113 protein-coding genes and 1 tRNA gene (1 of these 114 cut by a window edge) are annotated in these 110,267 nt (G+C 61.6%); 47 read left to right on the forward strand and 67 right to left on the reverse strand.

Annotated features, from left to right (window positions below; all coding sequences use genetic code 11):
• The 5 genes from GQ59_RS07120 to GQ59_RS07140 form a co-directional block, all read right to left on the reverse strand.
• Nucleotides 1-113: the 5' portion of a 4-hydroxyproline epimerase gene (locus tag GQ59_RS07120; protein ID WP_037079340.1), read on the reverse strand. 925 nt of this gene lie to the left of the window's left edge; only the first 113 of its 1,038 coding nucleotides appear in the window; it begins with the start codon at nucleotides 111-113; the stop codon falls past the left edge of the window.
• A gap of 14 nt (nucleotides 114-127) precedes the next feature.
• Nucleotides 128-835 carry an SDR family oxidoreductase gene (locus GQ59_RS07125; protein WP_037079343.1) on the reverse strand — a complete coding sequence of 236 codons (708 nt, stop codon included), beginning with the start codon at nucleotides 833-835 and terminating at the stop codon, nucleotides 128-130.
• Nucleotides 836-917: 82 nt separating this feature from the next.
• The gene (locus tag GQ59_RS07130; RefSeq protein ID WP_244447931.1) at nucleotides 918-2,426 is read right to left on the reverse strand and encodes an ArnT family glycosyltransferase; all 1,509 of its coding nucleotides are present in this window, start codon (nucleotides 2,424-2,426) and stop codon (nucleotides 918-920) included.
• Between the two features lie 161 nt (nucleotides 2,427-2,587).
• Entirely contained in the window at nucleotides 2,588-3,058 is a 471-nt protein-coding gene (locus GQ59_RS07135; protein WP_037079345.1) for a nuclear transport factor 2 family protein, read from the reverse strand.
• A complete protein-coding gene (locus GQ59_RS07140) occupies nucleotides 3,055-3,687 on the reverse strand; it encodes a pyridoxamine 5'-phosphate oxidase family protein (RefSeq protein WP_037079348.1) in 633 nt (210 codons plus the stop codon). The genes GQ59_RS07135 and GQ59_RS07140 overlap by 4 nt, the downstream gene beginning before the upstream one ends.
• A gap of 118 nt (nucleotides 3,688-3,805) precedes the next feature.
• Between GQ59_RS07140 and GQ59_RS07145 the strand changes: the two genes are divergently transcribed.
• Nucleotides 3,806-4,714 (forward strand): LysR family transcriptional regulator, encoded by a 909-nt coding sequence (locus GQ59_RS07145; RefSeq protein ID WP_037079351.1) that lies wholly within the window; start codon nucleotides 3,806-3,808, stop codon nucleotides 4,712-4,714.
• A gap of 110 nt (nucleotides 4,715-4,824) precedes the next feature.
• Nucleotides 4,825-5,037, forward strand: coding sequence for a hypothetical protein (locus GQ59_RS31000; protein WP_080952601.1), 213 nt, complete (start codon nucleotides 4,825-4,827; stop codon nucleotides 5,035-5,037).
• Nucleotides 5,038-5,093: 56 nt separating this feature from the next.
• On the opposite strand, the gene GQ59_RS07150 is transcribed toward GQ59_RS31000, so the two are convergent.
• From GQ59_RS07150 to GQ59_RS07160, 3 genes are all read right to left on the reverse strand, one after another.
• A tRNA-Arg gene (locus tag GQ59_RS07150) sits at nucleotides 5,094-5,170 on the reverse strand.
• Between the two features lie 138 nt (nucleotides 5,171-5,308).
• Nucleotides 5,309-6,739 carry a sensor histidine kinase gene (locus tag GQ59_RS07155; protein WP_162183289.1) on the reverse strand — a complete coding sequence of 477 codons (1,431 nt, stop codon included), beginning with the start codon at nucleotides 6,737-6,739 and terminating at the stop codon, nucleotides 5,309-5,311.
• Nucleotides 6,740-6,977: 238 nt separating this feature from the next.
• Nucleotides 6,978-9,005 carry a HAMP domain-containing methyl-accepting chemotaxis protein gene (locus GQ59_RS07160; RefSeq protein WP_037079356.1) on the reverse strand — a complete coding sequence of 676 codons (2,028 nt, stop codon included), beginning with the start codon at nucleotides 9,003-9,005 and terminating at the stop codon, nucleotides 6,978-6,980.
• Nucleotides 9,006-9,497: 492 nt separating this feature from the next.
• Here GQ59_RS07160 and rpmH point away from each other — a divergent pair, with 492 nt between their 5' ends.
• The 4 genes from rpmH to yihA all read left to right on the forward strand — a co-directional run bounded on the left by rpmH (nucleotide 9,498) and on the right by yihA (nucleotide 12,658).
• A complete protein-coding gene (gene rpmH, locus GQ59_RS31005; protein ID WP_080719113.1) occupies nucleotides 9,498-9,632 on the forward strand; it encodes a 50S ribosomal protein L34 in 135 nt (44 codons plus the stop codon).
• A gap of 28 nt (nucleotides 9,633-9,660) precedes the next feature.
• Nucleotides 9,661-10,053: a ribonuclease P protein component gene (gene rnpA, locus GQ59_RS07165; RefSeq protein ID WP_037079357.1), complete on the forward strand. Its 393-nt coding sequence runs from the start codon at nucleotides 9,661-9,663 to the stop codon at nucleotides 10,051-10,053.
• Entirely contained in the window at nucleotides 10,053-11,858 is a 1,806-nt protein-coding gene (yidC, locus tag GQ59_RS07170) for a membrane protein insertase YidC (RefSeq protein ID WP_037079360.1), read from the forward strand. The genes rnpA and yidC overlap by 1 nt, the downstream gene beginning before the upstream one ends.
• A gap of 152 nt (nucleotides 11,859-12,010) precedes the next feature.
• Nucleotides 12,011-12,658, forward strand: coding sequence for a ribosome biogenesis GTP-binding protein YihA/YsxC (yihA, locus tag GQ59_RS07175; RefSeq protein WP_037080219.1), 648 nt, complete (start codon nucleotides 12,011-12,013; stop codon nucleotides 12,656-12,658).
• An 87-nt stretch (nucleotides 12,659-12,745) separates the two neighbouring features.
• On the opposite strand, the gene GQ59_RS07180 is transcribed toward yihA, so the two are convergent.
• Complete coding sequence (locus GQ59_RS07180) at nucleotides 12,746-13,303, reverse strand: fasciclin domain-containing protein (RefSeq protein WP_037079361.1); 558 nt, start codon at nucleotides 13,301-13,303, stop codon at nucleotides 12,746-12,748.
• Nucleotides 13,304-13,656: 353 nt separating this feature from the next.
• Between GQ59_RS07180 and argB the strand changes: the two genes are divergently transcribed.
• Complete coding sequence (gene argB, locus GQ59_RS07185) at nucleotides 13,657-14,544, forward strand: acetylglutamate kinase (protein WP_007771514.1); 888 nt, start codon at nucleotides 13,657-13,659, stop codon at nucleotides 14,542-14,544.
• A 19-nt stretch (nucleotides 14,545-14,563) separates the two neighbouring features.
• On the opposite strand, the gene GQ59_RS07190 is transcribed toward argB, so the two are convergent.
• On the reverse strand, nucleotides 14,564-15,337 hold the full coding sequence (locus GQ59_RS07190) for an isocitrate lyase/PEP mutase family protein (RefSeq protein ID WP_037079364.1): 774 nt from the start codon (nucleotides 15,335-15,337) through the stop codon (nucleotides 14,564-14,566).
• Nucleotides 15,338-15,409: 72 nt separating this feature from the next.
• Nucleotides 15,410-16,312 carry a DMT family transporter gene (locus GQ59_RS07195; RefSeq protein WP_037079366.1) on the reverse strand — a complete coding sequence of 301 codons (903 nt, stop codon included), beginning with the start codon at nucleotides 16,310-16,312 and terminating at the stop codon, nucleotides 15,410-15,412.
• Nucleotides 16,313-16,417: 105 nt separating this feature from the next.
• Between GQ59_RS07195 and GQ59_RS07200 the strand changes: the two genes are divergently transcribed.
• Both GQ59_RS07200 and GQ59_RS07205 read left to right on the forward strand, forming a co-directional pair.
• Nucleotides 16,418-17,131: a pyrimidine 5'-nucleotidase gene (locus GQ59_RS07200; RefSeq protein WP_037080220.1), complete on the forward strand. Its 714-nt coding sequence runs from the start codon at nucleotides 16,418-16,420 to the stop codon at nucleotides 17,129-17,131.
• Nucleotides 17,132-17,241: 110 nt separating this feature from the next.
• A complete protein-coding gene (locus tag GQ59_RS07205; protein WP_037079369.1) occupies nucleotides 17,242-17,898 on the forward strand; it encodes an EF-hand domain-containing protein in 657 nt (218 codons plus the stop codon).
• Between the two features lie 92 nt (nucleotides 17,899-17,990).
• Here the strand turns inward: GQ59_RS07205 and GQ59_RS07210 are convergent, their stop codons facing one another.
• Together GQ59_RS07210 and GQ59_RS07215 are read right to left on the reverse strand one after the other, a co-directional pair.
• Nucleotides 17,991-18,299 carry a hypothetical protein gene (locus GQ59_RS07210; RefSeq protein WP_037079371.1) on the reverse strand — a complete coding sequence of 103 codons (309 nt, stop codon included), beginning with the start codon at nucleotides 18,297-18,299 and terminating at the stop codon, nucleotides 17,991-17,993.
• Between the two features lie 57 nt (nucleotides 18,300-18,356).
• Nucleotides 18,357-19,217: an LOG family protein gene (locus tag GQ59_RS07215; RefSeq protein ID WP_037079373.1), complete on the reverse strand. Its 861-nt coding sequence runs from the start codon at nucleotides 19,215-19,217 to the stop codon at nucleotides 18,357-18,359.
• A 136-nt stretch (nucleotides 19,218-19,353) separates the two neighbouring features.
• Here GQ59_RS07215 and dapD point away from each other — a divergent pair, with 136 nt between their 5' ends.
• Genes dapD through GQ59_RS07235 form a run of 4 tightly spaced genes read left to right on the forward strand, consistent with a single transcriptional unit; the run spans nucleotide 19,354 to nucleotide 22,648 of the window.
• Nucleotides 19,354-20,208 (forward strand): 2,3,4,5-tetrahydropyridine-2,6-dicarboxylate N-succinyltransferase, encoded by an 855-nt coding sequence (dapD, locus tag GQ59_RS07220; RefSeq protein ID WP_037079376.1) that lies wholly within the window; start codon nucleotides 19,354-19,356, stop codon nucleotides 20,206-20,208.
• A 9-nt stretch (nucleotides 20,209-20,217) separates the two neighbouring features.
• Entirely contained in the window at nucleotides 20,218-21,414 is a 1,197-nt protein-coding gene (gene dapE, locus GQ59_RS07225) for a succinyl-diaminopimelate desuccinylase (protein WP_037079377.1), read from the forward strand.
• Nucleotides 21,398-22,018: a hypothetical protein gene (locus GQ59_RS30530; RefSeq protein WP_051903859.1), complete on the forward strand. Its 621-nt coding sequence runs from the start codon at nucleotides 21,398-21,400 to the stop codon at nucleotides 22,016-22,018. Before dapE ends, GQ59_RS30530 begins: the two co-directional genes overlap by 17 nt.
• A 33-nt stretch (nucleotides 22,019-22,051) precedes the next feature.
• Entirely contained in the window at nucleotides 22,052-22,648 is a 597-nt protein-coding gene (locus tag GQ59_RS07235; protein WP_037079380.1) for a hypothetical protein, read from the forward strand.
• Nucleotides 22,649-22,661: 13 nt separating this feature from the next.
• Here the strand turns inward: GQ59_RS07235 and truA are convergent, their stop codons facing one another.
• Genes truA through def form a run of 3 tightly spaced genes read right to left on the reverse strand, consistent with a single transcriptional unit; the run spans nucleotide 22,662 to nucleotide 24,935 of the window.
• A complete protein-coding gene (truA, locus tag GQ59_RS07240; RefSeq protein ID WP_037079383.1) occupies nucleotides 22,662-23,426 on the reverse strand; it encodes a tRNA pseudouridine(38-40) synthase TruA in 765 nt (254 codons plus the stop codon).
• Entirely contained in the window at nucleotides 23,426-24,361 is a 936-nt protein-coding gene (fmt, locus tag GQ59_RS07245; RefSeq protein WP_037079386.1) for a methionyl-tRNA formyltransferase, read from the reverse strand. The genes truA and fmt overlap by 1 nt, the downstream gene beginning before the upstream one ends.
• A 58-nt stretch (nucleotides 24,362-24,419) precedes the next feature.
• Nucleotides 24,420-24,935, reverse strand: a complete 516-nt coding sequence (gene def, locus GQ59_RS07250; RefSeq protein WP_037079387.1) for a peptide deformylase — start codon at nucleotides 24,933-24,935, stop codon at nucleotides 24,420-24,422.
• A gap of 111 nt (nucleotides 24,936-25,046) precedes the next feature.
• On the opposite strand from def, the gene GQ59_RS07255 reads away from it, so the two are divergent.
• Together GQ59_RS07255 and GQ59_RS07260 are read left to right on the forward strand one after the other, a co-directional pair.
• Entirely contained in the window at nucleotides 25,047-26,252 is a 1,206-nt protein-coding gene (locus GQ59_RS07255; RefSeq protein ID WP_037079390.1) for a DNA recombination protein RmuC, read from the forward strand.
• Nucleotides 26,253-26,302: 50 nt separating this feature from the next.
• Nucleotides 26,303-27,202: a ribokinase gene (locus GQ59_RS07260; protein ID WP_037079393.1), complete on the forward strand. Its 900-nt coding sequence runs from the start codon at nucleotides 26,303-26,305 to the stop codon at nucleotides 27,200-27,202.
• 196 nt (nucleotides 27,203-27,398) lie between these two features.
• On the opposite strand, the gene GQ59_RS07265 is transcribed toward GQ59_RS07260, so the two are convergent.
• Complete coding sequence (locus tag GQ59_RS07265; protein WP_037079395.1) at nucleotides 27,399-28,340, reverse strand: nucleoside hydrolase; 942 nt, start codon at nucleotides 28,338-28,340, stop codon at nucleotides 27,399-27,401.
• A gap of 195 nt (nucleotides 28,341-28,535) precedes the next feature.
• Between GQ59_RS07265 and GQ59_RS07270 the strand changes: the two genes are divergently transcribed.
• Nucleotides 28,536-28,964 carry an Hsp20 family protein gene (locus tag GQ59_RS07270; protein WP_037080224.1) on the forward strand — a complete coding sequence of 143 codons (429 nt, stop codon included), beginning with the start codon at nucleotides 28,536-28,538 and terminating at the stop codon, nucleotides 28,962-28,964.
• Nucleotides 28,965-29,008: 44 nt separating this feature from the next.
• Nucleotides 29,009-29,266, forward strand: coding sequence for a BQ00720 family protein (locus tag GQ59_RS07275; protein ID WP_037079396.1), 258 nt, complete (start codon nucleotides 29,009-29,011; stop codon nucleotides 29,264-29,266).
• Nucleotides 29,267-29,270: 4 nt separating this feature from the next.
• Here the strand turns inward: GQ59_RS07275 and trmB are convergent, their stop codons facing one another.
• From trmB to GQ59_RS07355, 16 genes are all read right to left on the reverse strand, one after another.
• Nucleotides 29,271-29,972, reverse strand: coding sequence for a tRNA (guanosine(46)-N7)-methyltransferase TrmB (trmB, locus tag GQ59_RS07280; protein WP_037079398.1), 702 nt, complete (start codon nucleotides 29,970-29,972; stop codon nucleotides 29,271-29,273).
• Nucleotides 29,973-30,056: 84 nt separating this feature from the next.
• Nucleotides 30,057-31,316 carry a methionine adenosyltransferase gene (gene metK / locus GQ59_RS07285; RefSeq protein WP_037079400.1) on the reverse strand — a complete coding sequence of 420 codons (1,260 nt, stop codon included), beginning with the start codon at nucleotides 31,314-31,316 and terminating at the stop codon, nucleotides 30,057-30,059.
• Nucleotides 31,317-31,502: 186 nt separating this feature from the next.
• Entirely contained in the window at nucleotides 31,503-31,919 is a 417-nt protein-coding gene (locus tag GQ59_RS07290; protein ID WP_037079404.1) for a helix-turn-helix domain-containing protein, read from the reverse strand.
• 152 nt (nucleotides 31,920-32,071) lie between these two features.
• Complete coding sequence (lnt, locus tag GQ59_RS07295; protein WP_037079407.1) at nucleotides 32,072-33,673, reverse strand: apolipoprotein N-acyltransferase; 1,602 nt, start codon at nucleotides 33,671-33,673, stop codon at nucleotides 32,072-32,074.
• Between the two features lie 97 nt (nucleotides 33,674-33,770).
• Complete coding sequence (locus tag GQ59_RS07300) at nucleotides 33,771-34,952, reverse strand: hemolysin family protein (protein ID WP_037079409.1); 1,182 nt, start codon at nucleotides 34,950-34,952, stop codon at nucleotides 33,771-33,773.
• Nucleotides 34,953-34,961: 9 nt separating this feature from the next.
• Nucleotides 34,962-35,471 (reverse strand): rRNA maturation RNase YbeY, encoded by a 510-nt coding sequence (gene ybeY, locus GQ59_RS07305; RefSeq protein WP_037079411.1) that lies wholly within the window; start codon nucleotides 35,469-35,471, stop codon nucleotides 34,962-34,964.
• Between the two features lie 18 nt (nucleotides 35,472-35,489).
• Nucleotides 35,490-36,545 (reverse strand): PhoH family protein, encoded by a 1,056-nt coding sequence (locus GQ59_RS07310; protein ID WP_037079413.1) that lies wholly within the window; start codon nucleotides 36,543-36,545, stop codon nucleotides 35,490-35,492.
• 24 nt (nucleotides 36,546-36,569) lie between these two features.
• Complete coding sequence (miaB, locus tag GQ59_RS07315) at nucleotides 36,570-37,982, reverse strand: tRNA (N6-isopentenyl adenosine(37)-C2)-methylthiotransferase MiaB (protein ID WP_037080226.1); 1,413 nt, start codon at nucleotides 37,980-37,982, stop codon at nucleotides 36,570-36,572.
• A gap of 43 nt (nucleotides 37,983-38,025) precedes the next feature.
• On the reverse strand, nucleotides 38,026-38,829 hold the full coding sequence (gene olsA / locus GQ59_RS07320; protein ID WP_037079416.1) for a lyso-ornithine lipid O-acyltransferase: 804 nt from the start codon (nucleotides 38,827-38,829) through the stop codon (nucleotides 38,026-38,028).
• A complete protein-coding gene (locus tag GQ59_RS07325) occupies nucleotides 38,826-39,254 on the reverse strand; it encodes a Fur family transcriptional regulator (protein ID WP_037079419.1) in 429 nt (142 codons plus the stop codon). The genes olsA and GQ59_RS07325 overlap by 4 nt, the downstream gene beginning before the upstream one ends.
• A 41-nt stretch (nucleotides 39,255-39,295) precedes the next feature.
• Nucleotides 39,296-39,790: a GNAT family N-acetyltransferase gene (locus GQ59_RS07330; RefSeq protein ID WP_037080229.1), complete on the reverse strand. Its 495-nt coding sequence runs from the start codon at nucleotides 39,788-39,790 to the stop codon at nucleotides 39,296-39,298.
• Nucleotides 39,791-39,807: 17 nt separating this feature from the next.
• Entirely contained in the window at nucleotides 39,808-40,473 is a 666-nt protein-coding gene (tsaB, locus tag GQ59_RS07335; RefSeq protein WP_037079422.1) for a tRNA (adenosine(37)-N6)-threonylcarbamoyltransferase complex dimerization subunit type 1 TsaB, read from the reverse strand.
• Nucleotides 40,474-40,491: 18 nt separating this feature from the next.
• A complete protein-coding gene (locus GQ59_RS07340) occupies nucleotides 40,492-41,058 on the reverse strand; it encodes a NifU family protein (protein WP_037079424.1) in 567 nt (188 codons plus the stop codon).
• Between the two features lie 115 nt (nucleotides 41,059-41,173).
• A complete protein-coding gene (locus tag GQ59_RS07345; RefSeq protein ID WP_037079425.1) occupies nucleotides 41,174-41,653 on the reverse strand; it encodes a universal stress protein in 480 nt (159 codons plus the stop codon).
• Between the two features lie 135 nt (nucleotides 41,654-41,788).
• Complete coding sequence (trpS, locus tag GQ59_RS07350; protein WP_037079427.1) at nucleotides 41,789-42,853, reverse strand: tryptophan--tRNA ligase; 1,065 nt, start codon at nucleotides 42,851-42,853, stop codon at nucleotides 41,789-41,791.
• 97 nt (nucleotides 42,854-42,950) lie between these two features.
• A complete protein-coding gene (locus tag GQ59_RS07355) occupies nucleotides 42,951-43,349 on the reverse strand; it encodes a VOC family protein (RefSeq protein WP_037079432.1) in 399 nt (132 codons plus the stop codon).
• Nucleotides 43,350-43,720: 371 nt separating this feature from the next.
• On the opposite strand from GQ59_RS07355, the gene GQ59_RS07360 reads away from it, so the two are divergent.
• The gene (locus tag GQ59_RS07360; protein WP_037079434.1) at nucleotides 43,721-44,161 is read left to right on the forward strand and encodes a peptidoglycan L,D-endopeptidase MepK; all 441 of its coding nucleotides are present in this window, start codon (nucleotides 43,721-43,723) and stop codon (nucleotides 44,159-44,161) included.
• Here the strand turns inward: GQ59_RS07360 and murJ are convergent.
• From murJ to mutS, 4 genes are all read right to left on the reverse strand, one after another.
• Nucleotides 44,158-45,726 carry a murein biosynthesis integral membrane protein MurJ gene (gene murJ / locus GQ59_RS07365; protein ID WP_037079438.1) on the reverse strand — a complete coding sequence of 523 codons (1,569 nt, stop codon included), beginning with the start codon at nucleotides 45,724-45,726 and terminating at the stop codon, nucleotides 44,158-44,160. The two genes, GQ59_RS07360 and murJ, sit on opposite strands and share 4 nt — an antisense overlap.
• Before the next feature lie 24 nt (nucleotides 45,727-45,750).
• Nucleotides 45,751-48,588, reverse strand: a complete 2,838-nt coding sequence (locus tag GQ59_RS07370) for a [protein-PII] uridylyltransferase (RefSeq protein WP_037079441.1) — start codon at nucleotides 48,586-48,588, stop codon at nucleotides 45,751-45,753.
• A gap of 112 nt (nucleotides 48,589-48,700) precedes the next feature.
• The gene (locus GQ59_RS07375) at nucleotides 48,701-49,732 is read right to left on the reverse strand and encodes a helix-turn-helix domain-containing protein (RefSeq protein WP_051903860.1); all 1,032 of its coding nucleotides are present in this window, start codon (nucleotides 49,730-49,732) and stop codon (nucleotides 48,701-48,703) included.
• Nucleotides 49,733-49,893: 161 nt separating this feature from the next.
• Complete coding sequence (gene mutS, locus GQ59_RS07380; protein WP_244447935.1) at nucleotides 49,894-52,542, reverse strand: DNA mismatch repair protein MutS; 2,649 nt, start codon at nucleotides 52,540-52,542, stop codon at nucleotides 49,894-49,896.
• Between the two features lie 197 nt (nucleotides 52,543-52,739).
• Here mutS and GQ59_RS07385 point away from each other — a divergent pair, with 197 nt between their 5' ends.
• Nucleotides 52,740-55,037 carry an NADP-dependent malic enzyme gene (locus tag GQ59_RS07385; protein WP_037079446.1) on the forward strand — a complete coding sequence of 766 codons (2,298 nt, stop codon included), beginning with the start codon at nucleotides 52,740-52,742 and terminating at the stop codon, nucleotides 55,035-55,037.
• A 269-nt stretch (nucleotides 55,038-55,306) separates the two neighbouring features.
• Here the strand turns inward: GQ59_RS07385 and olsB are convergent, their stop codons facing one another.
• The 5 genes from olsB to GQ59_RS07410 all read right to left on the reverse strand — a co-directional run bounded on the left by olsB (nucleotide 55,307) and on the right by GQ59_RS07410 (nucleotide 60,569).
• A complete protein-coding gene (olsB, locus tag GQ59_RS07390; protein ID WP_037079448.1) occupies nucleotides 55,307-56,179 on the reverse strand; it encodes a l-ornithine N(alpha)-acyltransferase in 873 nt (290 codons plus the stop codon).
• Between the two features lie 99 nt (nucleotides 56,180-56,278).
• Nucleotides 56,279-58,060, reverse strand: a complete 1,782-nt coding sequence (locus tag GQ59_RS07395; RefSeq protein WP_051903861.1) for a hybrid sensor histidine kinase/response regulator — start codon at nucleotides 58,058-58,060, stop codon at nucleotides 56,279-56,281.
• A 54-nt stretch (nucleotides 58,061-58,114) separates the two neighbouring features.
• Nucleotides 58,115-58,606, reverse strand: a complete 492-nt coding sequence (gene lspA / locus GQ59_RS07400; protein ID WP_037079451.1) for a signal peptidase II — start codon at nucleotides 58,604-58,606, stop codon at nucleotides 58,115-58,117.
• A complete protein-coding gene (locus GQ59_RS07405; protein WP_037079454.1) occupies nucleotides 58,603-59,463 on the reverse strand; it encodes a TrmH family RNA methyltransferase in 861 nt (286 codons plus the stop codon). The genes lspA and GQ59_RS07405 overlap by 4 nt, the downstream gene beginning before the upstream one ends.
• Entirely contained in the window at nucleotides 59,460-60,569 is a 1,110-nt protein-coding gene (locus GQ59_RS07410) for a class I SAM-dependent methyltransferase (protein ID WP_084683106.1), read from the reverse strand. Before GQ59_RS07410 ends, GQ59_RS07405 begins: the two co-directional genes overlap by 4 nt.
• A gap of 175 nt (nucleotides 60,570-60,744) precedes the next feature.
• Here GQ59_RS07410 and GQ59_RS07415 point away from each other — a divergent pair, with 175 nt between their 5' ends.
• Nucleotides 60,745-61,200: an SRPBCC family protein gene (locus GQ59_RS07415; RefSeq protein WP_037079466.1), complete on the forward strand. Its 456-nt coding sequence runs from the start codon at nucleotides 60,745-60,747 to the stop codon at nucleotides 61,198-61,200.
• Nucleotides 61,201-61,216: 16 nt separating this feature from the next.
• Here the strand turns inward: GQ59_RS07415 and GQ59_RS07420 are convergent, their stop codons facing one another.
• The 3 genes from GQ59_RS07420 to sppA all read right to left on the reverse strand — a co-directional run bounded on the left by GQ59_RS07420 (nucleotide 61,217) and on the right by sppA (nucleotide 62,938).
• Nucleotides 61,217-61,552, reverse strand: coding sequence for a lipopolysaccharide assembly protein LapA domain-containing protein (locus GQ59_RS07420; RefSeq protein ID WP_037079469.1), 336 nt, complete (start codon nucleotides 61,550-61,552; stop codon nucleotides 61,217-61,219).
• 103 nt (nucleotides 61,553-61,655) lie between these two features.
• Nucleotides 61,656-61,955, reverse strand: a complete 300-nt coding sequence (locus GQ59_RS07425; protein ID WP_007759833.1) for an integration host factor subunit beta — start codon at nucleotides 61,953-61,955, stop codon at nucleotides 61,656-61,658.
• 26 nt (nucleotides 61,956-61,981) lie between these two features.
• Nucleotides 61,982-62,938 carry a signal peptide peptidase SppA gene (gene sppA / locus GQ59_RS07430; protein WP_037079472.1) on the reverse strand — a complete coding sequence of 319 codons (957 nt, stop codon included), beginning with the start codon at nucleotides 62,936-62,938 and terminating at the stop codon, nucleotides 61,982-61,984.
• Between the two features lie 206 nt (nucleotides 62,939-63,144).
• Between sppA and lptC the strand changes: the two genes are divergently transcribed.
• From lptC to ptsN, 6 genes are all read left to right on the forward strand, one after another.
• Complete coding sequence (lptC, locus tag GQ59_RS07435) at nucleotides 63,145-63,813, forward strand: LPS export ABC transporter periplasmic protein LptC (RefSeq protein WP_037079475.1); 669 nt, start codon at nucleotides 63,145-63,147, stop codon at nucleotides 63,811-63,813.
• 12 nt (nucleotides 63,814-63,825) lie between these two features.
• A complete protein-coding gene (locus tag GQ59_RS07440) occupies nucleotides 63,826-64,380 on the forward strand; it encodes an LptA/OstA family protein (protein WP_037079478.1) in 555 nt (184 codons plus the stop codon).
• A 12-nt stretch (nucleotides 64,381-64,392) separates the two neighbouring features.
• Nucleotides 64,393-65,199, forward strand: coding sequence for an LPS export ABC transporter ATP-binding protein (lptB, locus tag GQ59_RS07445; RefSeq protein ID WP_037079480.1), 807 nt, complete (start codon nucleotides 64,393-64,395; stop codon nucleotides 65,197-65,199).
• A 189-nt stretch (nucleotides 65,200-65,388) separates the two neighbouring features.
• Nucleotides 65,389-66,945: an RNA polymerase factor sigma-54 gene (gene rpoN, locus GQ59_RS07450; protein ID WP_037079482.1), complete on the forward strand. Its 1,557-nt coding sequence runs from the start codon at nucleotides 65,389-65,391 to the stop codon at nucleotides 66,943-66,945.
• Between the two features lie 248 nt (nucleotides 66,946-67,193).
• Nucleotides 67,194-67,769 carry a ribosome hibernation-promoting factor, HPF/YfiA family gene (gene hpf, locus GQ59_RS07455; protein ID WP_037079483.1) on the forward strand — a complete coding sequence of 192 codons (576 nt, stop codon included), beginning with the start codon at nucleotides 67,194-67,196 and terminating at the stop codon, nucleotides 67,767-67,769.
• A gap of 76 nt (nucleotides 67,770-67,845) precedes the next feature.
• Nucleotides 67,846-68,310, forward strand: a complete 465-nt coding sequence (ptsN, locus tag GQ59_RS07460; protein ID WP_037079484.1) for a PTS IIA-like nitrogen regulatory protein PtsN — start codon at nucleotides 67,846-67,848, stop codon at nucleotides 68,308-68,310.
• Between the two features lie 196 nt (nucleotides 68,311-68,506).
• On the opposite strand, the gene grpE is transcribed toward ptsN, so the two are convergent.
• Together grpE and hrcA are read right to left on the reverse strand one after the other, a co-directional pair.
• Nucleotides 68,507-69,148 carry a nucleotide exchange factor GrpE gene (gene grpE, locus GQ59_RS07465; RefSeq protein WP_037079486.1) on the reverse strand — a complete coding sequence of 214 codons (642 nt, stop codon included), beginning with the start codon at nucleotides 69,146-69,148 and terminating at the stop codon, nucleotides 68,507-68,509.
• A 116-nt stretch (nucleotides 69,149-69,264) separates the two neighbouring features.
• Nucleotides 69,265-70,344, reverse strand: a complete 1,080-nt coding sequence (gene hrcA, locus GQ59_RS07470; RefSeq protein WP_037079489.1) for a heat-inducible transcriptional repressor HrcA — start codon at nucleotides 70,342-70,344, stop codon at nucleotides 69,265-69,267.
• Nucleotides 70,345-70,519: 175 nt separating this feature from the next.
• On the opposite strand from hrcA, the gene rph reads away from it, so the two are divergent.
• From rph to hemW, 4 genes are read left to right on the forward strand one after another with little or no spacing between them, the layout of a single operon-like run.
• Nucleotides 70,520-71,236 carry a ribonuclease PH gene (rph, locus tag GQ59_RS07475; protein ID WP_037079491.1) on the forward strand — a complete coding sequence of 239 codons (717 nt, stop codon included), beginning with the start codon at nucleotides 70,520-70,522 and terminating at the stop codon, nucleotides 71,234-71,236.
• 18 nt (nucleotides 71,237-71,254) lie between these two features.
• A complete protein-coding gene (locus tag GQ59_RS07480; RefSeq protein WP_037079494.1) occupies nucleotides 71,255-71,662 on the forward strand; it encodes a VOC family protein in 408 nt (135 codons plus the stop codon).
• Nucleotides 71,663-71,670: 8 nt separating this feature from the next.
• A complete protein-coding gene (gene rdgB / locus GQ59_RS07485) occupies nucleotides 71,671-72,315 on the forward strand; it encodes an RdgB/HAM1 family non-canonical purine NTP pyrophosphatase (protein WP_037079496.1) in 645 nt (214 codons plus the stop codon).
• A gap of 6 nt (nucleotides 72,316-72,321) precedes the next feature.
• Nucleotides 72,322-73,515: a radical SAM family heme chaperone HemW gene (hemW, locus tag GQ59_RS07490; protein WP_037079499.1), complete on the forward strand. Its 1,194-nt coding sequence runs from the start codon at nucleotides 72,322-72,324 to the stop codon at nucleotides 73,513-73,515.
• Nucleotides 73,516-73,525: 10 nt separating this feature from the next.
• On the opposite strand, the gene GQ59_RS07495 is transcribed toward hemW, so the two are convergent.
• The 6 genes from GQ59_RS07495 to mutM all read right to left on the reverse strand — a co-directional run bounded on the left by GQ59_RS07495 (nucleotide 73,526) and on the right by mutM (nucleotide 79,333).
• Nucleotides 73,526-74,119, reverse strand: a complete 594-nt coding sequence (locus GQ59_RS07495; RefSeq protein ID WP_037079502.1) for a class I SAM-dependent methyltransferase — start codon at nucleotides 74,117-74,119, stop codon at nucleotides 73,526-73,528.
• Between the two features lie 9 nt (nucleotides 74,120-74,128).
• Nucleotides 74,129-74,746 (reverse strand): LysE family translocator, encoded by a 618-nt coding sequence (locus tag GQ59_RS07500; protein WP_037079505.1) that lies wholly within the window; start codon nucleotides 74,744-74,746, stop codon nucleotides 74,129-74,131.
• 5 nt (nucleotides 74,747-74,751) lie between these two features.
• Complete coding sequence (gene dnaA / locus GQ59_RS07505; protein ID WP_037079507.1) at nucleotides 74,752-76,317, reverse strand: chromosomal replication initiator protein DnaA; 1,566 nt, start codon at nucleotides 76,315-76,317, stop codon at nucleotides 74,752-74,754.
• A gap of 858 nt (nucleotides 76,318-77,175) precedes the next feature.
• Nucleotides 77,176-77,442, reverse strand: a complete 267-nt coding sequence (gene rpsT, locus GQ59_RS07510; protein ID WP_037080237.1) for a 30S ribosomal protein S20 — start codon at nucleotides 77,440-77,442, stop codon at nucleotides 77,176-77,178.
• 191 nt (nucleotides 77,443-77,633) lie between these two features.
• Nucleotides 77,634-78,407, reverse strand: a complete 774-nt coding sequence (locus tag GQ59_RS07515; protein ID WP_037079510.1) for an enoyl-CoA hydratase — start codon at nucleotides 78,405-78,407, stop codon at nucleotides 77,634-77,636.
• Nucleotides 78,408-78,454: 47 nt separating this feature from the next.
• Nucleotides 78,455-79,333 (reverse strand): bifunctional DNA-formamidopyrimidine glycosylase/DNA-(apurinic or apyrimidinic site) lyase, encoded by an 879-nt coding sequence (gene mutM / locus GQ59_RS07520; RefSeq protein ID WP_037079511.1) that lies wholly within the window; start codon nucleotides 79,331-79,333, stop codon nucleotides 78,455-78,457.
• Nucleotides 79,334-79,483: 150 nt separating this feature from the next.
• On the opposite strand from mutM, the gene ubiE reads away from it, so the two are divergent.
• The 4 genes from ubiE to GQ59_RS07540 all read left to right on the forward strand — a co-directional run bounded on the left by ubiE (nucleotide 79,484) and on the right by GQ59_RS07540 (nucleotide 84,102).
• Nucleotides 79,484-80,260 carry a bifunctional demethylmenaquinone methyltransferase/2-methoxy-6-polyprenyl-1,4-benzoquinol methylase UbiE gene (gene ubiE / locus GQ59_RS07525; protein ID WP_037079514.1) on the forward strand — a complete coding sequence of 259 codons (777 nt, stop codon included), beginning with the start codon at nucleotides 79,484-79,486 and terminating at the stop codon, nucleotides 80,258-80,260.
• 4 nt (nucleotides 80,261-80,264) lie between these two features.
• Nucleotides 80,265-81,827, forward strand: coding sequence for a 2-polyprenylphenol 6-hydroxylase (gene ubiB / locus GQ59_RS07530; protein ID WP_037079516.1), 1,563 nt, complete (start codon nucleotides 80,265-80,267; stop codon nucleotides 81,825-81,827).
• A gap of 150 nt (nucleotides 81,828-81,977) precedes the next feature.
• A complete protein-coding gene (locus GQ59_RS07535; protein WP_037079518.1) occupies nucleotides 81,978-83,339 on the forward strand; it encodes a hypothetical protein in 1,362 nt (453 codons plus the stop codon).
• Nucleotides 83,326-84,102: a COG3904 family protein gene (locus GQ59_RS07540; RefSeq protein ID WP_037079520.1), complete on the forward strand. Its 777-nt coding sequence runs from the start codon at nucleotides 83,326-83,328 to the stop codon at nucleotides 84,100-84,102. The genes GQ59_RS07535 and GQ59_RS07540 overlap by 14 nt, the downstream gene beginning before the upstream one ends.
• A gap of 32 nt (nucleotides 84,103-84,134) precedes the next feature.
• Here GQ59_RS07540 and GQ59_RS07545 read toward each other — a convergent pair whose 3' ends face one another.
• Together GQ59_RS07545 and GQ59_RS07550 are read right to left on the reverse strand one after the other, a co-directional pair.
• A complete protein-coding gene (locus GQ59_RS07545) occupies nucleotides 84,135-84,695 on the reverse strand; it encodes a glyoxalase superfamily protein (protein WP_037079522.1) in 561 nt (186 codons plus the stop codon).
• Between the two features lie 224 nt (nucleotides 84,696-84,919).
• Nucleotides 84,920-85,279 (reverse strand): hypothetical protein, encoded by a 360-nt coding sequence (locus tag GQ59_RS07550; protein ID WP_037079525.1) that lies wholly within the window; start codon nucleotides 85,277-85,279, stop codon nucleotides 84,920-84,922.
• A gap of 127 nt (nucleotides 85,280-85,406) precedes the next feature.
• Between GQ59_RS07550 and coaBC the strand changes: the two genes are divergently transcribed.
• Nucleotides 85,407-86,612 carry a bifunctional phosphopantothenoylcysteine decarboxylase/phosphopantothenate--cysteine ligase CoaBC gene (gene coaBC, locus GQ59_RS07555; RefSeq protein ID WP_037079528.1) on the forward strand — a complete coding sequence of 402 codons (1,206 nt, stop codon included), beginning with the start codon at nucleotides 85,407-85,409 and terminating at the stop codon, nucleotides 86,610-86,612.
• Between the two features lie 3 nt (nucleotides 86,613-86,615).
• Here the strand turns inward: coaBC and GQ59_RS07560 are convergent, their stop codons facing one another.
• Nucleotides 86,616-87,410 (reverse strand): class II glutamine amidotransferase, encoded by a 795-nt coding sequence (locus GQ59_RS07560; protein ID WP_037079531.1) that lies wholly within the window; start codon nucleotides 87,408-87,410, stop codon nucleotides 86,616-86,618.
• Between the two features lie 195 nt (nucleotides 87,411-87,605).
• On the opposite strand from GQ59_RS07560, the gene otsB reads away from it, so the two are divergent.
• Complete coding sequence (otsB, locus tag GQ59_RS07565) at nucleotides 87,606-88,418, forward strand: trehalose-phosphatase (RefSeq protein WP_037079533.1); 813 nt, start codon at nucleotides 87,606-87,608, stop codon at nucleotides 88,416-88,418.
• 17 nt (nucleotides 88,419-88,435) lie between these two features.
• Complete coding sequence (gene otsA, locus GQ59_RS07570; protein WP_037079534.1) at nucleotides 88,436-89,812, forward strand: alpha,alpha-trehalose-phosphate synthase (UDP-forming); 1,377 nt, start codon at nucleotides 88,436-88,438, stop codon at nucleotides 89,810-89,812.
• Between the two features lie 96 nt (nucleotides 89,813-89,908).
• Here the strand turns inward: otsA and GQ59_RS07575 are convergent, their stop codons facing one another.
• Nucleotides 89,909-90,616, reverse strand: a complete 708-nt coding sequence (locus tag GQ59_RS07575) for a glutathione S-transferase family protein (protein WP_037079536.1) — start codon at nucleotides 90,614-90,616, stop codon at nucleotides 89,909-89,911.
• A 110-nt stretch (nucleotides 90,617-90,726) separates the two neighbouring features.
• Here GQ59_RS07575 and GQ59_RS07580 point away from each other — a divergent pair, with 110 nt between their 5' ends.
• Both GQ59_RS07580 and GQ59_RS07585 read left to right on the forward strand, forming a co-directional pair.
• Entirely contained in the window at nucleotides 90,727-91,620 is an 894-nt protein-coding gene (locus tag GQ59_RS07580; protein ID WP_037079538.1) for a LysR substrate-binding domain-containing protein, read from the forward strand.
• Nucleotides 91,621-91,682: 62 nt separating this feature from the next.
• Nucleotides 91,683-92,627 (forward strand): threonine/serine dehydratase, encoded by a 945-nt coding sequence (locus tag GQ59_RS07585; protein ID WP_037079541.1) that lies wholly within the window; start codon nucleotides 91,683-91,685, stop codon nucleotides 92,625-92,627.
• A gap of 15 nt (nucleotides 92,628-92,642) precedes the next feature.
• On the opposite strand, the gene GQ59_RS07590 is transcribed toward GQ59_RS07585, so the two are convergent.
• A complete protein-coding gene (locus tag GQ59_RS07590; protein ID WP_037079544.1) occupies nucleotides 92,643-94,226 on the reverse strand; it encodes a peptide chain release factor 3 in 1,584 nt (527 codons plus the stop codon).
• Between the two features lie 98 nt (nucleotides 94,227-94,324).
• Between GQ59_RS07590 and dut the strand changes: the two genes are divergently transcribed.
• Together dut and cysK are read left to right on the forward strand one after the other, a co-directional pair.
• The gene (gene dut / locus GQ59_RS07595) at nucleotides 94,325-94,795 is read left to right on the forward strand and encodes a dUTP diphosphatase (RefSeq protein ID WP_037080240.1); all 471 of its coding nucleotides are present in this window, start codon (nucleotides 94,325-94,327) and stop codon (nucleotides 94,793-94,795) included.
• A gap of 129 nt (nucleotides 94,796-94,924) precedes the next feature.
• Nucleotides 94,925-95,893 (forward strand): cysteine synthase A, encoded by a 969-nt coding sequence (gene cysK, locus GQ59_RS07600; protein WP_037079547.1) that lies wholly within the window; start codon nucleotides 94,925-94,927, stop codon nucleotides 95,891-95,893.
• A 266-nt stretch (nucleotides 95,894-96,159) separates the two neighbouring features.
• On the opposite strand, the gene GQ59_RS07605 is transcribed toward cysK, so the two are convergent.
• The 9 genes from GQ59_RS07605 to rsmI all read right to left on the reverse strand — a co-directional run bounded on the left by GQ59_RS07605 (nucleotide 96,160) and on the right by rsmI (nucleotide 105,180).
• Nucleotides 96,160-97,695: a YifB family Mg chelatase-like AAA ATPase gene (locus GQ59_RS07605; RefSeq protein ID WP_037079550.1), complete on the reverse strand. Its 1,536-nt coding sequence runs from the start codon at nucleotides 97,693-97,695 to the stop codon at nucleotides 96,160-96,162.
• A 194-nt stretch (nucleotides 97,696-97,889) separates the two neighbouring features.
• On the reverse strand, nucleotides 97,890-98,840 hold the full coding sequence (gene gshB, locus GQ59_RS07610; RefSeq protein WP_037079553.1) for a glutathione synthase: 951 nt from the start codon (nucleotides 98,838-98,840) through the stop codon (nucleotides 97,890-97,892).
• A 75-nt stretch (nucleotides 98,841-98,915) separates the two neighbouring features.
• On the reverse strand, nucleotides 98,916-99,419 hold the full coding sequence (locus GQ59_RS07615; protein ID WP_037079556.1) for a cupin domain-containing protein: 504 nt from the start codon (nucleotides 99,417-99,419) through the stop codon (nucleotides 98,916-98,918).
• Nucleotides 99,420-99,529: 110 nt separating this feature from the next.
• Entirely contained in the window at nucleotides 99,530-100,630 is a 1,101-nt protein-coding gene (locus GQ59_RS07620) for a sn-glycerol-3-phosphate import ATP-binding protein UgpC (RefSeq protein WP_037079559.1), read from the reverse strand.
• A 2-nt stretch (nucleotides 100,631-100,632) separates the two neighbouring features.
• Nucleotides 100,633-101,481 carry a sn-glycerol-3-phosphate ABC transporter permease UgpE gene (ugpE, locus tag GQ59_RS07625; protein WP_037079568.1) on the reverse strand — a complete coding sequence of 283 codons (849 nt, stop codon included), beginning with the start codon at nucleotides 101,479-101,481 and terminating at the stop codon, nucleotides 100,633-100,635.
• A gap of 8 nt (nucleotides 101,482-101,489) precedes the next feature.
• Nucleotides 101,490-102,374 (reverse strand): sn-glycerol-3-phosphate ABC transporter permease UgpA, encoded by an 885-nt coding sequence (gene ugpA / locus GQ59_RS07630; protein ID WP_037079571.1) that lies wholly within the window; start codon nucleotides 102,372-102,374, stop codon nucleotides 101,490-101,492.
• Between the two features lie 66 nt (nucleotides 102,375-102,440).
• Complete coding sequence (gene ugpB, locus GQ59_RS07635) at nucleotides 102,441-103,769, reverse strand: sn-glycerol-3-phosphate ABC transporter substrate-binding protein UgpB (RefSeq protein ID WP_037079574.1); 1,329 nt, start codon at nucleotides 103,767-103,769, stop codon at nucleotides 102,441-102,443.
• A 123-nt stretch (nucleotides 103,770-103,892) separates the two neighbouring features.
• Nucleotides 103,893-104,276, reverse strand: coding sequence for a YraN family protein (locus GQ59_RS07640; RefSeq protein ID WP_051903862.1), 384 nt, complete (start codon nucleotides 104,274-104,276; stop codon nucleotides 103,893-103,895).
• Nucleotides 104,263-105,180 carry a 16S rRNA (cytidine(1402)-2'-O)-methyltransferase gene (rsmI, locus tag GQ59_RS07645; protein WP_037079576.1) on the reverse strand — a complete coding sequence of 306 codons (918 nt, stop codon included), beginning with the start codon at nucleotides 105,178-105,180 and terminating at the stop codon, nucleotides 104,263-104,265. The genes GQ59_RS07640 and rsmI overlap by 14 nt, the downstream gene beginning before the upstream one ends.
• A 270-nt stretch (nucleotides 105,181-105,450) precedes the next feature.
• On the opposite strand from rsmI, the gene dnaN reads away from it, so the two are divergent.
• The 6 genes from dnaN (at nucleotide 105,451) to GQ59_RS07675 (ending at nucleotide 110,040) form a co-directional block, all read left to right on the forward strand.
• Nucleotides 105,451-106,569, forward strand: a complete 1,119-nt coding sequence (gene dnaN / locus GQ59_RS07650; protein ID WP_037079578.1) for a DNA polymerase III subunit beta — start codon at nucleotides 105,451-105,453, stop codon at nucleotides 106,567-106,569.
• Nucleotides 106,570-106,687: 118 nt separating this feature from the next.
• Entirely contained in the window at nucleotides 106,688-107,281 is a 594-nt protein-coding gene (gene pmtA, locus GQ59_RS07655; protein ID WP_037079581.1) for a phospholipid N-methyltransferase PmtA, read from the forward strand.
• A 2-nt stretch (nucleotides 107,282-107,283) separates the two neighbouring features.
• Entirely contained in the window at nucleotides 107,284-107,877 is a 594-nt protein-coding gene (locus tag GQ59_RS07660) for a histidine phosphatase family protein (protein WP_037079583.1), read from the forward strand.
• The gene (pyrF, locus tag GQ59_RS07665) at nucleotides 107,874-108,566 is read left to right on the forward strand and encodes an orotidine-5'-phosphate decarboxylase (RefSeq protein WP_037079587.1); all 693 of its coding nucleotides are present in this window, start codon (nucleotides 107,874-107,876) and stop codon (nucleotides 108,564-108,566) included. The genes GQ59_RS07660 and pyrF overlap by 4 nt, the downstream gene beginning before the upstream one ends.
• Nucleotides 108,567-108,669: 103 nt before the next feature.
• Entirely contained in the window at nucleotides 108,670-108,957 is a 288-nt protein-coding gene (locus GQ59_RS07670; protein ID WP_037079589.1) for a DUF1330 domain-containing protein, read from the forward strand.
• Nucleotides 108,958-109,059: 102 nt separating this feature from the next.
• Nucleotides 109,060-110,040 (forward strand): complex I NDUFA9 subunit family protein, encoded by a 981-nt coding sequence (locus GQ59_RS07675; protein WP_037079590.1) that lies wholly within the window; start codon nucleotides 109,060-109,062, stop codon nucleotides 110,038-110,040.
• Nucleotides 110,041-110,267: the final 227 nt, after the last annotated feature.

The raw sequence follows: 110,267 nt of genomic DNA on the forward strand, positions 1-110,267 counted from the left end.
AGCTGGGCGGCGACCGTTTCGCCCGGGATCTTCGGCACGCCGCCGATCGCGACCTTGCCGATTTCACCCTCGCAATGAACGTCCAGCAGCTGGATCGTGCGCTTCCATCTCATCTCAGATACTCCGATCAGACGTGACGGGTGATGCCGCCATCGACACGGATGTTCTGGCCGGTGATGTAGCCGGCGCCATCCGACAGGAGGAATGAGGCCGTCTTTGCGATTTCTTCTACCTGGCCGACACGCTTCATCGGTATCTTTTCCGCCGTTCCGGACTTGTGATCGAGGCTGTCGATGAACCCCGGCAGGATGCAGTTCATGCGGATATTGTCGGCCGCATAGCGATCCGAGAAGAGCTTTGTGAAGGCACCTGCTGCTGCGCGGTAGGTGCACGAAACCGGGAAGACGAGCGAGGGCTCGTAGGCGGCGAAGGTGGTGATGTTGACGAAGGCGCCCTTGCCCTGTTTCAGCATGACCGGCGTCACCAGGCGCGCCATGCGCACCAGCGACAGGATCATCATGTCCGAACCGAGTGTCCAGTCCTCGTCGCTGATATCGAGCAGGTCGCCCTTTGGCGGATGGCCGGTATGATTGACCACGGCATCGATGCGGCCGTAGGTCTTCATGGTGAGATCGAAAATCGCCTGGATGTCCTCGGCCTTTTCCGCGACGCCCCGCGAGGCGACGCCGCCGAGTTCGGCCGCCAGCTTCTCGCAGCTTTCCGATGGCGACATCAGCGCGAGCTTGTAACCCTGGGCGTACAACTCGCGGGCGATCGCCTCGCCCATGCCACGTCCACCGCCGGTAATCAGCGCGACCTTTTCCGTCTCAGCCATCGGAATCTCCTTGGGGTCTTTGTCCGCCTGCGAGCAGGCTTCCCGAACAGATATATCAGCCTCGCCGGTTTGCCTACCGTCTTCAGCGAAGCCAGAGATAACCGAGGTCGAGCTGCATTTTGCCGTCGCCGTAATAATAGGGCAGCGAGAGAGATTTGGCAGGCGATGCGGTTAATCCGAGCGTATCGATGGAGGAAAGATCGATCGGCGGCGAGCCCGCCGCGCGCGCGCCATCGGCCCAGATCGCCAGAACCGGCCCCTTCATGTCATCTGGAGCCGGGAAGCCGGCGATCAGCTGCTCGGAATTGATAACCGGCACATCCGGAAACTGCAGCCGCATGTTGCCGGCAAGATGCATGCCGGCCGCAACGATCACTGCCGGCCGGCCTTCCGCTTTCAGCGCTTCCGCGACGGAGGCGAGCGGATAGTTGATTCGGGTATAGGCGCCGGTGAGCCCACCCGTGAAAGTCTTGCCCGCCAGCGGGACCGATGTCACAGCCATGATGACGATGAAAACGGGGACGAGGCGCTTGAGATGGAGCGTGGTATCGATGCCTGCTCGTTCCAGCTTCAGAAGGAGATAGAGTGGCAGAGGCAGGAGATAGGGATCCAGCCAGCGCTCGGTGATCTTGGTGGTGCCCGTGAAAAGGATCACCGATACGACACCCAGCAGGCCCACCGCCATCATCAGCCCCAGCAGGCGCGTCCAGCGGTCGCCGGCGGTCAGCGATCGCCTGAAGTCCTTTTTGAAGGCGATTGCGAAGATGATGAAGGTCAGAGCGCCGAACGCCAGGCAGGCGAGCATCAGCGAGCCTAGTGCGCGTGCTATACGGGCAATGCCATGCGGGGCATTCGCCTCGACCATCTTGCCGATCGTGCCGGATGTCGCGAGATCGAGATTGTCGATAAGCCAAAGCGCATGCGGGAGGACGATTGCCAGGCCGATGATGGCAGTCAGCAGGACCCGCAGGTCGAAAAGCCGGGCACGCCATTCCCTGTCGCAGCATACGGCAATGAGGGCGGAGGCAGGTAGCAGCCCGAAATTGTATTTCGAGATCATGCCGATGCCGGTCGCTACTCCGACGATCACGTATCCCTGCCAATCGGCCCGGACAAGGGTTCGGAAGAGCCCGTAGAGAAACAGCGACGTCGCCATCAGCACCGCCACGGTGTGCGTCAGATCCTGCTGCGGCATGTAGGAAAGCTGCGGCAGGGTAAGCAGGCTCAGCATTGCCATCGCCGCAAAGGCGGGTCGGGCGTCGATCTCACGCGCCGCCATGCCAAAAAATACGTAACACAACAGCAGCATCAGGAATTTCGGCAAGGTCAGCGAAAAAAGCGAGATGCCGATCACGCTGACAAAGGCATTCTGAACCCAGTTGTAGAAAGGCGGCTGCGGCCCGTACCCGGCAAGCCAGTATTGTGAAAACAGCGCCTGCTCCGCCTCGTCCAGCGTCAGCGCGTTGGGCAGTATCAGGCGGACAGCGATGCTCAACAGGAAATAAGCGCCCAGAAAAAGCGCCGCGGGCCGAAGGCCGCCAGCCAGAAACCCTGCCAGCCGACCCGGTTTGTTCAACTTTTCGGAACGCACCGCGCCCACGCTCTCCCGATTCATTTTGGCCTTATGAGAAAGTTATCATGCGAAGCGGATGGCACAGCCTGCGACGCGGATCAATAGAAACCGCGCGCTCGCCGTTTGATAACCTGCGCCGAATTGAACGCGTGCGGATTTCCTCCCAGTGCCCTTGCAGGTCAAAAGCCGAGAGCGCTGAGGCTTGGATGATCGTCGGGTCTGCGTCCGAGCGGCCAATGGAAACGCCGCTCCGACTCGCGGATGGGCGCGTCGTTGATGGAGGCGAGCCGTCGGTGCATCAGGCCATGTTCGTCAAACTCCCAATTCTCGTTGCCGTAGGAGCGGAACCAGTTGCCGCCCTCGTCGTGCCACTCATAGGCGAAGCGGACCGCTATGCGGTTCTCCCGGAAACTCCACAGCTCCTTCACGAGACGGTAGTCCAGCTCGCGCTGCCATTTGCGGGTGAGGAAGCCGACGATCGCCTCACGCCCCTCCAGGAATTCAGCCCGGTTGCGCCAGTAGCTATCGACCGTGTAGGCGAGCGCCACAAGCGCCGGGTCCCGGCTGTTCCAGCCATCCTCCGCGAGGCGAACTTTCTCGATTGCCGTTTCCGGCGTGAACGGCGGAAGGGGTGGACGCTGATCGATCATTGGGTATCTCCATGGGCGGCAAGGCGGGCGCGCAATTCAGCGTTTTCCGATTCGAGTTCGGCCAGTCGATCTCGAAGGGGACGGACCGCCTCCCCTACTTGTTCCTCGGTGAAGCGGGGAGTGATGTGCTGCGGACAGTTCCAGTCGAAGCTCTCGAGCCGCAGCCTGAAAATGCGTTCGAGCTTCGCCCGATAGTCCGCATCGATGACAAGCGCGGCCAGGGCAGGATCCGCGTCGAGCGCCACCTCCTCCACATGCACATAGATCTTCAACCGGGCACGACGGGCGTAATCCATCAGGAAGAGGCATGCCCTGTCGTTCGCCGCAACATTGCCGGTACTGATATACTGGCGATTGCCGCGATAATCCGCGAAGGCCAATGTCCGGTCATCGATCACCTTCAGAAAGCCGCGCGGGCCGCCCCTGTGCTGGACATAGGGCCAACCCGTCTCCGAGACCGTCGCCATGTAGAAGCTGTCCCGGTCGGAGATGAAGGCCACTTCATTTTCCGTAAGGCGATCGAAGTCACGATCACCAGAAAAATTCTGCCAGATGTGATCGGCGCCCATAGCCTTCTGTGCAGCCCGAACGCTGGGTGTGATCGCGATGTCTAGAAAGCCATAGGACATGAAGGAGCTCCTTCCCGGCAGAGCCGCTATCGGCGCCGTTGAGGATGCATAGCCTTTTCCATAATTAAGCATAATATAGCATTTCTGGAACTCATCCTTTCAAGAAATGGAAAAGCGGATGGATCGCTTCGAAGCCATGTCGATGCTGCTGGAGGTGGTGGACAAGGGTAGTCTGTCCGCCGCGGGTCGGGCGCTCCGGGTGCCCGTACCGACGCTTAGCCGGAAAATCTCGGAGCTCGAGGCCTCGCTCGGCACGCGTCTGTTGATCCGCACGACCCGCAAACTCACCCTGACCGATGTCGGCGCCACCTATGTAGCGGCGGCGCGACGTATACTCGAACAGGTCGAGGATGCGGAACGGGAGGCCGCCGGTGAGTTCACAACGCCAAAGGGCGAATTGGTCATCACGGCGCCGATCATGTTCGGCCGGCTCCATGTCCTGCCCATCGTCATCGATTTCCTGGCCCTGTTTCCCGAAATCAATATCCGCCTGCAGTTGGCCGACCGCAACGTTCATCTCGTCGACGATCATGTCGATATGGCAGTCCGGATCGGCCAATTGCCGGACAGCACGATGGTTGCGACGCGGGTCGGATCGATGCGGATGGTGACCTGCGCCAGCCCGGCCCTGCTCGCGGCTCATGGTGTTCCGCAGATACCGGAGGATCTTCGAAGAATGCCTTGGGTGACGTTCGAGGGGCCGGCTCCATCGTCAATTCGGCAAATGCTGCCGGCAGGATCGAGTGCGACCGCGGCGGCATCACGCCTTTCCGTCTCGACCGCCGAGGCGGCTGCGGAGGCCGCGATATGCAATGTCGGGGTCACGCGGCTGCTCCATTACCAGGCGGCAGAAGCCATCAAAGCCGGAGAGCTCCGGATCATCCTGGAATCCTTCGAGCCCGAGCCCGCACCCATCCATCTCGTTCACGCCGCGCGCGGCCAGATGCCGCTCAAGATGCGCAGCTTCCTGGATTTTGCCGCACCGAGGCTGCGCCAGGCGATCGTCGGGATCAGCTCCGCCGCCTGACGTCGCCGCGGCGCGCCGGACGCGATGAGCCTGCGCACTGCTTGTTTGTGACATCCACCCTATCTTAGAATGGATGTTCGGCCGCGGCACATTTGCACGGGAGCTTCAAAATGACCGTTATTCAGGAAGAACCTCCGACCGCACTCCCCTCACATCCTGAGGAAATCAAATCCACTTTTGATCTGCGCGTGGGGAAGAACATTACCTTGCAAGGCAGCGCCAGAATAACGCCTGTGGGCGTGATCAGCACCGGAATCGCGGTTGCCGCAATGACGTTTGCACTGGGGTATCTCATATCATCAATGCGGCGTCGCGGGAGTTAGGCGGCCACCGGCGGCCGATCAGCTCGCAGATAATGTTCAGAGATGATTGAAGGAAATGGCGCACCCGAAGAGATTCGAACTCCTGACCCCCAGATTCGTAGTCTGGTGCTCTATCCAGCTGAGCTACGGGTGCGTCTGCAAGCAGTGCGTCACCGCTTGCGTGGCGATCCTCTAAAACGTCCGCATTCCGATTGCAAGCGATTTTACCGAGGGCAACGTCATTTTGCTGTCACTTCTCGCTCAAACCGTTGAGAAGCAACATTTATTTGCGTCAGGCCCGAACCCGGTAGTCCTCCAGAGAGACCGGACGGTCGGGAATTTCTATTCTAAACTGCGTGCCGGGGCCTGGTTTTTCCACAAGTGCGATGGTGCCGCCATGGGCCAGGACAAGCTCGCGGGCGATGACCAGGCCGAGGCCGGTGCCGCCCGACCGCGCCGAGCCGCGGAAAGCGGAGAACAGGTTCTCGCGGGCCTTTCGCGGCATGCCGGGGCCGGTGTCGTCGATGGTGATGCTGACGACGCTGCCGACCCGGTGTGCGGAGACCGTGACCCGGCGAACCATGGACGCATCCTGCGGATCGAAATTCAGCAGCGCCTGGACGGCATTCCGGCAGAGATTGTGGATGACACGGAAAATCTGCTCGCTGTCGCAATCCACTTCGAGATCGGCGGCGATCTGATCCAGGAATTCGATGCCGATCTCCGGATCGATCGCCAACATGTCGCGCACCTCCTGGGCAAGCGCTGCAAAGCGGATCCGGCGGCGCCGGGGCGCTGCCTCGGAGGCCTGGCCGTAAGCCAGCACCTCGTTCGTGTAACCTACCGCGCGGTCGATCGTGCGCAACAGTTTCGGTGCGAAACTCCTCACCATCGGGTCGTCGACATCCGTCAGGCGGTCCGACATCAGCTGCGCCGATGCCAGGATGTTGCGCATGTCGTGGTTGATCTTCGAAACGGCGAGGCCAAGATCGACCAGGTTCTTCTGCTGCTTCAGCGTTCGCTGCAATTGCGCCTGCATGGCTGTGAGGTGCCGGCCGGCAACGGCAAGCTCGCCCCGGGAACGATCGGCGCTAAAGACGCGGGCGGGGTCGTCCGGCTGCTCCGAGAAAAGCTGCATGCTGTGGGTGAGCCGCCGGATCGGCATGATCATCATCCGGTTGATGGCAAGGAAGATCAGCACGGCGGTAATCAGGGAGATCAGCAAAGACAGGAGAAACATCGTCTTCGAGTATTTCAGCATGTCCTTGCGCAATGCGTCGTCGGTCATGACCAGTTCGATGACCATGTCGCTGTCGCCGATCGGGCCGTAAACGCGCATCACGCGGCCGCCGCCAAAGACGAGCGTGTCGAGTGCGTCGCGCATGGAGGACGCTATCGGGACATTGGCAAGATCGAACACTTCATCGATCTGCGGCTGCGTGTCCGTTGCAGCCAGCAGCCGCGAGGTGCCGTCCTTGCGCAGGGCGATCACCTTGGTGCCGGTCGCAAGCAGCGTATCGTCCTGCACGGCGCGGGGAAGCTCGGCGGGCTGCAGCCCGTCGATGACGATGCCGGCTGCGGCGGCCGTGTCCAGCCGATCGCGCAGCCAGTTCATCCGCATGGTGGCGACGGAGGGGACGAAGATCAGCACTTCGGCCATCATCACGAAAATGACGGTAAGCCAGAGAAGCCTGCCGGAAAGGCCGCGGAAAAGGCGCGGCATGGTTTCCGGGCCTACGCCTTCCGGCGAGGACCCCGAGCGCCCCGAGGTATGAACCTCGTCGTCCATGCGGATCTCCATTTCCGAATAACCGGCCCGCCGGATTGATACGAGCCTACGGATGATCGCTTATTTTAGAGGTTCGGCGTTTTTTTTACCAGTCCCCTTTGCCGCAGTGCAAAAGAGAAAACGGAGAGGTTTCCCTCTCCGCTTTCCTATTCGACTGATATGGGAACCTGGATCAGAATTCTTCCCATTCTCCGGCAACCGCAGCCGTTGCGACGGCCGCTCCGCCGAAGGCCCGCGAGAGCGCACCCGTCATCGCCTTTACCGGAGAGACGCGCGGCCGATGGACGGCAGCTGCCGCGACCGGCCGCGACGTCTTGACCGGTTCGGCAACGCGCTCGCCCTCCTGACCGATGTCGAAATTGGAGACGAGTGCAAACAGGCTGTCGGCCTCGGAAGACAATGTCTGCGTCGCCGCGGACGTCTCCTCGACCATGGCGGCATTCTGCTGCGTCACCTGGTCCATCTGGTTGACGGCGGTATTGACCTCGGCAAGCCCCGTCGCCTGCTCGCGGGAAGCGACGGCGATCGAATGGATATGATCGTTGATGCGCAGCACGCGGGTTTCGATTTCCGACAGTGCCTCGCCGGTCTTCTGGACCAGCATCACGCCTCCGGCGACTTCCTCGCCGGACTTGCTGATCAGCGCCTTGATGCCCTTTGCCGCACTTGCCGAGCGCTGGGCGAGTTCGCGGACCTCCTGAGCGACGACCGCAAAACCCTTGCCGGCTTCGCCTGCACGGGCGGCCTCGACGCCGGCGTTCAGTGCCAGAAGGTTGGTCTGGAAGGCGATTTCGTCGATGACATTGGTGATCTGGGCGATCTCGCGGGAGGCCTGCTCTATACGGCCCATCGCATCGACGGCGCTCCGCACCACCTCGCCCGACTGGACCGCGCTCTGCTTGGCCTCGCTGACCATGACGGTTGCCTCATGCGCCCGCTCGGTCGACGTCTTGACGACGGCGGTGATCTCAGCGAGCGCTGCCGATGTTTCTTCCAGCGCTGCGGCCTGCTGTTCGGTGCGACGGGACAGATCATTGGTGGCGCGGCTCAGCTCGGCGGCGCTGCCGTTGATGGAGCCAGTGGCGGTGCGGACATTCCGCATCGTGCCGCGCAGCGTATCCATGGTACCGTTGACATTGTGCTGCAGCTCGGCAAATGCGCCCTTGAAATTGCCTCGCATGCTGTCGGTAAGGTCGCCCTCGGCAAGGCTTTTGACGACGCGTCGGGTTTCCGACACTCCGGCATCGACGCTCCCGACCAGCATGTCGACGTCACGAGCGAAACGATCGAGGCTTTCCTCGCCCCATTGCTTGTCGATGCGGCGGGTAAAATCCCCTTCCGCGGCGGCCGCGACGACGGCGGCCATACGCGCCTGGAGGTCGTCGTTCTTGCCACGCATGGTCGCTTCGGAAACATTCATGCGAGCGACTTCGATGCCGTTCCTGCGGAAGATCTCGATCGCGGCTGCCATGTCGCCGATCTCGTCGGCGCGGTTCGCACCGTTGACGACCGTGTCGAACTCGCCGGAGGCAATATGTTTCATCGCCCGTGTCAGATCGGTGATCGGCTGGCTCAGCTGGCGGCGCCCCAGATAGAGACCGAAACCGGCACCTGCGGCAACGCCTGCAAGAGTGACTGCGGAGACAAGTATGAAAAGGGTCCGCGTGAAGCTATTGAGCTCTTCATTGACCGCAGCGAGGACGGCCTTGTCGGTGCCGACGATAGCATCGATCTCGACCTGATAGGCTTTGCGGTTGCTGCGGTTGGCGTCGTTGTTGCCCTGCTCGTTGGCGGCAGCCGGGCTCACCTCCCGGCCCAAGCGGGCGGTCTCGGTCCGGAAGCCGTTGAACTCCCTGGAACGGGCAAGCAGCTTATCGAATACGGCGCGCTCGTCGGCCGGGACGATCTTGTCCCATTCCTTCAGAAGCTTGCCCATTTCATCGAGATACGCGAGGATGCCATCGGCGAATTTTGCGGCCTCCTTGGTATCCTTCGACATGTAGACACCGCGAGATTCCATGACGACGGCGGTGACGAGCCGGTTCAGGTGTTCGCCCTTATGCGCCCGGTCTGCGGCCAATTCGTATTGAACCATCATCTGGCGATATTCGGCCATGGCAAATAGCGCCATGCCGCCGATAAAGCAGGCGACAAGGCTCATGAGGCCTACGAGGAGGTTGATTTTCCCTCGAATTTTCATTTCTTACCCTTCCAGACGGGACTTATCACGCGAGGAAGACAGGCCCGTAACCCAGATTTTCTTCCATTCAATTGCTAAAATTAGGCTTTAGAAATTAACGAAACACTTAGAGAAAAAGTGGCTACGCAGCCCCGGCGGGCATGACTTTTCCCGGCGCGCGCCTCGGTTGAGATATTTGACATTTGACAGGGAGGATGGCTCGCGCCTACTATTTTTCACCCCTAAATTCATGGGGGATATTAGTTCGAACGCACCTCCAATGTCGCACCAGCAGACGGGACCGATAAAGATCGGGCGGCTCTCGGCCTACAGGCCCAAAAATCCCGGCAGCGATTGACTTTTGCGGCGGAGTCCTCTTATAAGCCGCCCACGTTCAGCTCCGGCGGGCTTGCACGCATGCAGCCGCTTGCGCAGATCGTTTTTCCGAAGCGCTCTTGCCGTCGTGATGACGGCAAACTCCAAGAAGGGCCGCACACCGCGGTATTAAAATAAATGAAGCGTACCTATCAACCGTCTAAGCTTGTTCGCAAGCGCCGCCACGGATTCCGTACCCGTATGGCCACCAAAGGTGGTCGTCTGGTTCTCTCCGCACGTCGCGCCCGTGGCCGCAAGCGTCTCTCGGCCTAAGGCCTGAGATGCCCGAGACGACCGGGCGATGACGACTGAGACAAAGAACGAGAAAACTGTCGGGCGGCTTAAAAGCCGGCCGCAGTTCCTTGCCGTCCGCGGGGGCGAATCCCGCCGGGGCCGGAACTTCCTTCTGGAAGTCCTTGATCGAAACCAGCCGGACGAAGCGCCGCGCGTCGGTTTCACCGTTACCAAGAAACATGGCAACGCGGTCGAACGCAACCGCATGCGCCGCCGTCTCCGCGAGGCGGTGAGGCAATCTGCCGGATTTGCAATGAAGAACGGACACGACTATGTGATTGTCGCGCGGCGGGAGGTGCTTACGGCCCCCTTTGCGGATATGACGGCCCAGCTTATCGAGCGTATCGAAAGCAAGCCGAGACCAAAGCGGTCCGAGGAGACCCGTTCCAGGAAAGCATGATGGAAAAGAACCGCAATTACTTCATCGCGATCGCGCTCTCGGTGCTGATCGTTCTTGCCTGGCAATTCCTCTATATGAACCCGAGGATGGAAGCCCAGCGGCGCGCCGAAGAGGCCAGCCGCGCGCTGCAGGGCGAAACCGCTCAGCCTGTTTTGCCGGAAAGCCCCGGCGCCCAGAGTGGTTCCGGCGTATTGGGGAACCTGCCCGGCGCCAACCCGGCAACTGCTGCGCTCTCCCGCGACCAGGCGCTCGCACGGTCGCGGCGCGTGCAGATCGAGACGCCGGCCCTGATCGGCTCCATCAACCTGACCGGCGCCCGTTTCGACGATCTCAAGCTGCGCGAGTATCACGAGACCGTCGATGACAAGAGCCCGATCATCACGCTGTTTTCGCCGTCCGATACGACTGACGGCTATTTCACGGAAATCGGCTATATACCCAATGAATCGATTGGCGCCGCCCCCGGCACCGGCACGCAATGGACGCTCGCAAGCGGCGACAAGCTCACCCAGCAGACGCCGGTGACGCTGACCTTCACCAACGAGAAGGGCGTGACCTTCACGCGCACGATTTCGATCGACGACCACTACATGCTGACCGTCGCCGACAAGGTCGACAACAAGACGGCCGCCCCGGTGACGGTGACGCCCTATGGCCGCGTGCTGCGCAACAACAAGCCGGCAACGCCGTCCGTCTGGGTCATCCACGAAGGCTTCATCGGCGTGATGGGCGAGAGCGGCAGCCTCGACGAGCACACCTACGCCAATATTGAAAAAGAGCAGTTCACCAACGAGAAAGCCACGACCGGCTGGATGGGCATCACCGACAAGTACTGGGCTGCCACCATCGTGCCGCCGCAGACGCTGCCCTATGTTGCACGTTTCTCGCACTTCGCAGGTGCTCAGGCGAGCTACCAGGCGGACTATAAGGGCGACGACCTGACGGTTCAGCCGGGTCAATCCACCGAACTCAAGAACCTCGTCTTCGCCGGCGCCAAGGAAGTGCCGTTGATCTCGCGCTACGAGACGGAGTTCGGCGTTCCGCAATTCAACCGCCTGATCGACTGGGGATGGTTCTACTTCATCACCAAGCCGATGTTCCAGCTGATGGACTTCTTCTTCCGTCACGTGGGCAATTTCGGCGTCGCGATCCTGCTCACCACCATCGTCGTCAAGGCGCTGTTCTTCCCGCTCGCCAGCAAGCAATACGCTTCCATGGCCAACATGAAACGCATGCAGCCGAAGATGGAAGAGCTGAAGGCCAAGTTCGGCGACGACCGGATGGGCCTCCAGCAGGCAATGATGGCGCTCTATAAGGAAGAAAAGATCAATCCGATCGCCGGCTGCTGGCCGGTGCTGTTGCAGATTCCGGTCTTCTTCGCGCTCTACAAGGTCATCTACGTCACCATCGAAATGCGGCACGCGCCGTTCTTCGGCTGGATCCAGGATCTGTCCGCTCCCGACCCGACGTCGCTCTTCAACCTCTTCGGCCTGCTGCCCTTCGACGTACCGCACGCCCTGATGATCGGCGTCTGGCCGCTGGTGATGGGCGTCACGATGTTTGTGCAGATGCGCATGAATCCGACGCCGCCGGATCCGACCCAGGCGATGATCTTCACCTGGATGCCGCTGGTGTTCACCTTCATGTTGGCGTCCTTCCCGGCCGGCCTCGTCATCTATTGGGCGTGGAACAACACCCTGTCGGTGACGCAGCAGGCGATCATCATGAAACGTCATGGCGCCAAGATCGAACTCTTCGACAATCTGAAGGGCTTCTTCCGACGAAAAGAGGCGCCGACAAAATAGCGTCCGCCAAGACACCGACGAGGAACCCCGGCTGGTCCGGGGTTTTTCTTTTGGAATAGGGCTGCAAAGCCCGAAAGCTTGACATTGCCGGCCAAAACCTTGAAGCCGTGCCTTTCGACAGAACAGGACGACCAGAACCGATGCCCGCAGACATGAGCACGGACGACAAGCCGCTTTTCGGCCGCCCCTGGATTTTTATCCGCGGCGTGCCCTCGATGAAGTTCCTGCCACCGGAAGGCCCGCTCGAAGTTGCCTTTGCCGGCCGCTCAAACGTCGGCAAGTCGTCGCTGATCAACGCGCTCGTCGGCCAGAAGGGCTTGGCGCGTACCTCCAATACGCCCGGCCGCACTCAGGAACTCAACTATTTCGTGCCGGACGGCTATTCGGGCGCAGGTACCGACCTGCCGCCGATGGCGCTGGTCGACATGCCGGGCTACGGTTACGCCAAGGCGCCGAAGGAAACCGTTGACGCCTGGACCAGACTCGTCTTCGACTACCTGCGCGGCCGCGCGACGCTGAAACGCGTCTATGTGCTGATCGACAGCCGCCACGGCATCAAAACGAATGACGAGGAGGTACTGGACCTGCTCGACAAGGCGGCCGTCTCCTACCAGATCGTGCTGACCAAGACCGACAAGATCAAGGAACCGGCCGTGGTGAAGCTGCTGGCCGAGACGCAGGAAAAAATCCGCAAACACCCAGCGGCCTTCCCGTTCGTGCTCTCCACCTCGTCCGAAAAAGGCAAGGGGATCGAGGAACTGCGCCAGGCGATCGCCGAAACCGTCGGCCGGCCGCTCTGACGCTGCCCTATGGAAACGCCAAATCCGGCCGCCCCGAGAGAGGCGACCGGATTCTGATGTAAAAGCCCCAGCGGGTGGGACCGGCGTTTACATTTTCGGCAGCAGTACCTTGTCGACCACGTGGATGACGCCATTCGACTGCTTGACGTCGGCGATAGTGACACTCGACACGCCGCCCATTTCGTCGGTGAGCGTGATCTTGCCCATGCTTTCCTTGGCCTTCAGGACGCAGCCGCCGACGGTCTTGACGTCATGGGTGCCCTTGTCGTCCTTGATCATCTTTTCGATGGCGGTTGACATGGCGCTGGCCGCGACCACGTGGCAGGTCAGCACCTTGGTGAGCTGGGCCTTGTTTTCCGGCTTCAGCAGCGTTTCGACCGTGCCCTTGGGCAAAGCGGCGAAGGCTTCGTTGGTCGGTGCAAAAACCGTGAACGGACCCTTGCCCTGAAGCGTCTCCACCAGGCCGGCAGCCTTGACGGCGGCGACGAGCGTCGTGTGGTCCTTGGAGTTCACGGCATTCTCGATGATGTTCTTCTCTTCGTACATCGCGGCGCCGCCGACCTTCGGATTGGCGGCGAAGGCGGTCACAGCCGTAGCGGACAGAACGGTCGCGACGGCGAGCGTGCGGAGTGCGGTCTTCAACATGATGGCTTCCTCTTAAAAAAAATCGACTTGCCCCGGCGCGGATGCGCGCCTCCAAGGCCCGGCGTCCCGACATCGGCGGAGACATCGCAAGAGACGGAAGGCAGAGGAGAAGAGTTTCAAGGCTGGCGACGAAACCGCCTATAGACTTTTAAGCCGCTGTTTTTATTGATGTATATCTGCTTCGCCGTTTGCAGACTGTCATGTCTGGGCTTTCCGGCGAGGGGTATTTGCCGGAATACGGCCGCCATTTATCCGCCGCCGACACGTCGATTGGGCGACAATCTCGCGGACTGATTATTTCCTCTGTCAGAAACATGCGCTAAAAGGCCCCACTTATCATTCAGGGGTATCCGATGACGGCTTCCGAAAGCGAACTTCAGGCCAAGCTTCTGGCACAGGCGCTGCCCTATATGCAGCGTTACGAAAACAAGACGATCGTCGTGAAATACGGCGGCCACGCCATGGGCGACACCGAACTCGGCAAGGCGTTCGCGGCGGATATCGCGCTTCTCAAGCAGTCCGGCGTCAACCCGATCGTCGTGCATGGCGGCGGTCCGCAGATCGGCGCCATGCTGACGAAGATGGGCATCGAGTCCAAGTTCGAAGCCGGCCTGCGGGTCACCGACCAGAAGACCGTCGAGATCGTCGAAATGGTTCTCGCCGGCTCGATCAACAAAGAAATCGTCGCGCTGATCAACCAGACCGGCGAATGGGCGATCGGCCTTTGCGGCAAGGACGGCAACATGGTCTTCGCCGAAAAGGCCAAGAAGACCATCATCGATCCGGACAGCAATATCGAGCGGGTCCTCGACCTCGGTTTCGTCGGTGAAGTGGTGGAAGTCGACCGCACGCTGCTCGACCTGCTCGCCAAATCGGAAATGATCCCGGTCATCGCCCCGGTCGCGCCTGGCCGCGACGGCGCGACTTATAACATCAATGCCGATACGTTCGCGGGCGCCATCGCCGGCGCGCTCAGTGCCACCCGCCTGCTCTTCCTCACCGACGTTCCGGGTGTTCTGGACAAGGACAAGCAGCTGATCAAGGAGCTGACGGTCGCCCAGGCCCAGGCCCTCATCAAGGACGGCACGATCTCCGGCGGCATGATACCCAAGGTCGAGACCTGCATCGAGGCGATCAAGGCCGGCGTGCAGGGCGTCGTCATCCTGAACGGCAAGACAGCGCACTCGGTGCTGCTCGAAATCTTCACCGAGCACGGCGCCGGAACGCTGATCGTTCCCTGATCGCGAACGGCTTCAAGGCTCAGCCAGCGGCGGTGAAAACCGCCGCGGCGTCTTCCTTCAGTTTCGCCATCATCGCCCGGTAGGGACCGGGGCCGTAGCTGACCCGGCTGACGCCGAGTTCGCCGAGCCGTTTTGGCGACGGGACGCCGCTGAACATCATGATGTTGACCGGCAGCGGCAAGGCCTTGCATAGCGTCTCGATCAGCCCCTCATCGGCCAGTCCCGGTGCGAAGAACCCGTTGCCTCCGGCTTCGGCATAGGCTTGGGCACGTTCGATCGCCTGATCGAGAAGCGCAGCATGCTTCGTCCGGTCGCCTTTCTGCAGGAAAAGATCGGTGCGGGCGTTGATGAAGAACGGCATATCGCGCGTGTCCGCCAAGGCCCGGATAGCACGGATGCGCTCGGCCTGCTGCTCCACCGGATAGATACCGCTGCCGCCGACCACCTGATCCTCGAAATTGATGCCGATGGCGCCCGCGTCGATGACCTTCGCGACATTTGCCGCCAGTTCGGCCGGATCTTCCGCATAACCGCCCTCGAAATCCACCGACAGGGGAAGGTCGACCGCCGCGGCGACCGATTTCGCCGTGGCAAGCAATGCATCCAGCGGCAGATTCTCGCCGTCGGCATACCCTTGCGCTGCGGCGACCGACCAGCTTCCGGTACCGAGCGCCTTCGCTCCGGCCTCCGCAACCGCCTTGGCCGTGCCGGCATCCCAGATGTTGTAGATGATGACCGGATTGCCCTTCCGGTGAAGCGCTGCGAACGCGGCTGCCTTGTCGCTCTGAGACATCGATGATCCTCCTGTTGATCGGACTAACCTAACCGGTTTCGGTGACGGATGCCGCCGCGAATCGGGCGCGCATCAGGAAAATATCAACCCGAGGATGCCGCCGACGATCAAGAGGCAGCCGAACACTTCCATGCGGTTCACCCGTTCATGGAAAAGGAAATAGGATGCCATGAAGGTGAAGACGAGCTCGATCTGCCCAAGCGCGCGAACATAGGCCACCTGCTGCAGGGTCATGGCGGTGAACCAGCCGGCCGAGCCGACGACGCCTGCCAGGCCCACCAAAGAGGACGAACGCCAGGAGAGAATGACCTTGACGATCTCGCGCTTGTCCTTCCAGAACATCCAGACCAGCATGAAGGCGGTCTGGAAAGTCGTGACGCAGGCGAGCGTTACTGCGGCCTCCATGACCGGTCCGGGACCATCGAGTGACAGTGAAGCGCTGCGATAGGAAACGGCCGAAATACCGAAGACTGCACCTGAGGCGATGCCGATCATGGCGGTGCGGCTGGTCATGGCGACCAGCATGTTGCGCCAGGAAAGCGGCATGCGCGCCATCGAGATCGTCATCACGCCGATCACGCCGACGATGATCGCGGCAACCGAGCCCGGCGTCAGCTTTTCGCCGAGCAGGATGAAGCCGAATATGGCGGCCTGCACCGGCTCGGTCTTGGAATAGGCCGTCCCGACCGCAAAGTTTCTGAGCGAAAAGAGATGCACCAGCATCATGGTCGCGAATATCTGCGCCAGGCCGCCGATCACCGCCCAAAGAGCGAAGGTCCAGTTCAATGCCGGGAACGGATAACCGGCGATATGGTGAAGGCACAAGACATAGAGGATCGCGATCGGAAAACCGTAGCCGAAGCGCACGAAGCTTGCACCGCGCGTGCCAAGCGAACCCTGCAGATGCTTCTGAAGGGCAGAGCGCAAATTCTGCAGAAAGGCAGCGGCGATGGTGATGGGGATCCAGAGTTCCATATGCTGGCGGTATCACGCGTTCCGGCAGATCGCCAAGGTCGGCCCTGGCCGAAAGCGTTCGTCTTTTTCGTTTTCTTTGCCGCCGAGCCGGTGCATAAAGCGGCCATGGAAAAAAAGCCGCAGACCTCGCCCGATCCCGCCGATTTCGCCCATGTCCGCGACTGGGTGTTCGATCTCGACAACACGCTTTATCCGCATCACATCAATCTGTTCGCGCAGATCGACAAGAACATGACGGCCTATGTGCAGGAACTGCTGCAGCTTGAGCCGGCGGAAGCGAAAGCCCTGCAGAAACGCTATTACCACGAGCACGGCACGACGCTGCAGGGCCTGATGCTGAACCACGGCATCGATCCGGACGGGTTTCTCGAACAGGCCCATGCGATCGACTATTCGGCGCTATTGCCGCATCCGGAACTCGGCGAAGCGATCAAGGCGCTGCCCGGCCGCAAGTTCATCTTCACCAATGGCAGCGTGCCGCATGCGGAAGCCGCCGCCCGGGCGCTCGGCATCCTGGATAATTTCGACGACATATTCGACATCGTCGCCGCAGACTACGTGCCGAAGCCGGCGGGCGCGACTTACGACAAGTTCGCGAGCCTGCACCGGATCGATACGCGAAAAGCCGCGATGTTCGAGGACCTGCCGCGCAATCTGCAGGTGCCGAAGGCGCTCGGCATGCGCACCATCCTCCTCGTGCCGCGCAACCTCGACGCGGTGCTGATGGAACGCTGGGAAAAGCTCAGCGACGAAGACGACCACATCGACTACGTGACCGACGATCTGGCCGGCTTCCTCAACGGCCTCAATCTCGATTAAGGTTTTATCGGCATTACGAAAAGTTCATCCACATTACGGATGTTTAAGTGGTTTTGACGGGTTGCCCCTCCTATCTTCAGGCTATCGAAACAACCTGAAGGACCACCACAATGACCGCGAAGAAGATCGTTCTGGCGACCCTTGGAGCAGCGCTGATCGCCGGCGCAGCCGTTCCTGCCTTCGCAGCCCCGGGGCGGGATGGTCCCGGCCGCCATGGTGGTCCCGGCCGCGCCATGATGCAGGACGTGATGTTCGTCCGCCTGCTGAAGAACGCCGATGCCGACAAGGACGGCAAGGTCTCCAAGGACGAGATGACCGCCTTCCAGGACAAGCTCTTCACCGCAATCGACGCCAACAAGGATGGTTCCCTGACGCGCGGCGAGATGCTCGACTATCGCCAGGCGAAGATGGAAGAGTTCCGCAAGAACCACCAGCCGGAAGTCGCCAATACCGACGACAAGAAGGATGACCAATCCGACCGCGATATGGCCGACCGACGTGACGACCATCGCCGCGACCGCGATCATTCCGCATGGAACCATGATGGTCAGGGCCGCCACGGCGGGCGCCGCGAAGATGCCGGCTGGGAACGCCCGCACGGCCGCCAGATGATGGGCCATGGCATGTTCCGCATGGTCGATGAAGACAAGGACGGCAAGATCACCAAGACGGAAGCCGCCGCTGCATCCGACAAGCTGTTCGCCCGCATGGATACCAACAAGGATGGAACCATTTCCATCGACGACCTGCCGGACCGCCCCCTCTAGTTCTCCGCCCCCTTGGAACTAGCTCCGACAGTCGTCCAAAGGACCCGCCCCTTCCCCAAGGGGCGGGTTCTTTTATTTTTGGAGACCAATATTTAGGAAGGTCTGTGCTCGACCGCGGTTACCCGGTCGGCAACCTCTTCCACCTTATCCTCTATACGGACAAGGGACTGTTCGATCGTTGACTGCATATGGGACAAAGCCCCGCCAAGTTCGATTTTGATCGAAAGCTCCAGATCGTCCCTAATCTCCGCCTGGCGCCGTTCAAGGCGCTTCGAGAATTCATAGGTCTGGATCGTCAGCGTCCTGATTTCAGCAACTTCCTTACGAAGCGCACGAATCTCGTCATTCGTCCGCTGCCCAAGCTTGGCCAGAAAATTCAGATCTACGACTTCATCGGTCATCGCAACAACCCTCTACCGACAATCTAATCGCGAACTTCTCGACTTTCAATCAAGCCTTCAATGCTCGTAGAAATCTGAGATGATCTTCCACGCCTCCTCGGCCGTCTCTACAAAACTGATGAGGTTGAGATCGTCCGGGGCGATGGTGCCGAATTCCGCGAGTGCGCCAAAATTGATGATGCCGCGCCAGAAGGCTTCGCTGAACAGGATCAGCGGTATGCGTTCCATGCGCTTGGTCTGGATGAGGGTCAGCGCCTCGAACATTTCGTCCAGCGTGCCGAACCCGCCGGGAAAGACAACGACTGCCTTCGCCCGCATCATGAAATGCATCTTGCGGATGGCGAAGTAGTGGAAGTTGAAGCTGAGCTCCGGCGTTACGAAGCGGTTGGGAGCCTGCTCGTGGGGCAGCATGATGTTCAGCCCGATGCTCGGGGCACCGGCTTCCGCCGCACCGCGGTTGCCAGCCTCCATCACGCCCGGGCCACCGCCGGTCACCACCACGTATTCCTGATGGTTGTAGCCGGCAGAATGCTCGCCGCAGAGGGCGGCGAACTTGCGCGCCTCGTCGTAATAAACCGAAGCCGCTTCGAGGTTCTGGCGCTGGGTGTCGTTGCGGGCGGCCCAGGCGCTCTGGCCGGGCGCCGGGATGCGGGCACCGCCGAACAGCACGACGGTCGATTTGATACCCCGCTCGGCGAGCGCCATTTCCGTCTTCATCAACTCAAGTTGGAGACGGACGGGACGAAGCTCTTCGCGGCTGAGGAATTCGTCATCTGCATAGGCGAGGCGATAGGAATGCGATTCCGTCTGCGGCGTCTTTGGCAGGACGGCGGCGGCATTCTTGTCCGCCTTGTTGTCCTTCAGCGGATCCCAGACTCCGTCCTTGCCTCGCGGGCCATCCTTCTTCGCCTTTGCCATTCGCATGATCCTTCCGGCGTCAAATGCATTGACGCCAATTCACATTGACGCTTGAGTGGCGGTCGCTTAGATCAAATGACACCAAATGGCCACCTCTCCCACCATCACGATACCGAGTGACGTTTAAGGATTTCCCATGAGCAGCCCCGACTTCTCTTCCCTCGAAAAGACTATCGAGACCGCCTTCGACAACCGCGACAGCGTCACGGTTTCGACCAAGGGGGAAATCCGCGATGCGGTCGAGGAAGCGCTCAACCTGCTGGACGACGGCAAGGCGCGGGTCGCGAGCCGCAGCGAAGACGGGACCTGGACGGTGCATCAATGGCTGAAGAAGGCCGTGCTCCTGTCCTTCCGTCTCAACGACATGGAAGTGGTGAAGAACGGCCCCGGCGCCTCCACCTGGTGGGACAAGGTGCCTTCCAAGTTCGAGAACTGGGGCGAAAACCAGTTCCGCGCCGCCGGCTTCCGCGCCGTGCCGAACGCGGTGGTACGCCGCTCGGCCCATATCGGCAAGAACGTCGTCCTGATGCCCTCCTTCGTCAACCTCGGCGCCTATGTCGACGAAGGCACGATGGTCGACACCTGGGCGACGGTCGGCTCCTGCGCCCAGATCGGCAAACATGTGCACCTCTCCGGCGGCGTCGGCATCGGCGGCGTGCTGGAGCCGATGCAGGCCGGCCCGACCATCATCGAGGACAATTGCTTCATCGGCGCCCGTTCGGAAGTCGTCGAGGGCTGCATCGTCCGCCAGGGTTCCGTGCTCGGCATGGGCGTGTTCATCGGCAAATCGACCAAGATCGTCGACCGCGCTACAGGCGAGATCAGCTATGGCGAAGTACCGCCCTACTCGGTGGTCGTCGCCGGCACTCTGCCGGGCAAGCCGTTCCCGAACGGCGAGCCGGGCCCCGGCCTCTACTGCGCCGTGATCGTCAAGCGCGTCGATGAAAAGACCCGTTCCAAGACCGGCATCAACGAACTGCTGCGCGACTGATCCCATCCAATGTCCAGTGCCGATCCCATCGCCAATCTCCAGACGCTCATTCGCTGCCCTTCGGTGACACCCGCCGAGGGCGGCGCGCTTGCGGCGCTGGAGGCAATGTTGCTTCCGCTCGGTTTCAAGGTCGAGCGCATGGTGGCGACGGAGCCCGGCATGCCGGACATTGAGAACCTCTATGCCCGGCTCGGCACCGACGCGCCGCATCTGATGTTCGCCGGCCATACGGACGTGGTGCCGCCGGGGGATGAAACCTCATGGAGCCGGCCGCCGTTTGCCGGCGAGATCGTCGGCAATGAGTTGTTCGGCCGCGGCGCGGTGGACATGAAGGGCGGGATCGCCTGTTTCGTCGCCGCCGTCGCCCGCCACATCGAGCAACACGGCGCGCCGAAAGGTTCTATTTCGTTTCTGATCACAGGCGACGAGGAAGGCCCAGCCGTCAACGGGACCGAGAAGCTGCTGAAGTGGGCCGCTGAACGGGGCGAGGCCTGGGATGCCTGCCTGGTTGGCGAGCCGACCAATCCCGATGTGCTCGGCGACATGATCAAGATCGGCCGGCGCGGTTCGGTCTCCGGCAAGGTTACCGTCTTCGGCGTCCAGGGCCACGCGGCCTACCCGCATCTCGCCGACAATCCAGTGCGCGGCCTCCTGCCGCTCGCCTCAGCGCTGATGAACCCACCCTTCGACGACGGCACGGCGGAATTCCCGGCCTCAAACTTGGAAGTGACGTCCGTCGATGTCGGCAATCCGGCAACCAACGTCATTCCGGCAAAAGCTACCTTCGCCTTCAACATCCGTTTCAACGACACCTGGACGGCCAACACCGTCAAGGTAGAGATCGTCCGACGGCTGGATGCGGCGGCGATCGACAGCCCGCTTCGCCCGGATCGGGAGCCGGCGCGTTACGAGATCACCTGGGCGGAACGCCCGAGCCACGTTTTCCTCACCCGCAACAACGCCCTGATCGCGTCGCTTTCCGGCGCCGTCGAAAGCGTGACCGGCAAGGTGCCGAAGCTTTCGACCACCGGCGGCACGTCGGATGCCCGGTTCATCAAGGATTATTGCCCCGTCGTCGAATTCGGCCTGGTCGGCCAGACCATGCACATGATCGACGAGCGCGTGGCCCTTGCCGATCTGGAGACGCTTACCCAAATCTATGGGACATTCATCTCCCGCTGGTTCGATAATGCCCTCCTATCATGAAGTCAGGCTCTACCTCGGCGGCCTCTGGCTGCTGATCCGCGGTGATGCCCGCGGTTTGCGGCCGTTCGACATTTCGGACGAGGGCGTGTTGCGTTCGTTCTGGGCAGTCGCCTGGTGCGCGCCGGCACTCGTTGTCGGCTGGATCTTCCAGCGGATGGAATACCTTCGCCATTTCCCTCAACGAGAGGACTATTCCTTCATCTTTTTCCTGAAGATGCTGGTTCTCGAAGCTGCCCAATGGATCGTGCCGGCCGTGGCGCTCATCGCCCTCGGCTTCATTCTGCGCTTCATGCCGCTGGTGCGGATCCTGATCGTGTTGCGCAACTGGTTTACCGTTCCGCTCGCCTATGCGACCTATGTCATTCTGGCGCCTGCCGCCTTCCTTTCCGACCAGCATGGCGCCTTTACCAGCCTTGCCGGCTATGGCGTGATCGCGCTGGCAGCAACCCTTCTGATCGCCGCCCTTTTTCTCATGTGGTGCATTCTGAGAACGGTGATGGGGGGCCCGGCGATGATCCGGGTTGCGACCCTCGGGCTCGTGGTTGTGGCAGAAGTTATTGTCGCGCGCGAACTGGAGAATATCATGGGGGTTTCGTTATCCTGATGCGTGATTTCGCCGTTTTGCGGGGAGGCAACCTTGCCCTCCTATCCTGAAGTCCGACTTTATCTGAGCGGTCTCTGGCTGCTGATCCGCGGCGATGCACAAGGTTTTCGCCTGCTCGACATTTCCGATCGCGGCATGATGCGCTCGTTCTGGGCGTTCGTCTGGTGCCTGCCGGGAGCGTTCATCTCGTGGCTTTGGTGGCGCGACTATCTGCTCGAAGGCATGCCGCCCGGCGCCCGGATCGGCGGGATCTTCTTCGTTCGCATGGCGATGCTGGAAATCTTCAACTGGCTGGTGCCGCTGATCCTTGCCGGCGTGCTCTGCTCGCTTCTCGGCATTGCCCGAAAGTTTCCGGCGGTCGTCGTCAGCGTCAACTGGCTCTCGGTTCCGTTCGCCTATCTCTACGGCCTGCTGAGCCTGCGCTTCCTGTTGCCACCCAGCCTCGACACCATCCTGGCGCTTGTCCATTTCGCCCTGCTGATCGTCATGATCGTCGCTGTATCGCGGGTAATGCGGATGATCTGCGGGCCGCAGCCGCTGATGATCACCACGCTGGTGCTGGTGCTGATCGTGCCGAGCATGCTGCTGACCGAAGCTCTGCAGCGTTTCCTCGGCATTTACCCGCTCTGACGAAGCCGGCGCTTCAGGGCTCTACGGGGTCGCCTGGATAATCGACGCGCATGAAATAAAGTCCCTCCGGCGGCGCCACCGGCCCGCAGGCTTTGCGGTCCCGGGCGTCCAGGGCTGCGCGGACATCCGCCGGCGTCATGCGGCCCTCACCGGCCAGTTTCAACGTGCCTGCAAGCGAACGAATCTGATTGTGCAGGAAACTCTGTGCCGTCGCGCGGATTTCGATCAGATCGCCGCTGCGCGTGACATCCAGCATGTCCAGCGTGCGGACGGGGCTTTTCGCCTGGCAATGAACCGAACGAAAGGTCGTGAAATCGTGCTTTCCGACCAGCGTCTGGGCGGCAGCATGCATGACTTCATGATCCAGATCCTTCGTGACCCACCAGGCGCGCTTCGCATCCAGCGCCAGCGGGCCGGCCCGTGAAATGATGCGGTAGAGATAGTATCGCCGGACAGCAGAAAAGCGGGCGTCGAACGTGTCCTCGACGACCTGCACGCTCACGATGGCGACCTTCTCCCTGGCCATGCCCAGATAGGCGTTCAGCGCGTCGCGCAGCCGGTGTGGCTGCCACGACCGCGTGAGATCGACATGCACCACCTGCCCGCGCGCATGAACGCCGGAATCGGTGCGGCCAGCGCCCTTGACCACGACGCTCTCCTTGGTCAACGACAGGATGGCATTTTCAAGCGCCGACTGTACCGAGTGGCCATTCTTCTGCTTCTGCCAGCCGACATAGGACGTGCCGTCATATTCGACGGTCATGCGGAATCGCGGCATCAGGAGAGCCTCGTGCCAGGCCCAAGCGGCGTGCCGCGCAGGAACTCTGGAGCCGCCAGAGGCTTCGCCCCGGCCTTCTGCAATTTGAGGAGCCGCACCGCACCCGCGCCGCAGGCAATGGTCAGTGCGTCGTCCAGAACCGTTCCGGGCTCGCCCCGTCCTTCGCCCACTTCCGACAGAAGAACCTTCACACGCTCCGGCCTGCCGTTGATTTCCGCCTCGAACCATGCGCCCGGGAAAGGCGACAGACCGCGGATGTGGTTATGCACATCATCTGCGGGTTTTGAAAAATCGATGCGCGTCTCGCCCTTGTCGATCTTGGCGGCATAAAGCACGCCTTCCGGCGATTGCGGCGTCAGCGGCAGGTCATTGGCTTCGAGTTTTTCCATCGCCTCGACCATGGCACGGGCACCGACCAGCATCAGCTTGTCGTGCAGTTCGCCCGCCGTCATGTCCTCGCCGATCTCCACTTCTTTCGTCAGCGCAACGGGGCCGGTATCGAGGCCCTTTTCCATCTGCATGACCATCATGCCGGTCTTCTTGTCCCCTGCCATGATCGCCCTCTGGATCGGCGCGGCACCGCGCCAGCGCGGCAGGAGCGAAGCGTGGCCGTTGTAGCAGCCGAGCTGCGCGCCCGTCAGGATCGCTTCCGGCAGCAGCAGGCCGTAGGCGACGACGACGGCAACATCCGCCCTCAGCGCGCGGAATTTTTCGCGCTCCTCGGGATCCTTGAAATTCACCGGCGTCAAAACGGGAATGCCCAGCAGTTCGGCGGCTTGATGCACCGGCGACTTCACCAGATCGAGCCCGCGGCGGCCACCCGGGCGCGGCGGCTGGGTATAGACCGCGACGATCTCGTGGCCCGCGTGCTTGAGGCTCTGCAGCGTCGGCACGGAAAATTCCGGGGTTCCCATGAAGATGATGCGAAGAGACATGGACGTTCCGCGTCTCAAGAGACCGCGCCTTCTTAACTCAGATCGCCTGAGCGACGGTTCAGACCGCCTTGGACTTGGCAGCCTTGGTGAATTTCTTGATCACCATCTCGCGCTTCAGGCGGGAAATATGGTCGATGAAAAGCACGCCATTCAGGTGATCGATCTCGTGCTGCAGGCAGGTGGCGAGCAGGCCATCGGCCTCTACCACATATTCCTTGCCGTCGCGGCCGAGATGCTTGACGCTGACGGTCGCCGGGCGTTCCACCTCGGCATAATATTCCGGAATGGAAAGGCAGCCCTCTTCATAGACGGAGCTCTCGTCGGAGGATTTGACGATCTCCGGATTGATGAAGACCTGCGGCTGCTTTTCCTCACCTTCACGGGCGATGTCAACGACGAGCAGACGGCGCGGCACGCCGATCTGGATCGCAGCAAGGCCGATGCCCGGCGCGTCATACATGGTCTCCAGCATGTCGTCGGCGAGCGTCAGAAGCTCGGCGTCAACACGCTCTATCGGCTTGGAAACCTGACGCAGGATCGGGTCAGGCAGAATAATCAGAGGCTTGATCGTCATGGCTTCCCATAACCCATCTTTTTTTCCGAAGGAATAGAAATTACGGCCGGAGCAAGCGAAATGTTCACGTTTTGATCTTTTCAAGCGGCAAAATTCTGTTAGTTTCCCGCCATGAATAATCTCGTTGCCAGCCTTTCCCGTTTCTTCGACGATCCGCGCTCTGTCGTGTTGGCGGTAATATGTGGAGCGGCATTGCTGCTGTTATGGCTGTTTCTGGTCCGCCGGGCATCGCTTCGGCGTCAGGAAGATGCGACGTTGCGGGCGATGGAAGGCGAGGCCCGGCTTTCCGAACTTCTGAGAGCGCAAAGCGAGATGCAGGGACGGCTGTCGGCAATGGCGGAGACGCTTTCGACGCGGCAGTCGGAACTGAACCAATCGGTCAGCCAGCGGCTGGACGGCATGACGCACCGGATCGGCGCGACGATCACCGAACAGACCAAGTCGACGCACGAGAACCTGCAGCGGCTGCAGGAACGGCTGGCGGTGATCGACGCAGCCCAGAACAATATCCAGACGCTGGCAAAGGACGTCGTCGGCCTGCAGGCGATCCTGTCGAACAAGCAGACGCGCGGCGCCTTCGGCCAGGGCCGAATGGAAGCGATCATTGCCGACGGATTGCCGATGGGCGCCTACGGCTTTCAGACCACGCTTTCGAACGGGACCCGGCCCGACTGCACGATCAGAATGCCGAACGGCGCTCCGCCTTTGGTGATCGATGCCAAATTCCCGCTCGAAGCCTGGAACGCATTTCGCGAGGCTGCGGCACCCGAAGCCAGACGGGCCGCCGCCCAGGCCTTCAAGCGCGACCTCGAGGTTCACATCCGCGATGTCTCGGAAAAGTACCTGATCCCGGGCGAAACGCAGGAAATGGCTTTCCTTTTCGTGCCGTCGGAATCGATCTTCGCGGAGATCCACGAGCATTTCGAAAGCGCCGTCCAGAAAGCGCAACGTTCCCGAATCGTCATTGTCTCGCCCTCTCTCCTGATGCTGTCCATCCAGGTCATCCAGGCCGTGCTGAAGGACCAGCGCATGCGCGAGCAGGCACATCTCATCCAGGGCGAAGTGGCCCTGCTGATCGAGGATCTTTCGCGTCTCGACGACCGCACCCGCAAACTTCAGGCGCATTTCTTCGCGGCGCAGAAAGATGTCGAACAGATCCTCACCTCCACCGACAAGCTCAACCGCCGCGGCGCCAAGATAGAGGCTCTCGAGCTGGAGGCGCCCCAGGCAGCCGAGATGGCTCACGATCGGCCCCAGGCCAAGGCGGTCGAAAGCCGTACCGGCCTGCTCAAGCTGCGGGTGGTTGACGAGGAGTGATCCTCTCGGGCAGTGTCGCGCGACTTTAATTTACGCAAGCAGGGCCCGCCATGATCACCGTCCTCGGCTCCATCAACATGGATCTCATCGCCACGACCGAGCGCCTGCCCCAGCCGGGCGAGACGGTTGCAGGATCGAGCTTTGCGACCGCCGCCGGCGGCAAGGGCGCCAATCAGGCGCTCGCCGCACGCCGTGCCGGAAGCGCCGTGCATATGGTGGGAGCCGTGGGGGAAGATGGTTTTGCTGCGCCGGCGCTGGCACTTCTCGATGACGCCAAGGTCGATCTCTCCGCGGTCGCCCGCGTAACCGATCCGACCGGCACGGCGTTGATCCTGGTGGGCGGCACGGGCGAAAACATGATCGCGGTGGTGGCCGGCGCCAACGGTACAGTGAGCGCGGCGCAGGCCGAGGCGGCGGTCGACGCCATGAAGATCGGCGATATCCTGATGCTGCAGCTCGAAATCCCGGCCGAGGCGGTAGAGACGGCGCTCAACGCGGCGCGTGCCAAAGGCGTGCTGACGGTGATCAACACGGCGCCGCTGACCGGCGATGCGGCCCGGCTTGCCCGGCTCGGGGATATTGTCGTCGCCAATGAAACGGAATTCGAACTGCTGGCCGGAAGCCCGATCCCGGACGCTGCCGCGCGCCGGGAGATGTTGAAAAAACTGCACGCGGAAACCGGCCAGACATTCGTCGTTACGCTCGGCGGCGACGGCGTGGTCGCGATCCGCGACGGAGAGATCGTGACGGCCGAGGGATTGAAGATCGAACCGGTCGACACGGTCGGCGCCGGCGACACGTTTTGCGGTTACCTGGCCGCAAGCCTCGAACAGGGGCTCGATTTTGCAAAAGCGCTCCGCCGCGCCGCGGTGGCCGGTTCGCTCGCCTGCCTCAGCCGCGGCGCCCAGCCGTCCATCCCACCTGCCGAGGCCGTCGACGCCAGGGTCTAAGCTGCTCCGATCGAGCATTCCCCGCGGCTTCGCTGCGCCGCGGGATAACGTACCTACAATTTTAGCTGATATAATTCGCTTAAGATCAGGTCGCCCCGATGGTGGAAGAGACCACCGCCGCGAGCACGGAAGCGGAAACGCTGAAGTCTCTGGTCCCCCCGGCCCGGTTCCGCGTTTCGGCGCCTGCGGCAGGCCTTCAGAGCCGGGCGACCCGCTCCGTCAGCAATTCAAAAAAGCCGTCGGCATCGACATGACGCATCACCTTGGCATTCGGCTTGCGGCCGGAGACGTGCCACCAGTCAACCACCGTCATGCCGACCGTCAGATCCGACTGTGTTTCGATCTCGACATTGCAGTCGCGGCCCGAAAAGAGTGCGGGCTTGATAAGGTAGGCAATGACAGTCGGATCATGCAGCGGTCCGCCATCGGAGCCGTATTTTTCGATGTCGAAGCGCTCGAAGAAGGCGAGCCACGCGACCAGAACCTTTGCGGGATGCGTCCCGAGCGCGGCGATTTTCTCGACTCGGGCTTTGGTCGTCAGCAATTGGTGGGTGACGTCGAGCGGCATCATGACGATCGGCATGCCCGAGGCGAACACGGTCTTTGCCGCTTGGGGATCGACATAGATGTTGAATTCGGCAGCGGGCGTGATGTTGCCGCCCTCGAAAAAGCCGCCACCCATCATCACCAGTTCCTTCGCGCGCCCCGCGATGTCCGGCGCTTTCTCAAGAGCAAGCGCGATATTGGTGAGCGGTCCGAGCGTGCAGAGCGTTACCGTTCCGGCAGGCTCGGTACGCAACGTGTCGATGATGAAGTCGACCGCATGGATATCTTTCACGGGCATTGTCGGTTCGGGCAGTTCGATACCGTCGAGGCCGGTCCTGCCGTGCACGTGCTCGGCGGTCACCTGTGGGCGCATGGTTGGTTTCAGCGCGCCCTCGTAAACCGGTGCATCCGGCCTGCCGCAGAGTTCGGAGACGATCCGGAGGTTGCGGCTGGTGTAGGAAAGCGGCACGTTTCCCGCGACCGCGCAGAGACCAAGCACTTCGATCTCGTCGGGACTCGCAAAGGCAAGCATGATCGCCGCGGCATCGTCCTGACCCGGGTCGGTATCGATGATAATCTTCCTGCGCTGCATGAATGCTCCCTTTTTCCGGGGGTAGTGGTCCACAACCCGACATTCTGTCAAGTGCCGGATGATCGGCATCGGGCAGCCTTGGCCATCGGCCCGGCGCTCATCCTTGCGGTCGCGGTCATAACCTCCCATATAACGGACGAGTTGGCGGGCCGCCCGGCGGGCGTCAACGTGGTCGCTTGTTGCAAGGACTGTACGATGAGCCGAATGACGCCGTTTGCGAGCCCCCTGCTACTGGGCTTCGACGCCATGGAAAAGACACTCGAACGCCTTGCGAAGGCGAACGACGGTTACCCCCCCTATAATATCGAACGCCTCCGCGCCGATGATTCCGGTGCGCCTGAACGGCTGCGAATCACGCTAGCCGTCGCCGGCTTTTCCGAAGCCGAACTCGAGGTGACGACGGAAGAAAACCACCTCGTCATCCGTGGACGCCAGACGGAGCAGGGTGAGCGCGACTATCTTTACCGCGGCATAGCCGCCCGCCAGTTCCAGCGTATGTTCGTGCTGGCCGACGGAATGCAGGTCTCCGGGGCTTCGCTCAAGAACGGCTTGCTCTCTGTCGACCTTATCCGCCCCGAGCCCGCACGCATGGTGCGAAAAATTAACATTTCCGTCTCAGAGTAGGTCAATGGCGCTAATGCCGTTGCCCCTCAATGCTGGAGGCTGGAATGCTCCTGAAAGAAGCGAATACGCGTTTGACGCAGTCCGAACTTGCTCATCTGGGCGCTGGAGAGGTCGGATATATTCGCAAGATGCGGTCGGATGAAGTGTCCCGCTGTTTCCCTGAAGCCCCGGATATCGACCCCAGTCTCGATCTATGGGCCCTGTTCGGCGCAGATGGCACGCCGATTCTTCTGACCGACAATCGCTCCAGCACCTTCTTCAAGGCAGCTGAAGACGACCTGAAGACCGTCAGCCTGCACTGACCATTCAGGCTTTCCTGAACGTCAGATAGGCGGAGGAACGACCTTCTCGGCGGGCCTTGTTCTCGTATCGCGTACCCGGCCAGCCGGCGAAGGGCGTCAGCCAGTCGGAAGATTGCTCGGCCTGCCATTGAAAACCGCCATGGTCGCGGCAATGGATCAGCGTCCAGTTGACATAGGTGTCGATGTCGGATGCGAACAGGAAAAGACCGCCCGGCTTCAGCACGCGGTGGAATCGGTCGAGATTGACCGCAGATACAAACCGCCTTTTCCAATGTTTCCGCTTAGGCCATGGGTCCGGATAGAGCAGGTCGATGCGATCGAGCGAGGCATCCGGCAGCCAGTCCAGCACCTGCGTGGCGTCGTCGTCATAGACCCGGATATTCTTCAGCCCCAGTTCGTCGACGCGCGACAAAAGCTTCGCCATGGAATTGACGAAAGGCTCGACGCCGATGAACCCGGTTTTCAAATTCTCCTGCGCGCGGTGGACCAGGTGCTCGCCGCCGCCGAAGCCGATCTCCAGCCGCAACTCCTCCACCGGAATGGGAAATATCTCTGAAAGCACGGCGGGCGCTGGCGCCGCAAGATCGAGCTTCAGCGCAGGCAGCAATGTCGCAATCCCCTCCGCCTGGCGTTCGCGGAGCTGCTTGCCCTTGCGGCGCCCGAAGAAGGCTTCGGTGCTGCGGCTCGGGTGCTGCGGTTCGGTCATGGGCTGGTCTCTCACGATAAAAGCGGGCGTCTCCGTCAGGAGGCACCCGCTTTACAGTTTTATGGAGCTATCCGTAAAGGCCGATCACGCAGCCTTGAGGGTCTCTTCCTTCAGCGCATCCTTCAGCGGCTTTGCCAGATCGGTCTTCTCCCAGGAGAACGAACCGTCGCGGCCGGCCTTGCGGCCGAAGTGGCCGTAAGCGGACGTCTTGGCATAGATCGGCTTGTTGAGGTCGAGATGGCGGCGGATGCCGGTCGGCGACAGGTCCATGACCTTGCGGATGGCGGCTTCCACCTGGTCTTCCGTCACGCCCTTGCCCGTGCCGTGCAGGTCGACATAGATCGACAGCGGCTGGGCGATACCAATGGCGTAGGAAATCTGGATCGTGCAGCGGTCGGCGATGCCGGCCGCGACGACGTTCTTCGCCAGATAACGGGCAGCGTAAGCGGCCGAACGGTCGACCTTGGTCGTATCCTTGCCGGAAAATGCACCGCCACCGTGCGGAGCCGCGCCACCGTAGGTGTCGACGATGATCTTGCGGCCGGTAAGGCCCGCGTCACCATCCGGGCCGCCGATGACGAACTTGCCGGTCGGATTGATGTACCACTTGCAATCCTTGGCGATCGGCAGGTCGCCGAGCGCTTCGCGGATGTAGGGTTCGACGACCTGGCGGACCTTCTTGGAGTCCCAGGTCTCGTCGAGATGCTGGGTGGAAAGAACAATCGAATCGACAGCGGCCGGCTTGCCGTTTTCGTAACGCACGGTCACCTGGCTCTTGGCGTCCGGTCCAAGCTTGCCGGCATCGCCCTCGCCCTTTTTGCGGGCGATCGCGAGCAGCTGCAGGATCTTGTGGGAATAATAGATCGGCGCCGGCATGAGGTCCGGCGTTTCCTTGCAGGCGTAACCGAACATGATGCCCTGGTCGCCGGCACCTTCGTCGCCCTGCTTGTCGGCAGCGCTGTCGACACCCTGTGCGATATCAGCGGACTGGGAATGCAGCAGCACGTCGATCTTGGCGGTCTTCCAATGGAAGCCTTCCTGCTCGTAACCGATGTCGCGGATCGCCTTGCGGGCGGCGGACTTGAACTTCGAGGGATTGATGACGTCCTTGCCGTCCTTGTCCTTCTTCATCAGGCTCGGCGGCAGGCGGACTTCGCCGGCAATGACGACACGGTTCGTGGTCGCCAGCGTTTCGCAGGCAATGCGCACGGTCCAGGGATCGACGCCGGTCTTGGCCGCCTCGCGGTACACAAGATCTACAATTTCATCGGAGATACGATCACAAACCTTGTCCGGATGGCCCTCGGCAACGGACTCGCTGGTGAACAGATAACTTGCGCGCATTACGGGATTCCCCTCAAAGAAACGAACGCACCTGTGTTAGTGATTTCCATCGACAAACACAAGCGTACAACGACATAAATATATCTTTATGTGTACAAGTTAGACATTCCCGCAACACCCCAAGGCTTCGGAACGGGCAACAAAAAAGCGGCCCGGAGGCCGCTTCTGCATTGATATCAATGAGCCTTATTCGACCTCGGCATCTGCTGCCAGTGCCTTTACGAGATCCACCACACGCCGACGGACTTTCGGATCCGAAATCTTCACGAAGGCCCGGTTCAGTTGCAGACCTTCGGAGGAGGAGAGGAAATCGACCACGTAGTTGGAGCTTGAGGCTTCCGCCATGCCGCCCTGACCGCCTTGATCGCCCGGCGCATCTTCGAAGAAGAAGGAGACCGGCACGTTGAGAATGCTGGAGATGTTCTGCAGACGGCTCGCCCCGACGCGGTTCGTGCCTTTTTCGTATTTCTGAATCTGCTGGAATGTAATGCCAAGGCTTTCACCGAGCTTTTCCTGGCTCATTCCGAGCATGGTCCGGCGAAGGCGAATTCGGCTCCCGACGTGAATATCGATCGGGTTCGGCTTCTTTTTGTTTTCAATCATAACGATGTCCTGACGACGTTTGTTGATCAATCCTCACAACCCGGTCTGCGTGTGGAGATACACTTCGCGCGGCTGGTCACAACAGGCTCAACGTTTGAAGCATATGGCGAGACGAAAGGCTGAGACCACTATGCAATTTTAGGGGTTTTTGGTCAATTCGTCCTAAAATTAAAACCAGCGCGCGAGATGACTGCAATCAACAACATCAGTCCAAGAACCAACCAGAAGTGATGTTCCCGAGCATTCACTTCCCAATGCGGGATTGAAATACCGCCCAAGGTTGCGTCCATCACGCCTTTTTGATTATAGTCCAAACCCCGGATCAGCCTTCCGAAGGGGTCGACAACCGCCGAAACGCCGGTATTTGCCCCGCGAATCAGCGGCAGGCCGGTTTCGACTGCGCGGATTCGAGCCTGCTGGAAGTGCTGATATGGACCCGGCGTCGCTCCGAACCAGCCGTCATTGGTAACATTCAGAAGCGCGCTCGCCCGCTCTACGTCCGGCCCAATCTCGTCCGGGAAGATCGCCTCGTAACAGATTAGTGGGTAGAAGGTCCTGCCGCCCGGCAAGGTCAGCATGGCCCGTACCGGCGCCGCACTGAAACCGCCCGGCATGGCGATGGCATCGGGGATGCCGAGATTGCGCAGGAGATCCTCGTAGGGGACATATTCGCCGAACGGGACGAGATGCACCTTGTCCGATGCCGAAACGATCTGGCCTTCGCTGTCGATCACGTAGATGGAATTGTAAAAACGCGGCGCGAAGCCCGCGCCGGCATCTTCCGAGCGCACCGCGCCGGTAATGAGGACCTGACCATCCTGCAACACCTCGGCGATGCGGGTCAGCGCATCCGGGTTCTGGGTCAGAATGAATGGCACCGATGTTTCGGGCCAGACGATGATGTCCGGCCGCTTGCCGCCGTTCTCGGGTGGCAAAGCCGACAACGCCAGATGTTCTTCAAAGATTGCCGCGCGTTCGGCGTCGTCCAATTTTCGCGCCTGGTCGATGACCGGTTGAACGATGCGGACGACCGGCTGGTTGTCGGCGGCTGGAGCCGGCCCGGCGTCGGCGATGTGCAGACGATAGGCGCCATAACCCAGATGGGCGGCAAACAGCAGGACGGCGAGCGCTAATCCGGTCCGCATGCCCTTCTTGGTGCCGATCAGAGCGGGTGCTGAAAACACGAATACGGCAAGAACCGTCACGCCGAAAATGCCAAGCACGGCTGCGGATTGCATCATCAGCGGCATGGGCATAGCGCCATAACCGACGGCATTCCAAGGGAAGCCGGTCGCTACGAAGCCGCGAAGCCATTCGGCAAGACCGAAGCCGAGGGCAAGCGAGGCCATCCGCCCGAAACCATCCGACCAGAAGATGCGGGCGATCGCCGTCGCAAGACCGTAAAAGAGGGCGAGATAGGCAGGCAGGCCAAGAACCGCGAGCGGCAGCGCCCAGGCAAATTCGTCCGCTTCCACCAGAAGCGCGTTGCCGAGCCACCAGAGGCCGGCGACGAAATAGCCGAATCCGAAGACCCAGCCGATCCAGAAGGCCGACCGAAACCGCGCGAATCGTCCCCCGTCAGGATTGCCGGTGGAACCGTCCATCAGCCAGACGAGCAGCGTGAAGGAGATGAACAGCGCCGCAAAGAAACCGAAGGGCGGGAGCGCGAGCGCTCCGACCGCTCCTGCAAGAAAAGCGACGACGACGCGCGGGAAGCCCCAGAGAAGCATGATCCTGCCCGCCAGCCGCTCCATCTATGTTCCCTTCCGCCCCCGAATCAGCGGCTGCAGTCTTTCAAAAAATGGCGGGCTTGTCGTGAGGTCAAAGCGGCGCGGACACTTCAGGGATCACTCAGGCCTGATGGTTGCGTCCGTCCGCGTCCTGAGCGGATGGCGCCGGCAGCAGCGCAGTCGGCGTCTGATCGGTGAGCAGCATCTCGCCCTCGCCTTTCTGCCGGCGGCGTGCGAGCGTGCGCCTGCGCAGGATCCGTACGCGCTTGATGCGGCGAGGATCGGCCTCCAGGATCTGGAATTCGAAGCCGGGCACCGCCTGCACCACCTCGCCGCGCACGGGAATGCGGCCAAGCGCGGAGAAGATCAGGCCGCCCAGCGTATCGACGTCTTCAAGGCGGTCGCGGATGTCGAAATCGGAACCGATCGCCTTGGCTATCTCTTCCAGTTCGATACGCGCATCGGCGACGAAGACATCTTCGCTGGTGCGGGAGAACATGACCTCTTCATTGTCATGTTCGTCCTCGACATCGCCGATTACCATTTCGACGATATCCTCATGGGTGACGAGGCCGTCTGTCCCGCCATATTCGTCGATGACGAGCGCCAGCTGGGTGCGCGCCGCCTGCATGCTCTGCATCAGGTCGGAAGCGAGCATCGACGGCGGCACGAACAGAATCTTGCGGATCAGCCCGGCTTCGGCAACCGTCTGCTCGAGATCGACGCGGCCGAGGTCGAAGGCAGGCCGCGGCGTACGCACGGTCTTTTCCGCCTTTTCCGGCTTGTCTGTTGCAAGCGGCATCGGCTGTGCGGGTGCCGCACGCGCACTCGTACGGCGTTTGTTGCGTGCCTGCTTGGCGAGATAGGAAAGGAGGTCGCGGATATGGACCATGCCGCGCGGGTCATCGAGCGTGTCGTTGTAGACCGGCATGCGCGAGCGGCCGGTTTCCTCGAAATGGATCATCAGCTCGCCGATGGTCATGGCCATGTCGACCGCCTCGATATCGGCACGGGGCACCATGATGTCCTCGACGCGCACCTCGCGGAAGCGGAGGATATTATGGAGCATCGCCCGCTCCTCGGGCGAAAAGGCATTGCTGATATTGGTGTCGGTCAGCAAGGCGTCGGCGAGATCTTCGCGGAGTCTCTCGCCCTGAGACGGCCTGAGCAGCCGGACCGCGCGAGACCAGAAAGAGCTTTGGTGTTTTTGGGCTTCCGCGCGGGACGGACTACTGCCCTCTTCCGAGGAACTTGAGTCGGCGTCCTTGCCCTCGCGGGTCGGGTTTGTCGAAAAGTCGTTCATTGGTCCAGACTATACTATCGGGTCTTGCCCCGCATAGGGGTCAGATAGGCCAAGCACGGCCAAAATGCGAGTCTCCAACGCTTCCATTCTTTCCGCTTCGTCCGTTTGCATATGGTCGTAGCCGAATAGATGCAGGAAACCGTGGACGAGCAGATGGGTCAGATGATCCTCGAAACTCTTGTCGAGATCAACCGCTTCCCGCTCAACTGTCTCGCGAGCGATGACGATATCGCCGAGCATCGGCCCGGGCGTCTTGCCCGGTTCGAGCGGGAAGGCCGGGAAAGACAGGACGTTGGTCGGCTTGTCCTTGCCCCGCCATTCGGCGTTGATTTCCTTGATCGCCGCATCGTCGGTAAAGACCAACGACAATTCCGGAGCGATTTTCGGGAACGGCTGTTTTTCCTGGCCCGCCAGGAATTCGGCCGCGGCGCCAAGCGTTTTTTCGCTCAGCGCCAAAAGGGCCGGCTCTTCGGGCCAGCCCTCGTCTTCAATGCTGATCTGTATGTCGAGTTGGGGCATAAGGTTTGGAGCCGACCGTTACCGGTCGACTTCCTCGCTTTCCTCGTGAACGGCATATTGCGCGTCATAGGCCCGGACGATGCGGCCGACCAGCGGATGGCGGACCACGTCGGTATCCTTGAATCGGATCACCGAAATGCCCTCGACGCCCTTCAGGATCTGTAGCGCCTCCACCAGGCCGGATTTCACGCCGCGCGGAAGATCGACCTGGCTCGGGTCGCCGGTGATGATCATCCGGGCATTTTCGCCAAGACGCGTCAGGAACATCTTCATCTGCATCGACGTGGTGTTCTGCGCCTCGTCGAGGATGACCGCGGCATTTGCGAGCGTGCGACCGCGCATGAAGGCAAGCGGCGCGATTTCGATGACGCCGGCGGTGATCGCCCGTTCCACCTTGTCGCCCGGCATCATGTCGTAGAGAGCGTCATAGAGCGGCCGCAGATAGGGATCGACCTTGTCCTTCATGTCGCCGGGCAGAAAGCCCAGGCGCTCGCCGGCTTCGACGGCCGGACGCGACAGGATGATGCGATCGACAGCCCCGCGCTCCAGAAGCTGGGCGGCATGAGCGACGGCGAGATAGGTCTTGCCGGTACCGGCCGGTCCGACGCCAAACACGAGCTCCGACCGTTCCAGCGACCGCATATAGGCGTCCTGGGTCGGGGTGCGTGCGACGACCGTCTTCTTCTTGGTGGAAATCTGGCTCATGGAGAGCTTGGCTTTTTTCTCCAGCGTCGGCAGCTGCAGCTGGTCGTCTGCCGCCTGCGCCATGCGGATCGCGCCGTCGACGTCGGAGGTGTCGACCGAACCGCCCTTCTGGATGCGCTCATAAAGGAAATCCAGCGCCCGGCGCGCCTGGTTGGTGGCGATCAGATCGCCGGAGATGGCAACCGAATTGCCGCGTGCCCTGGCGTCGATATGAAGCCGTTCTTCGAGAAGTTTGAGATTCTGGTCGAACTGACCGAAAAGCTCGCTGGCGAACCTATTGTTCTCGAACGTCAGGACAAAGTGATTGGCGTCGGTAGCGGCGGTGCGGGGGTGGCGCGCGGATGAAGAAACCAATTCATGTCCGTTCAAGTAGGCAAGCTCCTCGATCTTAGCTCAGGCTCCTATTAAACTCCCTGCCGGGTCGGCAAACAAGCTGTTCGGGCCGGTTCCACTGATTCGTACCTCGATAATGTCACCGATTTGCGATGTTTTTGCATCAACATTCACAGATTGAAGCCAGGGAGAGCGTCCGATTATCTGTCCTGGCATGCGACCGGGCTTTTCGAGCAACAGGTCGATGACTTTTCCAACGCAGGATTTGGCGAACTCGGCCTGCTGTTTCAAGAGCAGGGCCTGCAATCTTTCGAGCCGCTCCGCCTTCACGTCTTCCGGCACCTGATCGCCAAGATCGGCGCCAGGCGTGCCCGGACGGGTCGAGTATTTGAAGGAATAGGCCTGGGCGTAGTTCACGTCCTCGACGAGGCGCAGCGTGTCTTCGAAATCCCTGTCCGTCTCGCCGGGGAAACCGACGATGAAATCGCCGGCGATGGCGATATCCGGCCGGGCTTCGCGGATGCGCTCGATCAGGCGGAGATATTCGGCACCCGTGTGGCGGCGGTTCATGGCCTTCAGAATGCGGTCCGAACCAGCCTGGACCGGCAGATGCAGATAGGGCATCAGGGTGCGCAGGTTGCGATGGGCCTCGATCAGCCGGTCATCCATGTCGCGCGGGTGGCTGGTCGTATAGCGCAAACGCGCGAGGCCCGGGATTTCCGCCAGGCGATAAAGCAGGTCGCCGAGGCTCCATTCTCCGCCTTTCGGGCCTTCCGCACGCCAGGCATTGACGTTCTGGCCGAGCAGGGTGATCTCGCGCACACCGCCATCGACAAGCCGCCAGGCTTCGTCGACGATCTGCTGGACGGGGCGGGAGACCTCCGAACCGCGGGTATAGGGCACGACGCAGAAGGTGCAGAACTTGTCGCAGCCTTCCTGAACGGTGAGGAAGGCGGTGACGCCGCGGGCGCGGATCTTCGCCTTTTCGGTAACCGGCAGGTGCTCGAACTTGTCCTCGACCGCATATTCGGTGTCGACGACAGGCTTTCCGCCGCGGGCGCGCCTCAGCGCTTCCGGCAGGCGATGGTAGGTCTGCGGGCCGATCACCACGTCGACGGCCGGCGCACGGCGGATGATTTCCTCGCCTTCCGCCTGGGCGACGCAGCCGGCGACACCGATCATCAGCTCCCGGCCTTCGGCAGCGCGCGCCTTCTTCATGTCGCGAAGACGCCCGAGCGCAGAATAGACCTTGTCGGCCGCCTTCTCGCGGATGTGACAGGTGTTGAGGAGGATCAGGTCGGCCTCGCCCATCTCTTCGGTCGGCACGTAACCTTCGCCCGCCAGCGCATCGCTCATGCGGCCTGAATCGTAGACATTCATCTGGCAACCGTAGGTCTTGATGAAGACCTTGCGGGTATTCGAGCGCTGGACCGGCTCTTCGGCGGCCACGGAAAGGGAGACGTGTTCGTTCATGGCTCGCTCCATACCGCAAGAATACCCGGAAATGAAGCGTTTCCTAAAGCGCTTCGTAGTCACGACCCCGCAGATGGCGGATCAGCATGCGCCGAAGCCGGCTCGTCACGGCCATGCTCAGATGCTTGCGGTTGTCGCCGGCGCGGAAATCGACCGTTTCCCCGAAGGCGACGTCCACGTCCAGCGCGCCTTCCTTCAGGACGCCGAGCAGATGCGGCACGAGTTCGATATCGCCAGGCCACGCCGCGATCGGCCGATGATAACGGCCCATCGCCATGCCGTGGACGCGGGTATAGGCGATCGCCACGGGCTGGACATGCACGACGCCCTCCGGCGTGTGCTGGACCGCGGCTGCGGCGGCCCCGAACAATGACGACTTGACCTCCAGAAGCCGGTTGCCGTCGGAGGTGGTGCCCTCGGGAAAGAGCACGACGACTTCGCCGGCTGCCATGCGCTCGGCAATTTCGTTCACCTGATCGCCGGTGCGGCGCCTCTGTTCACGGACGACGAAGATGCTCTTCTGCAGCTTGGCGAGCGTGCCGAAGACCGGCCATTCCGACACTTCCATCTTGGCAATGAAGACCACGTCGGCGATTGCGCCGAGCACCAGAATGTCCTTCCAGGACGCATGATTGCACGCAAGCATCAGCGGCCGGCGGCGATCCAGCGCTCCGTGAACATGAATGCGGATGCCAAGCAGAAAACAGGCGGTCTTATGCCAGTAGCGCGGGATATAGCGGCGGATCTTGAGGTCGAAGGCGAGGCCGAGGAGCTGAAACGGCAACAGGACCAGCGTAACTGCGAAAAGAGCAACGAAAACGAAGCCGATCCGCGCCCAAGTAATCACTTATCATCCTTGTCCAGCGGGATGCCGTAGAGCTCCAGCCGGTGGCCGACGAGACGGAACCCGTGCTCCCGGGCAATGCGTTCCTGCAGCGCCTCGATTTCCGCCGAGCGGAACTCGATGACATTGCCGGTGGTGAGATCGATCATGTGGTCGTGATGTTCCTCAGGCACGGTCTCGTAACGCGAGCGGCCGTCGCGGAAATCGTGACGTTCTATGATCCCTTCGTCCTCGAACAATTTTACCGTGCGGTAGACCGTGGAGATGGAGATACGCGGATCGACCTTGGAGGACCGGCGATAGAGTTCCTCGACATCCGGATGGTCAACGGATTCCTGCAGGATACGCGCGATCACGCGGCGTTGATCCGTCATTCGCATGCCTTTCTCGGCACACAGCTCCTCCAGGGTCTTGGAAAGGTCTGTCATGTCGTTTTGGCCTTCGAAACGTTCCCGTAGAAACTAACGGACTAACGAAGAACGCGGCTCATGACAAGCGCCGTGGATCGCCTCCCGTCCGGCCCGGCATAATAGGCGGGGCGCTCGCCCACTTTCTGGAAACCGAGCTTGCGGTAAAGCTCGACAGCAGGGCGATTCGCCGCCTCCACTTCCAGGAACATGCTCTCCCCGCCGCGCGCCGCGGCCTCGCGCAAGGCCGCCTGCATCAGACGCCAGCCGAGTCCCACCCGGCCGAATTTCTCGTTAACGGCGACCGTCAGGATCTCCGCCTCGCCGGCCGCTTCCCGCGACAGAACGAACCCACCGAGCGGCTTGGAGAAAAACGCATTGGTCTGACGGGCGATGAAACCGAAGACATTTTGCTGCAGAAGCAGGTTCTGGAATTCGCCGTCACTCCACTGACGCGGAAATCGCTGGCCATGCAGCTCGGAGATCTCCAGGCAGTCGCTCGCCTCCATCGGCAGGACTTCGAAATACGGCTTCCAGGTCAGGTAATCGTCGAGCATCGGCGCGGTCTGTACATTCACGAACGGGCAAGGGCAAAACCGGTCTGCGGTTTCGCATCTGGTCCCCGAAGATACAATGGTTTGGGACGTTGCGCATCCGCAGGTTTTTCGGCGGCGATGCGGGCAACGAAGGCGATATCGAAGCGGTCCCGCCCGTCATGGTCTGCAACTCCCTTGCCAAGGGAGTGTTCGGCCCAAGAGCCGGTGATTGGTGCCGAAAGAGACCTGGCGAGTTCCGAAACATCCTCAGGCGAAAGTGCTGCCGGTTGGCTCAGCGCCTCCCCATTGGCGGAAAACGCCTGGGTGTAGACCTCGTTGCGCTTGGCATCCATGGCAACCACGACCGGCTGGCCGGGATGTTCGCCAAGAAACTTGAGCGCCAGAGCCTCGAGCGTGGTCACCCCGACCGATTCCACACCAAGAGCCAAGGCCAGGCCACGGGCGGCGGCAACGCCGACGCGAATGCCGGTGAAGGAGCCGGGGCCTATGACGACCGCGACGCGTTCGACGGCTTTGAGAGGAAGACCGGCTGCAGCGAGCGCTTCGTCGATGACCGACATCAGCCTTTCGGCATGGCCCTTGCCGATCGTTTCGGTGACAGCCGACAGCACTTTGCCCGCGGCGCTGTCATAGAGCGCTGCGGAGCAATCCACTCCGGCGGTGTCGATGGCGAGAACAATCATTCAACGGTGCCGGTGGGCTTAGAGCGCTTCGACGGCCTGCACTTCCGGAACGAAATGCTTGAGCAGGTTCTGCACGCCGTGCTTCAGCGTCGCCGTGGAAGACGGGCAGCCGGAGCATGCACCCTTCATGTTGAGGTAGACCGTGCCGTCCCGGAAACCCTTGAAGGTAATGTCGCCGCCATCCTGGGCGACGGCCGGGCGGACGCGGGTTTCGAGCAGTTCCTTGATCGTCGCGACGATCGTTTCGTCGTCCTCGTCGAAGAACTCACCTTCCTCGTCGGATGCTTCAGCAAGAGTGGACGTACCGCCCATGACCGGCGCGCCGGACATGAAATGCTCCATGATCGAGCCGAGGATCGCCGGCTTCAGGTGCTGCCATTCGGCGCTTTCCTTGGTGACGGTGATGAAGTCGTAACCGAAATAGACGCCGGTGACGCCGGAGATGCCGAACAGGCGCTCGGCCAGCGGAGATGCTTCCGCCTCGCCGGCGTTGCGGAAATCGGCGGTGCCTTTATCCATGACGACTTTGCCAGGCAGGAACTTCAGGGTCGCCGGATTGGGGGTGGCTTCCGTCTGAATGAACATCTCGTCTCTCCTGGGGCACGGCGCCCCTCGCAAATTTAGAACTCTTCAAAAGAAGATAAGCCGTATCAGCTTTTCGTTCAAGTGCTCCTTTGCCTGCGCAAGATCAAGTCCGCAATCATGCCAGCGCGTCAATTTCCTCGGCCGTCAGCGTGTCGGGCAGCACGGTGACGGGAATCGGGAAGGCGGCAACGGCGGACACCAGGGGTCCCGGCCCTTCCTTGGTGGAGCCGGCCGCCAGGACGAGGACCGCGATATCGCGGTCTTCCTCGACCAGCTGGATGATCTGTTCGCTGGCGTTACCTTCGCGGATGACGATTTCCGGATCGATGCCGATCGTCTCGCGCACCTTCTGGGCGGTCTTGGCCATTACCGCATCCGCCTCTTCGCGGGCCTCAGCACGCATGATCTGCTCGACGCCCAGCCACTGCTGGAAATCGCCCTCGGGGATGACGAAAAGCAGGACGAGACCGCCGTTAGAGTTCTTGGCGCGGCGCCCCGCGTAATGGACCGCCTTTTCACATTCCGGGGTGCCGTCGATGACCGCCATGAACTTGCGCCGGTGCCCTTCAAGCCGCGAAAGCCGTTTCGATACCATGCCGCCCCTCCTTCGCACGTAGACGACCCAAGCAGTCGTGATGCGGAACTTATACCAACCGAAAAAAATGAAAACCCGCCACGAATGTCGTGACGGGTATGCAATCTTTGCGTGACTCTAAGGGCGCCGATGATCTCAACGCAGGAAACCGACGATGTCGAAGACGTCTCCCATGACCTTTTCGGCACGGGCGCGGGCGCGCTCGCCGCCATCCTTGAGGATGGCATCGATATGGGTCGTGTCGTCCATCAGGCGGCGCATCTCGGACGTGATCGGCGAAAGCACGTGCACGGCGAGATCGGCCAGCGCCGGCTTGAAGACCGAGAACTGCTGGCCGCCATATTCGGCGAGAACGTCGGCCTTGCTCCTGTCGGCAAGGGCTGCATAGATGCCGACCAGGTTGTCGGCTTCCGGGCGGCCCTTGAGGCCTTCGAGTTCGCTCGGCAGGCCCTCCGGATCGGTCTTGGCCTTGCGGATCTTCTTGGCGATCTCTTCCGGATCGTCCATCAGGTTGATGCGCGACAAATCCGACGGGTCGGATTTCGACATCTTCTTGGTGCCGTCACGCAACGACATGACGCGGGGCGCCGGCCCCTCGATCAGCGGCTCGACCAGCGGGAAGAAACCATGGATCGGCTCCTCGCCGACGACCATGTCGACGCCGGTGCCGGCGGCGCGGATCTTCTCCTGGAAGTCGATGTTGAACTTCTGGGCGATATCGCGGGCGAGTTCCAGGTGCTGCTTCTGGTCGTCGCCGACCGGCACGTGGGTGGCGCGATAGACGAGAATGTCGGCAGCCATCAGACTCGGATAGGCGAGCAGGCCGAGCGAGGCGTTCTCGCGGTCCTTGCCGGCCTTGTCCTTGAACTGGGTCATCCGGTTCATCCAGCCGATGCGGGCGACGCAATTGAAGATCCAGGCGAGTTCCGCATGCTGCGGCACGGCCGACTGGTTGAAGACGATATGTTTCTTCGGGTCGATGCCCGAAGCGATGAAGGCGGCGGCGATCGAGCGGATCTGCCCCTTCAGATCGTCATGGACAAGCTGGGCGGTGATCGCATGCAGGTCGACGACACAATAGATGCAGTCGTTGTTTTCCTGCAGCGCGACGAACTTGCGGATCGCACCGAGATAATTGCCGAGATGGAGATTGCCGGTCGGCTGAACGCCGGAAAAGACAAGCGGCTTGAAGCTGTTCATATCGTCCTCGATTAGGCTGGTGGAGGGCCCCAGACCCGAAGGGTCATGTTGCTAACGCGCGGGCTTATGCACGGCGAAGCGCGGAGGATCAAGAGCATCAGCGAGCCGCGTGTTCAATCAGATCCCAGGTGTTGCCGTAGGGATCGGCAAACACGGCCACCGAGCCGTAGATCTCGTGCCGCGGCTCCTCGATAAAACGGACGCCCTTGGCGGCCATGGCGGCATGGTCGCGGGCAAAATCGTCCGTCTTCAGGAAGAAGCCGACCCGGCCGCCGGTCTGGTTGCCGATCGCAGCCTTCTGCGTGTCGGTGGCGGCCTCAGCCAGCAACAGGGCCGCGCCCTCGCCGCCCTTCGGCTTCACCACGACCCAACGCTTGCCCTGCGGCTGCACGCTGTCCTCCAGGCAATCAAAGCCGAGCACTCCGCAATAAAAATCCTTGGCCCGGTCGTAGTCATCGACGATCAGCGCCACGAGAAACAGCGATTGGACGGGCATGCGAAAGCTCCGAATTCGAGTGATTAGGCCGCCCGCATATTGCCGGCCGGGGCGGTTTTGGCGGAGCGAGGAGCTCCATTCAGGAGGTCTCGCGAAACACTACAGCGACAAAAGAGCGGTCCACATATCATTCGAGGTAGGGCTGCGAAATGCCTACCTCATTAGGGGTACAACTCCTAAGTCAATACGCCTAAAGGCAAAATTTTTCTCCGGCCACCCCCGAATAGATTAATGAATGTTAGTCTTTTAGGCAGCCAAAATCCTATTTCTGAGCAAAAGTCTCCTTATTCGCGCCCCTTTTGGAAAGGAAATACCCAAGCGCACCACGGTTAACCGGTCATGAACGATACGGTCTCATCTCGGGGGATATCATGCGCATCTTATTTCGCGTCGCGCTTACCTGCCTATTGGCGCTAGGCCTCAACGTCACTGCCGAAGCTGGCGAAAGCCAAAAGCGAAGAAGCACTTCCTTCAAGCACGATTATTCAGCCTTCTTCACCGTGCAGCGGATCAGCGTTCGCACGAGCTGCTTTCCGGAAAAGCTGGGGGCCATCCTTGCGCATATCGCGCGCGAGACCGGCCGTAAGCCGATGGTCACGTCCGGCCACCGGCCGCATTCGGGCAGGTCGCAGCATAGCCACTGTTATGCGGCGGATATCCGCGTACCGGGTGTATCGGAACGAGCAATCCTCGCCGCTGCGGCCAGCGCACCCGGCATCGGCGGCATCGGCCGCTATTGCAACGGCATCGTTCATGTGGATGTCGGGCCGAAACGCCGGTGGGCATATTGCGGGCGCCGCAAGCGGGGTTAGGCCTTCGGCTTCCGCTTGATGTTCCGGCGTATCATGCCGATGTCGGCGCCGCCGATCAGGAAGGCGCAGGCGAAATAGACGACCATCGCCAGGACAAGCAGGCAGGAGAGTGCCGTGACCTGGTGGATCAGCAGGGCATCCGGGGTCAGCCACGGGCCGGCATGGCGGAGCGCATAGATCAGCGCTGCGGACATGATCGCGGTCGAGACGAGCAGCAGCGCCGTACGCTTCGCGAGTGCCCATTCCCACGTGAGATGGCCGCGCCAGACGAGGGTCGTGAACAGCAGGATGGTATTTGTCCAGCCCGCCGCAGCCTCGGCAGTCGCGATGCCGCGCTCGGCGATCAGCGGGAAAAGCGAAATCGCCAGGCCTGAATTGATGACGACCGAGAGCATGGTGAAACGCATCGGCGTCCTGGTGTCCTCGCGGGCATAAAAACCGGGCTGCAGCGCCTTGATCAGCACGAAGCCCGGCAGACCTATGCCATAGATCGCGAGGATGGAGGCGACGACCGAGGTGTTTTCGGCGGAGAAGGCGCCGCGCTCATAAAGCACGCGGATGATCGCGTCCGACAGGATCCAGAGGCCGGCGGCGGCCGGAAGCGTCAGGAACAGCACAAATTCGATCGAGCGGTTCTGGGTATTGGCGGCGTCCTTGAGATGCCCGCCCTTCAAGGCACGGGCAAGTTCCGGCAGGAGCACGACGCCGACGGCGACGCCGACCACCCCAAGCGGAAGCTGGTAGATGCGGTCGGCATATTGGAGGGCGGCGATCGCGCCTTCCTTGCCGGACGCGATCGCCTGGCCGATGATCTGGTTGATCTGGGTGATGCCGCCGGTAACGGCCGCGGGCACCGCGAGCACGAGGAGGCGCTTGACGTTCGGCGTCATCTTGGGGCGGCGGAAGCCGATGTTGATGCCGGCATGGCGCACGCCGGCATAGACGACGGCAAGCTGCAGGATGCCGGCGGCCAGCACGCTCCAGGAGAGATACCAGGCGATGGTCAGCGGATCGGCATCGACCCAGAGGCCGTAGAGCAGCGCCCCGATCATCACCACGTTCAGGAAGACCGGGGCAATGGCGGCCGCAAAGAAGTGATGCAGCGAATTGAGCATGCCGCTCATCATCGCCGTCAGCGACATGCACATCAGATAGGGAAACATCACCGCCGCAAGGCGGACAGTGATGGAGGTCTTTTCGGGATCGTCGGCGAAGCCCGGTGCGATGATCCATTCCACCAGCCATGGCATCATCAGTTCCATTATGATGGTGATGATCATCAAGGCAGAGAAGAGAACGCCGAAAACCTCTTCCGAAAAGCGCTTGGCGCCCTCGACGCCGTTCGCCTCGATCTCTTTCGAAAACAACGGCACGAAGGCGGCGTTGAAGGCGCCTTCGGCAAACAGCCGGCGGAAGAGGTTCGGAAAGCGGAAGGCGGCGTAGAAAACGTCGGCCATCGGGCCGGTACCGAGTGCTGCGGCCATGAAGGTCTCGCGCGCAAAGCCGAAAATCCGGCTGCCGAGGGTCGCTCCGCCGACTGTCGCGAATTTCCGAACAAGGCTCATTGGGCGAGGCTCATCGCAGGGGGCTCACATGCTTGCCTTGGACTTGCGGGGCTGGGGCGCTAGGTCCGGATTGGGAGCCGGGGCGATGATGCCCGTCGGCATGCCGCTTCTCAGTTCATCCTCCTGCTCGGACATCACAGCCTTCAGCCGCGCTGCGATATTGCCCTGGCGGTTCTCGTTCACGACCTTCTGGCCGACAAGATCGGTGACGTAGAAGGTATCGATGACCTTTTCGCCGAAGGTGGTGATGCGTGCCGAATGGATGTCGAGCGAGAGATCGGCGAGCACGGCGGTGATATCCGCAAGCAGGCCGGTGCGGTCGAGGCATTCCACCTCGATGACCGTGAACTTGTTCGACAGGCCGTTCGAGAGAATGACCGACGGCGGAATGGTGAAGGTCTTGTTGCGCTTGCGGGACTTGGCGCGCGTCGCAATGACTTCCGGCAGGCGCTTCTTGCCCGACAGCACGTCCTCGATCATCCGGCTGATCGTGCCGGCGCGGCGCAGTTCGTCCTCGTCCACCGGGAATTCCCGGTTGATCAGAATGGTGTCGAGCGCCCGGCCGTCCGAGGTCGTGAAGATCTGTGCGTCGGCAATGTTGGCGCCCGCCGCGGCGCACGCGCCGGCGATGATCGACAACAGCCGCGGATGGTCCGGCGCCAGGACGGTGATCTCGGTGATGGCGTGGAAACTGTCCGTCCTCACCATGGTGGCGAGCGCCTGGCCTGCCTTGTCCGTGTCCCGGAGGAATTTCGTGTGACGGATCTGGTCGTCCAGCGAGACCGACAGGAGGTAGGGCTGGTAGTGGAGTTTCGAATAGGTCCGACGGTCCTTGGCGCTCCACTCGGCCAATGCCTTGAAGAGCTCCTCTTCGGCCAACTTGGCACGCTCCTTGCGCGACACCTCGGAGAAACCGCCCGAGAGCAGCAGTTCGGTCTCGTAATAGAGCGTGCGCAGCAGCTGCCCCTTCCAGCCGTTCCAGACGCCCGGGCCGACGGCACGGATGTCGCAGATGGTCAGAATCAACAGCAGTTTCAGCCGGTCCATCGACTGCACCTTCTCGGCGAAGTCGGTGATCGTCTTGCGGTCGTGCAGGTCGCGGGTCTGGGCCGTCATCGACATCAGCAGATGCACTTCGATCAGCCAGACCACGAGCTCGGTCTGCTTGGCGTTGAGGCCGAGACGCGGGCAAAGTTTTCGCGCGATGCGGGCGCCGGCGATCGAGTGATCCTCCTGCCGACCCTTGGCGACGTCATGCAACAGCACGGCGACGTAAAGCGCCTCGCGCTCCTCGACACTCGGCATCACCTTGTTGGCGAGCGGGTGGATATCGGCAGCCTTGCCCTTGTCCACTTCCGACAGCGCCTCGACCGAGCGGATCAGATGCTCGTCGACCGTATAGTGATGATACATGTTGAACTGCATCATCGCGACCACCTTGCCGAATTCCGGAATGAAGCGGCCGAGCACGCCCGCCTCGTTCATCCGGCGCAGCATCAACGCCGGGTCGCGCCGCGAGGTCAGCATGGAGAGGAACAGCCGGTTCGCCTCTTCGTTCTCGCGCACATCGTTGTCGATCAGCGCCAGCGAACGGGTCATGCGCTTCAGGGCATCCGGATGAAGCTCCAGCCCGTTGATATCGGCCACATGGAAAAAGCGGATGATATTGACCGGATCTCGCTTGAAGACATTCGGATCGGCAAGCGTGATGCGGCCTCGGTCCACGACGAATTCCACGGTGCCGGGGATCTTGTTGAGACGTTTGGTGAAGCGGGAGATGACGCGGTTGGTGATGCCGGGTGCCGCCTTCGCCTGCTGCTCCTCCAGCGCGGCGCAGAGAATGCGGGTCAGATCGCCAACATTCTTCGACACGAGGAAATAGTGCTTCATGAAGCGCTCGACGGCGGAGAGGCCGGGGCGCGAGTGATAACCGAGGCTCTCGGCGATCTCGCGCTGGATATCGAAGGAGAGACGTTCCTCGGCCTTGCCGGTCAGAAAATGCATCTGGCAGCGCACCGCCCAGAGAAAGTCGTCGGCCTTCTCGAACGAGCGCGCTTCCTCCCGGGAAAGAACGCCCACCTTGACGAGTTCCGTTGTTTCGCGAACCCGGTAATAATATTTGGCGATCCAGAAGAGGGTGTGAAGATCGCGCAGGCCGCCCTTGCCTTCCTTGACGTTCGGCTCGACCAGATAGCGCGTATCGCCGGCCTTCTGGTGACGGTTGTCGCGCTCGGCAAGCTTGGCGGCGATGAATTCAGGACCGGTATCGGCAACGATTTCCTTGTCGAAACGGCTCTCGAGGTCGGTCACCAGCGCCTCGCGGCCGCAGATGTAGCGGCTTTCGAGAATGGCGGTGCGGATCGTCATGTCCGTCTTGGACAGCCGGATGCATTCTTCAACGGTGCGGGTCGCATGACCGACCTTGAAACCCATGTCCCACAGCACATAGAGCAGGAACTCGACGGCCTTGCGCATGGTCTCGGTATTTCGGGGGGGCAGCAGGAACAGGAGATCGATGTCCGAACCAGGGGCCAGCGTATCGCGGCCGTAACCGCCGACGGCCGCCACGGCGATATCCGTGCCCTCGCTGTAGAGACCTTCGGCAATCGTCTCGTAGAGAACGCGAATCAGCTGGTCCTGGAGCCAGGAGATGCGGCGGGCGCAATTCAGCCCGCTACCGTCCTTGGAGAGAAGCTGGCGGGCCTTTTCACGGCCCTCGACGCTTGCTCGGCGCAGCAACGGCAGAAGTGCCGCCCGCAATTCGAGCTGAGGGCGATCCTTGTCCTTGACGATCGCCCTGCAATCGGCCCGAAGACGGGCCACGTCGAGAAGTTCAGAAAAATCGATGTCGTGTATGGCCATGTTATCCTGCCGGTGCCCGGCCTGCGGGGGGAGGCTATAATCTTTTTGAGGCACCTTGACCAACGATTATCATCATCGGACGTTTCAAAGTTGTTGCTTCCCGCTTTGAAGTTCAAGGCCGTGTTTTTATCGCACCGCCGTCTTGTGCGGTCCTTGCCTCGGCTCTCCATTGCTTGGGGCTCATGCCCGTCACGCGGCGGAATTCACGGTTGAAGTTCGACTTCGTCGAAAAGCCGACATCCAGCATGATCTGGATCACCGTCCGTTCGGTCTCCCGCAGGAGGCGGCAGGCTTCGGCGATGCGGCGATCGTTGACGAATTGCGAGACATTCAGCCCCGTCGCGCGATTGATGGCGGCCGAAACCTCACGGGCGGGAAGCCTCGCCCTGCGGGCAAGCTTCGCAAGGCTCAGGTCTTCGCTGCGGTAGAGTCCGTTCTCCTCCAGCGCGGTCTCGATGCGAGAGAGCGCGACCCTGCATTCTTCCCTCGGTTCCATCGAAGGGGAAGCTGCAGCCGGTTTGGCCGACGAAAAATCGGGTGAAAAATAGTAGACGATCACAGCTGCTATCGCCGCCAGATTCATGATCGTGACAGCCAATGGCACATCGCCCGCGCCGTGGATACTGGTGTAGACGGCCAGCGAGGCATCGCTGAGGGCGAAGAACAGCATCAGGCCGGCGGTCAATCGGGCGGCGCGCAGAGCCGGTCTCATGCGCGGAAGCGAGGCTTCCGCCATCACGTCCGCGCCGCCTAGGAGCGTCAGGCGCCAGAGCGCGATGCCGTAGCCGAAGAAGATCACCAGCAACAACGGATCGACGAGATCGCGGAGGAAACCGATAGCGGCGGCGACAGCCAGGGGCGGCAGGATATGCAGCCAGGGCTTTTCGAGGGGTTCGTCCATCAACGCGCGGAACGCCAGGAAGGCAAGCGGCGGCATGATCGCAGCGGTAATCGGCTGAACCGGCGCAAGCGCCTTGACGCCGTAACCGAAGTGCAGGCCGACGATCACACCCTGCAGGGCATAGAGAACAAGGAAGGCGAAAAAATAACGACGCGAGCCGGGCGCGTCGACACCCTTCAGGCTACGGTAGAGCGTCAGCGCGAAAACAAGGCCGGCAAGAAAAGGCAGGGGAACGGACAGCACTGGGAGCCCCGGTGAAAACGGCCTGAATCATGATCTTGAAGGCATTAACACGTTCCGGGCCGAAATGACCATGCGGATCAAGGGTTCCCGAAAGGCGACCCCGGCACGATCCCTCATCGTGGATAGCGCAGGATCGCGCACCCACAGATCTTGCCGGAACGTCAGGCCTTCAGCTGCTTCTTCAGCGCATAGAGCGCGTCCAGAGCATCGCGCGGAGTCATGTCGTCCGGATTGAGGGCCCTCAGCGCGTCCTCGACTTTGGACGGCCCGGCGCGTTTCGCCTCTTCGCGGCGGACCGCGACCTGGAAGAGCGGCAGGTCGTCGATCAGCTGGCTTGCCGGGTTCTTGCGGTCGGAATCCTCGAGCTTGGTCAACACGTCGCGGGCACGGGCGACCACCGAGTCGGGAAGACCCGCAAGCCGCGCGACCTGGATGCCGTAGGAACGATCGGCAGCGCCTGGGCCGACTTCGTGCAGGAAGATCACCTCGCCATCCCATTCCTTAACCCGCATCGTGGCGTTGGAAAGCCGGTTCAGCTTTTCCGAAAGCACGGTCAGCTCATGGAAATGGGTGGCGAAGAGGCCGCGGCATCTGTTCGCCTCGTGCAGGTGCTCTACCGCCGCCCAGGCGATCGACAGACCGTCGAAGGTCGCGGTGCCACGGCCGATCTCGTCGAGGATGACCAGCGAACGGTCGCTCGCCTGATTGAGGATCGCGGCCGTTTCGACCATCTCCACCATGAAGGTGGAGCGCCCGCGGGCCAGATCGTCCGACGCGCCGACGCGCGAAAAAAGCCGGTCGACGATACCGATATGGGCCGACGTCGCCGGCACGAAGGACCCCATCTGCGCAAGGATGGCGATCAGCGCGTTCTGGCGCAGGAAAGTCGATTTACCGCCCATGTTCGGGCCGGTGAGCAGCCAGAGCGCACCGAACTCGCCGCCATTATGCGGCGAGAGATCGCAATCATTGGCGATGAACGGGCCGACGGACTGTCTGCGCAGCGCCTGCTCGACCACCGGATGGCGGCCGCCTTCGATCGCAAACATCCGCGAGGCGTCCACGATCGGACGGCGATAGCTCCACTCATCGGCGAGCATGGCAAGGGCCGCCGCGACGTCGACCACCGCCAGCGCCCGGGCGCCGGCCTTGATCGCCTCCGCCTCCGAGGTCACCGCTGCGACCATCCTGTCGAAGGCTTCAAGCTCGATGGTCAGGGCCTTGTCGGCGGCATTGGCGATGCGGCTTTCGAGATCGGCAAGTTCCGTCGTCGTGAACCGCATGGCGCTCGCCATGGTCTGGCGGTGGATGAAGCGCGCCTTGCCTTCCGGCGTATCGGTCATCGTGCCGGAATTTCCGGCCGTCACCTCGATGAAATAACCGAGCACGTTGTTGTGCTTGATCTTCAGCGACTTGATCCCGGTCTCCTCGGCATATTGGAGCTGGAGCGCGGCGATGACCCGGCGCGACTGGTCGCGCAACGCCCGCACCTCGTCCAGTTCCGAATGAGCGCCATCGGCGAGGAAGCCGCCGTCACGCTTGAGGAGCGGCAGTTCGTGCGCCAGCATGTTGCCGAGCATGGATTCCAGATGAAGCGGCAAGGCCTTCAGATCGCGAAGCGCCTGCCCCAGTTCCTCGGGCAGCATGGCCCGGTCAAGGAAGGCCGCGACACCGCGGGCCGCTTCCAGCCCCTGCAGGATACTGCCGAGATCACGCGGGCCGCCGCGGTCGAGCGCCAGACGCGACAGGGCGCGCGGCATATCCGGCACGTGCTTCAGGCCGGAGCGCAGTTCACTGCAGAGCGATGGCTCCTCGAGCAGGAAGGAGATGGAATCGAGACGCCGGTTGATGCGGTCGGGATCCGTCAGCGGCGACATCAGCCGTTCGGCGAGCAGGCGAGCCCCGCCGCCGGTTACCGTGCGATCGATCGCCTTCAGAAGCGTGCCTTCACGCTCGCCGGACAAAGTCTTGGTCAGTTCCAGGTTGCCGCGGGTCGCCGGGTCGATGAACAGCGTCGAGGCGCCGCTTTCTCGCTCCGGGCGTCCGAGCGGCGGCCGTTCCGCGATCTGGGTCTTTTCCACATAGGCGACGGCCGCCGCGGCAGCAGCCAGTTCCGCGCGGGAAAAATTGCCGAAACCATCGAGCGTGCCGACACCGAAATAGCGGGTAATGCGGCCCTCCGCACTGGCGCTGTCGAAGAGCACGGACGGCTGCGGAACCGCGACCTTGCCGAGCACGTCGAAGACGGGCTTCAGTTCGGCGTCGTGAAACATCGTATCCGGCAGGATCAGTTCACGCGGTTCGATGCGCAGGATATCGGCGAGCAGCCGGGACTGATCGGTCTCCGCCAACCGGAAGACGCCGGTGGAGATATCGATCCAGGCGAGCGCCAGAAGCGGTTCGGCGGCCCCCTTGATGCGGGCAAGCGCCATCAGGTAGTTCGACTCGGAGGGTGAGAGGAGTTTTTCCTCGGTAATCGTGCCCGGCGTCACCAGCCGGACCACGTCACGCTTCACCACCGATTTCGAGCCGCGTTTCTTGGCCTCCGCCGGGTCTTCCACCTGTTCGCAGACGGCGACGCGGAAGCCGAGCGAGATCAGCTTCTGCAGATAGTCGTCGGCAGCGTGAACCGGCACGCCGCACATCGGGATTTCGCGGCCGAGATGCTGGCCGCGCTTGGTGAGCGTGATGCCAAGCGCGCGCGACGCATCGACGGCATCCTCGAAGAACAATTCGTAGAAATCGCCCATGCGGTAGAAGAGCAGCGAACCGGGATTGTTCGCCTTGATCTCGATATATTGCTCCATCATCGGCGTCGCCGAGGCGCGGCTTTCCTCCGAGGCAAGCTCGGCCGTATTCAGGGCGTCGATGGGGAATCTTTCAAACTGGGTCACGGAACCGATTTTTTGTTGCGCGCTGGAACTTGCGACACTATCGATGAAGACACCTGAAAGACAACATCTGCCGCGGCCTAGAGGACGGCTGCCCACAAAAAGCTGGAGGAGACATGCCTGCCAAGGACAAGGCCACGGAGAAGGCCGCACGTTCGCGCGCTTCCGTAACCGAACAGGAAGCACTCGATTTCCATTCGGAAGGCCGCCCCGGTAAACTCGAAGTGGTTCCTACCAAGCCGATGGCGACCCAGCGCGACCTGTCGCTGGCCTATTCGCCGGGCGTTGCCGTGCCGGTCTTGGCAATCGCCGCAAACCCGGCAACCGCCTATGACTACACGACGCGCGGCAACATGGTGGCCGTCATCTCCAACGGCACGGCTATCCTCGGTCTCGGCAATCTCGGGGCGCTCGCCTCGAAACCGGTGATGGAAGGCAAGGCGGTCCTGTTCAAGCGCTTCGCCGACGTCGACTCGATCGACCTCGAGGTCGATACCGAAAACGTCGACGAATTCATCAACTGCGTGCGCTTCCTCGGCCCCTCCTTTGGCGGCATCAATCTCGAGGATATCAAGGCGCCGGAATGCTTCATCATCGAGAGCCGCCTGCGCGAGCTGATGGATATCCCGGTCTTTCATGACGACCAGCACGGCACTGCGATCATCGCCGCCGCCGGCCTGATCAATGCGTTGGAGCTGACCGGCCGGGACCTCAAGACAACCAAACTGGTCTGCAACGGTGCCGGTGCCGCGGCGATCGCCTGCGTCGAACTCATCAAGGCGATGGGCTTCAATTCGGAAAATATCATTCTCTGCGACACCAAGGGCGTCATCTACCAGGGCCGTACCGAAGGCATGAACCAGTGGAAGTCCGCCCACGCGGTGAAAACCACCAGGCGGACCCTGGAAGAGGCCATGAAGGACGCGGACGTCGTGTTCGGTCTTTCCCAGAAGGGCGCCTTTACCGAAGAGATGATCCGCTCCATGGCCGACAGGCCGATCATTTTCGCGATGGCCAACCCCGATCCGGAAATCACGCCGGAAGAGGTCGCCCGCATCCGCGACGACGCAATCATGGCGACCGGCCGTTCGGACTATCCGAACCAGGTCAACAACGTACTCGGCTTCCCCTATATCTTCCGGGGCGCACTCGACGTTCGGGCCAGCCAGATCAACGACGCGATGAAGATCGCAGCCGTCAAGGCACTCGCCAATCTCGCCCGAGAAGACGTGCCTGACGATGTCGCCGCCGCCTACCAGGGCAACCGCCCCCGCTTCGGCGCGCAATACATCATCCCGGTGCCCTTCGATCCGCGCCTCATCTCGGCGATCCCGGTCGCCGTTGCCGAAGCGGCGATGGAAAGCGGCGTTGCCCGCAAGAACATCACCGATCTTGCCGCCTATGGCCGCGAGCTCTCCGCCCGCCGCGACCCGATCGCCGCGACGACACAGGGCATCTACGAGCGTGTGCGCCGCTTCCCGAAACGCGTCGTCTTTGCCGAGGCCGAAGAAGAACAGGTCATGCGCGCGGCGATTTCCTTCACCAACCAGAAGCTCGGCACTGCCATCCTTCTCGGTCGTGACGACGTTATCCGCGCGACGGCGGAAAAGGCCGGCATAGATCTCGACCGTCCCGGCATCGAGGTCGTCAATGCACGCCTCTCCAATCGTGTCGATGCGTATATCGACCACCTCTATGCACGCCTGCAGCGCGAAGGCTTCCTCCATCGCGATGTCCAGCGTCTTATCCATAACGACCGCAACCATTTCGCCGCGACCATGGTCGCGATCGGCGATGCGGATGCGATGGTGACCGGCACGACCCGCAATTATGCGACGGCGCTCCAGGACGTCCGCCGCTGCATCGATCCGAAGCCGGGGCACAAGGTGATCGGCGTATCGCTGGTGATCGCGCGCGGCCGGACGATTTTTGTCGCCGACACGGCTGTCCACGACATGCCGAATGCCGAGGATCTTGCTGACATCGCCGTCGAAGCCGCCCGCGTCGCAAAGCGGATGGGTTATGAGCCGCGTGTCGCACTCGTTGCCTATTCGACGTTCGGCCAGCCGATCGGCGAACGGTCGGAACGGGTTCGCGAAGCGGTCAAGATTCTCGACCAGCGCCGCGTGGATTTCGAGTATGACGGCGAAATGGGCGCGGACGTGGCGCTCAACTCGCACCGGATGGAGCAATATCCGTTCTGCCGGCTCTCGGGTACAGCCAACGTGCTGGTCATGCCGGCGATCCATTCCGCCTCGATCTCGACCCGCATGCTGCAGGAACTCGGCGCCTCGACGGTGATCGGCCCGCTGCTTGTCGGTCTCGACAAGTCGGTGCAGATCACCTCGATGGGTGCGAAGGACAGCGACATCGTCAACATGGCGGCAATCGCGGCCTACAACGCCGGGACGTGAGTTTCCTGTAAACGAGGTACCGGTGGACCGAGCTTCCGCCCCGCATGCTCTATCGGGTCCTGGTCGAAAATGGTTTCGGTGAATTGGCGGTGACAGCCTCCCATGCGCTGGAGGCTGACTCGCTTCAACAGAGCACGCGTTCGACCGCATCCTTATCGCGCAAGCATGAGCGAAGGCATGTTATTGCTGGCTTCGGACGAAACCACAGCCAAATACAGCGGCCCGATCCGGTTCGTCCGCTGGACTGGGAGCGTTTCGAGAAACGCCGCCTAGCTCGCAAACCGTCCGGCGTCGGCGCCGAAGTGGGTGATGTAGCGGTCCGAGATCGAGGCGATCGGCAGGACGATCAGCACGTCGGTGGTGTTGAAGGCGTGGTCGATGACCGCACCGTCGCCCACCATGGCACCGAGGCGCAGATATCCCTTGATCAGCGGCGGCAACAGGGAGAGTGCCTTGCGGGCGTTGACGCCTTCCATCGGCATCAGGTCCATAGAGCGATAGAGTTCCGGCAGCGCCGAAACCGCCCAGTCGCCCTTGGTCGAGACCGTATGGTGCAGGAAAGACAGGGCCATGGCGTGTTCTTCGGGCGAAACGCCCGGGAAGGACGCGCAGCCGAACATCGCGTTCATGCCGTGCTTCAGCGAATAGGCCCAATTGCCCTGCCAGAGCAGTTCGACGGTGCGCTTGGTACGATAGTCCGGCAGCACGCAGGAGCGGCCGAGCTCCATGAACTGCTTGTCGGGATGACGCGCAAGCAGCGGTTCGATGTCGAATTCCGACGCCGAATAGAAGCCGTTATTGGCCAGCGCCACTTCCTGGCGCAGCAGGCGGTAGGTGCCGACGATCTGATCTTCGATATCACCTTCGATTGCGTTGTCGACGACCAGAAGATGGTCGCAGATCGCATCAAAGGCATCGACGTCGCGGCGGCGGCGCATGGCGTCCGGGCTCAAGGTCGCGTGCATTTCTTCGACGAAGACGCGGTAGCGAACCGCCTGGGCGGCATCGATTTCACGCTCGCTGCGGGCAAGCCGCGTTTCGAGCGTGCCAATGCGGCCGAAGACATCGCCGCTTACCGGAGCGGAGGCCGGCGCCTGGGTTGTTTCAGGTATCACTTCACGGTTCAGGAGTTCGATTGCCAAGGTGATTCTCCCCGTCCCGGTTTGATCACCGCCTTAAATCACTTCTCTGCGACAAGAACGTGACATTCGCTGTCACAATAGGTTCCAGCGATGGTCGCGTCAACGCGCCTGCTGGCGCTCGGTAGAGAGAACTCCCAAAATTCGAACCTCCTCCAGGAGCGTCAGCGGATCGACCGGCTTTGCGAAGACGCGGCTGGCCCCATTCAGAAGCACCTCGCGATGCGTCGCCTCGCGGCTCTCGCCTGTCAGCACGATCACCGGGACCAGGGGCCGGATGCCCTCCTGCTCCTCGCCACGCAGCGCCGCCAGGAGATTGAAGACATCTCCTCCAGGCATGTACATATCGGAAATGATGAGATCGAACGATATGTCCCGGTTGAGTACCGTCTCGATCAGCGTGGGGAAATCGTCGACCAGACGGACCCGATGACCGGCCTTTGTAAGAACCGAGCGAATGATCAGCGCGTTGACGGGATCGTCCTCACCGAGCAGCACATCGAGCCCTTCGCCATGCTTTTCGATGACGGGCGGCGGCGGCATGGCCTGATTGTCATTCAGCGCGTCCCGTGTGCCGAAGCCGCGCAGGCGGCCGCTCAAGACATCGATCAGGGATTTTTCCCGGAGCGGCCGGATAAGCCAGGCGTCGAAGAAATCCTGCGGCTGGGAGGCGCGTTCCTCGGGGTTGACGAGCAGGATGCGGTGGAGCGGCGCATGCGCCTTTTCATTGGCATAATCGGAGGCCAGCCGGTGATCGACGATCAGGTCGGTATAGGGCAGCGGCCCTGTCTCGGCGCGGTCGATCAGCATCTGGGCGTCGGCCGTGTTGGCGACGTGCCGGCAGCGGCCGCCAAGCGTTTCGATCGTCGCGACCGTCGCCCTGGCGGCAGGCCCTTCCGGCGCCAGAAGCAGAACCCGGGACATGGCCAGCAACTGGTTGCGTTCGCCGGTCCCCGATTGGGCCGTTTCCGCAAAATGCAAAGGGAAACGGATTGTGAACGTGCTGCCGACCCCCTTCTGGCTGGCGACGCAAAGCGACCCACCGAACTCCGTCAGAATGCGGGAGGCGATGCTGAGACCGAGACCGGTGCCGCCGCTGCGCGCCTCGGCGGAACCCGCCTGCTCGAATTCACCGAAAACCCGGCTCAGTTCATCGGCCGCCATTCCGGGACCGGTATCGATGACGGCAATGGCGACGTTACCTTCTTCGACCGCCGCCCGCACCAGCACGCCGCCATGGGCGGTGAATTTCACCGCATTGCCGATAACGTTGAAAAGCACTTGCCGGATGCGGCCCGGATCGAGATCCAGAAGATCGGGGAGATCGGCAGTCATCGTCGCGGCGATCTCGATGCGTTTCTCGTGGGCGCGCGGCGCCAACATCTCGACGACGCTTTCGATGACGTGGCGGAGATTTTCCGCCCGGTTGTTGAGCCGGAAGCGGCCGGCTTCCAGTGTCGAATAATCGAGCAGGTCTTCGACGAGCTGCGCCAGCGCATAACCGGACTGGCGAATGCCGCTCAGATAGTTCTGCTGTTCCGCCGTCAGCTTGGTCTGGCCAAGAAGATGGGTCATGCCGAGAATGCCGTTGAGCGGCGTGCGGATTTCATGGACGACGGTGGCGATCTGCCGGGATTTCGCCGCGCTGGCCGCCTCGGCATTCTTTAATGCATGCTGGAGACGGGGAACCGTGCGCTGGTGGCGCCACTCGGATATCCGGGAAAAGAGCGCGGCAAAGACGCTTCGCGGCGCGCCCTTTTCTTCATCCTGCCGCAATCCCGATGCGGGCTCGATCTTTTCCAACACCGGTTCGGCCGTATCGGCCGCGGCGGGAGACGCGAACGCCTTCGAGATCCGTTCATGTATTTCGGCGATATCTCGCATTGGGAAAGACTAACCGGGTTTCTTTCCCAATCCTTAGAGCAATCAGGTAAAATTTTACTGATCGACCTTTTTCGGCCCGAACAGTTCATCGAGGATCACCAGGCCCGCCCCGATAGTGATAAAACTGTCCGCCAGATTGAAGACGGCGAAGGACCATGTCTCGGTGTGGAACAGGATGTAATCGATCACGTGCCCGTAGACGAAGCCGTCGATCAGATTGCCGATCGCGCCGGCGATGATCAGCGTGAAACCTGAATGGGCGAAAGGACGGTCCTTCGGCGTGCGGCGCCAGAGCCAGAACACGAAGGCGACGATCAGCACCCGCATGCCGACGATGAATTCCCGCTCCATGCCGGACAGCAGCGAGAAGGCGACGCCGAGGTTATAGGTTCGGTAGAGCGCCAGCACCGGCAGAAGCGGCACCGCCTCCTGCATCGGAAGATAATTCTCGACGGCGATCTTCACCGCCTGATCGAGAATGACGGCGATAGCGATGACGACCAGAGCTATCAGGGGCCGCGAAAGAAGGGCTACGCGTGCGGTCATTTCTTCTCGTCCAGGGTCAGCAGATGGCGGCGGGCCTCGAAGAGCATCACGGCGGACGCGACGGCGAGGTTGAGCGAATCCGCCCTGCCCTGCTGAGGAATGCGAACGGTACGATCGGCGGCCCTGGCAAGATTGTCCGGCAAGCCGGACTGCTCGTTGCCCATCAGCAGCACGACCGGCTTTTTCGAATAATCCACAGTGCGATAGTCGACGGCGCCGGCGAGATGGGTCGCCACGACCTGGGTGCCGGAGCGCTTCTGCCAGATCAGGAATTCTTCCGCCGAGCATTTGACGACCGGTACCGCAAAGACCGAGCCCATGGTGGCCCGCACGGTTTCCAGCGAAAACGGGTCGGTGCATTCGCCGACCAGGATTACCCCGGTAGCGCCTGCCGCATCGGCGGTGCGGATGATGGTGCCGAGATTGCCGGGATCGCGCACGCGGTCGAGCGCGACCAGCGTCTCGTCCCTGCCCGGCCGCAGATCATCGAGCCTTTTCCAACGCTGCTCGAAAATGCCGACGACCATCTGCGGATTGTCGCGGCGGGTGACCGAGGAGAGCACCTTCTCGCTGACTTCCAGCACCAGGCCGCCATGGGCAACGGTCTTTGCCGCCACCTGCTCGACAAGCGCCTTGCCCTTGGCCGCCTTTGCATAGACCAGCGTGCGGATTTCCCAGCCGAGCTCCAGCGCATCGATGACGAGCTTCAGGCCTTCGGCCATGAAGGTGCCGCTCTCTTCGCGGTCCCTCTTGTTGGTAAGCGCCTTGATGTCCTTGATGATCGGATTGGAAAGGGAGGTGACTTCCTTCACCTGGCCGACCCGCCGTGGTCCGGACTTCTGAAAATCGTCGTTCATGCCGGCACCCAGCGACTGAAAAGGGAAGTGGAAAGCGCGCGACCCGGCGTCTTGCCGTCCAGCCCCGCCTCGCGGATGACGAGCTCGCCCGATTCCACGGCGCCGCCGGCGCCGCGCATCGTCTCGCGCATCAGCTCATGGATGGAATAGAAGCTGGCGCGGATGGAATAAGCGGTCAGCACCAGCCCGATCGCCTTCGGCGACAGCAGTTCGCGGCAGATGTCGAGCATCAGCGGCAGATGATCGAAAAGCTGCCAGACTTCACCGTTCGGGCCACGGCCGAATTTCGGCGGATCGGTAAGGATGATGTCATAGCGGTTGCCGCGACGCTCCTCGCGCAGGATGAACTTCATCGCATCCTCGCAGATCCAGCGGATCGGCGCCTTGTCGAGACGGGCGAGCGACTGGTTTTCACGAGCCCAGCCGATCGCCTTCTTGGAAGCGTCCACATGGGTAACTTCCGCGCCGGCGGCGGCGGCGACCAGCGATGCGACGCCTGTATAGCCGAACAGGTTCAGCACCTTCACCGGCCGCTTCGCCTCCTCGATGCGGTTCTTCATCCACTCCCAGTGAACGATCTGCTCCGGAAAGACGCCGACATGGCGGAAGGACGTGAAGCGGCCGAGGAAATCGGTGCCGAGCAGCGACAGCGGCCAGGTTTCACCCAGTGCTTCCTTGGTGAAGCGCCAGCGGCCCATGCCGTCCTCGTCCGTGTCTCCGGTGAAGAGCGCGTCCGCCTTTTCCCACAGATGGGCGGGAAGAGACGGTTGCCAGAGCGCCTGGGCTTCGGGCCGGACGATGCGATAAGGGCCGTATTGCTCGAGTTTGAGCCCGTTGCCGCTATCGATCAGGTGAAAATCCCCCGCACCGGACGATTCGAGAATGATCGGCACGCGCTCGGGCGGCCGCTCGCCGCTGCGGGGCAAAAGCGGACGGGTTTCCGCCGATGCCGCGGCCGGCGCGGGTTTGGCGACCCTTTCCTGCGGCCGCGGTGCCTGCCTGACTGCCGCTGGTTTTGCGGTGGCGTGCCCGCGGGAGGACCGGTTGCCCGCCTCGCTCCGGGCTTTTTCACCCGGCCGCCTTTCCTTGTTCTTCAATACGTTCATCCGCCTGGATTTTGAGACTTGCGGCAGCAGATAGCATTTGCTCGTCATTCTTCAAAGCCGGGGAGCCGACGGCTGCGTGTTTTATTGATGACCCGGCGTGTCCGCCTTTTGTCCCCCTTGGCAAAGATCACCACCCTTGCAATAAGGCTAGCAACGGTGGATGGAGGATCATCACATGGATATGGGCGGCGAAGAACGTATTGCAGCACCTCGCGAAGTGGTCTGGGCGGCGTTGAACGATCCGGAAATCCTTCGCCAGTGCATCCCCGGTTGCCAGACGCTCGAACAGAAGTCTCCGACCGAGCTCTCCGCGACCGTCAAGCTGAAGGTCGGTCCGGTTTCCGCGAACTTTTCCGGCGAAGTGACACTCTCCGACATCAACCCGCCGGAAAGCTACACGATATCGGGCGAGGGCAAGGGCGGTATCGCAGGTTTTGCCAAGGGCTCCGCGACCGTTACGCTGGTCGAAGACGGCAGCGATACGCTGCTGCGCTACTCCACCAAGGCACAGGTGGGTGGCAAGATCGCGCAGCTCGGCTCGCGCCTGATCGATTCCACGTCGCAGAAACTCGCGGGCCAGTTCTTCGCGGATTTCAACAAGGCCGTGGTCGCAAAGGCCGCGCAAGCCTGATTTACTTCACCTGAATTTACTTGGAAGGAAGTTGCGCCGAGGCCGGCCGTCCAGCGACGGCGGCCTTGTGTTCGTTCTGCCACCGGACCGCTTCGCGTGCTTCGACGCGAGCCTGCTTGCGGTGCTTGCCCTGGCTCCACCAGGTCACGAACGAACCGATGAACATCCCTATCAGCAAGGCCAGGAACAGGAACAGGAAGAAGGGTGCGCTCACCGCCAGCATCCCGTCTTCCGGCCGGAAGGGATTGAGCGCCAGGGTCACCACCTGGCGGTTCGCCACGGCGAGCACGATCAACACGATGCCGAGCGGTACGAAGACCACGAGCGAGACGATCTTTTTGAACTTGTCCATGGGAATCTCCGGCAGCAGACTGTCCGCTGTTTTAGCAGCATCTGTTGCAGAATAGGCGCGCTTTGTGGGGTTTCAAGGGCGGCGGAAAGCTGCGTCGAAAGGATCAATCTTCTTCGTCATCGAGGCCCGGGTTCAGGCGTTCACGCAGTTCCTTGCCCGTCTTGAAGAAAGGAACCCATTTTTCCTCGACGAAAACGCTCTCGCCGGTGCGCGGATTGCGGCCGGACCGGGAGGGACGGTTCTTCACGGAAAACGCGCCGAAGCCGCGCAGTTCGACACGATTTCCGCCTGCCAGGGCATCTGTGATCTCGTCGAGCACGGCATTCACGATGTTCTCGACGTCGCGGTGGTAGAGATGCGGATTGCGAGCCGCGACGATCTGCACCAGTTCTGACTTGATCACGGTTGCCCCCTGAAAAGTTTAGATTTTCAACCGCGCCCAACCTGCCAAACGGAGACAAGACCGTCAAGAAACAACTTGTCGGCGCCGAAGGTGCGAAGGGCGTCGGGAGTGATCGTCTGGCCGAATCCGGAGAGCTTGAACAGCTCGCTGACGGCGCTCGCCAACCAGAAGGACGAGGAGGAATTGCGCTCCTTCCAATCGACAACCGGCAGGTCCTTGGAAACGCCGCGCGACTCAAAGTAGGCGCGGATGTCCTCCTCGCCGCCCAGCTTGTCGACAAGCTTGGCACTGAGCGCCTGGCGGCCAGTGAAGATCGTTCCGTCCGCGAGCTTCAGAACTTCGTCACGCGGCAGCTTGCGGCGATCGGCAACGAGATCGACGAACCAGGCGTAGCTGTCCATGACCATGTTGCGGATCATCGTCTTGGCTTCCTCGCTTGCCGGATGGAAGGGCGACGGCTCGGCCTTCAGCGGCGCAGACTTGATCTCCTGCAGCGAGACGCCGATCTTCTTCATCACCTCGTCGATCTGCGGGTATTGGAAGATCACCCCGATCGATCCGGTGATAGAGCTTTCGCCCGCGACGATCTGGTCGCCCGCCGTGGCGACCATGTAGCCGGCAGAGGCGGCCAATGTACGGATATCGGAAACGACGGGCTTCTTTTCGGAAACCTTTCGGATCGCCTTGAAGATGCGCTCGCCGCCATAGGTCGTCCCGCCCGGCGAAGAGATCGAGACGATCAGCGCCTTGGCCTGGCTGCTCTGGGCGATCTTGTCGAGGCGGTCCAGCAGGTCCTTGTCATCCGTGATCATGCCGGAGATTTCGATGCGGGCGACATGCGGCACCGCAGATCCGACACCCTCGCCGGCAACGACGCGGTAAAGTGCGAATCCGATGCCGACCAGGAAAACAAGTGCGACGACCCGCCAGAAACTCAGCTTGCGGCGCAGGGAACGCCGGTCCGCAATTGCCATTTGATCCATAAAACCACCTTCGAGATGAACCGCCGTTGCTAAATAGGCTCTCTAGCGCGTTTTGCAGCGGGCCACATCACGTTTTTATGTTGTCCATTATTGTTTGTTGATTGAATCAAAACCATATTGGCGGACAAAGCAAAGCTCGCAACCGCTCCATCCGTCACAACCGGGATGAGAATGGAGACGGGCTAATAAGGAACTATCCGGCACTCATGCTGCAGCATATTCGAAAAACGGCAGGCTTTGCGGCGGCGCTGGAGCCGCGCGCAGATGCCTATCAGGCGGCGCTGGCGCATTCCGCGATCGTGCGCAGGCTCAAGATACTGCTGCCCATCCTGGCCGGCGTGATTTCGGCCGCCTTCATCGGGGTCTCGATCATCCGCGCCTATCTGCCGGAGAACCTCTCGATTGAAAGCGCCCGGATCGAGAACGGCAAGATCGTCATGGAACGGCCGGCGATCTCTGGCCGCAACAATGACGGCATCAGCTATTCGATGACCGCCACCCGCGCGCTGCAGGATATCCAGAACTCGAACATGATCACGCTCGAGGACGTCAAGGCCGCCGTACCGGTCAACGACGACGTGATCGCGCGGGTGACCGCGACAGCCGCCGACTTCGACCGCGGCACCGACATGCTCGATCTCAACTCCCCGTTCGACGTCAATCTGAGCAACGGGATCACCGCCCGCTTCAAGTCCGCGCACCTCGATATCAACGCGGGCGTGATGGAATCAACCCAGCACGTCGATATCTCCATGAAAGAAGGCTCTATTGTTGCAGAGTCTTTAAAGATAACGGATAAGGGGCGTACCATCACCTTCAAGGGCCAGGTTCGCGTCCATCTCGATCCAGCCACCATCCGCAACCAAGGCAAATAGAGCCCGGCCGTCATGATCAATCGCCGCCTTCTTACACGCAATACCGCAGTTCTGATCGCGGCAGGATTTATCTCCTGTCTGGCAGCGACCGCGCATGCACAGACCACCACCAGCCAGATGGAAGGCCTGAAGCTTTCCGGCGACCAGCCGATCCAGATCCAGAGCGACCAGCTCGAGATCAAGGAGCAGGAAAAGAAGGCCTATTTTACCGGCAACGTCCAGGTCGTGCAGGGCACGACCACGATGAAGGCCGGCAAGATGACGGTTCTTTATACCGGTGAAGGTGGTTCGGTGACCTCGGGCAGTGCCGATATCGACAAGATCTTTCTTGACGAGACGGTATTCCTGACCTCGGGAACGCAGCAGGCGACCGCCGAGAAGGGCGAGTTCGACATGAAATCCCAGACCTTCGTGCTTTCCGGCAAGCAGGTCGTGCTCTCCGAAGGCCCCAACGTCTTCAAGGGTTGCAAACTCACCGTACTGATGGAAACCGGCCAGGCCAAGCTCGACGCCTGTGGCGGGCGGGTCGAAATCCTGCTCGACCCGAAATCGCGACCGAAGCAATAATAGACATTTGACGTGAAAATACCGTTCCTCCCCAGTCTGTCGGCAAGGAAGCCGTCCGCGCCCGAACCCTTCGTCGTACGCGATAAAGCGCGCTACGAGGGTACGCTGGTCGCGCATGGTCTTTCGAAGACCTACGATACCCGTCGCGTCGTCAACGGCGTGTCACTGGTCGTGCGCCGCGGCGAGGCCGTCGGGCTGCTCGGGCCGAACGGTGCGGGCAAGACGACCTGCTTCTACATGATCACCGGCCTGGTGCCGGTGGACGAAGGCATGATCGCGATCAACGGCAACGAAGTCACCCACATGCCGATGTATCGCCGCGCCCGCCTGGGCGTGGGTTATCTGCCGCAGGAAGCCTCGATCTTCCGCGGCCTGACCGTCGAGGAAAATATCCGCGCGGTGCTGGAAGTGCACGAGCGGGACAGGGACAAGCGGGAAAGCAAGCTCGACGAGCTGCTCGAAGAGTTCCACATCAGCCAGCTGCGGAAATCGGCGGCCGTGGCGCTTTCCGGCGGCGAACGCCGGCGCCTCGAAATTGCCCGGGCGCTTGCGACAGACCCCGCCTTCATGCTGCTCGACGAACCCTTTGCCGGCGTCGACCCTATTTCGGTCTCCGACATTCAGAACCTCGTACGCCACTTGACGGCGCGCGGGATCGGCGTTCTGATAACGGATCACAACGTCCGCGAGACTTTGGGCCTGATCGACCGGGCCTACATCATCCACGCGGGCGAAGTGCTGACGCATGGCCGGGCAGACGATATCGTCAACAACCCGGATGTTCGCCGTCTTTATCTCGGTGACAAGTTCAGCCTCTAGGCGCGAATTGGTCGTTGCAGCGTGACAAAGAAATTTACTTTCCCGCACTGCAGCGCTTGACCAAATCTTTCAAAAAAGCAATTCTTGTGCCAGATGCAAATTTGGCCTTGTGGGGCTCGGCGAAGTCGAGCGTCCACCACTCCATGACCGGGTGGTTCAAGGGGATTGCAGGGGAGTTTCGCGTCAGCCATGGGTTTATCCGCTAATCTTTTCCTACGCCAAACCCAATCGCTGGTGATGACACCGCAGCTGATGCAATCCATCCAGCTGCTGCAGATGACGCATTTCGAACTCAACCAGTTCATCGCCCAGGAAGTCGAAAAGAACCCGCTGCTTGAAATTACATCAAGCGAGAGCGAAAACGACGCGGAAACAGGCTTCGAGACAGCCGACGACTTTGCCCCGACCGAAAGCCGCGAGAGTTCGGCGGCCGCTGAAGTCGACAGCGACTGGTATGAGGGCTCCTCCGCCATCAGCGCCGAGAGGCTGGGCGAAGGGCTCGATACGGGCTTCGAAAACGTCTTCCCGGACGACGGCCCGGTGCGGCGCGCCGATGCGCCGGAGCTGCTCAGCCAGTGGAAATCGATGCCGGGCGGCGAGTCCGGCGAAGACTACGACCTGGATGATTTCGTCGCCGGCCAGGTGACGCTGCGCGACCACCTGAACCAGCAGATTCCCTTCCTGATCGTCGATGCGGCCAGCCGCCTGATTGCTCAGCATCTCGTCGATCAGCTCGACGAGGCCGGCTACATGCTGGGCGACATCGAGGAGATCGCCGCCCGCCTCGGCAGAAGCTCCGAGAATGTGGAGGCCATCCTGCACTCGCTCCAGACGCTCGATCCGCCGGGCGTCTTCGCCCGATCGCTCAGCGAATGTCTTGCGATCCAGCTTCGGGAAAAGGACCGGCTCGACCCGGCCATGGATGCCATGATCAGACATCTGGATCTGCTCGGCAAACGCGACTTCGCCTCGCTTCGAAAGATCTGCGGCGTCGACGACGAAGACCTGATCGACATGCTGGCCGAAATTCGCGGCCTCAACCCGAAGCCCGGCGCGGGTTTCGAGCGCGGCATGTCAGAGACGATTTCGCCGGATATCGTCGTGCGTGCATCACCCGACGGCGGTTGGATGGTGGAACTCAATCCGGACACCCTGCCGCGCGTTCTGGTGAACCACACCTATTTCCAGACGGTGTCGAAGAACTGCCCGAAGAACGGCGACGACCATAATTTCCTTTCCGACTGCATGCAGAACGCCAACTGGCTGACGCGCAGCCTCGACCAGCGGGCCAAGACGATCATGAAGGTGGCGACCGAAATCGTCCGCCAGCAGGATGCCTTCCTGATGCACGGCGTCGATCACCTGCGGCCGCTCAACCTCAAGACCGTTGCCGAAGCGATCAAGATGCATGAATCCACGGTCAGCCGTGTCACCTCCAACAAATACATGCTGACACCGCGGGGCCTGTTCGAACTCAAATATTTCTTCACGGTGTCGATCGGCTCGGCGGAAGAAGGCGGCGACAGCCATTCGGCCGAGGCCGTGCGCCACCGGATTCGCCTGCTCATCGCCCAGGAAACGCCGGATGCGGTGCTTTCGGACGACGATATCGTGATCAGCCTGAAACGCGGCGGCGTCGAGCTTGCGCGCCGGACCGTCGCTAAATACCGCGAGGCGATGAACATCCCCTCCTCCGTTCAGCGCCGCCGCGAAAAGCGTGCGATCGCCGGGGTCGCGGCATACTGAAACATGGGCGAAACAGGCGGTTCTCCACAGGCCTACGTAGAAATCCCGAGACCGGCCACCGTTGACATTTAAAACATCGGGCGCTAGAAGCCCGCCGCAACTGCACGGGACATGGCACGAAACGTGTCCCATCATCCAGACAGGCACCGATTGCAGCAATTTAGCGCAGTGGCGTGCGAACGGCTTGGATGAGGGGACGGCTTGGCGTAGACTGAAACACGCAAGTCACGACAAGAAGGAAGAACTCCATGAGTGTGCGTGTATCCGGTAAGCATATGGAAATTGGCGATTCGTTCCGTCAAAGGATCGAGGACCAAATCGGAGAAGCGGTTACAAAATACTTCGACGGAGGCTATTCGAGCCAAGTCATCGTGGAAAAGGCTGGTTCGCGCTTTTCTGCCGACTGCAAGGTGCATCTCGATACCGGGATCGTCCTGCATGCGGCTGGCGAGGCGAATGATCCGCAGATCAGTTTCGACGCCGCAGCACAGCGGATCGAAAAGCGTCTGCGCCGCTACAAGCGGCGGCTCAAGGATCATCATGCCGGCAACCATGTGAATGGTTATGCGGAAGTTGCCTACACTGTTATGGACAGCGTACCGGATGAAGGGGAGGAAGTGCCCGAGGATTTCGCGCCGACCATTGTCGCGGAAAGCTCGAAGCAGTTGAAGACGATGACGGTCGCAAGCGCCGTCATGGCACTTGATATGACAGACGAGCCTGTTCTTCTGTTCCGCAGCCCCGGCAAGGAACATCTGAACATTGTGTACCGCCGCAATGACGGCAATATTGGCTGGATCGATTCCACCAATATCAAGAACTGACACCTGGGGAGAGCGTCGGAGACGGCGCTCCCCTTCGCCTAGGGCACAAGCTCTTGCGGCACGAAGGATGACGAGAATGGCATTGGCAGATTTGCTGCAGCAAGATGCGATTATTCCTGCCCTAAAGGTAAATTCCAAAAAACAGCTATTGCAGGAGCTGGCGGCCAAGGCTTCCAAGCTGACGGGTGTGAGCGAACGAGAAATCTTCGACATCATCCTGCAGCGCGAAAGGCTCGGCTCCACCGGCGTTGGCCACGGCATCGCCATCCCGCACGGCAAGCTCAACAGCATCTCATCGATCAAGGGTATTTTTGCGCGCCTTGAAGCGCCTGTCGATTTCGAAGCGCTCGATGACGAGCCGGTCGATCTGGTGTTTCTGCTGCTCGCACCCGAAGGGGCCGGCGCCGACCATTTGAAGGCCCTGTCGCGCATCGCACGCGTCCTGCGCGACCAGGAACTTGTCGCCAAGCTGCGCAAGACCGATTCCGCTTCGGCGATCTATGCCTTCCTCAACGAGGAGCAGGCAAACCACGCCGCCTGACCGCATACACTTTCGTGGGGACGAAACGAACCGCCCGGCTGCTGACAAAGCGCCGGGCGGTTTTGTTCTTGGGCAGCAGTTCAGCTGGAAGATCTGTGGAATTGGTGGTGCGGACGCTTGCCATCAGGACTGCGAAACGCCGACTGAGTGCCTGGCGCAAACCGAAAAGCGGGCCTGCGCCCGCTTTTCAAAGCCTTCAGGCATTTTTCTCGCCGGCGGCTTCCGCGGAGACTTCCGCCTTCGGGCCGCCCTTTGCAACGCCGACCATGGCGGGGCGCAGCACGCGTTCGCCGATCGTGAAACCGGCCTGGACGACCTGAACGACGGTGTTGTTCGGAACAGCCGGGTTGGGGATCTCGAACATGGCCTGGTGGAAGTTCGGATCGAATTTCTGGCCTTCAGCATCGATCTTCTTCACGCCGTGGCGTTCCAGCGCCGACAGCATGGAGCGCTCGGTCATCTCGACGCCCTCCAGGAGCGTGGTCAGCGAGGCATCTGCCGTCGCGCGCATTTCGGTCGGCACGGCATCCAGCGCCCGGCGCAGGTTGTCCGAAACGGCGAGCATGTCGCGCGCAAAGCCGGCCGCCGCATAGGACTTGGCGTCCTTGATTTCGCGTTCGGTGCGGCGGCGCAGGTTATCCATTTCGGCCGCCAGCCGCAGAAAGCGGTCGCGCAGCTCGTTATTTTCGGCTTTCAGCAATTCCAGCGGATCCGGTTCGGCGGCAGGCGCCTCGGCATTCTTCTGGTTGGCCGCGTCCTCAAGAGCAGATGCAACAGCTTCAACCGTGTTCTCCGCGGCGGTTGCGTCAGGTCCGTTCTTGTTGGTTTCGTCGGTCATGACGGTCTCCGGTTATTCTTGGCTTGGATTTATGGGCTTGGATTTGTGCCCGATATCGAGGTTTAAAGTGAAAAAATCAAGGCTTGATGGGAAAGTTGGGCGGCACCGCCGTGAATTCAGCGCGACAGCCTGGCAAGCAGCTGCGCGGTGTAATCCACCATCGGCACGATGCGCGAATAGTTCAGCCGCGTCGGCCCGATGACGCCGACAGCGCCGACGATCCGGTCTTCGCCGTCACGATAGGGCGCCACGATGAGGGAAGAGCCCGACAGGGAGAACAATTTGTTTTCCGAGCCGATGAAGATTCGCACGCCCGGTCCCTTCTCAGCGAGATCGAGGATTTCGATCAGGCTGTCCTTCTTTTCGAGATCGTCGAAAAGCAACCGCAGGCGATCGAGATCGGCAACATCCGCCAGGCCTTCGAGCAGATTTGCCCGGCCGCGGACGATGAGCTGGGTCGGCTTGCCTTCCTCGCTATCGCCGGACCAGACCGCAAGACCGCGCTCAACCAGTTCCTGCGAGAGCGCATGGAGCTCTCCCTGTACCTGATCCTTGAGCGTCTTCAGCTGGCCGCGCAATTCCGGCAGCGTCTGGCCGCTCAGGTGGGCGTTGAGGAAATTGGCCGCCTCGGTCAGCTGTGACGATGTCACGCCGGCCGGAAGTTCGATAATACGGTTTTCCACCTGGTTATGATCGCCGACAAGCACCGCAAGCGCCTTGGTCGGTTCGAGACGAATGAACTCGACGTGCTTTAGGACCGGGTCGCTCTTGGTGGTAATGACGATCCCGGCGCCGCGCGAGACGCCCGACAACATGCGGCTCGCCTCCGCCATCAGGCTCTCCATCGGCTGATCGCGATCCGCGGGCCGAATCTGCCGGTCGATATTGGCACGCTCCTCGGCGGAGAGGTCTCCGACCTGCATGAAAGCGTCGACGAAAAAACGAAGCCCGGACTGGGTCGGCAGGCGGCCGGCGCTGATATGCGGGGAGTAGATGAGCCCGAGTTCCTCGAGATCGCTCATCACATTGCGCACCGACGCCGGCGACAGCGATATGGGCAGCAGGCGGGAAAGATTTCGCGAGCCGAGCGGTTCGCCGGTCTCCAGATAGCTTTCCACGATGCGGCGGAAAATTTCCCGCGAACGGTCATCGAGCACAGAGCCGCTGTCCCTACCCGTCGATGCCGAAAATCCCATCTAGACCTTCACCGTTCCGTTGATGTTTTCACAAAATATAGTCATTCGCCGCCCCTTCTCCAAAGGGAAAATCACCGCAGCCACAATCGGCTACTGTACACGCATTAGGCCTTTTTCTTTGCAAAAGCTTGGCCGGAGCCGTAGAAGGCGAAAACAGAAATCCAGGGAGTGAAGCATGCGGCCTTCAGGCAGACAGTTGAACCAGATGCGCAAGGTCTCGTTCGAGCGCAATTTCTCCAAACATGCGGAAGGCTCCTGCCTCGTGAAGTTCGGCGACACGCACGTGCTGTGCACCGCGAGTCTCGAAGAAAAGACGCCGCCGTGGCTGCGCAACAGCGGCAAGGGCTGGGTGACGGCCGAGTACGGCATGCTGCCGCGCGCCACCGGCGACCGTATGAAGCGCGAAGCCGCCGCCGGCAAGCAAGGCGGCCGTACCCAGGAAATCCAACGTCTGATCGGCCGCTCCTTGCGCGCCGTGATCGACCTCGAAGCGCTCGGCGAAAAGCAGATCACCATCGACTGTGACGTCATCCAGGCGGATGGCGGCACTCGCACGGCCTCGATCACCGGTGGCTGGATTGCGCTTTACGACTGCCTGAAGTGGATGGAAGCCCGCTCGATGACCAAGGTCGACAAGGTGCTGAAGGATCATGTCGCGGCGATCTCCTGCGGCATCTTTGCCGGCCAGCCGGTGATCGACCTCGACTATATCGAGGATTCGGCTGCTGAGACCGACGCCAATTTCGTCATGACGGGCACCGGCGGCATCGTCGAAGTGCAGGGCACGGCCGAGGGCAAGCCGTTCAGCCAGGAAGAGTTCCTGAAGCTGCTGGCACTCGCCCAGGACGGCACCCAGGAACTGGTGGCGATGCAGAAGGCGGCGATTGCCTGATATTGAAAGAGGTGCGGCTTGATCGAAGGCATTCTCGAAACCGCACTTTATGCCGATGATCTCGATGCCGCCGAAGCGTTTTACGGCGGCATTCTCGGACTTGAGAGAGTGTTGCGCGCGGGCAACCGGCATGTGTTCTTCCGCTGCGGGCCGGGCATCCTGCTGATCTTCAATCCTGCTGAGACCGTGAAGCCACCACCGGCCGGTGCGTTGCCGGTTCCGCCCCATGGTGCGACGGGGCCTGGGCATATCTGCTTTCGCATGACGAGCGAAGCGATTGACTTGCTCAAGGAAAAGCTCAACAAGGCGGGCATTGCCATCGAAAGCGATTTCCGCTGGCCGAACGGTGCCCGCTCAATCTATTTCCGCGATCCGGCCGGCAACAGCCTGGAATGCGCAGAGCCGAGGCTCTGGAATATCGAATAGGAATTGTCATGCGCAAACTCGACACCAAGACGATCGTCGTTGCCAGCCACAATGCCGGAAAAATCCGCGAAATCGCCGAATTGATCGGCCCGTTCGGCTTCTCGGCGAAATCCGCCGCCGAGTTGAAATTCGAAGAGCCCGACGAAACAGGCACGACATTCGAGGAGAATGCCGCGATCAAGGCGCTCGCCTCCGCCAAAGCCTCCGGACTGCCGGCGCTGTCGGATGATTCCGGCATCGTCATCGACGCGCTCGACGGCGCGCCGGGCGTCTATACCGCCAACTGGGCGGAGCGCGAGGACGGCAGCCGCGACTTTCAGATGGCGATGGAGAAGGTCGAGAAGGCACTGGAGGAGCGCCATGCAACACGGCCGGAGCAGCGTCGCTGCCGTTTTGTGAGCGTGCTTTGTCTCGCCTGGCCGGACGGGCACACGGAAATGTTCCGCGGCGAGGTGGAAGGCACGGTGGTGTGGCCGCCGCGCGGCACCCAGGGTTTTGGTTATGACCCGGTCTTCCAACCGGAAGGCTATGATATTACGTTCGGTGAAATGAGCAGTGATCAGAAACATGGCTGGAAACCCGGCGAGCCGGAAGCGCTGTCGCACCGTGCCCGCGCCTTCAAGCGTTTCGTCGAAACCTGCCTGGAGGCTTGAGGCGCTTTGAATTCAGCCGCTCCTCTTCTGCGCGATACCCTTCTGCCTGACACGGGCGAGCCGGGCTTTGGCGTCTATGTGCATTGGCCGTTCTGCGCGGCCAAGTGCCCCTATTGCGACTTCAACAGCCATGTGCGTCACCAGCCGGTGGACCAGCCGCGCTTCACCGCAGCCTTCCTCAAGGAAATGGAAGTGATGCGGCGCATGAGCGGGCCAAAGACCGTGACCAGCATCTTTCTCGGCGGCGGCACGCCGTCGCTGATGGACCCTGCGACTGTCTCGGCGATCCTCGACGGCATCGCCAGGCACTGGCATGTGCCTGACGGTATCGAGATCACCATGGAGGCCAATCCGTCAAGCGTCGAGGCGACCCGCTTCCGGGGCTATCGTGCTGCCGGCGTCAACCGTGTCTCGCTCGGCGTGCAGGCGCTCAATGATCCGGACCTCAAATTCCTGGGTCGACTGCATGACGTTGCCGACGCCCTGAAGGCGATTAAACTGGCGCGGGACATCTTTCCGCGGATGTCCTTCGATCTCATCTATGCCCGGCCGAAACAGACGGTCGAAGCCTGGGAAGCGGAGCTGAAGGAAGCGATATCCTACGCGGTCGACCATTTGTCGCTCTACCAGCTCACCATCGAGGAAGGCACGCCCTTCTATGGCCTGCACAAGGCCGGCAAGCTGATCGTGCCGGACGACGACCAGTCGGCAGTGCTCTACGAAGCAACGCAGGAAATTACCGAGCGGTTCGGCATGCCGGCCTACGAGGTTTCCAATCACGCCCGCCCCGGCGCTGAAAGCCGCCACAACCTGACCTATTGGCGCTACGGCGACTATGCCGGCATCGGACCCGGCGCCCACGGGCGCCTGATGCGCGGCAGAGACAAGATTGCGACCTCCACCGAGCGGCGTCCGGAAACCTGGCTGGAGCAGGTGGAACGCATCGGGCACGGCATGCTGGACGAAGAAATCCTCGGCTTCGAGGAACAGGCCGACGAATTGCTGCTGATGGGCCTGCGCCTGCGGGAAGGCGTCGATCTCGCCCGCTGGCAGCAGCTTTCCGGCCGAGATCCGGACCCGATCCGCGAGGAGCGGCTGCTGGAACACGGCTTCATCGAGCGCCTCGGCAATTCGCGGCTGCGCTGCACGCCATCCGGCATGTTGATCCTGGATGCGGTGGTTGCCGATTTGGCTTGCTGAAATCCGGCGTTTAGCCTTTTACCGCCAGCACATACAGCCAGTCGGTCGGCTTTTTGTCGTAACCGCTGCCGTGCACCTCATCGATATCGACAGAAGTCCAGGTGAAAGCCTCGTAGGCCGCGCTTAGCCAGACCTTGGACGGATAGTTGTAATAACGTCCGAGGCCATCATAACCTTCAGCTTCGCCAGCCTTGAAGCTCGCGTAGAAGACGCCGCCCGGGCGCAAGGCCTTATGGATGCGGCCAAGGATGCCTTCGAGTTCCCCCCGCGGCGCATGCAAAAGGCATGCATTGGCCCATATGCCGTCAAACGCCGAGACCGCATCGATCTCCCCGAAACGGAGCACGCCGACCGGCCTGCCCAGATATCTGGCGGCCTCCTCCGCCATCTCCGGCGTGCCATCCGTGGGCGTGACGTCGAAACCCCGCGCGATCATGACCGCGCTATCCCGCCCGCTGCCGCAGCCGAGTTCGAGGATGGCGGCACCGGGCGCAAATTTTGACAGGAAGCTATCGAGGCGGCGTATGTTCGCAGCAGAACTTGCCGCGTAGGTCACCGCGTTTTCGCTATAAAAGCTGCCCGGGGGATCCTTCTCGATGGCCATCGCTGACCCTTAACGCTGCGACATCAGCAGCTTGGTGCCAAAGCCGACGAAGACCATGCCGACACCGAGATCGATCTTCTTCTTGGCCTTGAGATAGGCCGCCGCGACCGATCGGTGGGTGATCAGCGCGACCAGGAAGGTATAATAGATCGTCGATACGGCGACCATGACGGCAATCGCCGCCAGTCCATACAGGAAGGGCGTACCGGCCGGCATGGTTGCGGCGAAAAGACTGGCGACGAAGAGCGCCGATTTCGGATTGGCAAGATTGGTTGCCAGCCCCATCCGGTAGGCGGTCTTGAGCGGCACCTCGATACGAGCCGCCACGATATCAGCCGACTGGCGCGACTTTCGCGCATCCAGGAATATCTTCAACCCAAGCCAGACAAGATAAAGCCCGCCGACGATCTTGAGCGCCACATAGGCAAAGGGAGCCGCCTGAAAGAGGGCATTGATCCCCAGCCAGCCGGCGAAACCCCAGCAAAGCGTGCCGGTAACGGTCCCCATCGCCGCCAGGATCGGCACGCGGCGCGGGGCGGTCAGCGCATAGCGCATGACCAGAAGCGTATTGGGCCCTGGCGTTATGCACGCCACGGCCCAGATCGTTGCGACAGAAAGCAGAAACATATATTTTAAGCGTTGTTCTCGTTGATCAGCCGTTTCAGCAGTTCTACCTCGTGGCTGAGCTTCGTGTCACCCGAAATCAGTTCCTCGATCTTGCGGACGGCATGAAGGACGGTCGTGTGATCCCTGCCGCCGAAACGGCGACCGATCTCCGGGAACGAACGCGGCGTCAGCGTCTTCGACAGATACATGGCGATCTGGCGCGGCTTGACGATGACGCGAGTGCGGCGGTTCGAGACCAGTTCCTGTCGCGACACATTATAATGGCGGGCGACGATACGCTGGATATCCTCGATACGGACGCGCTTGGCCTCGCCTGCGCCCACCAGATGGGCGAGCAGCTCATCGACACGCTCGATCGAGAGGGAGGGCTCGAAGGAGCGGCGGAACAGAAGCTGGTTGAACGCGCCTTCCAGCTCGCGACCGCTGGCGGTCACATTGCGAGCGACGTGGCTCAGTATTTCCGCCGGGATATCGAGCGACGGATCGTCCTGGCGGGCCGTCTCCAGGCGCCCCTTGATCATCTCCAGGCGCATTTCGTAGTCCGGCGCCTCGACTTCGATCGCCACACCGCCCTGCAGACGCGAGCGGACGCGGGGATCGAGCGATTCCAGCTCCCAGGGTGCCCGGTCGGCGGCAACCACCACCTGCTTGGCGCTGTCGAGCAGCATGTTGAGGAGATGGCAGAACTCGTTCTGGATCATCTTGCCCTGCAGAAACTGCATGTCGTCGATGATCAGCAGATCGATATTGCGCAGCGAGTCCTTCAGCGTCAGCGCGTCGTTGTCGCGGATCGCGGTCGCAAAACGCCACATGAAATATTCCGCCGTCAGGTAGACGACCCGCGGCATGCGCTCGCTGCCGACGGCCGCATTGGCAATCGCCTGCAGAAGGTGCGTCTTGCCGAGGCCGACGCCCGAATGAATGAAAAGCGGATTGAAACGGACTGCGCTGGCGCCCGCTTCGGCGATGGTCTTGGCGGCAGCCAGCGCTACCCGGTTCGACGGGCCTTCCACGAAAGTGTCGAAGGTAAAGCGGCTGTCGAGCGGAGAGCCGAACAGCGGTCCGGGAGCCTGGGTAGAACGCGCCGGCGCAGCAGACGGCGACGGGAAAGTGGCGATCTTGCCAATCTCGCGGGGGCCTTGAGAACGCGGAAACGACGCAACAACAGCGGGTTCCGGGGCCAGACTGCGCTCTTCACCTGCCGCGGGCGCCTTGACGCTGCGACTTGCGCTGCGCACCAGGATTTCCACTTTCAGGATCTCGGCGTCTTCCGCCTGGAATATGGTGGTGATGAGATCGAGGTAACGGTTGTTGATCCAGGACTTCAGAAAAGTGGTCGGCACCGTGAGCCGGACAACGCTCTTTGAGACGGAATGCAGCTTCAAACGCCCGAACCAGCTTGCATAAACATCCTGACCGACCTGTGCTTTCAAACGCGCACTAAACCGCTCAAAAAGAGCATTATGCTTCATTTCCGTCGTTTCCCCTGCCGCCTGGGAGCAACTTGAATCAAATGCCTGCCGCGCGTGGTCCCCATTACCTGCACGGGCTGATATAGTATTCATATGCATAATTCGCCGCCTTCCAAATCTCGTAGCCTGGCGGTTCTCGTTAACGCCGCCAGAACCAACTTTGTTTCAAGGCATAGCAAACCATTCCCAATCATTGAGAACCGTCGCCGCCCGTCCCCTTTGTTTCAAAACCTTCTCTCGTCCTCGCAGCCGATCGAAAGTTACGCCCAGCCCGCCTCGTGAACGGTCTGCGCTTGCGGAAGCCACCCCACATATACGAACGCCCTCATCCTCATCGTGAGCCGTCCGAACCTCTTTTCCACCTCCTTCATCCGGACACAGGACCGGATCGCGTTGACAAAAACCGACCGTTTCCGGAAATGCCAATTTCCGGATCGCAACCGATGGTTATCAGGAAAACGGGAGAATTTATCCCGTTGCAAAGGGTAAAAGTCTGCCTGCCGTCCACCATGTGACGGTAACCGGCAGCCCTCTGAAGTAATCCCCGCGCCCCTTGCTGAAGGCCATTTAGGCAGGATCAAATGCCAAGATCAATGATGAATTTTACGCAAAATTAAGAGCCGGGCGTTGACTCCACGAGCGTGATTTGAATGTCACAGAGGCATTCATGGAGAATCGCTGTTGAATCAATGGGATTCAAAAATGACATACATTCTGAACGATCGTTCACAGAAAAAATAAAAATCTTCTTGACTCCACCTGGGGGCTTTTGGCCATCACCAAAGTCACCCACAGACTCACAGACCTCCAGTAACTCATTGATTTAAATGACTATTTTCTGTCACGCCGGTGACACGAAAATGTTAATGAGCCGGATAAATATAAGGAGGCCTGAGAGAATCACAAAAAGCCCGGTCGAGAGGACCAGGCTTCATTATGATACAGTTTGTAAAATGATTAGGCCGAAAGGGCCTTCACACGTGCAGCAAGACGGGACACCTTGCGGGATGCCGTGTTGCTGTGGAGCACGCCCTTGGAAGCGGCGCGCTGGATCTCCGGCTGGGCAGCCTTGAGGGCTTCTGCAGCAACGGTCATGTCGCCGGAAGCGATAGCTTCCTCGACCTTGCGGATAAAGCCGCGAACGCGCGAGCGGCGGGACTTGTTGACTGCGGTACGGCGAGCGATCTTGCGGGTCGCTTTTTTCGCCGAAGTTGTATTGGCCATTTCATGCCTCTCTACGAATTCGAACCAAACTCCGCCGTTGCCGCGCCGGTCCTTGCGACCATCAATCCAGCAATTCGGGAGCAATAGAGGAAGCCATGATCAGGCTTTCCCAACTGTGGGCGGGCATATAACCGGAATACCCGCCCCAGTCAACGCGCATTTTGGCGGATGACCACCCGCTTTTGCGCGATTTACCGGTTGGAGAACTGCGGCTTGCGCTTTTCCACGAAGGCGGCCATGCCTTCCTTCTGGTCGGAAGTCGCAAACAAGGAATGGAAAAGCCGCCGTTCGAAGCGCAGGCCTTCGGCAAGCGTCGTCTCGAAGGAACGGCTGACGGCCTCCTTGGCCATCAGCACCGCGGCGCGCGGGAAGGACGCGATCTTCGCGGCCGCCTCGACCGCCTCGTCAATCAGCCGCTCCGGCGAAACGATCCGCGACACCAGCCCTGCCCGCTCCGCTTCCGCCACATCCATCATCCGGCCGGTCATCACCATGTCCATCGCCTTCGCCTTGCCGACCGCTCGCGTCAGCCGCTGCGAGCCGCCCATGCCGGGGATGACGCCGAGCGTGATCTCCGGCTGGCCGAACTTCGCGGTGTCCGAGGCGATGATGAAATCGCACATCATGGCGAGCTCGCAGCCACCGCCGAGCGCGAAGCCGGAGACGGCAGCGATCATCGGCTTGCGGGTTGCGGCGATCGCCTCCCAACCGGAGATGAAGTCGTTGACATAGGCTTCGACGAAATCGATGCCCTGCATTTCCTTGATGTCGGCGCCGGCGGCAAAGGCCTTTTCGGAGCCTGTGAGCACGATCGCGCCGATCGCCTCGTCCTTGCCGAATGCCGCAAGCACTTCAGTCAGTTCGGCCATCACCGTCGAGTTGAGCGCATTCAGCGCCTTCGGGCGATTAAGGGTGATGAGCGCGACGGCGCCCCGGGTTTCGGTCAGCAGGGTTTCGTAGCTCATCGAATGTCTCCTCTTGGCTCTTCTGCTTCTGATATTTCTGGCAGCGATTATTTCTGGCAGGCGGGGCAATGGAAGGTGGAGCGACCCGCCTGGGTGATGCGCGCAACGGTACCGCTGCAGCCCGGCGTGCGGCAAGCCGCGCCTTCCCGGTCGTAGACGGAGAAGGAGTGCTGGAAATAACCGAGCGAGCCATCCGTCTGGATATGGTCCCGGAGCGACGAGCCGCCGGCGGCGATCGCATCGGCGATGACGTCACGGATCGACTGGTTGAGGAGGACGAGCTCCTTGTTCGGCCTGCCGGTCTTGGTCACGACACTACCGGCGGCGCGTTTCGGCGAAAGATGCGAGCGCCACAGCGCCTCGCAGACATAGATATTGCCGAGACCCGCTATCACCGTCTGATCGAGGAGTGCTCCCTTGAGCGGCTGGCTCTTGCCCGCCAACCTCGCGGCCAGATAATCCGCATCGAGCGCATTGCCGGTCGGCTCCGGCCCGAGCTCGGCAAAGGCCGGATAAAGATCGAGCTCGCTGCGCTTCCAGAGCTGCATGAAGCCGAAGCGGCGCGGGTCGTTATAGATGACGCGCAGCAGGCCTTCCTTCTGTCTCAGATGGAAGACGACATGATCGTGTTTCTGATCCTTCGAACGCGGATGGTGGAACTCGCCGAGCGCATCGTTCTCGATCCGAAACGATCCCGACATGCCGAGATGGCTGATCACGGTGAGATCGTCCTCCAGGTCGATCAGCAGGTATTTGGCGCGCCTGCCGAGCGAGACGATACGGCGTTCGTTGACGGCATCCGCGAAATTCTCCGGCAGCGGAAAGCGCAGATCCGGGCGATTGAGTTCCAGCCTGGCGATCACCGAACCTTCCATTGCCGGGGCGAGACCGCGCCGGACGGTTTCCACCTCTGGCAATTCGGGCATGATTGACTAACTTCCTGTTTCAACGATATCGCGCCTAGTCTATAGACCGGACCGGATGTCGCACCCATCTTATGAATACGCGCCACAGATAGCGCGGGATGCGCGACTTCGCTATGGTCGCCGACCGGAAGAGACGTTAGGAGTTCACCGATGACTGAAGCCCGTACCAGCGCCGACGGCGGGATGGAAACATCCTATGGCTTCCGCAAGGTCGCGGATGGCGAGAAACAGGGCCTCGTCAACGACGTCTTCCACAAGGTCGCCAAACGCTACGACGTGATGAACGACGTGATGTCGGCCGGCATGCACCGCGTCTGGAAGGATGCGCTGATCGCCTCGCTCAATCCGAGAAAGGACGTCGGCTACAAAACCCTGGATGTGGCTGGCGGCACGGGCGATATCGCTTTCCGCATCGTCGAGGCTTCCGACCGCAAGGCGCATGTGACCGTGCTAGACATCAACGGCTCGATGCTGGGCGTCGGGGCCGAGCGCGCCGAGAAGAAACGTCTTTCCGAAAACCTGACTTTCGTCGAGGCCAATGCGGAGTCGCTGCCCTTCGAGGCGAATTCCTTCGACGCCTATACGATCGCCTTCGGCATCCGCAACGTGCCGCATATCGACGTGGCGCTGAAGGAGGCCTATCGCGTGCTGAAACGCGGCGGACGGCTGCTGGTCCTGGAATTTTCCGAAGTCGAGATGCCGCTTCTCGAGCGCTTCTACGAGGAATGGTCGTTCAAGGCGATCCCGCGCTTCGGCAGGATGATCACGGGCGAGGCCGAGCCCTATCAATATCTGGTGGAATCGATCCGAAAATTTCCGAACCAGGAGAATTTCGCCGCGATGATCCGCAATGCGGGTTTTTCGCGCGTCACCTACACCAACTATACCGGCGGCATCGCCGCGCTGCATTCCGGCTGGAAGCTCTGAACGCATGAGCACTCTCGGCGCTTATTTCCGGCTTGCCCGCGTCGGCTGGGTTCTTGTGCGTGAGGGCGTGGTATCGGCCCTGCCGACGCAAGACATGCCGCCTTCCATCGGCCTCATCAAGGCGCTGGTCGAGCCCTTGGCGCGGTTTCGCTCCAAGACGCAGGCGCGCAGCGAGCGCCTGACCCGCGCCGTCGACCGGCTGGGGCCTTCCTATGTCAAGATCGGCCAGTTCCTTGCAACCCGTCCGGATGTGGTCGGCGTCGACTGGGCCGTCGATCTCGCCATGCTGCAGGACCGTATGGCCTTCTTCCCGACCGAGATCGCGAAAGCGGCGGTCGAGGCATCGCTCGGCCGAACGATCGGCGACCTCTATTCCTCCTTCGGCGAGCCGATCGCGGCCGCCTCGATCGCACAGGTCCATCCCGGCGTCGTCAACGACAGGAAAGTGGCCATCAAGGTGGTGCGCCCGGGCGTGCGCCAGCGCTTCGCCCATGACATTGAAAGCATGTATCTGCTGGCGCGCATGCAGGAACGCTTCATGCGCTCCAGCCGGCGCTTACGGCCGGTCGAGGTAACGCGAACACTTGAGCAGACCACCAAGGTGGAGATGGATCTGCGCCTGGAGGCAGCGGCGCTTTCCGAAATCGCCGAGAACACCAAGGACGATCCTGGCTTCCGGGTGCCCCAGGTCGACTGGGAACGCACCGGTCGCGACGTGATTACCATGGAGTGGATCGACGGCGTCAAGATGTCGGACATCGCGGGCCTGCGCGCCGCCGGCCATGACCTGGAAAAGCTTGCCGAGGTGCTGATCCAGTCTTTCCTGCGCCATACGCTGCGGGACGGCTTTTTCCATGCGGACATGCATCCCGGCAATCTTTTCGTCGATTCTGCCGGCACGATCGTGGCCGTCGACATGGGCATCGTTGGGCGATTGGGCAAAAAAGAGCGCCGGTTCCTCGCCGAAATCCTCTATGGCTTCATCACCCGCGATTACCTGCGCGTCGCGGAAGTGCATTTCGAGGCAGGCTATGTGCCGGCCCATCACGACGTGACGAGCTTCGCCCAGGCGATCCGCGCGATCGGCGAACCGATCCACGGCCAGCCGGCCGAAACGATCTCCATGGCGCGGCTCTTGGCGCTGCTCTTCGAGGTCACCGACCTGTTCGAGATGCAGACCCGCACCGAACTGATCCTGCTGCAGAAGACCATGGTCGTGGTCGAAGGCGTGTCGCGCATGCTCGATCCGCGCTTCAACATGTGGAAGGCCTCAGAACCGGTCGTCGGCCAATGGATCCGCGACAATCTCGGACCGAAACGCATTGTCTCGGACCTGCGCGACGGCGTCAAAGCCGCCGTCAAGCTTGCCGAGGCTCTTCCGGAAATCGCCGCCAAGACGGAGACGCTTCACCAGGAGCTCGCCTATATGAGCGAGCACGGCCTGCGTTTCGATCCTGAGACGACGGAGGCCATCGGCAGGTCGGAGGCGCGACACAATCGCTCGGGGCGCGTCGCGCTCTGGATCATCGCGCTGTCGCTGCTGTATATCGCCTTCACGCTGAGCTGAGGTTTGTCCGGTTGCCTGATGATGCGAAAACCCTGCTCCACAAGGGTTCTCGCCATATTGCGACTCCAAAGTGGCCTTTATTCCGCCGAGTTCTTCATTCTCTGTTGAGGAATACATTCCTTTTAGGACTTGGCATTCCGGAGACGTTTCATGGCGCTAGGCGCAACTCAACGCTTGCATGACGGCGTCGCGGCCGTCGAGACGATGACCCGCTTCGCGCTTGCGGTGCTGGCGCTGGCATCCGGCGTCTACACCTATCTCGGTGCGCGCAGCATTCTGGACGGGTCGCCGACGGCCGTGTTCTTTGCGGCGGTCATCTACTCCGCTTCGGTTTCGGTCGGCATCTATGCCTTCTGGTCCTATATGGCCCGCTTCTACCCGCATGTGACTACGCGTGCCGGGCGGACGGCCATGCTCGGCGTCATGGCGGTCGGCGCTGCGATGATCCTTGCCATGTCGAGCTGGCTGAATGCGGCGGCACTTGCCGGTTCCGCGGCCGTGGAACAGCATCTTTCCGAAACGGTCGAGGACTATACCACCGATCTCGACCGCGCCCACCAGAACGCGCTGGCGGCCCAAAGCCTGCTGCCGGATATCCAGCGCGCGTCCGAGCGTTTCTCCCAGCTCGCGGGCGTCGAGCGGCAATCCGGTTCGCTCACCGGCACGACCGGATCGGGCAGCGTCGTGCAGCTTCTCAGCCAGATGTCGGCGCAGATGAAGTCGCTTTCTGCCAACATCAATGCCTCGCGCGAGCAGGTGGACGACCTCTTCACCCAGGGGCAGAAACGGCTTGAGACGATGCGTTCGCTGGTCTCCGCACCGGGCACGATCGAGCCGCGTGCCGACCAGTTTTCCACCGAAGCCGTGGCGCTGACCGGCGTCATCACCTCGCTCGCGCAGACCTCGATCGCACCGTCGATCCGTCGTGCGGCGGACGATCTGTCGCTTGGCTTCATTGCGCCGGTTCCGGATGGCGGAGCTGCCGATCTCGTCAACCGGCAGAACCAGGTGATGGACACCGTCCGCACTTCGGTCACGGCGCAATCCAAGGCGCTCGCCAAGGCTGCCGACGAAATCCTCGCCCGGCCGCCGGTGCAGGAGCGCCGTTTCGTGCCGCTCTCCTCCGCCGAAGCCGTGCTGCATTATGCGCAGGATTTCATTCCCGCCTGGGCCGGCGCTATTTCCATCGACCTGCTGCCCGGCGTGATGGTGTTCATTCTCGCCACCGTGCATGGTGCGATCCGCCGCCAGGAGGAAAACCTGCCCTTCGCCGAACGGATCACCGCGGCCGAACTTCTCAGGGCACTTGAAGTTCAACGTGCCGTCACGGCGAGCGGGGTGAACATCGAGCAGACGCTCGCCAAGACGGAGGCCGAGGACAAGAGATCGGCGCCAAGGCCGGAACTGGCACCTGAATCAACGCCGGAGCCGGTGTCTGAACCCGAGCCTAACAATATCACCGCCATCGACCTCAAGTCGCGCAGCCGGGACCGGACGCATGAGGATCGGTGAGGCGATCAGCAAACTCGATGAAGGCGTGCTGATGCGCGGCGCCTTCTATATTCTTCTCTCGGCCGCAGCGGTTTTCCTCGTCGTCGATGTTCGCGACATGACGATGATGAACGCCGCCCTGCCCGGCTTCGACCCGATGCACGAGGACCAGCCCGTGCTGCCGCCGGCCCTGACCGAAGGCGTGCCCGCGGCACCGCCGGTACAGCCGGCCAGCCCCAGGGAAGTGCTGCGCAAGCCGATCACCTTCGAGCTCACCACGGGCGGCGTGCTGCTCGCCGAAGGGACGATCGACCGGGGTGCCGCTGCCCGCTTCTCCAAGGAGATCGAGACCCGCGGAGAATATGTGAAGACGGTGACGCTCAATTCCCCCGGCGGCTCGGTGGACGATGCGCTCGCCATGTCCAAACTGATCCGCGACAGGAAGCTCGACACGAAGGTAGCGTCGAAAGCGCTCTGCGCCTCTTCCTGCCCGATCGTATTTGCCGGCGGCGTCGGCCGTTTAGCGGAGAAGGATGCAGTGATCGGCGTGCACCAGGTGTTCAACGGAGCCAAGGAGCGGCCGTCGGCGGAACAGGCCATGTCCGCCGCGCAGGCGACCACCGCACGGGTCGCCCGCCATCTCGACCAGATGGGCATCGGCGCGGGCCTCTGGATCCATGCGCTCGAAACACCGCCGGACCGGCTCTATTACCTGACGCCGAAGGAAATGACGGATTTCAAGCTGACGACCGAGCCGCTCGCGGCGGCCAGGAAGAAAATCTAGCATCCCGCTGGGCCTTGAGGACGGACCTCAGGTCAGCCCTGCGGCTTGATCTCCCGCTCGCAGAAGGTGATGCGGTTGCTGAACGGGTCGGTGACCGTCACTTCCAGTCCCCAATCCGCCTGTTGCAGCCCTGGCTTCATATAGGGGTAGTTCTTGCCGATGAGCTCCTGCTGGAATGCGCGCGCGCCTGTCATCGGCACAAAGACACGCGCACCCGGCGAGGCATCGCCCGCATGTTCGGAGAGGTGCATCAGCATGCCGCTTCGCGAAATCTGGCAATAGAGCGGGAAGTTTTCGCCGAACCGGTGCTCCCAGTCGACGGTGAAGCCTAAGAAATCGCGGTAGAATTCCATCGCCTTGTCGACGGAGAATATCCGGAAGATCGGGATCGCCGGCTGGATCGACACCGCATCCCGTTTACTTTGCTGCGGTTCTCCCGCATCGATCCTTGCAGCAAGGATATTCCAGTTGTCGTACCCAAACTGCGCAGCAACCAGTTCCAGGACCTGACTATGCGTCAGCTCGACCTTACGTTCGGCAAGCGCCTGGCGCAGGCTTTTCGCCATCAGTTTTGCATCGCGGAAATCGCGCATCTCATCATCCTTTCAACAGACGAACAAAGACCGCTCAGGTCCCATCAATCAGCGCCCGCATTGCTGATCCGTTCGTCATCGCTGGCCGGAATGGCAAAGGATGAGAGGCGGTGGATGCATTCACCTTGGCGCTTGAGGGCGCCGCGGACGGCTGGCCGCATCCGGCCGCAAACAGGAGTAATGCAGTCCAGAAATTCGCGCAAGATGTTCGGATTGCTTTCGCGTCAGTGCGTGACCGGTTCCGGGAAAATCCGGCCCTCCTTCGCCTTGGCGCTTGCCTTGAAGAGCGGGCGCGTCGGGCCGGTGACGACATCGATGGCTGCCGCAGTCGCGCTCTCGATCGCCTCACCAGCCACGCTTGCGGCAAGAGCGCGTCTGCGGCCGCTTGCCTTGCCGGGTTTACGTATGTCGGGCCGCTCGTCGGTCAGGACGGTGGCGGCGGCATTGGCACCGGCAACGAGGGCTCTTGCCAGCATCTGCCGACCGGTGCGGCTCGCCAGCATGTTGCGCAATAATGACGACCTGCGCACCGATTTCGGCACCTTGAACCCGGCTATCTTCTTCGGAACGAAATTCTTTTTCATAGCGGCTCTCCTTTGCAGCCGAACTCCCGTCAGCTGCAACTGTTCCGGGGCGGCATCCGGCGGGAAGGCAATTGCAACTCGGCGGCCAAAGGCTTAGCTTCCCGCCATTCTGGCATCGGGTAATCGCATGGAACTCTCCGGCAAGCGCATCCTTCTGATCATCTCCGGCGGCATTGCGGCCTATAAGAGCCTCGATCTCGTTCGCCGGCTTCGCGAGCGGGGGGCATCGGTTCGTCCGATCATGACCAAGGCCGCGCAGGAATTCATCACACCGCTCGCGGTCGGCGCGCTATCCGCCAGCCATGTCTATGTCGATCTGTTTTCCCGCGAAGACGAGCAGGATGTCGGCCATATCAGGCTTGCCCGCGACAACGATCTCGTCATCGTCGCACCTGCCAGCGCCGACCTGATGGCCAAGATGGCGCATGGGCTGGCGGACGATCTCGCAAGCGCCGTACTGCTCGCCAGCGACCGGCCGGTTCTGGTCGCGCCGGCCATGAACCCGAAAATGTGGGCCGCACCCGCGACCAAGCGCAATGTCGCGACGCTGAAGAGCGACGGCATCCATTTCATCGGTCCGATGGCGGGCGAGATGGCCGAAAGCAACGAGGCCGGCACCGGCCGCATGGCCGAGCCACTGGAGATCGTCACGGCAGCGATCAGCCTGCTGGACGGCACGCCAAAGCCGCTTGCCGGCAAAAAGGTGATCGTTACATCCGGCCCGACCCACGAGCCGATCGACCCGGTGCGTTATATCGCCAACCGCTCCTCCGGCCGGCAAGGCCATGCGATTGCAGCGGCGCTCGCAAAGCTCGGCGCGGATGTGACGCTCGTCTCCGGACCGGTGACCATACCCGATCCGGTCGGCGTGAAGACCGTACATGTAGAACGCGCCGAGGAGATGCTGGAAGCGGTGACCTCCCGGCTGCCGGCCGATATCGCCGTGATGGTGGCAGCGGTCGCCGACTGGCGTGTCGCCTCGTCGGCCGGCCAGAAGATCAAGAAGCAGCCGGGCGAGGCCCCGCCTCCCCTGCTGCTGACTGAGAACCCGGACATCCTGAAGACCGTCGGCCATCACCAAAATCGGCCGAAGCTGGTGGTCGGCTTTGCCGCAGAGACCCAGGATGTCGAAAAGAACGGCCGCGCGAAGCTGGAGCGCAAGGGCGCCGACATGATCGTCGCCAATGACGTTTCGCCGGAAACCGGCATCATGGGCGGCACCCGCAACCGGGTGAAGATCATCAGCGCCAAAGGTGTCGATGAATGGCCGGAGCTTGACAAGGACGAGGTGGCAGAGCGCCTTGCCGCACTGATCGCCTCGAAGCTCGGATAGGTCTCAGGCCGCTTCGGACAGCGCCTTCGGCCGGAAGAGCTTGGCCTCCATGCCATCGGCCCCAACCACGACGGCACTGCCGTCCGGGATTTCCACCCAGGTATCGACGTCATCGTTCAGCGGCTCGGAAACGAGGCAATAGCCCGTCTTGCCGCCCATCGGGGCCGCGTAGAGCGTCGGCGGCTTATGGTCGGTGGCGTAACGCACTGCATAGAGTTCGCGGCCGTTGGAATAGGCGGCGGTGAAGCGCACCAACGCCTCGCCCGATTTTTCGAGAGACAGGTCCTCGACCGTGGCGATCGCCTTTTCCATGGCCTGGAACGGGTCGGTATCCAGGCCGAATTGCAGGGCGAGCAGGAAGATAAGTTCGGAATCCGTCGTGCCGGTGCGGGCATCGAACAGCGCGTCGGAGAGCATGCCCTCCATATGCCGGCGAATGCGCTCGAAGCCGGAAATCTGGCCGTTGTGCATGAACGACCAGTGGCCTTGGACGAAAGGATGGCAGTTGTCGCGGCGCGTCGCGCCATGGGTTGCCGCCCGCACATGCGCGAGGAAGAGCGGCGAACGGATCTGCCGCGCCAGGCTCTTCAGATTGCAATCGGACCAGGCGGGCAGGATATCACGATAACGGCCGGGTTCCGGCCGGTCGCCGTACCAGGCGATGCCAAAACCATCACCATTCGTCGCGGTCTTGGCGCGCGTGGCGCAATGAGACTGCTCGATCAGGGAATGGGCCGGCGAGGAGACGAGTTCTTCGAGATAGAGAGGTTCGCCGCGATAGGCTGCCCAACGACACATGGGGTATTTCTGCTCCGACATTGCCGCCCGTGCGCGGCCTGAAAATCCAGGAACTTCAGGGTCTCGACAAAGGCTTAATGAAACATGAATTCAATGGCTACATGCCAGTTTCGGGCTGAAGAATGTATCACTTTTTGCGACAGGCCGTGATCTTTCCAGGTTGTCGCCGGAATTTGGCGGCCTAGATAGAGGTTCATGTCGCGTAAAGAACAGCCGAGCCCAGCTACAGCAGAAGCGCTCCTTCGGGGGGATCCCGTTCTCGCCAGGCTCATGCTCGAACCGGAGCGATGGGCGCTGTTTCTCGATATCGACGGCACGCTGATCGAGATTGCCGAGACCCCGGACGGGATCGTCGTACCGGCCGAGCTGCCCGAAAACCTGCATCGTCTTTCCATGAGGCTGGGCGGCGCGCTGGCGCTGGTTACAGGCCGGGCCCTTCCCTATGCCGACCAACTGTTCACCCCCTATAAATTCCCGATCGCTGGCCTGCACGGCTCCGAGCGCCGCGATCCGTCCGGAGCGATCAGCCGTGTCGAGATCGATGCCGCGTTCGAGGATCTGAAGGCGGCTCTTGTCCGCGAGGCCGGTCACTGGCCGGGCGTTCTGGTGGAGGACAAGGGTGCCGCGGTCGCCGCTCATTATCGCCAGGCGCCGGAGCAACGCGCGGCGGTCGAGGCGGCCATGCCTCGCTACCTCGACATGGCGGGGCCGGACTTCACGCTCCAGCACGGCAAGATGGTGATGGAAATCAGGCCGGCCCGGGCGAGCAAGGGGCACGCCTTACAGACCTTTCTCGATCAAGCTCCTTTCAAGGGCCGCAAGCCGATCGCGATCGGCGACGACGTGACCGACGAGGCTATGTTCCGCGCCGCCAACGAACTCGGCGGCCATTCCATCCGTATCACCGAGACATCGGGCGGCACGGAAGCAAAATCCACCCTCCCCTCGGCCGCTGCCTTGCGCGCGGCAATCAAAGCGCTTGCGAGTGACGCAGAGCCCACCGCGTGAGCTGAAAGGATAATATCTTGAGCCGACTTGTCGTCGTTTCGAACCGTGTCTCCCTGCCGCAGAAGAGCGGCGACGCTCCAGCCGGCGGGCTGGCTGTCGCGCTGCAGGCCGCTCTGGAGGAACACGGCGGCATCTGGATGGGATGGTCCGGCAAATCCAGCGGCGCCAAGGAGCCGGCGCCGCTCGACATGCAGCAGCATGGCAACATCACCTATGCGCTCACCGACCTCACCAAGACGGACGTCGAGGAATATTACCACGGGTTTGCCAACCGGGTGCTCTGGCCGATCTGTCATTACCGGATGGATCTGGCGGAGTATGGACGCAAGGAGATGGCCGGTTACTTCCGCGTCAACCGCTTCTTCGCCCACAAGCTGGCGCCGCTCATCCAGGAAGACGACGTCATCTGGGTACACGACTACCACCTGATCCCGCTTGCCGCGGAATTGCGCCAGATGGGCCTCAAGAACAAGATCGGTTTCTTCCTGCACATTCCCTGGCCGCCCGCGGATGTGCTGTTCACCATGCCCGTGCATGAGGAGATCATGAAGAACCTCTCCTACTACGATCTGGTAGGGTTTCAGACCGATCACGACCTCGCCAATTTCGTCGGAGGACTGGTACGAGAAGGCATCGGGGACGCACTCGAGGGCGGAAAGCTGACTTCTTACGGACGCACCTTCAAGGGCGGCTTTTATCCGATCAGCATCGAGACGGCGATGTTTGCCGAATACGCGAAGAAAGCGGCCAGCAATGTCATCGTGCGCAAAGCCAAGCAGAGTGTCGAAGGACGCGACCTGATCATCGGCGTCGACCGGTTGGATTATTCCAAGGGCATCACCCAGCGGATCGATGCCTTCGAGCACTTCGTCAAATCCAACCCCGCCCATCATAACCGCGTCACCTACCTGCAGATCACCCCGAAATCCCGCTCCGAAGTGCCGGAATACGAGCAGATGCAGCGCATGGTGGCCGAGCAGGCAGGCCGCGTGAATGGTGCGACCGGCACGGTCGACTGGGTGCCGATCCGCTATATCAACCGCTCGATCGGCAGGCCCGTTCTGGCAGGCCTTTATCGGCTCGCCAGAATCGGGCTCGTCACGCCGTTACGCGACGGCATGAACCTCGTCGCCAAGGAATATGTCGCGGCACAGGATCCGGAAAATCCGGGCGTTCTGGTGCTGTCGCGTTTTGCGGGTGCGGCGCGGGAACTGCGTGGGGCGCTGCTGGTCAACCCCTATGACATCGAAGGCACGGCAAACGCGATCGCGCGCGGCATCAACATGCCGATCGAGGAGCGCAAGGAGCGCTGGGGCCGCATGATGGAGCATCTCCTCGAACACGACGTCACCCGCTGGTGCGACGACTTCCTTGAGGATCTCACCGCGGCGTAAGCTCCTCAAAGTCTGAAGATCAACCGCAATATCACGTCCGGCGGGTGCTTTGGTCATGGCGTTGCCAGGACGCCATGACTGCGGATGGTTATTGGATCACGCCGCCTGCTTCAAAGATCCGAGCGCCTCATCGAGACTCACATGGCCGAGGAACTGGCCGCTCGTCTGCGCCTCTTCCTGATGTTCGATGGCCCAGGCGAACTGCACCGCGGGGTCCTGCTGCAGGCGCTCATAAAGGGCATTGAGCGCCTGAAACTGGCCCCGATCGACGACCTGGTGGAAATCGTTCCAGCGGGCAATGCCGGCGAAATAGGCATCCGCAAAACTCTTATTGTCGCCGAGCAGCCACTCGCGGCCGCCGAGAAGCTTTTCGAGCTGCGCATGCGCCTTTTCGACCTTGGCGACACCGTAAGCGCGAAGCGCTTGCTTGGCCACCGGGTCGAGTTCGTGCTCCACCGTGTGCCAGAGCGGACCGAAGGCACTGAAAAAGGCGGTATTGAGGAAAGCCAGCATCTGGTTCAGCCGGTCGAATTTTTCCGATTTCGGATCGAAACCCCAGCCCTTGTCCACCGTGCGCGCGGCGATGTGGTTGAGGATCGCCATGCTCTCGCTCATCACCCGACCGTCCGGCAGCATCAGCGACGGTGTTTCACCGATCAGATTGACCGGCTTATAAGCCTCGCTGGAAACCACGGCCGGCATTTCGACCCGGCACAGCCGATAGGGCGCGCCAGTCCATTCGAGCGCGACGATAGAGCCGAAGGAACATCCTTCCGGAACGCCGTAAAACAGGATCGGTGTCATTTCATACTCCCTGGATTGAAACTTTGAGACACCAGCAATATGATTTCGTAGACGCCGGAGCGGTAGACAACAATTTTCCGCCTTTAAGTCTACATGTGTGGAAGCTGAAAATGACTTTGCCCAACCTCAACGATCTTTATTTCTTCGTGCAGGCCGTGGAGCACGGCGGCTTTTCCGCGGCAGGGCGCCGGCTCGGCGTGCCGAAATCCACCGTCAGCAAACGCGTGGCGGAACTCGAGGACCGGCTCGGCGTGCGGCTGATCCAGCGGACATCCCGCAGTTTCTCGCTGACCGATCTCGGCCGGGACTTCTTCCGGCACGCGCAGGCGTCGGTCATCGAAGCCGAGATGGCGGAGACCATCGTGCGCACCCATCTCGGCGAACCGAGCGGCATTGTACGGATGACGGCAGCGGTGCCGACCGCGCAGTTCATGCTCGCGGATCATCTCGGCGAGCTTTCGGCACGATATCCGAAACTTCATCTTTCGCTGCACGTCAGCGACCGGTTCGTCGATATCGTTCAGGAGGGTTTCGACATCGCGGTACGCAGCCACCAGGCGCCGCTGCCGGATTCGACGCTGCTGCAGAAGAAGCTTGCGACCGACCCTTTTTTCGTCGTCGCCTCACCGGATTATGTTCGCACCCATGGCGAGCCCTCGCGGCCGGAAGATCTCGCCGGACACGGGGCGGTTACTGCCGGCTCGTTGGACACGGTCTGGAAGCTGGCCTCCGAGGATGGCGAAACGGTTGTCGTGACACCCAGATCCGTGCTTTCCGCCGACGAGCCAATGGTGATCATGAAGGCGACGATGGCTGGCCTCGGCCTGAGCTGCCTGCCGACTTCAGTCTGCCGCGAGGCACTTGCCGAGGGCCGGCTGATCCGCCTGTTGCACGATTGGACCGCAGGCAGCATCACCACGACGATCCTGATGCCGCATCGACGCGGGCAGCTTCCGGCCGTGCGCGCCGTCGTCGACTTTCTCAGCGAACGGATCGGCGCCTAAAAGGACTTTCATTTCGGGGGTCTGGGGGCTACCCATGGCCGTCCCATTCCCAAGAGGCCATCATGTCGATCGAACACACCGTCACGCCCGAACGCATCGCGGAAACCGAAACGCTCATCCGCCCGCATATCCGCCGCACGCCGGTCATGCGCGTCGACATGCGGGATTTCGGCGGAGCGCCGCTGCCGGTCGACCTGAAGCTTGAGCTGCTGCAGCATTCCGGTTCCTTCAAGGCGCGCGGCGCCTTCACCAACCTTTTGACGCGCACGGTTCCGGCGGCCGGCGTCGTCGCCGCGTCCGGCGGCAATCACGGGGCGGCGGTCGCCTACGCTGCGATGAGGCTCGGCGTGCCGGCGCATATCTTCGTGCCGAGCGTGGCCTCGCAGGCGAAGATCGACCTCATTCGCTCCTATGGCGCCGAGCTGGTGGTCGGCGGTGATCGCTACAACGATGCGCTGGCGGCGAGCCAGACCTATGTGGCGACGAGCGGTGCAATCGCGGCCCATGCTTATGACCAGGTGGAAACCCTGCTCGGCCAGGGCACGCTCGGCAAGGAGATCGAGGACGACCTGCCGGAGGTGACGACGCTCCTCGTTGCGGTCGGCGGCGGCGGGCTGATCGGCGGCATCGCCTCCTGGTTTCGCGGCCGGGTCAAGATCGTCGCGGTGGAATCCGACGGCGCGCCGACGCTTTACGAAGCCTTCAAGGCGGGGCGCCCGGTGGATGCGCCAGCCGGCGGCATCGCGGCCGATTCGCTTGCGCCAAAACAGGTGGGCGAACTGATGTTCCCAGTGGCCCAAAAATACGTGCAGCCGCCGGTGCTGGTAACCGACGACGAAATCCTCGGCGCTCAGAAGGCGTTGTGGGCCGGCGCGCGCATCGTTGCCGAACCCGGCGGGGCCGCGGCCTTCGCCGCCCTGCTGTCCGGCAAATATGTTCCGGGTCCGGATGAGCGCGTCTGCGTGCTCGTCTGCGGGTCCAACACCACGGCCGTCAAGTTCGGCTAAGACACCGGGATGCTATCAGGCCGCCTTGGCGACCTGATATTCCTTGATCGCGACCATCTTGATGGCCGGGTGGCGCTCCGACTCGTAACGCAGCGAAAAGCTGTCCTGCGCCAGGAAAACCGGATCGCCATCGAGATCACGGGCGATATCGCCGCGCTTGACCGTCAGGAACTTGTCGAGATCGGCCTGATTTTCGGCGGAGATCCAGCGGCAGATCGAGAAGCGCGACATTTCGAAGGAAACCGGCAGGCCGTATTCGCCCTGCAACCTTTCCTTCAGAACGTCGAGCTGCAGCGCGCCGACGACACCGACGATGGCCGGTGAGCCGTCTTCCGGCGAGAAGAGCTGCACGACGCCCTCTTCCGCCATTTGCTGCAACGCTTCCTTGAGCTTCTTCGCCTTCATGGCATCCTCCAGCCGCACGCGGCGAAGAATTTCCGGCGAGAAGTTCGGTACGCCCTGGAACACCAGTTGTTCGCCTTCGGTCAGCGTATCGCCGATGCGCAGCGTGCCGTGGTTCGGGATGCCGACCACATCGCCCGCATAGGCGGTGTCCGCCAGCTGGCGTTGCGAGGCGAAGAAGAACTGTGGCGCCGTCAACCCGAGCTGCTTACCCGTGCGCGACAGCCGCGCCTTCATGCCGCGCTCCAGCTTGCCGGAGCAGATGCGCGCAAACGCAATGCGGTCGCGGTGGTTCGGGTCCATGTTCGCCTGGATCTTGAAGACGAAGGCCGTCATCTTGTCGTCGGTCGCGTGCACGGTGCGGATGTCCGCCACCTGGTCTCGCGGTGGTGGGGCAAAATCGCCCAGCGCATCGATGAGATCGCGCACGCCGAAATTCCGCAAAGCCGAACCGAAGAAGACCGGCGTCATGTGGCCTTCGAGGAAAGCCTTGCGGTCGAACGGCCGGCAGGCCTCGATCGCCAGCTCGGTCTCCTCGACGAAGGCGGCACGTTCGTTTTCCGGAAGGCGGCCGGCAACGCTCTGAGGTCCGTTGACCGGGGTTGCCTTGACGTCCGTATCCGAGCCGCGAACGGTATTGTCCGCCAGGTTGTAGGACCCGCAAAAACTCTTCGAACGACCGATCGGCCAGGTGACCGGAGCGGTGTCGAGCGCAAGCTTCTCCTCGACTTCATCGAGGATCTCGAACGGATCGCGGCTTTCACGGTCCATCTTGTTGACGAAGGTGATGATCGGGATATCGCGCATGCGGCAGACTTCGAACAGTTTCAGCGTCCGCGGCTCGATGCCCTTTGCGGCGTCGAGAACCATGACCGCGGCATCCACCGCCGTCAGCGTGCGATACGTGTCGTCCGCGAAGTCTTCATGGCCGGGCGTATCGAGGATGTTGAAGACGTTGCCGTCATATTCGAAAGTCATCACCGAGGTGACGACCGAGATGCCGCGCTCGCGCTCGATCTTCATCCAGTCAGACCGGGTCTGGATACGGTCCTTCTTCGCTTTCACTTCGCCGGCGAGCTGGATCGCGCCGCCGAACAGCAGCAGTTTTTCGGTCAGCGTCGTCTTGCCCGCGTCCGGATGGGCAATAATTGCGAATGTGCGGCGGCGGGAAACCGCCTCGGCAATCGTTTCGGGCATGTTTTCTAGATCCTTTACGTTGCCGCGTATCTAACGACTCCGTGGATAACTTTCAATTCGTGTTTGACCGGGGCGACCGTGGGTCGGCAAATGAGATGATGAACATTCACGCCCCCTCCTCGCCGAAGCTCAATCTTGTCCGCCTCGCGCATGGTGCCGGCCTCGACCTGCCGGCCTATGAAACCACGGGCGCCGCCGGCATGGACCTGCGTGCCGCCGTCGAAGACGGCATGCCGCTGACGATCGCGCCCGGCAAGCGGGCGCTGGTGCCGACCGGCTTTATCTTCGAAATCCCGGAAGGCTTCGAGGCGCAGATACGGCCACGCTCCGGCCTTGCCTTCAAGAACGGCATCACCTGCCTCAACACGCCCGGCACGATCGACAGCGATTACCGCGGCGAGGTAAAGGTGCTGCTCATCAATCTCGGCGACGAGGATTTCGTCATCACCCGCGGCATGCGGATCGCGCAAATGGTGATCGCGCCGGTGACCCAGGCTCGGGTAACCGAGATTGCCGAAATTTCCACGACTGCCCGCGGTGCCGGCGGCTTCGGCTCGACCGGCCTTTGAACGCAAAGGCGTTTTCGTTCCGGGCCGCTTCCGGGAACAAAATTTCCATTTCTCTTTCCGTCCGGTTCCGCCTTGCTGGCATTCGTCAGGAACACGCCCTAACTTCTCTCCAAACTTAGGGAGAGCACCATGCCAGAGACCAGAAAGCCGGGACGCGGCCGTATCTATTCCTCGATCACCGAAACCATCGGCGACACTCCGATCGTGCGCCTCGACAAGCTGGCCAAGGAAAAGGGCGTGAAGGCCAATCTTCTGGCCAAGCTCGAATTCTTCAATCCGATCGCCTCGGTGAAGGACCGTATCGGCGTGGCGATGATCGAGAGCCTTGAGGCCCAGGGCAAGATCACGCCCGGCAAGACGACGTTGGTCGAGCCTACATCCGGCAATACCGGTATCGCGCTCGCCTTCGCCGCGGCCGCCAAGGGATACAAGCTGATCCTCACCATGCCGGAGACGATGTCGATCGAGCGGCGCAAGATGCTCGCCCTGCTCGGCGCCGAACTGGTGCTGACCGAAGGCCCGAAAGGCATGAAGGGCGCGATCGCCAAGGCGGAAGAACTCGCCGCCTCGCTGCCCGACGCGATCATTCCGCAACAGTTCGAAAACCCGGCCAATCCGGACATCCACCGCAAGACGACCGCCGAGGAAATCTGGAACGATACCGACGGCAAGATCGACATCTTCGTCTCAGGCATCGGCACCGGCGGCACGATCACTGGCGCCGGCCAGGTGCTGAAGGAGCGCAACCCGGCACTCAAGATCATTGCCGTCGAACCGGAAGAATCCCCCGTGCTCTCCGGCGGACAGCCCGGGCCGCACAAGATCCAGGGCATTGGCGCCGGCTTCGCACCAAAGATTCTCGACACGCACATCTATGACGAGATCATCACCGTCAACAGCGGCGAGGCCATGGAAATGGCACGCCTGGTGGCGAAGCTCGAAGGCGTACCGGTTGGCATCTCCTCCGGCGCGGCGCTGCAGGCCGCCATCGAAGTCGGCAGCCGCGCGGAAAATGCCGGCAAGACCATCGTCGTCATTATTCCCTCCTTTGCCGAGCGGTACTTGTCGACGGCGCTGTTTGAGGGGTTGGGCGGTTAGCTGCACTTCTTCAGGTCGTCATCCTCGGGCTCGACCCGAGGATCCACGGCCAAGCCCACCAGGGTTGACTACCTTGGGGCGCGTCGCCAAGCGGATGTATCCTCGGGTCGAGCCCGAGGATGACGACGGAAGGGTAGGCTATCCGCGTCTGCCTGAGCGGCGGTCCACCCAAGTGGAGCCTGGTCATCGGTGACGACCTGCCTTGGCCGCAGAGCAAACTCATCGCCACCTCCCGGCCCTAGCAACCCCATCCCCAAGCTTCTGCCTCACGCCGCGGCAGTCGCCAGCCGTTCGCCAACCATGCGATAGGAAATCGCCTCAGCGAGATGAATGCGGCCGACCGTTTCCTTGCCGTCAAGATCGGCGAGCGTGCGGGCGACTTTCAATATGCGATGGTATCCGCGGGCCGAGAACTTGAGCTTTTCCGCCGCATCCCTGAGCAACTGGAGACCACCAGGATCGGGTTCCGCGATCTTCTCGATCAGCGCCGTCGAGCAGCGGGCATTGGTGAGCACGCGCGGATAACCGGCCTGTTCGAACCGCTCCCGCTGTCTGTCACGCGCAGCCGCCACGCGTCTTGCGACATCCGTGCTGCTTTCCGCTGGCATCGGGCGAATGAGATCGGCGGCCGAGACTGCTGGCACGTCGATGCGGATATCGATCCGGTCCATCAGCGGCCCCGAAATGCGCCCCTGGTAGTCCGACATGCATTTTGGCCCCCGCGCGCAGGAATGGCCGGGTTCGCCCGCCATTCCGCAACGACATGGGTTCATGGCGGCGACGAGCTGGATACTGGCGGGATAGGAAACCCGATGGTTGGCGCGGGCGATAATGCATTCGCCGGTCTCCAACGGCTGGCGGAGCGCATCCAGCACCTGTGGCGAGAATTCCGGGAATTCGTCGAGGAACAGCACCCCATGATGGGCGAGCGACGCTTCCCCGGGCCTGGCGCGCAGGCCGCCACCCACCAGCGCTGCCATGGTGGCCGAATGATGCGGCGTGCGGTAAGGCCTGCGGTCGGAGAGCTTGCCGCCGGAAAGCTGCCCGGCAATCGAGTGGATCATCGACACTTCCAGCAGCTCGGCGGCCGAAAGCGGCGGCAGGATGGAGGGCAGCCGCGCAGCCAGCATGGATTTGCCGGAGCCCGGGGGGCCGACCATTAGAAGATTATGTCCACCGGCGGCGGCGACCTCCAGCGCCCGCTTGGCGCTTTCCTGGCCCTTGATGTCGATCAGATCCGGCAAATTGGCAGGCAAGGCACGAATTGCCGGCTGTGGACGGGAGATGACCTGGGTGCCGCGAAAATGGTTTGCGAGCGCGATCAGGCTGCGTGGCGCGACGATATCGATCTCGGCGCCTGCCCAGGCGGCTTCGGCGCCGCTGTCGGCCGGGCAGATCAGACCCTTTCCCAAGGCGTTGGCGGCGATTGCCGCCGGAAGTGCGCCGGCCACAGGCGCAAGCGTGCCGTCGAGGTTCAGTTCTCCGAGCACGACGTAGCCGGTGAGTGCATCTCCGGGAACGGCGCCCAGCGCCGCCATCAGGGCCAGCGCGATCGGCAGGTCAAAATGCGATCCTTCCTTCGGCAGGTCGGCCGGCGCCAGATTGACGGTGATCTTCTTCGGCGGCATGGCAAGGCCTGAGGCGTGCAATGCCGCCTGTACCCGCTCGCGGCTCTCGGCCACCGCCTTGTCCGGCAGGCCGACGATATGCATGTTGATCTTGCCCGGGCCGACCATGACCTGCACGTCGACCGGAACGCCCTCTATGCCCTGGAATGCGACTGTGCTGACGCGCGAAACCATATCCACCCCGCCCTAACTTCATGTCCAGGACGCCAGCGATACACGCTTTCCGTGCCAGGAATTGCAATCTGGCATAGAAACAGGAATAAAACAAGAACATTAGCCGAACAATTTCACGCATCCGCTGCAAATGGGTTGGAGGCGGTTGTATCGTGAGAACAAAGGCGACCCGTATCCGAAACGCCTTGCCTTTATCAGGCGCGCTTTGCCTCGATTGCATCCCAGAGGAGGCCTGCGACGTCGGCACCGCCAAACTTCTTGACTTCGCGGATGCCCGTCGGAGATGTGACGTTGATCTCGGTCATGTAATCGCCGATGACGTCGATGCCGACGAAGATGAAGCCGCGTTCGCGCAATGCGGGTCCGATGCGGGAGCAGATTTCCTTCTCGCGCGGCGTGATCTCGGTCGCCTCGGCGCGGCCGCCGACATGCATGTTGGAGCGGCTGTCGTGTTCGGCGGGAACCCGGTTGATCGCACCGACCGGCTCGCCGTCGACCAGCAGGATGCGCTTGTCGCCCTTGCGCACGGCCGGCAGATAGGCCTGGGCGATATAGGGTTCGCCGCGATACATCTGGCCGAACATTTCGAGCAGCGACGTGAAATTGCGGTCGTCGCGGGCGGAATGGAAAACCCCGGCCCCGCCATTGCCGTAGAGCGGCTTCAGGATGATATCGCCCATCTCTTCCCGGAAGCGGGCGATCTCGCCCGGATCGCGGCTGATCAGCGTAGCCGGCATCAGATCGGCGAATTCGGTGACGAAGATCTTCTCGGGCGAGTTGCGCACCCAGGCCGGGTCGTTGACGACAAGCGTCTTCGGGTGGATGCGCTCCAGCAGATGCGTCGAGGTAATATAGCCCATGTCGAAGGGCGGATCCTGGCGCAGATGAACGACGTCCATCTCCGAGAGGTCGATGCGTTCCTTCTCGCCGAGCGTGAAATGATCGCCCTTGATATCGCGAACCTGCAACGGCTCGACGGCGGCGAAGATCTTGCCGTCGCGCATGGTCAGGCGGTCGGGAGTGTAGTGAAACAGTTCGAAGCCACGCGCCTGCGCTTCGAGCGCCATGGCGAAGGTGGAATCGCCGGCAATGCTGATGCCGGAGATATGGTCCATCTGGAACGCGACCTTGCGGATTTTCGCCATGACTTCAGCCCCCTAGGATTGGCCCGCCTGATGTAGGATGGCGGGCCGTCAAAGGCAACTGCAATCGGGCCGATATCACGCGGAGATGCCGACCTGCGTCTTTGCCCGCAACATGTTGCGCAGGCGGAAAAGCATGGCGATCGGCTTCGGGAAAGGCCGGCGGATGAAGGCGACCTTCTTCAGATATGTGTCGATGCGCCAGGTGGCCCAGGTCCGGCCCTTGAAATAGGCAACGTCGCCGGCCTGGAGAACGCGCTGCGTGCCGTCCTCGGCAGTCACATGCACTTCACCCTCAAGGATCACCACTGTTTCGTCCCAGTGGAAGTACCAGCGGAACTCGCCCGCCGTACATTCCCATACGCCGGTCGTCGCGCAATCGTCCTCGGCGGTGGAATGCGACCCGGCACGCGCCTGCGGATCGCCGGCGATGACCCAGGTGGGCTCGATCGGCATCGGCTTCATCTCGAGAGAATGCGGACAAGCGCCGACGAACGGCTTCACCTTCGGCTTCTCAGGCGCGTAGGACTTTGACCGAAATGCAATTGCCGCTGCGGTCGCGGCGAGGATGTGCCAACTCATCTTTCCCCCGGAAGCTGTCAATTCCAGGAGATGCTAATGGCAAAGAGTAAGCCCGCTCTTCAGGCCGATGTTAGAATTTTAACGATCGGCCTCAATTTCGGATCGGGCCCTCAGATAACCGGTTCTACCGGTGCGAGCTTTGCCTCGGCCGGAACGTGGCCCGGCAGGCGCTTGCCCGTATCGATCGAGAAGAAGTGCAGGCGCTTGGCATCGACGGCGATACGCATGTCCGGGGAAAGCGCGATTTCCGGCGAAACGGCGGCGGTGATCTGCTGGTCACCCACCGTGCCGTGGATCAGGCGCTGGGCACCCAGTTCCTCGGTGTATTCGAGTCGGAAGGGCAGAGCCTCCTCGTCGTCGCGGGCGATGCGCAGATCCTCGGCGCGGACGCCGACGGTGACGGCACCGGAGGTCGGCGCGAAACCGTTGAGGGCGACCATCGCCGGGCCGATCGCCAGCTTGTCGCCATGCAGCTCGCCCTTGACGAGGTTCATGGCCGGCGAGCCGATGAAGCTTGCAACGAAGGTGGAGGCCGGCGCGTGATAGACTTCCAGCGGTGCACCGATCTGCTCGATCTGGCCGCCGTTCAGGACGACGAGGCGGTCGGCGAGCGTCATGGCTTCGAGCTGGTCGTGGGTGACGTAAATAGATGTGGTGCCGAGGCGGCGCTGCAGGCGCTTGATCTCGCCGCGCATGGAAACACGCAGCTTGGCATCGAGATTGGAGAGCGGCTCGTCGAACAGGAAGGCGGCCGGCTTGCGGACGATGGCGCGGCCCATGGCGACACGCTGGCGCTGGCCACCGGACAGCGCGCGGGGCTTGCGTTCCAGATACTGGGTGATCTCCAGCATGCGGGCAGCTTCGGCGACGCGGGCGTCGATCTCGGCTTTCGGCGTGCCGCGGTTCTTCAGGCCGTAGGCGAGATTGTTGTAGACGGTCATATGCGGATAGAGCGCATAGTTCTGGAACACCATGGCGATATCGCGATCAGCCGGTTCGACATTGTTGACGACCCTGCTGCCGATCTTCACTTCGCCTTCGGAAATGGTCTCCAGCCCGGCGACCATGCGCAGGAGCGTGGACTTGCCGCAACCCGACGGGCCCACCAGCACGATGAACTCGCCGTCGGCGATGTTCAGTTTGATATCGGTAACCGCGCGCACGCCGCCCGAATAAACCTTGCCGACGCCTTCGACATCGATGGAAGCCATTGTTATTTCTCCGTTTCAACCAGGCCTTTGACGAACAGGCGCTGCATGAAGATGATGACGAGGACAGGCGGCAGACCCGCCAGGATGACTCCGGCCATCACCAGGTTCCACTGGTTGTCGCCATCCAGCACACTGGCGAGGCGCTTGATGCCCATGACGACGGTGTAATATTGCGGCTCGGTGGTGATCAGCATCGGCCAGAGATACTGGTTCCAGCCGTAGATGAACATGATGATAAAAAGTGCGGCGATATTGGTGCGCGATAGCGGCAGAAGGATATCGCGGAAAAATTTCATCGGACCAGCGCCATCGACGCGGGCGGCCTCCATCATCTCCTCCGGCACCGTCAGGAAGAACTGGCGGAACAGGAAGGTCGCCGTCGCAGAGGCGATGACCGGGATGACGAGGCCGGAATAGGAATTCAACATGCCGAGATCGGCGACCACCTTGTAAGTCGGCAGGATGCGCACTTCCACCGGCAGCATCAGCGTCATGAAGATCAGCCAGAAGGCCGGTACCCGCAGCGGAAAGCGGAAATAGACGATCGCAAAAGCCGAGATGATCGAGATGGCGATCTTGCCGACCGCGATCATGATCGCCATCGCCAGGCTGTTTCCCAGCATCAGAAGGAAGGGCGGCGCGCCGGCAGTCGATTCACCGGTGCCGAGCAGATAGCCATAGTTCGCCGAGAACTGGTCGCCGGGCAGCAACGGAACGATGCCGCTCATGAAATCCGTCGGACCATGGGTCGAAGCAATGAAGGCGAGGTAGACGGGGAAGACTACCGTCAGGACGCCGAGAATGAGGACCAGGTGGGTCAGGAAATTCAGGAAGGGGCGGTTCTCGACCATCGTAAACCTCAATACTGCACTTTGCGCTCGATCCAGCGGAACTGGACGACGGTGAGAACAACCACGATCAGCATCAGGATGACCGACTGCGCGGCGGATGGGCCAAGGTTCAGGCCGATAAAACCGTCCGCATAGACCTTGTAGACCAGAATATTGGTGGACTGTGACGGGCCACCCGAGGTGGTGGCATCGACGATGCCGAACGTGTCGAACATCGCGTAGGTGATGTTGATGACCGCGAGGAAGAAGGTCGTCGGCGACAGCAGCGGGAAGACCACGGTCCAGAACCGCTTGAACGGACCCGCGCCATCAATGGCAGCAGCCTCGGTCAGAGATTGCGGCACGGACTGCAGACCAGCCACGAAGAACAGGAAATTGTAGGAAATCTGTTTCCATGCGGCGGCGATGATGATCAGCACCATGGCGTCGCCGGTATGAAGACGATGGTTCCATTCGTATCCGAGGAAGCTCAGGAGATAGGGAATAATGCCGACGCTGGGATTGAACATGAACCACCAGAGCAGACCGGCAGCCGCAGGCGCCACCGCGTAGGGCCAGACCAGCAAGGTCGTGTAGAACCGGCCTGAGCGCAGTACGCGATTGACGCACACCGCGAAAAGCAGAGACAGGCCCATCGACAGAACCGTCACGCCGACGGAGAAGACGAAAGTCGCTCCGAGCGCATTGAGATAGTCGGGATCGTCCAACAAACGCGTATAATTCGCAAACCAGACGAAGGTCGCCTTCAGGCCGAACGGGTCCTGGCGCAGAAACGACTGCCAGATTGCCTGAGCGGCTGGCCATACAAAAAAGATGAGCGTGATGATCAGCTGCGGCGCGAGCAGGAAATAAGGCAGGACGCGGCTGTGAAAAACGGTGCGCTTGGTTTGCATGGCGAGGCGTGCCCAAGGAAATGCCCTCCCCGGGGATCGGGAAGGGCTTGAGGATTAAGGCGAGGCTCAGTTCGAATTCGAAGCTTCGAATTCGCGCAGGATGGCGTTGCCAGCCTTGGCAGCATCGTCGAGAGCCTGCTGGCCGGTCTTCTTGCCGGACAGGACGGCTTCGAACTGCTGGTCGATCAGATCGCGGATCTGCGTCAGGTTGCCGAAGCGAAGGCCCTTGGAGTTATCGGTCGGGGTGCCGCGGGTGATCTGCTTGATGGCGATGTCGGAACCCGGGGTCTTTTCATAATAGCCCTGCTTCTGACCAAGCTCGTAAGCAGCGTTGGTGATCGGCAGATAACCGGTGGACTGGTGCCAGTCAGCCTGAACTTCCGGCTTGGAGAGGTAGGTGAAGAACTTGGCAACGCCCTTGTAGACGTCGGGGTTCTTCTGACCGTTCAGGGTCCAGAGCGTGGCGCCGCCGATGATCGAGTTCTTCGGCTCCTTGGTGACGGTGTCGTCGTAAGGCATCGGCGCGAAGCCGACCTTGAAGCCCTTGGCATTGTTGATGACGCCGGCGCGAGAGGCGGAAGAGCCCATGTAGATGGCGCACTGTTGCGCGTAGAACATCGGAGCCGTTTCAGCGCCGCCGCCCGGGCCGCCATACTTGAAAACCTTGGCATCCTGCTGCTTCTTCAGGTTATCCCAGAATGCAGCCTGTTCCTTGCCGTTGAACTTGAATTCGGTCTTCAGGCCGCCAAAGCCGTTCTGAAGCGTGCCATAGGGCAGGTTCTGGATGGCGGAGTAGTTTTCGAGACCGACCCAGGTCGCAGCGTAGGACAGCGTGAAGCCGCAGGCAGCCGCGCCGGAATCGACGATCTTCTTGCCCATGGCGGCAAGTTCGGCCCAGGTCTTCGGGGCAACTTCCGGATCAAGGCCAGCCTTCTGGAAGACGTCCTTGTTATAGTACATGATCGGCGTCGAGGAGTTGAAAGGCATCGACAGGATGTTGCCCTGTGCGTCCGAATAATAACCGACGACCGGGGCGAGGAAGCCCTTCGGATCCCACGGCTCCTTGTTGTCGGCCATCAGCTTGTAGACCGGGTAGACAGCGCCCTTGGCGGCCATCATCGTGCCGGTGCCGACTTCGAAGACCTGAACGATCGCAGGCTGCTGGCCAGCGCGGAAGGCGGCGATAGCGGCGGTCAGGGTTTCGGGATAGGTGCCCTTGAAGACCGGAACGACCTTGTAGTCGCTCTGGCTCTCGTTGAACTTCTGAGCAACTTCTTCGAGCTTCTTGCCGAGCTCGCCGCCCATGGCATGCCACCAGGTGACTTCGGTCGCGGCAAGCGACGAGGTCGCGGACAGAGCGACCGCGATCGCGGCCATCGAAAGCTTTTTGAACATTTGAACGTCCTCTCCACCTTTGTTGGGGTGAGGACCGCAATAGGGCCAGGCTGTGACAGGCCCTTAACAGTTTTACGTCAGAAATATTACATTGCACACCTATGCAACAATTTCACATCAACGTCAGAAAGCATTCGCAAATTGCCGCGGCAGACGGCCCGGAAGCACCGCGATCACATCGTAACGCCGAGACAATCTCGCGGCATCCTGCCGCTTTGAAAGCCAGAGGTCGCTTGCGGCTCGAATTCGGTTCTGGGTGGCGTAACCGACGGCGTCGATCGCCTCCTGTTCGCCGATCCGCGCTTTCACCTCGACAAAGGCCACCAGATCACCTTTGCGGACGATCAGATCGATTTCCCCGAGCTTGGTGCGGTAACGGATCGCCAGAACTCGATAGCCTTTGACCAGGAGATAAAGCGCGGCGAGATATTCCGAGACATGGCCCCATCGCTGGGCCTTCTGCCGTTCGACTTTGCGGCGTTTCAGACCTGGGTCACTCTCCGCCACCTGCCTCGCCTTTCAGGTCCAGAAGCCGCTGATAGAGGTCCTTGCGCGGAAGTCCCGTCACGCGGGCAGCTTCGGCGGCGGCCTTGGCCGCCGGCATGGCAGACGCCAACTGGCGCAACAGCGCGTCCACCTCGATCTCCCCGGGAGGCTCCTCGGCTTCCGGCGGCGCCAGGAGCAGCACGATCTCACCCTTCACGACGCGGTCGTCATTGTAATAGGCGGCAAGCTCCTCCAACGTGCCGCGGCGAAACTCCTCGAACGTCTTCGTCAATTCGCGGCAGACCGCCGCGCGTCGGCCCGCCCCGAGCACTTCGGCGGCGGCGCCAAGCGTCGCGCCGATGCGATGCGGCGATTCAAAGAAGATCAATGTCGCCGGCACCTTTGAAAGCTCGGCCAGCCGGTCCCGCCGGCCCTTGTCCTTGACCGGCAGGAAACCGGCGAACAGGAATGCATCCGACGGCATGCCGGAACCGACGAGGGCCGCCAGCGGCGCCGAGGCGCCGGGGATCGGCACGACCTTGTAGCCGGCCTCGATCGCCATCTGGCCGAGCCGGTAACCGGGATCGGAGACCAAAGGCGTGCCGGCATCGGAGACCAGCGCCACCGATTTCCCCTCCTGCAGCGCCGCGATGAGCTTCGGCCCGACTTCGTCGGAATTGTGCTCGTGATAGGCGTAGGGCCGGGTGACGATGCCGTAGCGGTCGAGCAGCACGCGGGTTACCCGGGTATCCTCGCAGGCCAGCACATCGGCACCTGAGAGCGTTTCGAGCGCCCGCAGCGTGATGTCGCCGAGATTGCCGATCGGGGTTGCGACCAGATAAAGCGCAGGCTCCAGCGGCCGCGCGGGCACGAAAGTATTGGCGACGCGATAGCCGCGCTGGCTGCTCTTCGGTTCATCGGTCAAGGGGCGTCACGCGCAGATGGATGGTCATGAGCCTTTATGGGCAAGCCGACCGGCTTCGGCAAGTAACGCGCAAGCTGTTGAGAACGCATATTTTCTGTGTGCAGTCCGTGAGACAGATGTGAAATGACTTGCTAACGCCTTGTTCACCTCTTGCTTTTCGAACGGGTTGTCTGCCATTTTGCCCGTCCACATCATCCGGCTGGTCCAAAGCCGGCAGAATATCAGGGGTCCGGCCCTGCCGGATCGCCACGGTCGAAAGCGATAGCGTCCATGCGTATTACTCTTGAGCGGTCCAACCTTCTGAAGTCGCTGAACCACGTGCATCGCGTGGTGGAGCGGCGGAACACGATCCCGATCCTTTCCAACGTGCTGATGCGCGCCTCCGGCGCCAGCCTCGACCTGAAGGCCACCGACCTCGATCTCGAAATCACCGAGGTTCTGCCCGCCATGGTCGAGACTGCCGGAGCCACGACGGTTCCGGCGCACCTGCTTTATGAAATCGTCCGCAAGCTGCCGGACGGTTCCGAGGTGCTGCTCGCCACCAACCCGGACGGCGGCTCGATGACGGTTCAATCCGGCCGCTCGAAGTTCTCGCTGCAGTGCCTGCCGGAATCGGACTTCCCGGATCTCACCGCCGGCAGCTTCACGCATACGTTCAAGCTGAAGGCGACCGATCTGAAAATGCTGATCGACCGCACCCAGTTCGCGATCTCCACCGAGGAGACCCGCTATTACCTGAACGGCATCTTCTTCCACACGATCGAAGCCGACGGGGACCTGAAGCTTCGCGCGGTCGCGACCGACGGTCACCGCCTGGCGCGCGCCGATGTACAGGCACCATCGGGCTCGGAGGGAATGCCGGGCATCATCATTCCCCGCAAGACGGTCGGCGAGCTGCAGAAGCTGGTCGACGATCCGGAAGCGGCTGTCACGATCGAGGTTTCGGACGCCAAGATCCGCGTCACAATCGGTTCCGTCGTGATGACCTCGAAGCTGATCGACGGCACTTTCCCGGACTACCAGCGGGTCATCCCGACCGGCAACGACAAGGAAATGCGCGTCGACTGCCAGAGCTTTACCAGGGCCGTCGACCGCGTCTCGACCATTTCCTCCGAACGGGGCCGCGCTGTGAAACTGTCCCTGACCGACGGCCAGCTGATGCTGACGGTCAACAACCCGGATTCTGGCAGCGCCACGGAAGAAGTTGCGGTCGGTTATGACAATGATCCGATGGAAATCGGCTTCAACGCCAAATACCTGCTCGACATTACCGCCCAGCTTTCGGGTGACGACGCGATCTTCATGCTGGCGGATGCCGGTTCTCCGACATTGGTGCGCGACACGGCGGGCGACGATGCCCTCTATGTGTTGATGCCGATGCGCGTCTAAATCATTGAGGCGGCTGGAAAACTCCAGCCGCCTTTTTCATGCGGTTTTCCCGGTGCGACATTTTTCCTTGCTTTTGCGGCATTGGGGTTCCACATGGGGCAAAAGGAGAGGATAAAAAATGGAACTGCGCTTGAAGGAGCGGCTCGGCCGCAAGTTCGATGATGAGATCCGGTTCTTCAAGGGTTGGATCGATGGCCCGAAACGGGTCGGCGCAATCTGCCCCACCTCCTCCGTCACCGCCAAACGCATGGCAAGCGTCATCGACACGGCCTCCGGCCTGCCCGTCCTCGAACTCGGACCCGGCACCGGCATCATCACCAAGGCGATCCTGAAGCACGGCGTCTCGCCGGAAAACCTGGTCTCGATCGAATATTCGACCGATTTCTTCCAGCACCTTGTCCGCACCTATCCGGGTGTCAACTTCATCAACGGCGATGCCTTCGACCTCAAGCGCACGCTCGGCGCCCTGAAGGACAAGACCTTCGACAGCGTTATTTCGGCAATCCCGCTTCTGAGCTTCCCGATGGAGCGCCGCATCGCGCTGCTCGAAGACCTGCTCGACCGCATCCCGGCCGGCCGGCCCGTGATGCAGATCACCTACGGCCCCGTCTCGCCGATCATCGCCCAGCCCGACCGCTACCGGATCAAGCATTATGACTTCGTGGTCCGCAACATCCCGCCGGCGCAGCTCTGGACCTATAGCCGCGGCTGACCATGACATTCGGTCTCTATATCACCCATCCGCAGGTCCGTATCGATCCGGAGATTCCGGTGCCTCAATGGGGACTTTCGGATGTCGGCGCGGCCCGTGCCCGTGAGGCCGCACAGTCCGACTGGGCAAAAAAACTCGGCCGGATTATTTCCAGCGACGAGGTGAAAGCGATAGAGACCGCCGGGATCATAGCCGCCGCCTCCGGGATTTCGGTCGAGATCGCGCACGACACCCATGAGAACGACCGCTCGGCGACCGGGTTTCTGCCGCCGCCGCAGTTCGAGGATGCGGCCAACTGGTTCTTTGCCCATCCGGAGGAGAGCTTCAAAGGCTGGGAGCGCGCCGTGGACGCGCAGAGCCGCATCGTTTCGGCGGTCACCAAAATTCTCGCCGATCACGATCCACACGTGCCGATCGCCTTCGTTGGCCATGGCGGAGTGGGCACGCTGTTGAAATGCCATCTCACCGGCTCGCCGATCGCCCGCGACCGCGACCAGCCGGGTGGCGGCGGAAATCTCTTCTGCTTCACCCTTGCAGATCGAACTGTCTCATGCGACTGGACGCCCATCGAAAAATGGGAAGGGTTCCAGGCATGAACGCTCGTGATCGCCTCATCGTAGGCCTCGACATTCCGACCATCGGCGAAGCCGAAAAGATGGTCTCCACGCTCGGCGACACCGTTTCTTTCTACAAGATCGGCTATCAGCTTGTTTTCGCCGGCGGTCTCGAACTTGCCCGCGATCTTGCGAAGGATGGCAAAAAAGTCTTCCTCGACATGAAACTCCTCGACATCGACAACACGGTCGCGAAGGGCGTCGAGAACATCGTCAAGATGGGCGTGACCATGCTCACCCTGCACGCCTATCCGAAGGCGATGCGCGCCGCCGTCGAGGCTGCGAAGGGTTCCGAGCTCTGCCTGCTCGCGGTCACCGTTCTGACCTCGATGGACGAGACGGACCTTGTGGATGCTGGTTACGAATACGATCCGCATACGCTGGTTCTGCGCCGCTCGGAACAGGCACTGGCGGCGGGCATGGGCGGCATCGTTTGCTCGGCCGAGGAATCGGCTGCGGTCCGCAAGATCGTGGGCCCCGACATGGCGATCGTCACGCCCGGCATCCGCCCCGCGGGTTCGGAAGCGGGCGACCAGAAGCGTGTCATGACACCTTCGGACGCATTGCGGGCCGGATCGAGCCATCTCGTCGTCGCCCGCCCGATCGTCAAGTCGCCCGATCCGAAAGCCTCGGCACAAGCGATCCTTGCCGAGATGCAGGGCGTGCTCTGAAGCCATAGTGCGGCAGCGCCGGGAATGGCGCCGACCCCATTCTTGACTCGCCCGGGAATTTGCCTGAAGTCATCGCAACCGAAAACACATTGGAGGAGATACCATGGCCAAGGGATACTGGGTTGCCCGCGTCGATGTCCGCGACCCGGAACGCTACAAGGATTATATCGCTGCCGCCACGCCCGCCTTCGAGAAATACGGCGCCAATTTCCTCGCCCGTGGGGGCGCTATGGCGGCAATGGAGGGCAAGTCCCGCGCCCGCAACGTCATCATCGAATTCCCTTCGATGCAGGCCGCCATCGACTGCTACAATTCGCCCGAATATGCGATCGCCATCAAGATCCGCCAGGAAGTGGCTGATGGCGAAATCGTCGTCCTCGACGGCCTCTAAGAACCGGTTATAGCGGGCGGTGCGGCAGTGGAGACACTTCCACCCGTGCCGCGATTCGGTTAAACAGCACTCATCTCGTCCCACAGGCTCCCGGAGCACGCCATGACCATCAACAACCTTCCGCCGCTCGTCACCGTTTTCGGAGGATCGGGTTTCGTCGGCAGGCATGTGGTTCGTACGCTCGCCAAGCGCGGTTATCGCGTCCGGGTTGCCGTCCGCCGTCCAGATCTCGCAGGCTTCCTGCTGCCGGCCGGCTATGTCGGACAGATCTCGTTGGTCCAGGCGAATCTTCGCTACCGCCAGTCGGTCCTAAAGGCCGTCGAAGGCGCTTCGCATGTGGTCAACTGCGTCGGCATCATGTTCGAGAGCGGCCGCAACACGTTCGACGCCGTCCAGGATTTTGGTGCTCGCGCGGTTGTCGATGCGGCACGTGCGGCCGGTGCCAAGCTTACCCATATTTCCGCGATCGGCGCCGATATCGATTCGGAATCGTCCTATGCCCGCAGCAAGGGTCGCGCCGAGGCGACGATCCTCTCGACCCTGCCGGATGCCGTGATCCTGCGGCCGTCGATCGTCTTCGGCCCGGAAGACAGCTTCTTCAACAAGTTCGCCTCCATGGCCCGTACCTTCCCTGCCCTGCCGCTGATCGGCGGCGGCAAGACGAAGTTTCAGCCGGTCTATGTGGAGGACGTTGCCGAAACCGTCGCACGCTCGGTCGACGGCACGATTGCATCCGGCAAGATCTATGAGCTGGGCGGCGGCGAGGTCATGACCTTCCGCCAGTGTCTCGAGACGATGTTGCGCGTCACCAATCGCAGCAATGCGCTCGTCTCTCTGCCCTTCGGCATCGCATCGCTGATCGGTAGCATCGCGTCTCTGATCCCCTTCGTCCAGCCGCCGATCACCAGCGACCAGGTGAAGCTGCTGAAGATCGACAACGTGGTTTCCGATGCCGCCATCACGGAAGGCCGCACGCTGCAGGGGATAGGCATCCGTCCGACGCTCGCCTCTTCGATCCTGCCATCCTACCTTGTGCAGTACCGCCCGCAGGGCCAGTACACCGGTTCCGGCCGCGCCGCCTGACATTCGTTAACCATATCCCGCGATAGATTTCGCTCCGGCATGCCGGCCGTGCCCGCTGAAAATTCGGGCACCCCTTTGTTGTCGCTCATGTTTCGGGCAAGGATTGTGGCACAAAGGTCGCAGTGGCTGATGCAGTCGCGTTAACGGCCGGTTCAGCAAAATCCTTTATTGAATTCTTCTAATCCAACCCATAGATCCTCCCTCACCAAACAAGCGGCGCAACCGTG

The organism is Neorhizobium vignae (assembly GCF_000732195.1).
GTDB lineage: Bacteria > Pseudomonadota > Alphaproteobacteria > Rhizobiales > Rhizobiaceae > Neorhizobium > Neorhizobium vignae.

What these genes read in the sequence shown, in the direction of transcription:
- GQ59_RS07125 (WP_037079343.1), bottom strand. Translation starts at nt 835, where the DNA reads ATGGCTGAGACGGAAAAGGTCGCGCTGATTACCGGCGGTGGACGTGGC.
- GQ59_RS07135 (WP_037079345.1), bottom strand. Translation starts at nt 3,058, where the DNA reads ATGATCGATCAGCGTCCACCCCTTCCGCCGTTCACGCCGGAAACGGCA.
- GQ59_RS07140 (WP_037079348.1), bottom strand. Translation starts at nt 3,687, where the DNA reads ATGTCCTATGGCTTTCTAGACATCGCGATCACACCCAGCGTTCGGGCT.
- GQ59_RS07145 (WP_037079351.1), top strand. Translation starts at nt 3,806, where the DNA reads ATGGATCGCTTCGAAGCCATGTCGATGCTGCTGGAGGTGGTGGACAAG.
- GQ59_RS31000 (WP_080952601.1), top strand. Translation starts at nt 4,825, where the DNA reads ATGACCGTTATTCAGGAAGAACCTCCGACCGCACTCCCCTCACATCCT.
- GQ59_RS07155 (WP_162183289.1), bottom strand. Translation starts at nt 6,739, where the DNA reads ATGCCGCGCCTTTTCCGCGGCCTTTCCGGCAGGCTTCTCTGGCTTACC.
- GQ59_RS07160 (WP_037079356.1), bottom strand. Translation starts at nt 9,005, where the DNA reads ATGAAAATTCGAGGGAAAATCAACCTCCTCGTAGGCCTCATGAGCCTT.
- rpmH (WP_080719113.1), top strand. Translation starts at nt 9,498, where the DNA reads ATGAAGCGTACCTATCAACCGTCTAAGCTTGTTCGCAAGCGCCGCCAC.
- rnpA (WP_037079357.1), top strand. Translation starts at nt 9,661, where the DNA reads ATGACGACTGAGACAAAGAACGAGAAAACTGTCGGGCGGCTTAAAAGC.
- yidC (WP_037079360.1), top strand. Translation starts at nt 10,053, where the DNA reads ATGGAAAAGAACCGCAATTACTTCATCGCGATCGCGCTCTCGGTGCTG.
- yihA (WP_037080219.1), top strand. Translation starts at nt 12,011, where the DNA reads ATGAGCACGGACGACAAGCCGCTTTTCGGCCGCCCCTGGATTTTTATC.
- GQ59_RS07180 (WP_037079361.1), bottom strand. Translation starts at nt 13,303, where the DNA reads ATGTTGAAGACCGCACTCCGCACGCTCGCCGTCGCGACCGTTCTGTCC.
- argB (WP_007771514.1), top strand. Translation starts at nt 13,657, where the DNA reads ATGACGGCTTCCGAAAGCGAACTTCAGGCCAAGCTTCTGGCACAGGCG.
- GQ59_RS07190 (WP_037079364.1), bottom strand. Translation starts at nt 15,337, where the DNA reads ATGTCTCAGAGCGACAAGGCAGCCGCGTTCGCAGCGCTTCACCGGAAG.
- GQ59_RS07195 (WP_037079366.1), bottom strand. Translation starts at nt 16,312, where the DNA reads ATGGAACTCTGGATCCCCATCACCATCGCCGCTGCCTTTCTGCAGAAT.
- GQ59_RS07200 (WP_037080220.1), top strand. Translation starts at nt 16,418, where the DNA reads ATGGAAAAAAAGCCGCAGACCTCGCCCGATCCCGCCGATTTCGCCCAT.
- GQ59_RS07205 (WP_037079369.1), top strand. Translation starts at nt 17,242, where the DNA reads ATGACCGCGAAGAAGATCGTTCTGGCGACCCTTGGAGCAGCGCTGATC.
- GQ59_RS07210 (WP_037079371.1), bottom strand. Translation starts at nt 18,299, where the DNA reads ATGACCGATGAAGTCGTAGATCTGAATTTTCTGGCCAAGCTTGGGCAG.
- GQ59_RS07215 (WP_037079373.1), bottom strand. Translation starts at nt 19,217, where the DNA reads ATGGCAAAGGCGAAGAAGGATGGCCCGCGAGGCAAGGACGGAGTCTGG.
- dapD (WP_037079376.1), top strand. Translation starts at nt 19,354, where the DNA reads ATGAGCAGCCCCGACTTCTCTTCCCTCGAAAAGACTATCGAGACCGCC.
- dapE (WP_037079377.1), top strand. Translation starts at nt 20,218, where the DNA reads ATGTCCAGTGCCGATCCCATCGCCAATCTCCAGACGCTCATTCGCTGC.
- GQ59_RS30530 (WP_051903859.1), top strand. Translation starts at nt 21,398, where the DNA reads ATGCCCTCCTATCATGAAGTCAGGCTCTACCTCGGCGGCCTCTGGCTG.
- truA (WP_037079383.1), bottom strand. Translation starts at nt 23,426, where the DNA reads ATGCCGCGATTCCGCATGACCGTCGAATATGACGGCACGTCCTATGTC.
- fmt (WP_037079386.1), bottom strand. Translation starts at nt 24,361, where the DNA reads ATGTCTCTTCGCATCATCTTCATGGGAACCCCGGAATTTTCCGTGCCG.
- def (WP_037079387.1), bottom strand. Translation starts at nt 24,935, where the DNA reads ATGACGATCAAGCCTCTGATTATTCTGCCTGACCCGATCCTGCGTCAG.
- GQ59_RS07255 (WP_037079390.1), top strand. Translation starts at nt 25,047, where the DNA reads ATGAATAATCTCGTTGCCAGCCTTTCCCGTTTCTTCGACGATCCGCGC.
- GQ59_RS07260 (WP_037079393.1), top strand. Translation starts at nt 26,303, where the DNA reads ATGATCACCGTCCTCGGCTCCATCAACATGGATCTCATCGCCACGACC.
- GQ59_RS07265 (WP_037079395.1), bottom strand. Translation starts at nt 28,340, where the DNA reads ATGCAGCGCAGGAAGATTATCATCGATACCGACCCGGGTCAGGACGAT.
- GQ59_RS07270 (WP_037080224.1), top strand. Translation starts at nt 28,536, where the DNA reads ATGAGCCGAATGACGCCGTTTGCGAGCCCCCTGCTACTGGGCTTCGAC.
- GQ59_RS07275 (WP_037079396.1), top strand. Translation starts at nt 29,009, where the DNA reads ATGCTCCTGAAAGAAGCGAATACGCGTTTGACGCAGTCCGAACTTGCT.
- trmB (WP_037079398.1), bottom strand. Translation starts at nt 29,972, where the DNA reads ATGACCGAACCGCAGCACCCGAGCCGCAGCACCGAAGCCTTCTTCGGG.
- metK (WP_037079400.1), bottom strand. Translation starts at nt 31,316, where the DNA reads ATGCGCGCAAGTTATCTGTTCACCAGCGAGTCCGTTGCCGAGGGCCAT.
- GQ59_RS07290 (WP_037079404.1), bottom strand. Translation starts at nt 31,919, where the DNA reads ATGATTGAAAACAAAAAGAAGCCGAACCCGATCGATATTCACGTCGGG.
- lnt (WP_037079407.1), bottom strand. Translation starts at nt 33,673, where the DNA reads ATGGAGCGGCTGGCGGGCAGGATCATGCTTCTCTGGGGCTTCCCGCGC.
- GQ59_RS07300 (WP_037079409.1), bottom strand. Translation starts at nt 34,952, where the DNA reads ATGAACGACTTTTCGACAAACCCGACCCGCGAGGGCAAGGACGCCGAC.
- ybeY (WP_037079411.1), bottom strand. Translation starts at nt 35,471, where the DNA reads ATGCCCCAACTCGACATACAGATCAGCATTGAAGACGAGGGCTGGCCC.
- miaB (WP_037080226.1), bottom strand. Translation starts at nt 37,982, where the DNA reads ATGAACGAACACGTCTCCCTTTCCGTGGCCGCCGAAGAGCCGGTCCAG.
- GQ59_RS07325 (WP_037079419.1), bottom strand. Translation starts at nt 39,254, where the DNA reads ATGACAGACCTTTCCAAGACCCTGGAGGAGCTGTGTGCCGAGAAAGGC.
- GQ59_RS07330 (WP_037080229.1), bottom strand. Translation starts at nt 39,790, where the DNA reads ATGCTCGACGATTACCTGACCTGGAAGCCGTATTTCGAAGTCCTGCCG.
- tsaB (WP_037079422.1), bottom strand. Translation starts at nt 40,473, where the DNA reads ATGATTGTTCTCGCCATCGACACCGCCGGAGTGGATTGCTCCGCAGCG.
- GQ59_RS07340 (WP_037079424.1), bottom strand. Translation starts at nt 41,058, where the DNA reads ATGTTCATTCAGACGGAAGCCACCCCCAATCCGGCGACCCTGAAGTTC.
- GQ59_RS07345 (WP_037079425.1), bottom strand. Translation starts at nt 41,653, where the DNA reads ATGGTATCGAAACGGCTTTCGCGGCTTGAAGGGCACCGGCGCAAGTTC.
- trpS (WP_037079427.1), bottom strand. Translation starts at nt 42,853, where the DNA reads ATGAACAGCTTCAAGCCGCTTGTCTTTTCCGGCGTTCAGCCGACCGGC.
- GQ59_RS07355 (WP_037079432.1), bottom strand. Translation starts at nt 43,349, where the DNA reads ATGCCCGTCCAATCGCTGTTTCTCGTGGCGCTGATCGTCGATGACTAC.
- GQ59_RS07360 (WP_037079434.1), top strand. Translation starts at nt 43,721, where the DNA reads ATGCGCATCTTATTTCGCGTCGCGCTTACCTGCCTATTGGCGCTAGGC.
- murJ (WP_037079438.1), bottom strand. Translation starts at nt 45,726, where the DNA reads ATGAGCCTTGTTCGGAAATTCGCGACAGTCGGCGGAGCGACCCTCGGC.
- GQ59_RS07370 (WP_037079441.1), bottom strand. Translation starts at nt 48,588, where the DNA reads ATGGCCATACACGACATCGATTTTTCTGAACTTCTCGACGTGGCCCGT.
- mutS (WP_244447935.1), bottom strand. Translation starts at nt 52,542, where the DNA reads ATGATGGAGCAATATATCGAGATCAAGGCGAACAATCCCGGTTCGCTG.
- GQ59_RS07385 (WP_037079446.1), top strand. Translation starts at nt 52,740, where the DNA reads ATGCCTGCCAAGGACAAGGCCACGGAGAAGGCCGCACGTTCGCGCGCT.
- GQ59_RS07395 (WP_051903861.1), bottom strand. Translation starts at nt 58,060, where the DNA reads ATGCGAGATATCGCCGAAATACATGAACGGATCTCGAAGGCGTTCGCG.
- lspA (WP_037079451.1), bottom strand. Translation starts at nt 58,606, where the DNA reads ATGACCGCACGCGTAGCCCTTCTTTCGCGGCCCCTGATAGCTCTGGTC.
- GQ59_RS07405 (WP_037079454.1), bottom strand. Translation starts at nt 59,463, where the DNA reads ATGAACGACGATTTTCAGAAGTCCGGACCACGGCGGGTCGGCCAGGTG.
- GQ59_RS07410 (WP_084683106.1), bottom strand. Translation starts at nt 60,569, where the DNA reads ATGAACGTATTGAAGAACAAGGAAAGGCGGCCGGGTGAAAAAGCCCGG.
- GQ59_RS07415 (WP_037079466.1), top strand. Translation starts at nt 60,745, where the DNA reads ATGGATATGGGCGGCGAAGAACGTATTGCAGCACCTCGCGAAGTGGTC.
- GQ59_RS07420 (WP_037079469.1), bottom strand. Translation starts at nt 61,552, where the DNA reads ATGGACAAGTTCAAAAAGATCGTCTCGCTCGTGGTCTTCGTACCGCTC.
- sppA (WP_037079472.1), bottom strand. Translation starts at nt 62,938, where the DNA reads ATGGATCAAATGGCAATTGCGGACCGGCGTTCCCTGCGCCGCAAGCTG.
- lptC (WP_037079475.1), top strand. Translation starts at nt 63,145, where the DNA reads ATGCTGCAGCATATTCGAAAAACGGCAGGCTTTGCGGCGGCGCTGGAG.
- GQ59_RS07440 (WP_037079478.1), top strand. Translation starts at nt 63,826, where the DNA reads ATGATCAATCGCCGCCTTCTTACACGCAATACCGCAGTTCTGATCGCG.
- rpoN (WP_037079482.1), top strand. Translation starts at nt 65,389, where the DNA reads ATGGGTTTATCCGCTAATCTTTTCCTACGCCAAACCCAATCGCTGGTG.
- hpf (WP_037079483.1), top strand. Translation starts at nt 67,194, where the DNA reads ATGAGTGTGCGTGTATCCGGTAAGCATATGGAAATTGGCGATTCGTTC.
- ptsN (WP_037079484.1), top strand. Translation starts at nt 67,846, where the DNA reads ATGGCATTGGCAGATTTGCTGCAGCAAGATGCGATTATTCCTGCCCTA.
- grpE (WP_037079486.1), bottom strand. Translation starts at nt 69,148, where the DNA reads ATGACCGACGAAACCAACAAGAACGGACCTGACGCAACCGCCGCGGAG.
- hrcA (WP_037079489.1), bottom strand. Translation starts at nt 70,344, where the DNA reads ATGGGATTTTCGGCATCGACGGGTAGGGACAGCGGCTCTGTGCTCGAT.
- rph (WP_037079491.1), top strand. Translation starts at nt 70,520, where the DNA reads ATGCGGCCTTCAGGCAGACAGTTGAACCAGATGCGCAAGGTCTCGTTC.
- rdgB (WP_037079496.1), top strand. Translation starts at nt 71,671, where the DNA reads ATGCGCAAACTCGACACCAAGACGATCGTCGTTGCCAGCCACAATGCC.
- GQ59_RS07495 (WP_037079502.1), bottom strand. Translation starts at nt 74,119, where the DNA reads ATGGCCATCGAGAAGGATCCCCCGGGCAGCTTTTATAGCGAAAACGCG.
- GQ59_RS07500 (WP_037079505.1), bottom strand. Translation starts at nt 74,746, where the DNA reads ATGTTTCTGCTTTCTGTCGCAACGATCTGGGCCGTGGCGTGCATAACG.
- dnaA (WP_037079507.1), bottom strand. Translation starts at nt 76,317, where the DNA reads ATGCATATGAATACTATATCAGCCCGTGCAGGTAATGGGGACCACGCG.
- rpsT (WP_037080237.1), bottom strand. Translation starts at nt 77,442, where the DNA reads ATGGCCAATACAACTTCGGCGAAAAAAGCGACCCGCAAGATCGCTCGC.
- GQ59_RS07515 (WP_037079510.1), bottom strand. Translation starts at nt 78,407, where the DNA reads ATGAGCTACGAAACCCTGCTGACCGAAACCCGGGGCGCCGTCGCGCTC.
- mutM (WP_037079511.1), bottom strand. Translation starts at nt 79,333, where the DNA reads ATGCCCGAATTGCCAGAGGTGGAAACCGTCCGGCGCGGTCTCGCCCCG.
- ubiE (WP_037079514.1), top strand. Translation starts at nt 79,484, where the DNA reads ATGACTGAAGCCCGTACCAGCGCCGACGGCGGGATGGAAACATCCTAT.
- ubiB (WP_037079516.1), top strand. Translation starts at nt 80,265, where the DNA reads ATGAGCACTCTCGGCGCTTATTTCCGGCTTGCCCGCGTCGGCTGGGTT.
- GQ59_RS07535 (WP_037079518.1), top strand. Translation starts at nt 81,978, where the DNA reads ATGGCGCTAGGCGCAACTCAACGCTTGCATGACGGCGTCGCGGCCGTC.
- GQ59_RS07540 (WP_037079520.1), top strand. Translation starts at nt 83,326, where the DNA reads ATGAGGATCGGTGAGGCGATCAGCAAACTCGATGAAGGCGTGCTGATG.
- GQ59_RS07545 (WP_037079522.1), bottom strand. Translation starts at nt 84,695, where the DNA reads ATGCGCGATTTCCGCGATGCAAAACTGATGGCGAAAAGCCTGCGCCAG.
- GQ59_RS07550 (WP_037079525.1), bottom strand. Translation starts at nt 85,279, where the DNA reads ATGAAAAAGAATTTCGTTCCGAAGAAGATAGCCGGGTTCAAGGTGCCG.
- coaBC (WP_037079528.1), top strand. Translation starts at nt 85,407, where the DNA reads ATGGAACTCTCCGGCAAGCGCATCCTTCTGATCATCTCCGGCGGCATT.
- GQ59_RS07560 (WP_037079531.1), bottom strand. Translation starts at nt 87,410, where the DNA reads ATGTGTCGTTGGGCAGCCTATCGCGGCGAACCTCTCTATCTCGAAGAA.
- otsB (WP_037079533.1), top strand. Translation starts at nt 87,606, where the DNA reads ATGTCGCGTAAAGAACAGCCGAGCCCAGCTACAGCAGAAGCGCTCCTT.
- GQ59_RS07575 (WP_037079536.1), bottom strand. Translation starts at nt 90,616, where the DNA reads ATGACACCGATCCTGTTTTACGGCGTTCCGGAAGGATGTTCCTTCGGC.
- GQ59_RS07580 (WP_037079538.1), top strand. Translation starts at nt 90,727, where the DNA reads ATGACTTTGCCCAACCTCAACGATCTTTATTTCTTCGTGCAGGCCGTG.
- GQ59_RS07585 (WP_037079541.1), top strand. Translation starts at nt 91,683, where the DNA reads ATGTCGATCGAACACACCGTCACGCCCGAACGCATCGCGGAAACCGAA.
- GQ59_RS07590 (WP_037079544.1), bottom strand. Translation starts at nt 94,226, where the DNA reads ATGCCCGAAACGATTGCCGAGGCGGTTTCCCGCCGCCGCACATTCGCA.
- dut (WP_037080240.1), top strand. Translation starts at nt 94,325, where the DNA reads ATGAACATTCACGCCCCCTCCTCGCCGAAGCTCAATCTTGTCCGCCTC.
- cysK (WP_037079547.1), top strand. Translation starts at nt 94,925, where the DNA reads ATGCCAGAGACCAGAAAGCCGGGACGCGGCCGTATCTATTCCTCGATC.
- GQ59_RS07605 (WP_037079550.1), bottom strand. Translation starts at nt 97,695, where the DNA reads ATGGTTTCGCGCGTCAGCACAGTCGCATTCCAGGGCATAGAGGGCGTT.
- gshB (WP_037079553.1), bottom strand. Translation starts at nt 98,840, where the DNA reads ATGGCGAAAATCCGCAAGGTCGCGTTCCAGATGGACCATATCTCCGGC.
- GQ59_RS07615 (WP_037079556.1), bottom strand. Translation starts at nt 99,419, where the DNA reads ATGAGTTGGCACATCCTCGCCGCGACCGCAGCGGCAATTGCATTTCGG.
- GQ59_RS07620 (WP_037079559.1), bottom strand. Translation starts at nt 100,630, where the DNA reads ATGGCTTCCATCGATGTCGAAGGCGTCGGCAAGGTTTATTCGGGCGGC.
- ugpE (WP_037079568.1), bottom strand. Translation starts at nt 101,481, where the DNA reads ATGGTCGAGAACCGCCCCTTCCTGAATTTCCTGACCCACCTGGTCCTC.
- ugpA (WP_037079571.1), bottom strand. Translation starts at nt 102,374, where the DNA reads ATGCAAACCAAGCGCACCGTTTTTCACAGCCGCGTCCTGCCTTATTTC.
- ugpB (WP_037079574.1), bottom strand. Translation starts at nt 103,769, where the DNA reads ATGTTCAAAAAGCTTTCGATGGCCGCGATCGCGGTCGCTCTGTCCGCG.
- dnaN (WP_037079578.1), top strand. Translation starts at nt 105,451, where the DNA reads ATGCGTATTACTCTTGAGCGGTCCAACCTTCTGAAGTCGCTGAACCAC.
- pmtA (WP_037079581.1), top strand. Translation starts at nt 106,688, where the DNA reads ATGGAACTGCGCTTGAAGGAGCGGCTCGGCCGCAAGTTCGATGATGAG.
- GQ59_RS07660 (WP_037079583.1), top strand. Translation starts at nt 107,284, where the DNA reads ATGACATTCGGTCTCTATATCACCCATCCGCAGGTCCGTATCGATCCG.
- pyrF (WP_037079587.1), top strand. Translation starts at nt 107,874, where the DNA reads ATGAACGCTCGTGATCGCCTCATCGTAGGCCTCGACATTCCGACCATC.
- GQ59_RS07670 (WP_037079589.1), top strand. Translation starts at nt 108,670, where the DNA reads ATGGCCAAGGGATACTGGGTTGCCCGCGTCGATGTCCGCGACCCGGAA.
- GQ59_RS07675 (WP_037079590.1), top strand. Translation starts at nt 109,060, where the DNA reads ATGACCATCAACAACCTTCCGCCGCTCGTCACCGTTTTCGGAGGATCG.